Source organism: Marinobacter sp. SS5-14b, from assembly GCF_030541005.1.
Taxonomy (GTDB): domain Bacteria; phylum Pseudomonadota; class Gammaproteobacteria; order Pseudomonadales; family Oleiphilaceae; genus Marinobacter.
This window is the reverse complement of the sequence record NZ_JASSVM010000002.1, coordinates 115,344-230,686: the sequence shown is the minus strand read 5'-3', so window position 1 is coordinate 230,686 and position 115,343 is coordinate 115,344. Positions and strand designations below refer to the sequence as shown.

The window sequence follows — 115,343 nt, the reverse complement described above, 5'->3', positions numbered from 1 at the left end:
TATGGTGGTGGACGAAGTACAGAGCGGCTTTGGCCGGACCGGCAAGATGTTTGCGATCGAACACAGCGGTGTTGAGCCGGACATCATGACCATGGCGAAATCCATGGCTGACGGTATGCCCATCTCCGCCATTGTCGGTACCGACAAACACATGGATGCTTCCGGACCCAACTCTCTGGGCGGCACCTATACCGGCAGTCCCACAGCCTGTGCCGCATCGCTGGCGGTATTCGATGTGTTCGCCGAAGAAGACATCCTGAACCGCAGCCTGAAGCTGGGAGAGAAGCTGAACAAACGTTTCAGCCAATGGCAGGAACAGTTCACCCACGTGGATAACGTGCGCAATCTCGGCGCCATGGCGGCGTTTGAGCTTGTGGAAAGCAAAGAGTCGCGCAAGCCCATGCCGGAACTGGTCGCGGCCATCACCAAAAAGGCCAAAGAGAAAGGGCTCATCCTGCTCAGCTGCGGCATGTATGGCAACACGCTGCGCTTCCTGATGCCGGTAACCATCGAAGATGCAGTGCTCGAGGAAGGCCTGGCCATCGTAGAAGAGTGTCTGAAAGAAGCCGGGGCCTGAAGTCCAGCCCACCTTGGCGCAGCCCCCCCCGGCTGCGCTTACCTTAGGCTTCGCATTCATCGTATACTGCCGGACGATCATTCTCCGGCAGTGCTTTCACGCCTGCTGTTGTTCCACCAATCAGGCGACTCCATGACCTCTGCAAAACCCTCCAATACTCCGGACCATAAGCCCAGACCCTGGATCGACTTGCTGGTCAGTATCATCATTCCCTCCGTCATACTGATGAAATTCAGTGGTGATGACGACCTTGGTAGCGTGAATGCCCTTATCATTGGCCTGGCATTTCCCCTTGGCTGGGGCTTGTTTGAGCTGATTCGTTACCGTAAAAAGAATTTTATCGCGCTCTTGGGTCTGATCAGTGTCGGCCTGACGGGCGGTATCGGCTTGCTGGAACTTGATGCCGGCTGGCTAGCCATCAAAGAGGCGGCCGTCCCAGCGGTGATTGGCCTGGCCGTATTGATCTCCACCCGGACCAAATACCCGTTAGTGCGCACGCTTCTTTACAACCCGAATGTGCTGGATGTGGACAAGATTCATGCATCTCTGGAAGAAAGGGGCTGTGTAGGGGAGTTTGAAGCCCGCTTGCTCAAAGCCAGTTACTTTTTCTCCGGCACCTTCCTGTTCTCGTCCATTATGAACTATGTACTGGCCAAGTGGATTGTGGTCAGCCCGTCCGGTACCCAGGCGTTCAACGAAGAACTTGGCCGGATGACTCTGGTGAGCTATCCGATGATTGCCATCCCTTCCATGGTCATGATGCTGCTGATCTTCTGGTATCTGTGGCGCACCATCAGCCGGCTGACCGGGCATACGCTGGAAGAAGTCATGGCACCGCATCTGGTTGAAAAGGAAAAAGAGAAAGAACGTAAGCGATCCCACTCTTCCGAATAGGGCCGTGTGCCCGGGAGAGTTCGTATCCAGAATTAAAAAACGGTGGCTCCTTTCGGAAACCACCGTTTTTTTATGCCTGAAGTACTGAAGAATCAGATGTCCAGGTTCGTCACTTCCAGTGCATTGGTCTGGATAAAGATACGCCTTGGCTCAACATCATCGCCCATCAGAGTGGTGAAGATCTGGTCCGCGGCGAAGGCATCCTCGATGGTGACTTTCATCATCCGGCGGCTCTCGGGATCCATGGTGGTCTCCCACAACTGATCCGGGTTCATCTCACCCAGCCCTTTGTAGCGCTGAATATTCAGGCCACGCTGAGCTTCTTTCATCAGCCAGTCCAGGGCACCGGCGAACGACAGTACCGCCTGCTTGCGCTCCCCGCGCTGGATATACGCACCTTCTTCAATCAAGCCTTCCAGTGTCTCACCCAGGCGGGCAATCGCTTTGTAGGACGACGACTCAAAGAAATCGTGACTGAACACATGCTCATACGGGATGCCGTGCATGTAGATAGTCACCTTGGGCAAGTAGAGGTTACGCTCTTCGTCCCGGGTCACCGAAAAGGTGTACTTGGTGCCTGTACGGGTATCCAGGTCCAGTCCGCCGCTCAAACGACCGACCCAGGCCGCGACTGGCGCCTCTTCTTTCAGTTGCTCTGCGGTGAGTGTGTCGTTGTAGATCATCTGCTCCAGCACTTTGGCTGGATAGGCACGGGACAAGCGCTCAATCATTGCCATGACGGCCTGGTAATCCTTGATCATGGTTTCCAGTGCGGAATCCTTGATCGGTGGCGCATCCTGGTTCACGTACAGCTGGGCACCGTCCAGAGCGGTCTGGGTGAGGTAGGCCACCTTCGCCTTCTCATCCTTCAGGTATTGCTCCTGCTTGCCACGCTTGACCTTGTACAACGGCGGCATGGCGATGAAGACATGACCACGCTCGATAATTTCACGCATCTGACGGAACAGGAAGGTGAGCAGCAGGGTACGGATGTGAGAACCATCCACGTCCGCATCCGTCATGATGATAATGGAATGGTAGCGCAGTTTGTCCGGATTAAACTCCTCCCGGCCAATTCCACAGCCCAGTGCGGTAATCAGCGTCCCAACTTCCGCAGACGACAACATCTTATCGAAGCGAGCCTTCTCAACGTTCAGGATCTTACCTTTCAACGGCAGAATGGCCTGGGTTTTCCGATCTCGACCCTGCTTGGCACTGCCACCCGCAGAATCACCCTCCACGATGAACAGTTCGGACAGGGCGGGGTCTTTTTCCTGGCAGTCCGCCAGTTTCCCGGGCAAACCGGCGATGTCCAGCGCGCCTTTACGACGGGTCATATCCCGGGCTTTGCGCGCGGCTTCCCGGGCACGGGCTGCTTCGATCATCTTGTTGACAATCAACTTGGCTTCGTTGGGTTGTTCCTGCAGGTATTCCGCAAAGCTCTGGTACAACTCCTGCTCAACCGCGGTCTTTACCTCAGACGATACCAGTTTGTCTTTGGTCTGCGATGAGAACTTGGGGTCCGGTACCTTCACGCTGACAATGGCGGTCAAACCTTCCCGGGCATCATCGCCAGAGGTGGCTACCTTGGCCTTTTTGCCCAAGCCTTCGTGCTCGATATAGTTGTTCAAAGAGCGGGTGAGGGCGGCGCGGAATCCTGCCAGGTGTGTGCCCCCGTCCCGCTGCGGAATGTTGTTGGTAAAACAGTAGAGGTTTTCCTGGAAGGCGTCATTCCACTGCATGGCCACTTCTACCGAAATACCGTCTTCACGCTCTCGGCTGAAGTGGAATACCCTGTTGATTGGGGTTTTGTTGGTGTTCAGGTGTTCAACAAATGCCCGCAAGCCGCCTTCGTACTCAAACACTTCTTCCCGACCGCTGCGCTCGTCGGTCAGACGAATACGCACGCCACTGTTCAGGAACGCCAACTCGCGCAGACGCTTGGCCAGAATGTCGTAGTGGAATTCAATGTGAGTAAAAGTTTCCGGTGACGGAATGAAGTGCACCTTGGTTCCGGAAGCTTCGGTATCACCCACAGGACCCAGGGGCGCATCGGGCACACCGTGGGTGTAGCTTTGCTCGTAGACTTTGCCTTCACGACGAATGGTCAGAGTCAGTTTGGAAGAAAGCGCGTTTACAACCGATACCCCAACACCGTGCAGTCCGCCGGAAACCTTGTAGGAGTTATCATCGAACTTACCACCGGCATGCAGTACGGTCATGATAACTTCGGCCGCTGACACGCCTTCTTCTTCGTGCAGATCAACGGGAATACCACGGCCGTTATCTTTAACGCTGACGGACTCATCCGGGTGGATAATTACGCCGATCTCCGAGCAGTGGCCGGCCAGAGCCTCATCGATGGAGTTATCCACCAATTCAAAGACCATGTGGTGCAAGCCGGTGCCATCATCGGTGTCGCCAATGTACATGCCCGGGCGCTTCCGCACCGCATCCAGCCCCTTGAGGACTTTGATACTGGAGGAATTGTAGTTCGATTCACTCATTAACGAGACTCCTGAAGGTGGTACCCGGTAACCGATTCAGCAGTACTTTCAGGATCTGCTGCAACGTTACCTGGTTTATTCTTCCGTCAATTTTCCATGTTCCACGTGGAACATTCTGTATTCCGGTGCCTGCCGGCCCGCCCAAAGCACATTGGGTTCCGGTTGCTCTATCGAGGTAATAAACACCTGACAACGTAATTCCTGGAGCTTTCGAGCCAGCATTATCCGGTGTCGGACATCCAGCTCGGCGTTGATGTCATCCAGTAAAAACGTGACCTGTTTACCCAGATCACTCAAAACTTTGCCCTGGGCAATCTTCATCAAAATGACCAGGGTCTTCTGCTGACCTCGGGAAAACGTTTCAGCCACTGGTCGGCCACCAAATTTAAGGCGGATATCTGCGCGGTTGGGGCCATACAACGTATGCCCCATCCGGCGCTCCTGTTCCCGGTGAGCCTTTAATACCTCAACCAGAGATTGGGAACGATCCCAGCCAGGATAGAACTCCATTTTGAGCCCTTCGGTCCATCCCGCGTCCAGTTCCTTGAGCACCTCTTCGAACGTTGCCCGGAACTGTTGAAAAACACCCTCTCTGGTGTCACTGAGAGATTCAGCAAGGGCCCCAAACTGGCTATCCCATACCCTCATCAGCGATTCATCGATTCTACCATTTCTGAGCGTTTGATTCCGCTGTGATGTCACTCTCTGGCACTGTTGCCATAAAGAAGAAAACGAAGGTTCCACGTGGAACACTAACCAATCGAGAAATTGCCGACGTTTTCCAGGACCACCGGCAACAATATCGAAAACGCCGGGATCAATGACTGAAACCGGTAGCCGCATCGCCAGTGCCGACAGATTTCGGACCGCCTCGCCATCCACCCGCAGCATCGTTTCCTTTAAGGCGATATCCCGCGAAATCCCTAATCGTTGGGCTGCACCCTGCTGCCGGGACTCAATTTCCTCGGGCCGTTCTGAAAGCCCCGCATCCAGCGCGCCGAAAACCGTCAGTTTGTTCTGGCCATGAGACACAACGGCTTGGTGTCGAGTCACCCGAAAAGAACGGCCCAGCCCAAGGTAGCCAATAGCTTCGAGCACACTGGATTTACCGCTGCCATTAGCGCCATAAAGAAGGTTGAACGATGGCGAGAAACCGACGGCGTCGGGCTCCAGGTTTCTGAAATTCTGAGTCTGGAGTTTCACAAGCGCCATAAAGGAAGATATCTCGATACGGATAGAAAACCGGAGGCTGTAAAAAAGAAAAGGCAATGCCGGTAGCCGGCATTGCCTTTAGTGTACAAGATGCGAGAGCGGTTCGCTCGTTAATGCAGCATGGTCAGCCGTTCATCCATAAACACATCCATTTCCGGCGCCATGATATGAACGTAACGGTCGAAGTAGAGGAACTGCTTCAACAGTAAAGCAAACTCCCTGGGAAAATGAAGCCCGTGACTTTCGCCCACTTTCACCATATCCATCAGAATATGGTTTACGTCATCTTCCGCCTGCTCCATCTGATAGGCCGCTTCATCAGGTACCATACGGTCCATTTGCCGGTAAAGGCGCTGAAGATCTGCCGCCAGGTCGTCAACCTTCACCGCACGGCGAGTGACGCCGATACGAACCATGGCATCCGCCATGCCTTCAAAATTCCCCACCATGATGGCCGAAATAAAATCGCTAACGGCCTGCCAGGTATCCGGCTTGATACGGCCAACAATTCCGAAATCAATAAAACCAACCCGGCCGTCCTTAAGTACCATCAGATTGCCCGCATGTACGTCGGCATGAAAAAACTCGCACTTGGTCAGGCTTGAAAACCAGGTGTTCATCGCCGTAATCAAGGTACGTTCAGGATCTTTGGCGTATCCCCGAATGCTTTCGAGATCCGTCAGAGGAACACCATGAAAACGTTCCATCGTCAGGATACGACGGCTACTGCATTGCTCGTATACCCTGGGTACCGTTGCGTCTTCGTTATGGGTGCTGTGAAGAAAATCCCGGAACACCTTAAGGTTGTTCGCTTCCTTGATGAAGTCGCATTCCTCCATCATGGTTTTCTGGATTTCATCCACAATACCGGAGAGGGACGTCCAGGAAAGCTTCGGCGCCAGTGCTTCGAGAATGCGGGCTGACAAATACAGAAAATTGAGGTCCGTCAGCAAGATGTTTTCAACACCAGGCTTTTGAACCTTGATCACAACCTCTTCGCCGGTCAGCAGCCTGGCCGCATGAACCTGCGCAATGGAGGCTGAGGCCAGGGCTACCGGATCAATTTCCGAGTACACCTGGTCAATCGGCCTGCCAAGTTCGTCCCGGATAATCTTCTTGATCACACTGAACGGTAAACTCGGTGTTCTGTCGAGACAGTACTGAAATTCCTCCACATACTCCTTCGGGAAGAAAGTCGGCGAACTGGCAATAAACTGGCCCAGCTTTATATAGGTCGCACCCAGATTCTCGAACGTCTGGCGCAACAGTTTTGGTGTGGGAGGGCGATCGCCCCGAACCCAGTTCAGACCGGTCCGGCCGAGCACGGTCAGGGTCTGACCAATCCTGAACGCGCCTTTGATTCCATTCGTTACGGGTCCCATCACTTCCTCCGGCAACAATTACAAACGCATGGGCATGACAACGTACATACAGCCGTTGTCGTTTTCAGCTTCAATCAACGCGCTGCTGTTCGGGTTCGACAAAGTCACTTTTACCTGAGCGTCGTCCAGCGCGTTCATTACATCAATGAGGTAGCCTACATTAAAACCGATCTGCAGGGATTCGCCCTGGTAATCCACAGGCAGCGCATCTTCAGCCTGTTCCTGATCAGGGTTATTGGCAAACACCTCGAGCTGCCCGGGTGACAGGTTCAGCCGCACACCCCTAATGTTCTCGTGGGACAGGATCCCAGCGCGCTGCAGGGTGTTCTTGAGGGTTGACCTATCAGCCAACACCACTTTATCTCCGCCCCGTGGAATAACCCGATTGTAGTCCGGGAATTTGCCTTCAATCAGCTTGGAGGTAAAGGTGTAAGACCCCACCGTCGCCCGAAGATGGTTGTCACCAATAACCAGGGTGACCGGCGATGCTTCGTCGTCCAGCAACCGGGCGAGTTCCAGTACACCCTTCCTGGGTACGATCACCTGGCGCGCTTCCGGGCAACCGGTTTCCATATCAAAGTGTGCCAACGCCAGGCGATGACCGTCCGTCGCTACAGTACGAACGTGTCCGGAATCGACTTCCAGCAACAAGCCATTGAGGTAGTAGCGAACATCCTGCTGCGCCATGGCAAAGGCCGTGGCATCGAACATGCGGCCCAGTTCTTTCTGTGGCAGTTCCAGTCGAAAGCTCTCGGGCTCGTCTTCCACATTGGGAAAATGCTCTGCCGGCAAGGTGGACAGAGTAAAATGCGAATTACCCGCGCGAACATGAAGGCGATCACCTTCCAGAGCTAAATCAATGGGGGCTTCATCCCCCAGCGCACGGCAGATATCGGACAACTTCCGGGCCGGAACGGTGATCCGACCGGGTTGATCAACATGTACTGGGCTAACCCGGCCAACCAATTCAACTTCCATATTGGTACCGGTCAACGTCAGTGTGTTGTCGTCGGCTTCCAGCAATACGTTGGACAGAACCGGCATGGTCTGTTTTTTTTCCACAACGCCAGCGATGCTTTGCAGCGGAATAAGCAGTGATTCACGGCTGATTGTCAGTTTCATGGCACTCGGCTTCAGTTATCGGAAGTGAATGTTTAAGGGTTATGACACCTGACTGGTCATCAGGTGGTCAGCAATCTCATGAAATTCTGGTAGTCCTCCCGGATGCCGGGATCGGTCTCCTGGAGTTCCCGAACCTTTTTGCAGGCGTGCAACACCGTGGTGTGATCACGCCCGCCAAACGCATCGCCAATCTCAGGCAGACTGTGATTAGTCAATTCTTTGGACAACAGCATGGCCACTTGCCGTGGGCGAGTGACGGTACGGGTACGCCGCTTGGATAACAGATCGGCCACCTTGATTTTGTAATACTCGGCAACCGTTCGCTGAATATTATCCACACTGACTTGTTTCTCATGCAGCGCCAGCAAGTCTTTCAGGCTTTCACGGATAAAAGGCGGTGTAATCTCCGAACCCGTGAAGTGAGCATTCGCTATCACCAAACGAAGCGCGCCTTCGAGTTCTCGCACGTTAGACCGGATCTTCTGAGCAATAAAAAAGGCCGCTTCACTGCTCAGTTTAACGTTAGCCTGATCCGCTTTTTTCATCAGAATAGCGACCCGGGTTTCCAGCTCTGGCGGTTCAACCATCACCGTCAGACCCCAACCAAAACGGGATTTGAGCCGTTCTTCCATATCGACAATTTCTTTCGGAAACCGATCGCAGGTCACAATCACCTGTTGGCCACCTTCCAGCAGTGCATTAAAGGTATGGAAAAATTCTTCCTGCGAACGCTCTTTCCGAGCGAAGAACTGAATATCATCAATCAACAAGGCATCAACAGAACGGTAGTAACGCTTGAACTCATTGATCGCATTCAACTGAAGCGCCTTCACCATATCCGCAACAAATCGTTCTGAACGAAGATACGCCACTTTGGCCTTCGGATTACGACGAACAATTTCATTGCCAATGGCATGCATGAGGTGCGTTTTACCAAGACCAACGCCGCCATACAGAAACAACGGGTTATAGGCACCACCAGGGTTTTCGGCGACCTGCATGGAAGCCGCACGGGCCAACTGGTTGGATTTGCCTTCTACGAAGGTATCAAAGGTAAAGGTTTCATTCAGGAAACTCTGGTGCTTGATATCGCCCTCTACCTGCACTGATCGCCGCTGGCCATTCATAGTCGATGTCGACAGGTTAGGCGAACTTGAGGGACTTGTAGAGACCGTTGCCGCCACGCTCTTTTCTTCGTCCGTGACTGTTTGCCCTGTCTCGTCGACATCCGCCACCGACCGGTCCACCGGATCCCCCGGCTTTGGCGCTGAACCTACTTTCATATGCACCCTGGGTGCCTGACCACCATTCAGGTCTTTCAGGACCTCTTCTATACGGCGCAAATACTTCTCGTTCACCCAGTCCATCACAAAACGGTTCGGAGCAAACAGCATCAACTGGCCTTCGCGAAGATCCGACTGAAGGGGTCTCAACCAGGTATTGAACTGTTGTGCGGGAAATTCATCCCGAAGTACTTCAAGACATTGATGCCACATACTGTTAGGCACGACCGCCTGCTCCCGACAACCTGACTATTCTCACATCGGAAAAGGTTTTCCCGCTGCTCAAGGTGACCCCGGATTCTACCCTGAGCGGGGGTTCAGTAAAAGGCCGTTAAGGCACGTAATGAACAGCCTGTGGAAACAATTAAATATGAGATTCAAATTGTTACAGACATATCTACAGCCTTGTGTACAGAAAAAACCTTAAAAATAGTTATACACAAGGGGTTGTGTACAGTCGGGGTTAAGCCCTGTGTGAAAACCCTGTATCGATCCATGCATAACTCTGAGCCTCGACCCGAAACCAACTTGTCCACATTTCACCAGTCACTTCTCCACAGGCCTCACGGCTACCTGTCACAAGCCTTATCATTATCACAAAATATTGTTTATAAATGGAATAATAGGTTTTTCCACAGAAAACAGGCTGCGTAATAACAGTAATAATTAATCTTTGAAAGAATTTTAAGAAAGACCTATTAAATCTATTACTGACGATCCGGGTATCTACCCACATCAAAATCCTGCCACACCCAACTCACACACGTTGATCTTCCTGTGAGATTTGACTAGAATGCCGCTCCTGTTTTGGCTGTCTATTTTCCAGCCAGTTACAAATTTCAATTTACGATTTGTGAGAACGTCATCATGAAAAGAACATTCCAACCGAGCGTCCTGAAGCGCAAGCGTGTTCACGGTTTCCGTGCCCGTATGGCGACTGCTAACGGCCGCAAGGTACTGTCCCGTCGTCGTGCCAAAGGCCGCGCACGTCTGTCTGCGTAAGCTGAAGCCTGCCTCATGAAGGCTTTGACGTTTCCGAAATCAAACAGGCTGCTAAAGCCTTCGGACTACAGCAAAGTCTTTGATGACGTACAGCTGAAAGTTCCGCACAGGAATTTTCTGATCCTGGCTGCCCCTAATACTTTGGGACACGCCAGGGTTGGTTTGATTTTCTCGAAGAAAAACCTGCGACATGCGGTGCAACGCAACCGGATAAAACGGCAGGTTCGGGAAACCTTCAGACTGCAGCCGGATCTACCTGCGCTGGATATCATCGTGCTCGGTAGACAGGGGCTTAATCATCTGGAAAACCCGGATGTTCGTTCGTCACTGAACGATATCTGGCGCAGAGTGAAGAAAAAGTATCGTCAGGTAATCGCTGACCAACCGGATGACAACGCTCGGAGCACCGAGTAATGCGCCAATTCCTGCTTTTACCCATTCGATTCTACCAATACGCTATCAGTCCTATGATGGCCAGCCATTGCCGACACATCCCCACCTGTTCACAATACGCCGTCGAGGCCATTCAGCACCACGGAGCCATCAAAGGCAGTTATCTTGCAGGAACACGCTTATTGAGGTGTCATCCCTGGGGTGAAGGCGGTTATGATCCGGTTCCGGGAACAGAATGCGTCAGGGAACACCAACCTGAATCTCTAGATAGCCCGACTGAACAGCTTCAATCCACTACTCAGACCAGACCCTAAGTTTATGGATATTCAACGCATCGTATTGTTTGCCGGTCTTGCGATTGTCAGTTATCTGATGGTTCTTGCCTGGAACGAGGATTATCACCAACCACAAACCCCGCAAGTGGTTCAGGCCCAGTCTTCATCAGATACCGGCCAGTCCGCAGACGACATGGTGCTTCCCGAAAGTGGGTCCGCCAGTACTGGTAATGAAGAGTTTTCAACGCCGGAGGCAGGCAGTGTCACTTCCGTCAGTTCAAACACGGATGAAACCGTTGCTAACCGTTACCTGACGGTTAAGACCGATGTTTACAATCTCAAGATTGATCGCATCGGGGGCAATATTGTCGAGAGCTCACTGCTCAAGTTCGATGAATCACTCGACAGTGAACAGCCACTCAAACTGCTTTCCAACACCAACAACCGCACCTATTTGCTGGAAAGCGGTTTAATCGGTCGTGACGGCCCGGATGGCCGCGGAGCTGCTAATCCTCCGGTATTCGAAAGCTCTGCCAAAGAATTTGTCCTGGCTGACGGCGAACAACAGCTGAACATTGACCTCAGTTTCACCACCGAGGCCGGCGTTAAAATCATCAAACGCTATCAATTGACTCGTGACAGCTACGAAATTGGCGTTCGTTATCTGATCAATAACCAGTCCAATAACGAATGGCAAGGCAATTTCACCGGTAAGATTGTGCGTGATCAGGCTCCTGATCCTACCTCACAAGCCAGCATGGGCATTAAGGCGTATCTCGGAATGGTCATCAGTACACCTGAAGACCCTTACGAAAAATACGATTTTGAGGATTTGTCAGAAACCAGAATCAACCAGTCTGTGACCAATGGCTGGCTGGCGTTTCTGCAACACTACTTCCTGACAGCCTGGGTGCCAGAAGCCGATCAGCCTGCGCAATTCCAGAGTACCCAGCGTAACCAGCTCTATGTTATGGGCTTTGTCTATCCAGCCACGACCGTTGCCGCCGGTGACACCGCCGAAGTGGGCGCGACCGCCTATGTTGGCCCCAAGATTATTGATCGCCTGGAAGCACTGGCTCCCAACCTGGATCGCACCGTTGATTTCGGCTGGCTGTTCTTTATCTCACTGCCGCTGTTCATCATTCTTGAGTGGTTCTATGGTCTGGTAGGCAACTGGGGTGTCGCGATTATCCTGCTGACGGTTCTGGTAAAAGCAGTCTTCTTCCACCTGTCTGCCACCAGTTACCGGTCCATGGCGAAGATGCGAGCCGTTGCCCCGCACCTGAGCCGCCTGAAGGAACTCTATGGCGACGACCGTCAGCGTATGTCCCAGGAAATGATGGCCCTGTACAAGCGGGAGAAGATCAATCCGCTGGGTGGCTGTCTGCCGATTCTGGTGCAGATGCCGGTGTTCATCTCCCTGTACTGGGTACTGTTTGAAAGCGTCCAGCTGCGACACGCGCCATTCATGCTCTGGATTCAGGATCTGTCCCAGATGGATCCGTACTTCATCCTGCCGATCCTGATGGGCGCGAGTATGTTCATCCAGATGAGCCTGAACCCGACGCCGCCGGATCCCATGCAGGCCAAGATCATGAAGTTGATGCCGCTGATCTTTACCGTGTTCTTCCTGTGGTTCCCGGCAGGTCTGGTACTGTACTGGCTGGTGAACAACATTCTTTCAATCTCGCAGCAGTGGTACATTACCCGCAAGATTGAAGCGGAAACTGCAGGCAAGAAGTACTGATTCAACAGTCCTTCTAACCTGATAAAGGCTCCCTCAGGGAGCCTTTTTTCTATTGCAGGAAAACCAACATGCAGCCAGCTACAGACACCATAGCCGCCATCGCCACCGCCCCGGGCCAGGCGGGTGTCGGTATTGTTCGGGTGTCCGGCCCAAACGCCATGGCCATTGCCCGTGCCATGCTGGGCTTTGAACCGAAAGCCCGCTATGCCCATTACGGCCCGTTCCGGGATCGGCAGGGTGAACTGATTGATGAAGGTATTGGCCTGTTTTTCCCTAACCCGAATTCCTTTACCGGCGAAGATGTTTTCGAACTTCAGGGGCACGGCGGTACCATAATTCTGGATATCCTGTTGCGGGAAGTCTGTGGTCTTGGCGCAAGGCTGGCACGTCCTGGAGAGTTTTCCGAAAGAGCCTTCCTCAATGACAAGCTGGACCTGGCCCAGGCTGAGGCCATTGCAGATCTGATCGAAAGCAGCTCGGAACAGGCGGCCCGCTGCGCCGTTCGTTCCATGCAGGGGGTGTTTTCCAGGCGTGTGGATAACCTGGTCGACGCCATCACCCATTTACGTATCTACGTCGAAGCAGCGATCGATTTTCCGGAAGAGGAAATCGACTTCCTGGCCGATGGCAAGGTAGGGGCGGATTTACAGAACCTGCTGGAACAGGTGGAGCAGATTCTGGGCGAAGCCCAGCAAGGCACCCTGTTACGAGATGGCATGAAAGTGGTAATCGCCGGCCGCCCGAACGCCGGCAAGTCGAGCTTACTTAATGCTCTGGCCGGCCGTGAAGCCGCGATTGTGACCGCCATTGAAGGGACCACCCGCGACGTACTGCGTGAACATATCCACATCGATGGTATGCCCCTGCACATCATTGATACCGCAGGCCTGCGGGACAGCCCGGACGAAGTGGAACGCATCGGCATTGCCCGGGCCTGGGAGGAAATCCGCCAGGCCGACAGGATACTGCTGATGGTGGACGCCACCACCACCGATAAGACCGAACCCCATGAAATCTGGCCGGACTTTATTGACCAGCTGCCTACCAGCGCACCGGTCACTGTCATCCGTAACAAGGTAGACTTGTCCGGTGAAGCGGTGGGAATCAGTGCGGAACCGCACCAAACCGCCCCGGTTATCCGGCTCGCTGCCAAAGCATCGGAAGGCCTGGAGGTGCTTCGGGAACACCTGAAAGAGTGCATTGGTTTCGCCAGCACCACCGAAGGTGGCTTCCTGGCCCGGCGAAGGCACCTGGATGCTCTGGAAAGGGCGCGGGACTCCCTGCAGCAGGGCCAGACCCAGCTCGAAGGTTACGGCGCAGGAGAACTATTAGCCGAAGACCTGCGTGCTGCCCAGGATGCTTTGGGGGAAATTACCGGGCACCTGACGCCGGATGAACTCTTGGGCAAGATTTTCTCGTCATTCTGCATTGGAAAATAAAGGACTCCACAATGAACAAAAACATAGCAGGCCCGTTGTCCGTGTTCGTCGTGTTGGCGGTACTTTCTGGCTGCAGCACTGTGTACTACAGCGCAATGGAAAAGCTGGGCTATGAGAAGCGTGAGATTCTGGTGGACCGGGTGGAGGATGCCCGGGATGCTCAAAGCGATGCTCAGGAAACCTTCCGGTCTTCGCTGGAGCGATTCCAGAGAGTCGTCGCTGTTTCCGATACCGAGCTCAAGGCAAGGTACGAGGAAATCAGCGATGCCTATGAAGACAGCAAAGACGCTGCCGACAAGGTGCGCAAGCGAATCGACAGTGTCGAAGACGTGTCGGAGGCCCTGTTCGAAGAATGGGAAGACGAACTTGAGCTTTATGAAAGCGCCTCGCTTCGCCGCAACAGTGAGCAGCAGCTCAAAGAAACCCGCAGCCAGTATCGACAGCTTATTGATCGCATGCACCAGGCGGAAGCCAGGATGGAGCCGGTTGTACAGGCGTTTGAGGATCAGGTGCTGTACCTCAAGCACAACTTGAATGCCCAGGCCATTGGCGCTTTGGAAAGCGAGCTGGGCAAAATCCGCAGCGATGTGGATACGCTGATCCGCAATATGGAAGCCTCCATTGCCGAATCTGAGAGCTTTATTCAGCGTTTCCGGGATCAGTAGGCAAAAAAATCCCGGGTAAACCCGGGATAAAATTACCGGGGATTACCCGGTAAAGGCCAAATTGTCCGCTTCTATCTGCATCAGATTCCGGGTTGGGCTCAGCATGCTGGTGGCATGGGTCTGGGCCCGGGGCAGCAGGCGTTCGTAGTAGAACTCAGCGGTATTGAGTTTGGTCCGGTAGAAGGCTTCTGATTCTTCACCCCCGTTTTCCAGCTTGTCTGCAGCTACGGCAGACTGGCGCAGCCACATATACGCCATTGATACGTAACCGCTGTACATCAGGAAGTCGTAGGCGGCGGCACTGACCACATCCCGGTCTTTTCGAGCAGCCAGCATGACCCGCACCGTCAATACGTTCCACTGGGCCGTCAGCTTCAGCAGCTCGATGGCCATGGGGCGAAGTTGGCTGTTGGTGAGGTGTTTGCGGGCGAAATTGGCAATCTTCAGCGTGAACTCACGAACAGCCCCGCCCTGGGTCATCAGCAGTACCTTGCGGCCCAGCAGGTCCAGGGCCTGGATACCGGTGGTGCCCTCATAGAGCGTGGCAATGCGGGTATCCCGGACAATCTGTTCCATGCCGTGTTCACGGATGTAACCGTGGCCACCGAATACCTGAACGCCCAGGTTGGCGGCTTCGTTACCCAGTTCGGTCAGGAAGCCTTTGAGAATGGGGGTCAGGAAACCCAGTTTGTCGTCGTACCTGTCCGCTTTCTCGGTATCACCATCCGTGTGTGCTTCCACCATATGGTCAGCCAGTTTGGCTGCGTAGTAGAGCATGGCCCGACCGCCCTCAGCGATGGCTTTCTGAGTCAGCAGCATGCGGCGTACATCGGCGTGATGAATCAGGCTGTCAGCCACTTGTTCGGGTTCTTTCTTGCCAGACAGTGCCCGCATGGAGCGCCGTTCTCTGGCATAGTCCAGAGCCCATTGGTAGGACAGCTCGGCAGGGCCAACGCCTTGTATCGCGGTACCGATACGTGCGGTGTTCATAAAGGTGAACATGCACTCCAGGCCTTCGTTTTCCGGGCCAATCAGGTACCCGGTGGCGTTATCGAAGTTCATAACGCAGGTGGCCGAGGCCTTGATGCCCATCTTCTTTTCCAGGCTGCCGCAGCTCACTCCGTTGCGCTCACCAACACCGCCGTCAGCGCCGGGCAGGAATTTGGGCACAATAAACAGGCTGATGCCTCGGGTACCTTTGGGTGCGCCGGGCAGGCGGGCGAGTACGATGTGAACAATGTTTTCGGTCAGATCGTGATCACCGGACGAAATAAAAATCTTGGTACCAGTGAGTTTGTAACTGCCATCGGCCAGAGGCTCGGCTTTGGTTTTCACCTGCCCGAGATCGGTACCACACTGGGGCTCTGTCAGGCACATAGTGCCGCCCCATCGGCCTTCTGTGAGCGGAACCAGGAAGGTTTGTTTCTGTTCTTCGCTGCCGTGCAGGAAAATGGTGTTCATGGCACCAATCGATAGGCCCGGGTACATCGAGAACGACCAGTTAGCTGTCCCCATCATTTCCTGCTTGAACAAACCCATGGAGGCAGGCAACCCCTGGCCTCCGAACTCTTCGGGCGCAGAAAGCCCTTGCCAGCCTCCCATGACATACTGCTGGTAGGCTTCTTTGAAGCCCTTCGGTGTGGTGACTTCACCGTTTTCCAGTTTGCAGCCTTCTTCATCGGCGCTCTGATACAACGGGCTCAAAACTTCTTCGCTGAACCGCCCACATTCAGTCAGGATGGCCTCCACGATGTCGGGCGTCGCATTTTCACCGGAGGCCAGGCTTTGATAATGGCGTGGATAATCAAACACATCGTTCAGCAGAAACTTCATGTCTCGCAAGGGTGCTTTGTACACAGGCATAACCAATCCTTCCGGTTTTTGGTGAAAATCTGTTCAGCTCGAAAGCCAGGATGGGTGCAGTTGTACGGTATTATTCTGTAGCTGCCATTGACGGAAACCACCGGGGGCTCTGTCAGAATAGACAATTGGCTGAAATGACGATTCAGGAATATTTCTGATCGGCCCAGGCACTGCGCACGTAAATCACTCTGTTGTTAACCCGTGTCTGGAGTGTAAAAGTCATGCAAAATTGCCACATCCATCGCAAGGTCAGTGGTTTGGGGCCGGTGAGTCTTATACTGTTAACCGTTCTGGCACTGGCGGGGTGTGCCGGCCCGTCTCTGGACGACTATCAGGGCAGCGAACCAAAGCTGATTCCCCAGGAATTTTTTAACGGCGAACTTTCGGCGCGAGGCGTGGTCAAGGACTATTCCGGAGCGGTAATACGTACCTTCGATGCCGATATAACCGCAACCTGGGACGCCAATGGTGTTGGTACCCTGGATGAAGTCTTCCGCTTCAATGACGGTGAGGTTCAAACCCGGATCTGGACACTGACTCCGGCCGAAAGCAGCTACCACGCTGACGCCGGTGATGTGGTAGAGCCGGGTACCATGCGTTGGCAAGGCAATGCCATACATATGAATTATCTACTTCAAGTGTCATACGGAGATGGCACCATCAATGTACGCATGGATGACTGGATGTATCTGATCACCCCGGACACCCTGATTAATCAAACCACCATGAGTAAATGGGGGATTGATGTCGGTGAGGTGGTATTGGTTATCCAGAAAAAAGGGGCGGGCGTTGACCCGCAGGGCTCCTAACGAACAGGTTTTTAAACCATGTGGAAGCAGTGGCTGGTCGGGATTGTGGTCGTGGCAGTGGTGGTCGCAGGGGCTGGCGTATACCTGGGCCTGGAACAGGTTGAAGCTGAACAGGAGGAAGAGGCTCAGGCTTCTGCGGTCAACATCACCATGCCTGAGTTTCAACAAATCAGAGACCAGGTGTCTGCGGTTGCGAGCCTTCAGGCGGTCAATGCCGTCGAGCTGACGACGGAAGTCAGTGGCCGGGTGGTTGCCCTTAACCTGGAGCCCGGTAAACGGGTTGAGCAAGGCGAGGTTCTGCTTCAGCTGGATGATCGCCAGGCTCGCGCTGACATGGCGGTTATAGAAGCCCAGCTGGCCGATGCCCGCCGCCAATACGATCGGGCACAGAGCTTGCGAGCCAACAACAGCGTGTCCCAATCCCAAGTAGACGTGCTCAGAACGGCAGTCGATGTTGCGCAGGCTCAGCGCGAAGCCGCCAAAGTCAGACTGGAAAACCATCGAATTGAAGCGCCGTTTGCCGGTGTGGTGGGCCTTTCCGATATCAGTACCGGTGCCTACCTCCAGGCAGGCACCAGCATTACCACGCTGGACAGCAGCGATCGGCTTGAACTGACATTTGCGATACCGGAGCGGTTTGTTGCGCAGGTACAGCTTGGCCAATCGGTGCTGGCGAGTTCACCGGCGTTTCCGGATCAGGTTTTTGAAGGCCAGCTGATTGAGCTGGCCACCCGCATCAGTGAATTGAGTCGTACCCTGGCCGTACGGGCGTTGATTGATAACCCCGATGGCCGATTACGCCCAGGGCAGTTCATGTCGGCGTCGCTGACCTTACAGGAGCGTGAAGGGTTGGTGCTGCCGGAACAGGCGGTCATGGTGCGCGGCGATGAGAAGTATGTGTTTGTGGCAGAAGACGGCGTGGCACGCCGGGTATCGGTGCAGGTTGGTAACCGGATGCCGGGCCTGGTTGAAGTCACACGAGGCTTGAGCACGGATGACGCGGTGGTGGTGACCGGCCAGGATCGGCTCAGTTCCGGTAACCGCATTCGGGTGATTGAATCGGATCTTGCGATTCCGGATAACAGGTTCGAACCTGCCCGGGAGTCCTGATCCATGGTGCTGTCTGATATTTCCATTAAACGCCCGGTGTTTGCGACGGTTCTCAGCCTGCTGATTGTGGTCTTCGGGTTGGCGGCCCTGTTAGGGCTGCCGGTTAGGGAATACCCGGATATCGACCCGCCTGTGGTGTCTATCTCGACCGATTACACCGGTGCGGCTGCTGAAGTGGTCGATACCCAGATTACCCAGGTTATTGAAGGTGCCATCAGTGGCATTGAGGGCATTCGCTCGATTGAATCCTCGACCGAGCAGGGTGAATCCCGTACCAGTATTGAATTCAACACGTCCCGCGATATTGATATTGCGGCCAACGACGTACGTGACGCAGTGTCCCGGGTTCTCAACGAGCTACCGGACGAAGCGGACCCCCCGGTTGTTCGCAAAGCGGATTCCGATGCCCGGCCGATGATGTGGATAACGCTCACCAGTGAGGTGTGGGACAGTGCTGAGCTCAGCGATTTTGCCGACCGAGCATTGAGCGACCGGCTGTCGGTGCTGGATGGCGTGGCCGATGTGCGCATTGGCGGTGAGCGCCGGTACGCCATCCGGGTGTGGCTCGACAGGGAAAGGCTGGCGGCTCGCAATATCACGGTTGCCGAAGTGGAGCGTGCGCTTCGGGCCAACAACGTTGAGTTGCCGGCCGGTTCGGTGGATTCCTCCACCCGGAATTTCACGGTACGGGCGGAAGGCCGGTTAACGTCGGTGGAAGAGTTTCGCAATCTGGTTATTCGGCGGGATGGCAATGATCTGCTGCGTCTGGGCGAAGTGGCCAATGTACAGATGGGTGTGGAATCGGATATCGGACGACTGCGGGCCAACGGCAAGACGGCCATTGGTATGGGTATTATCCGCCAGTCCAAAGCCAACACGGTTGCGGTCTCTGACGCGGTAACGGCCGAGCTGAAAAACATTCGGGAAACCCTGCCGCCGGAAGTATCGATCAACGAGAGCTACGACGAATCCATCTTCATTCGTGCCTCTATCCAGGAAGTGCTGGTGACCCTTGCGATCTCGGTGTCATTGGTCATTCTGGTGATCTTTCTGTTTCTGCGCTCCTGGCGTGCCACGCTGATTCCTGCGGTGACCATTCCGGTCGCTGTGATCGGGGCCTTCATCGGCCTGGGTTTTCTCGGCTTTTCCATCAACGTACTAACCCTGCTGGCGATCATTCTGGCGATTGGCCTGGTGGTGGACGACGCCATCGTGATGCTGGAGAACATCCAGCGGCGGATTGATGAAGGTGAACCACCGTTACTGGCGGCTTACCACGGTGCCAAACAGGTCGCCTTTGCGGTTATCGCCACCACACTGACATTGGTGGCGGTCTTCGTGCCGATTTCATTTATGGGCGGTAACGTCGGCCGGTTGTTTGCGGAATTCGGTTTTACCCTTGCGGCTGCGGTGATTGTCTCCAGCCTGGTGGCGCTGACGCTGGCGCCCATGCTGTGTTCCAAGTGGCTGAGACACAGCCCGGAAACCGAAGAAGGCCACCGGCTCTGGGCCTTCAGCGAAAAAGTTCTGAATGGCCTCACCAATGGCTATGAAAAATTGCTGCGGTTTTCCCTGAATCAACCGGGCCTGTTGCTTGGTCTGGGCGTGGCGGGACTGATTGTCGCGGCCGTAATCTATCCACGCCTGCCACAGGAGCTGGCTCCCACGGAAGATCGGGGCGTTATCATCATGCCCTCCGGTGCGCCACGGGGGGCAACCGTTGAGTATACCGATCATTTTGTGCAGCAGGCTGAAACCGAACTGCTTGAGTACCTTGACGAAGGAACGGCTTCCCGGTTGTTATCGATTGTCGGTTTCCGCAACGAAGAAGACAACGCCTTCATGATTATGGGCCTGGTTCCCTGGGATGAGCGCGACATCAAGCAGCAACAGGTGACGTCTGAAATCCGGGATAAAATTGCCGACATTTCCGGTATCCGGGTGAACGTTATTAACCCGCCGGGTCTTGGCCAGCGGGGCTTTAACCAGCCTGTGGAGTTTGTGGTGGCGGGCCCGGATTATGAATCGGTGCAGGCCTGGAGCGAGGAAATTATGGAGCGGGCGAAGGAAAACCCGAACCTGCTCAATGTGGATACCGACTTCGAGCTCACCCGGCCCGAATTGCGGGTGAATATTGACCGGGACCGGGCGGCAGACCTGGATATCACGGTTGAAGACGTCGGCCTGACCCTGCAGACCATGCTGGCTTCCCGGCAAGTGACCACCTATCTGGACCGCGGTCAGGAATACGATGTGATTGTGCAGGCAGACGATGCCAACCGAGCCACTCCGGAAGACCTCGAACAGATCTTCCTTCGGCCAAGGGCCGGGGGCGAACTGATTCCGCTGAAGGCTCTGGTGTCGGTGGATGAAATCGGTGCCAATCCGGATTTGCGACGAATTGACCGACTACCGGCGGTGGTGATCAGTGCGTCATTGGCGGATGGCTATGACCTGGGCACCGCCCTGAATTATCTCAACAATCTGGCTGTGGATAACTTGCCACCGGAAGCTCGCCTGAGCTTCAAAGGCTTGTCCCGGGAGTTCCAGGATTCGTCCTCGGCCATTTTCATCACCTTTGGACTGGCTTTCGTGATTGTCTTCCTGGTGCTAGCGGCGCAGTTTGAAAGCTGGATTCACCCGTTGATCATCATGCTGTCGGTGCCCCTGGCCGTCACCGGTGCCTTGATTGCCCTGGCGTGGTCCGGCATCAGCCTGAATATCTACAGCCAGATCGGCATCATCATGTTGCTGGGCTTGATGGCGAAGAACGGCATACTGATCGTGGAGTTTGCCAATCAGCTCCGGGACAAGGGTTATGAGGTGCGGGAGGCCATACTGGAAGGCGCCATTCTGCGTTTCCGGCCGGTACTGATGACCACCATATCGACGGTGTTCGGGGCCATTCCCCTGGTGATCGCCACCGGTGCCGGCGCGGAAAGCCGGGCTGCAATCGGCATGGTGATCCTGGGCGGATTGATTTTCGCCACCACGCTGACGCTGTTCATTATCCCGGTGCTGTATAACCTGCTGGCGCGCTTTGCCAAATCGTCTAATGCGGTGGAGAAGGAACTCGAGCGCCTGGGAGCAGAGCCAGAAGCGCAAAGCTCACCAGCAGCAGAATGACCAGGCCGGGCAGCAGATAGAAAGCATCCATTCGGGTCAGCACCGTGGCCGTCAGGATGGGCGCTGCGGCCTGGGCAATCAGGACCGGGCGGGCCATCACTCCCATGCGCTCGCCGTAGGCATCCGGCCCGAACAGCGCCAGGGGCAGGGTACCGCGGGCAATGGTCATGATGCCGTTACCGGCGCCGTACACTGCCGCAGCTACAAACGCCGCCAGCGGCTGGGACAAGCTGAAAAGGGCAACACCGATCAGTACCAGCAGCGCGCCCACCCGGGCGGACCAGACCGGATGAAATCCCCGCCCGAAAGAGAATTCCAATACCCGGGCCGTTACCTGGGCAGGCCCGATGATCATACCGATCATCACCACGGTGGCCGTGTCCAGGCCCCATTGCCGCAGTACCTCCAGTAAATGCACCGACAGGCCCGTCATTACAAAGGCGAGTAGAGTAAAGGCCAGGCAGATCGTCAGAAAACGACGGTCCCGGAAAAACGAGCCGGCCGGTTGGTGCTCTACCGGCTTTGCCGGTGTGACTCCACCGTTGGATGTTGCTGTGGTTTCCTGGCGCACCGGCACCACCAGCAGATGCACCGGAAGGCAGAATAGCAGGTGCACCAGGGCAACGACCTGTGCACCCTGGCGCCAGCCCAGAGTTTCTTCCAGAATCGTCAACAGTGGCCAGCACAATGTACTGGCCAGGCCACCCAACAGCGTCACGCCGGTAATGGCACTTCTGGCACCGGAGCCATACAGCCGCCCGAGGGTGGCAAAAGCCGCGTCGTATAACCCCGCCGCCATACCAATCCCCAATACCGCCCAACTCAGGAAATAGCCGGTCAAGCCGGTCACCTGGCTCATGAGCCACAGCCCTGCAGCGATCAGTATGGAGCTGAACGCCATCACATATCGGCCACCGTGACGATCGATCAGTCGCCCGGTGACCGGTGAACAGGAACCGGCCAGCAAGAGCCCCAGCGACAACCCCGTCACCACAACCGATAGCGACCAGCCGCTATCCCGGGCAATCGGGTTGGCAAACACTGCAGGCAGATAAAAGGTGGTACCCCAGGCGACGATCTGGGTCATGCCCAGGCCGCCAATCACGAGGCGCCGGTTGGGTTCGGTTCGAAGGCTGGTTGTCAGGGTATCGGTGGTCATGCTGAGCCCCGGTGAAATAAAGACACCAGCATATCGTTGCCGCAAGTCAGCCCGGTTACAGCCATCCGGTTTCTGAAATACAAGGTTCAAGAAACCGTCATGTGATTGTCCTCCCGCTGCAACATCCGGACACCAGGATGTCTACACAAGTTGATCAGAAAGTGACTGGCCTGTGGGTGAAGGCTGGCTGAGACAACAACCGTTTGCAGACACAAAAGGAACTGGCATGGAACCTGTCATTCGTATCCGCAACCTGAGCAAGACGTTCGGCAAGAACGGAAAAGCCCTGCACAACATTGACCTGAACGTCGGTGCCGGAGAAATGGTCGGTTTGATAGGGCCGTCAGGTTCCGGCAAGTCCACGTTGTTGCGGCACATTACCGGATTGGTCCGTGGAGACCAGAATGCCGGGGGCGTTCAGGTACTGGGCCAGCCAATGCAAACCGATGGCCGCCTGAACGGCAACATCCGTCAGACCCGTGCTCGCATTGGCTATATCTTTCAGCAATTCAATCTGGTCAACCGACTGAGCGTTATTGAAAACGTACTGACCGGTACCCTGGGCCGGATTCCGGCCTGGCGCGGAACCCTGGGGTATTTCAGGGATGACGAACGAGCGCTCGCTATGGAATCCCTTCGACGGGTCGGTATGGAGCGTTTCGCCCACCAGCGGGCCTCCTGCCTCTCGGGTGGCCAGCAACAACGGGTCGCCATTGCCCGGGCCCTCACGCAACAACCGGATGTCATTCTGGCCGACGAGCCAATCGCCTCCCTGGACCCCGAGTCGGCCCGTTGCGTGATGGATATCTTGTCTGACATTCATCAGCACGATGGCAAAACCGTGCTGGTCACGCTGCATCAGGTGGATTACGCCCGTAATTACTGCAGTCGCATTGTTGCCTTGCGCCAGGGCGAAATTCTGTTCGACGACAAAGCCTCAGAGCTGACGCCGGTTCTGTTGAACCAGATCTACGGAACCACCTCGTTCAACGAAGAAAGCTTGCCAGCACCGCGCCAACGGGTTCTTCGCCCGGTCAGCGGCCTGGCGCTTGCCCAGTAGTCCCAAACCTTAGCCATTGATATTCATTCACACAGAGGAACTGTCATGATCAAGCAGCTGATTCGCGGCATCACCGTTGCCGCTTCGGTTACCGTTGCCGCCGCCGGTGTTCAGGCAGAGCAAATGGACACCCTGAACTTTGGCATCATCTCCACGGAATCGTCCCAGAACCTTCGCACTGTCTGGGAACCGTTCCTGGAAGACATGTCGAAGCAACTGGATATGGAAGTGAATGCCTTTTTCGCACCGGATTACGCCGGGATTATTCAAGGCATGCGTTTCGACAAAGTCGATGTGGCCTGGTACGGCAACAAATCGGCTATGGAGGCTGTTGATCGCGCCGGTGGTGAAATCTTCGCCCAGACCGTGGATGTCAGTGGCAACCCGGGCTACTGGTCCCTGCTCATCGCCCATCAGGACGACGACCGCCTGAACTCGGTCGAAGACGTGTTGGCCCGCGCCGGTGAACTGACCTTTGGTAACGGTGATCCCAACTCGACTTCCGGCTTTCTGGTACCCGGCTACTACGTGTTCGCCATGAACGGTGTCGATGCCAAGAGTGCCTTCAAGCGCACATTGAATTCCAGCCATGAAACCAACGCACTGGCCGTCGCGAACAAGCAGCTGGATGTTGCAACGTTCAACACCGAAAGCTATGGCCGGCTTAAGGAAACCCAGCCCGAAAAAGCCGAAAAGCTGAAGGTGATCTGGAAATCCCCCCTGATTCCATCGGACCCGCTGGTCTGGCGCAAGAACCTGCCGGATGAAACCAAGCAGCGCATCAGTAACTTCATTTTCAGCTATGGCACCGAAGATGCCCGTGAGAAGGAAGTGCTGGCAGGCCTGCAATGGGCGCCATTCAAGGCATCCAGCAACGATCAGCTGATTCCGATCCGCCAGCTGGCCCTGTTCAAGGAAAAAGCCACGCTGGAGAGCGCGGAGAACCCGAGCGAATCCGACAAGGCCCGGTTGTCGACCATCAACAACGAGTTGAAGGAACTGGACCGCCGCGCCGCGCTGATCGAAAAGCAGCAGGCTGCTGCCAAATAAAGTTGTCCGGCAGGGGGCATTGCCTCCTGCCGGTGCGCTTACTGTCTGACTCTTCTGACTGATCCGGAAACACTATGCAAACTGCTTCCGCACAACCTGAAATCACCGCCATCCCACCGGGCAACAGCTGGATGAAGCTGTTTGGCTGGGGGCTGTTCCTGGCCGCGCTGGCCTGGTCCTGGGGTGGTGCTGAAATGAAACCCCAGGCGCTCTGGAACGACGCCGATAACATGGCGACCTTCCTGGGCGATTTCTTCCCGCCGGATTTCAGCGAATGGCGGTACTACTTCTCTGAAATGGTCACCACGGTTCAGATTGCGATCTGGGGCACCTTCCTTGCCATTATTTTTGCCATTCCGTTCGCCATTCTGTCATCCGAGAACCTGGTGCCCTGGTGGGTCTGCCAGCCGGTGCGCCGGTTGATGGATGCCAGCCGCGCGATCAACGAAATGGTGTTTGCCATGTTGTTTGTGGTGGCGGTGGGTCTTGGGCCCTTTGCCGGGGTGATGGCGTTGTTTATTCACACCACCGGGGTGCTGGCCAAGCTGTTTTCCGAGGCGGTCGAAGCTATTGATCCGGGCCCGGTGGAAGGCGTGCGTGCTACCGGTGCCACCAGTCTTCAGGAAATCATTTTCGGGGTGATTCCCCAGGTGATGCCGCTGTGGATCTCCTACTCCCTGTACCGCTTCGAATCCAATGTTCGGTCGGCCACGGTGGTCGGCATGGTGGGTGCCGGTGGTATCGGGGTGATTCTGTGGGAAAGCATGCGCGGTTTCATGTTCGCCCAGACCTGCGCCGTGATGATTGTGATCATCGTGGTGGTGACGGCTCTGGATATTGCCTCCCAGTGGATCAGAAAACGGTTTATCTGAGGGCGGCAACAGCGAAGACATGGCCCGGAAACGGGCCCTTTCGCCTGCACCAGTTGTCTAGACAAGTAAGGAAGAACAACCATGGCCATTTATCAGGATGTGGCGCGTGCCCTGGAAACGGAGATCCGGGAAAAACTCCACAGCGGAGACTATCTCCCCTCCGAAATTCAACTGGCACAGCGCTTTGCCATCAACCGCCACACCGTGCGGCGGGCCATTGATGAGCTGGTTCAGGCCGGAATGGTCCTGCGCCAACAGGGTAAGGGCACGCTGGTACTGGAGCATTCCCTGCAGTACCGGATCGGCGCCCGGGGCCGTTTCAGTGAATCGGTGGAAGCCATGGGCCACCACTCCGAATCCCGTATTACCGGGCGCGGTCTTCTCAGAGCAGACGATGCGCTGGCCCGCAAAATGTGGGTACAACCCGGCACCGAGGTATTTCAGATCGACACCCTGCGCTGCATCGATGGCAAGCCGGTCACACTGATCAGCCACTACCTGCCTACCGAGCATTGTCCGGGCCTGGATCAGCACTACCAGGGCGGCTCTCTGCACGAACTGCTGGAGGCCCGCTATGGCTTTCAGCTGACCCGCAGGCAGGGGCTGATCTCCGCTGGCATGCCGTCCCGCCAGGAATCCCTGCTGCTGCGGTACCCCCGCAACATGCCGTTGCTGAAAATTTGCTCCAACAACCTCTGCACCCGCACCGGAGCGCTGGTGGAGTACAGCGTTTCCCGCAGCCGGGCGGATTGTTTCGAGTACAAGATTGAACCCAGACAGAACCTGACACCGGAAGGAGAGCCTTCGTCATGAGCATTGATAACACCGCCTCGTTGAGCACAGAGGTCGCCGCGCGCCAGCACTGGATGAGTGTGCTGGCCAGGGCTGATGAAGACGGTCTGGAGCAGCATCTGAAGGCTGTCGGCCGCCCTGATTATCGCCACCTACGGGCACCGGAAATCGGTCTGGCCATGGTGCGCGGCCGAACCGGCGGCACCGGCAACCCTTTCAATCTGGGTGAAACCACGCTCACCCGGTGTGTGATTGAGCTGGCCACAGGTACGCGGGGCTTTGGGTATGTCCAGGGCCGCAGTCGCAGGCATGCCGAGTTGGCCGCGGTGTTTGATGCCTTATTGCAGGACAACGCCGGGCTTCAGACAACGGTGATTGAGCCACTTCACAACGAGTGGCTGGCAGCGCGCAGGGCGGAGTCCTGTAAAGCCGCAGCTACCCGCGTGAATTTCATGACCATGGTTCGGGGAGAGTGATCATGACCACGACGGCACAAACAATGACGGCTGTCGCTCTGGACGGCCTTTGTGACGGCTTTGCCGATAGCACGCACCAGGCGCAACAGGTGTTTCGCCGTGTTCTGGCGGCCATGGCGGAACCGGGCACCGTGCACAGCCTGGAGCCCGGCAATGCGCCCGCGCCTTTGTCCTCCGCAGCCTATCAGATTTGCCTGGCACTGCTGGATCAGGAAACGCCGCTGTGGCTGCAACCTGAACTTGCCAGTGCGGCGGTGGTTAACTCCCTCCGGTTCCATTGTGGCTGTGGTATTGCCCACCGTTTAGACAAGGCCGCGTTTGCCTTGATCACTGCAAATGGCGACTGCTCACTGGCGGCCTTTAACCAGGGCACCTTCGAGTATCCGGATCGCTCAGCCACGGTCATCGTGGAGGTGCGCGGTTTGGATGCAGAGCGTGGTGAAAACTGCGGTGAAGAGCGCAGTGAGCTGGTGCTTGAGGGGCCGGGTATCCGCCAGCAGCGCCGGGTTCGCATCGATGGATTTGATGCCGGTTGGATGCAGCGGCTGGCGGACAACCACGCATTATTTCCCTGTGGTGTCGACCTGATCCTCACCTGTGGCAACCAGTTGATGGCGTTGCCCCGAACCACCCGGGCCACCCTCATCGGACAGGAGCACTGATATGTACGTTGCAGTTAAAGGCGGAGAACAAGCCATCGATGCCGCCCATCAGTGGCTGGCAGAACGTCGGCGAGGGCCGAAGGAAACCGGAGAATTGTCGGTATCACAAATCCGCAGCCAGATGCGATTGGCGGTCGACCGGGTGATGACCGAAGGCTCGCTGTATGACCCGGAACTGGCCGCGCTGGCGCTCAAGCAGGCCAGTGGTGATGTGGTTGAGGCGGTCTTTCTGGTCCGCGCCTATCGCAACACCTTGCCCAGGTTTCTGTACACCTGCCCGCTGGACACCCGCACCATGACGATTCAGCGGCGGATATCGGCCGCCTACAAGGATGTGCCCGGTGGCCAGGTGTTGGGGCCAACCTACGACTACACCCATCGCCTGCTGGATTTCACCCTGATGGCCAATGGCGACGCGCCGCAAGGCCCGGAGCCGGCAACCGAGCCACTGGAGGCATGCCCTCGCGTGCTCGAAATGCTCAACCGTGAAGGCCTGATCGAGGGGCCGGACGGTCAAACTGAACAGAGCCCGGGCAATCAGGACCCGGAGCCCGGCGACATCACCCGTGATCCGCTCAGCTACCCGGCTGATCGCAGCGTTCGGCTGCAGGCGCTGGCCCGGGGTGATGAAGGCTTTTTGCTGGCGCTGGGTTACTCCACCCAGCGTGGCTATGGCCGCAATCACCCGTTTGCCGGGGAGATCCGCTATGGCCAGGCAGCGGTTGAAATCGCGCCGGAGGAGCTTGGCTTTCCGGTGGTTATCGGAGACATCGAGATCACTGAATGCGACATGATCAACCAGTTTGGCGGCAACCAGACCGAAGCACCGCGGTTCACCCGGGGCTACGGGCTGGGCTTTGGTCAGTCCGAGCGCAAGGTCATGGCCATGGCGCTGGTGGACCGGGCCCTGCGTGCCCGGGAGCTGGGGGAGGAACTGAGCACGCCGGCCCAGGATGAAGAGTTCGTGCTGTCCCACTGCGACAACCTGGATTCTTCCGGCTTTGTCTCCCATCTGAAGCTGCCCCATTACGTGGATTTCCAGTCCGAACTGGTGCTGTTGCGCCAGCTCCGGCGGGAGTTTCAGCAGCGGTCGGAGCAACGGAGCCCGTCATCCGGGCAGGTCAGCAGCGAGTCGAAACAGGAGTCGGAAGCATGAGTACCCAGCTGGCAAACAGTATTGATGCAGGTGGCTACAACTTTGCCTACCTGGACGAACAGACCAAACGCATGATCCGGCGAGGGCTGCTGAAAGCAGTGGCCATTCCTGGCTACCAGGTGCCTTTTGGTGGCCGGGAAATGCCTTTGCCCTATGGCTGGGGTACCGGTGGTATGCAGGTTACTGCCACGGTGATTGGCCAGGACGATACCCTGAAAGTGATTGATCAGGGGGCTGACGACACCACCAACGCAGTCAGCATCCGCCGCTTCTTTGCCCGCACGGCCGGCGTGAAAACCACTGAGCTGACCACCGAGGCGAGTGTCATTCAGACCCGTCACCGGATTCCGGAAACACCGCTGCAGGCTGGCCAGATTCTGGTGTATCAGGTACCCATTCCCGACCCGCTGCGCTTCATTGAGCCCCGGGAAGTGGAGACCCGCACCATGCACGCCCTGCAGGAATACGGCGTGATGCACGTAAAACTGTACGAAGACATTGCCCGGCACGGCCACATTGCCACCACCTACGCCTACCCGGTGAAGGTCAATGACCACTACGTGATGGACCCGTCCCCGATTCCCAAGTTCGATAACCCGAAAATGGACGACAGTCCTGCGCTGCAGCTGTTCGGGGCAGGCCGGGAAAAACGGATTTACGCGGTGCCTCCCTTTACCCGCGTGCGCAGTCTGGATTTTGAAGATCATCCCTTTGAAATCCAGCGCTGGGACGAAAGCTGTGAATTCTGCGGAGCGACGGAATCGTTTCTGGACGAGGTCATCACCAACGATCAGGGCGGCCGAATATACGTTTGCTCAGACACCGACTATTGCCGTCAGCGGCAACACACAACACCCAAAAAACAGGAGGCCTACCCATGATTCAGGCAGCACAGGCGTTGCCGGAAGAAGCGACACCGCTGCTTCAGGTTCAGGGGGTTCGCAAACTCTATGCACCCGGCAAAGGTGTGGATGGCGTGGATTTTGATCTCTATCCCGGTGAAGTGCTGGGGATCGTGGGCGAGTCGGGCTCCGGTAAAACCACTCTGCTGGGTTGCCTGTCCGGTGCGCTGATGCCGGACGAGGGTAGGGTGCTGTATCGCAATCGTGATGATCGGGAGCTGGATCTCTACAACATCCCGGAAAGTGATCGCCGCAGTTTATTGCGTACCGAGTGGGGTGTCGTGCACCAGCATGCCCGGGACGGTCTGCGCATGGGTGTCAGCGCTGGTGCCAATATCGGTGAACGGCTGATGGCCGTGGGATGTCGGCACTACGGTCAGCTGCGGGAAGCCGGTGAAAGCTGGCTGCGGGAGGTTGAGATAGACCCGGCCCGGATCAACGACACGCCGCGTACTTTCTCGGGTGGCATGCAGCAACGGCTGCAAATTGCCCGCAACCTGGTGACCAGCCCGCGGCTGGTGTTCATGGATGAACCCACGGGTGGGCTGGATGTCTCCGTGCAGGCCCGGCTGTTGGACCTGTTGCGCAACCTGGTGATGGATCTGGGCCTGGCTGTGGTGCTGGTAACTCACGATCTGGCGGTCGCAAGACTGCTGTCTCACCGCCTGATGGTGATGAAGCAGGGCAAGGTGGTAGAGCACGGCCTGACCGATCAGGTGCTGGATGATCCGCGCCACCCCTACACCCAGCTGCTGGTGTCCTCGGTACTGGGCAACTGATCGGCGACGACGGAGAGAGACTTCAAACCATGACTGCAATGATCCGTGTAGACAACCTGTGCAAGGGCTTCACCCTGCACAACCAGGGCGGCGTGTCTTACCAGGTGCTCAACCAGGTAAGTTTCAGCGTTGCCCGGGGCGAATGTGTGGTGCTGGATGGGCCGTCTGGCTCGGGCAAGAGCACTTTGCTGCGCTCCCTGTACGCCAACTATAAGCCGGAATGCGGCCGAGTCTGGATTCGCCACAATGATTCAGAAATAGACCTGGTCAGCGCCTTGCCCAGGGATGTGATCGATGTTCGAAAACACACCATCGGCTATGTCAGCCAGTTTCTGCGGGTGATTCCCCGGGTTTCCACACTTGATGTGGTGATGGAGCCGGCCCGCCGCCTGGGAGTCAGCCGCGAAGACAGCCTGGCCCGGGCCCAGGATCTGCTGACCAGGCTGAACATCCCGGAGCGGCTTTGGAGCCTTGCGCCATCGACCTTCAGCGGCGGCGAACAACAGCGGGTGAACATCGCCCGGGGTTTTGTGGTGGATTACCCGGTGCTGTTGCTGGATGAGCCAACCGCGTCACTGGATGCCGGTAACCGGGATGTCGTGGTGGACCTGATTCGGGGCGCCCGAAACCGGGGCTCGGCCATTGTCGGCATTTTCCACGACGCCGATGTCAGAAACCGGGTTGCCGACCGTGCCATCGCACTGAGCGCCCGAAAAACGCACGTTGCAGCAGAGGAGACACAGGCATGAGCGTGATGGATTTGAACCCCGTTGAAACCCGTTCCGGCAGCCGCTTCGGGCGGGCGGACTCGATGGTGTTAACCAACGCCCGGGTGGTCACCGAGAACGACATCTTTGACGGAACCGTGCATGTCCGTGACGGCAAGATTGACGACATCGCACGGGGCCGCTCACAGGTGGCCGGCGCACTCGATTGCGGGGCCTCGATATTGATGCCGGGCATGGTGGAACTGCACACCGATAATCTGGAAAAACATATCTCGCCAAGGCCGGGGGTACTCTGGCCTTCGGTACCGTCGGTCATTACCCATGATGCCCAGATTGTCGCCTCGGGTATTACCACCGTGTTTGATGCCATCTCGGTGGGAGATGTTGTCGCTGGCAGCACGCGCCTGAAAACCCTCGAGACCATGGTGAATGCCCTGGCGCTCTGCAAACGGGACAACATGCTGAGGGCAGACCACTTTCTGCACCTGAGGTGTGAGGTCAGCCACCGGGATGCGCTGGACATGTTCCAGTCCCTGGTGGATCAGCCCATGCTGCAACTGGTGTCCATCATGGACCACTCACCGGGGCAGCGGCAGTTCGTCAATCTCGACAAATACCGGGAATACTACATGGGCAAGCACTGCCTGAGTGCTGCCCAGATGGAAGAGTTCATCGTCACCCGTCAGGAAGACAGCCGGCAATTCAGCGATCGCTACCGCAAGGCGATTGCCGCCATCTGTCAGGCCCGGGGCATCCCCATGGCCAGCCACGATGATGCGACCGTCGATCATGTCGACGAATCCGCCGGTTTCGGGATGAACATTGCGGAATTTCCGACCACGCTGGAGGCTGCCCGCGCCTCTCATCAGCGCGGCATGATGGTGATGATGGGCGCACCCAATGTTGTTCGGGGCGGCTCCCATTCCGGTAACATCGCCGCCGCCGCGCTGGCGGAAGAAGGCGTACTCGATATTCTGTCTTCCGACTACTACCCGGCCAGTATGCTCGACGCCGCGTTCCGCCTGGCCCGCATGGACACCAATGACTATGATCTTCCCAGGGCCATTGGCACCGTCACCGCGGTACCGGCTCGCTGCGCTGGATTGCAGGATCGGGGTTCCATCGAGGTGGGTAAGCGGGCGGATCTGGTACTGGTGAGTGAATGTGGTGAACAACCGCTGATCGAATCCGTGTGGTGCTCAGGCAAGCGCGTCTACTGATAGCTGGCTGATAACAGAAGGGAGCCTGCAGTGGCTGGCAAACTGTTTTATCTGATGGGATCGTCCGGAGCCGGCAAGGATTCGCTGCTGAAGCTTTGCCTGGACCGTCTGCAGGACCAACCGGTGCTGGTGGCCCATCGCTACATTACCCGGTTGCCGGAGCAGGAGGGCGAGAATCATATCTGGTTACCGGCGGCCGAATTCCGGAAACGGCGGGCACTGGACCTCTTCGCCCTGTGCTGGAGTGCCAATGGCTTCGACTATGGCATCGGGTGTGAAATCGATCTCTGGCTGGCCCGGGGTCACCACGTTCTCGTCAACGGCTCCCGTGCGTTTCTGGCACAGGCGCAGGAACGCTACGGCTCAGCGCTGATTCCGGTACTGATCAAGGTGGCGCCAGATCAACTCAGGCGTCGCCTGATAAACCGGGGCCGGGAAACACCGGCGGAGGTGGAGAACCGAGTGGCCCGAGCAGCGCGCTTTGCCGCCAGCATCCCGCCTGGAACGGCCACGGTGGATAACAGCGGTGAACTGGAACAGGCTTATTGTCAGCTGGCTGACTTACTGAATTTGCCGGCGGATGCTTTGGCTGAAAACGCGTTGTCGGAACGGGCAGCCAATGAATCTTGAACTGGAATTTCTGGGCACCGCGGATGCCCGCCGGGTACCGGTCTATGGTTGCCGGTGTCGCGCCTGTGAGCGGGCGAGGAACGACCCCCGGTATGTCCGCCGCCCGTGCAGTGCGCTGATCCGTGCCGAGGGCTACCAGATGATGCTGGATGCCGGCCGAACCGACCTGTGTGAGACCTTTGCGCCTGGCACCATCCAGTCGGTGCTGGTGACCCACTACCATATGGATCACGTGATGGGGTTGTTTCATCTGCGCTGGGGCGCCGGGCATACGCTACCGGTGCATGGCCCGGATGATCCCGACGGCTGTGATGATCTTTACAAACACCCGGGCATACTGCAGTTCCAACCCCCTCTGGCGCCGTTCGTGCCGACCGACATCGGGCCCTTCACGGTCACACCGCTGCCCCTGAACCACTCGAAACCGACGCTGGGATATGGCATCGAGTATCGCGGTATCCGGTTAGCCTATCTGACCGACACCGTGGGTTTGCCAGACCCCACCACCGCCTGGCTTCAGCAGTCGCCGCTGGCACTCATGGTGCTGGATTGCAGCGTACCCCCCAAACCCAACCCACCCAGAAACCACAATGATCTCAACCTGGCGTTGGCACTGGTTGAGCAGATCCGTCCGGAGAAGACATTGCTGACTCACCTGGGCCATCAACTGGACGACTACCTGATGTCAGCCCCCGAGCTGCCGGACGGGGTTGAAGTGGCTTTTGACGGTCGGGTGGTTGAGCTCAGAAGGTGACGCGTAAAACATGCGCTCCGGTACTTCTCAGGTAAGCGCCCATATACCTGCCACTGTTAACCTGAAAATCTGTGGATAATTTATTGGAAAAACTACGGATAAGTGTTGGATTACTTTACTAAGATCTTTAAAAATCAATGTGTTAAGGTGTTTTTCAGGCGAGATTCAAGTGTTGTGGAATGTGGATAACTTTCTTGAAAACTTTTCTGAACAGGTGATCACAAGCGTCTGAAAAGCATAAAATTTCGGTTTTCACCTAGACTAGCATTGCGTTGAATCCAGCTGGATTTCACGGTGATTGCTGGTCCGTTCTTTTCTATGTGCGTTAATCTGGTTAAAATTTGCTCATTCCAACTGCAATTTCCCCGGCGAGGCGTTATACTCGCCGCCCTGTTTTTATACCCTTTTTGTCAGCCCGATTTTTGAGGTGAAGAGTGGAGTTTCCGACCCGTTTCGATGTCATTGTCATTGGTGGTGGCCATGCCGGTACCGAAGCCGCTTTGGCGGCCGCACGTATGGGTTCGCAAACCCTGCTGCTGACCCACAACATTGAAACTCTGGGGCAGATGTCCTGTAACCCGGCCATCGGTGGCATCGGCAAGAGCCACCTGGTGAAAGAAATCGACGCGCTGGGCGGGGCCATGGCCCGCGCCACTGACCAGGCCGGCATCCAGTTCCGGGTACTGAACAGCCGTAAAGGCCCGGCGGTGCGCGCCACCCGTGCTCAGGCCGACCGAATTCTGTACAAGGCGGCCATTCGTCATACCCTGGAAAACCAGCCAAACCTGACGTTGTTCCAGCAGGCAGCCGATGACCTGATTGTGGAAAACGACCAGGTGGTGGGTGTGGTTACCCAGACGGGTATCCGTTTCAACGCCAAAACCGTGGTACTGACCACCGGTACCTTCCTGGGCGGAGTTATCCACATCGGCATGCAGAACCACGCTGGCGGCCGTGCCGGTGATGCCCCTGCCAATGCTCTGGCTCGCCGTCTGAGGGAGTTACCCTTCAATGTTGGTCGCCTGAAAACCGGTACACCGCCGCGTATCGATGCCCGCACCGTCGACTTTTCAGTGATGCAAAAACAGTGGGGCGACGATCCGACACCGGTGATGTCATTTATTGGCAGCCGCGACGAGCACCCGGAGCAAATCTGCTGCTACGTTACCCGTACCACCGAAGAAACCCACGACATCATCCGCAGTGGTTTTGATCGCTCGCCGATGTTTGCCGGCACCATCGAAGGTGTGGGCCCGCGCTATTGCCCGTCCATCGAGGATAAGGTCAATCGCTTCGCGGACAAGGATTCGCACCAGATTTTTGTCGAGCCCGAAGGCCTGACCACCAATGAGCTGTACCCCAACGGCATTTCCACCAGCCTGCCGTTTGATATCCAGCTGAAGGCGGTGCAGTCGATTCCCGGCTTTGAAAATGCCCACATCCTGCGCCCGGGCTACGCCATCGAATATGATTACCTGAACCCCCAGGACCTGCGCCACACCCTGGAAACCAAGTTTATCCAGGGCCTGTATTTTGCGGGCCAGATCAACGGTACCACTGGTTACGAAGAAGCCGGTGCCCAGGGTTTGCTGGCGGGGATTAACGCGGCCCTGCGCGCTCAGGACAAAGACGAATGGTACCCGCGCCGGGACGAAGCCTACCTGGGCGTGCTGGTGGATGACCTGATTACCATGGGTACCCAGGAGCCCTACCGCATGTTTACCAGCCGTGCCGAATACCGGCTGATTTTGCGGGAAGACAACGCCGACCTGCGCCTGACTGAAACCGGTCGCAAGCTGGGCCTTGTAGATGACGAGCGCTGGCAGAAGTTCAGTGCTAAAAGTGAGGCCATTACCAAAGAGCGCAATCGTCTGGAGAGCACCCGCATTCATCCAGGCACCGATGCCGGTGAGCGTGCGAACAGCTATTTAAAGCAGCCGATGACCCGTGACCAGTCTCTGGCTGAGCTGCTGCGTCGTCCGGAAATGGCGTATCAGCACATTGCCGATATAGCTGCCGAGCAGGCGGATGATCCGAACGTCGCCGAGCAGGTTGAAATCGAGATTAAGTACGAAGGCTACATTTCCCGCCAGGCGGACGAGATTGAGCGTTTGCGCAGAAATGAGAATACTCGCCTGCCTGTTGATCTGGATTACGAGGTGATCGGCGGGCTGTCCAATGAGATCAAGCAGAAACTGCAAGCGGTGCGCCCGGAAACCGTAGCTCAGGCCTCCCGTATTCAGGGCGTGACCCCGGCCGCGGTCAGCCAGATTCTGGTGCACTTGAAAAAACGGGATCTGCTGAGAAAGCAAAGCGCCTGATATGACGTATCCACAGCAATGGCAAGGTCAGCTCCGTGACGGGTTGACCGCAATGAACCTTGCCCTGACTGACAGCCAGCAACAGCAGTTGCTGGCTTTTCTGGCTCTACTGAACAAATGGAATAAGGCCTACAACCTGACGGCCGTCCGCGATGAGCGCGAGATGGTGTCTCGCCAGTTGCTGGACAGCCTGAGTATCCTGCCCTGGGTGACCACCGAACATCTGCTCGATGTGGGTGCCGGCGGTGGTTTACCCGGCATTCCACTGGCCATCGTGTTTCCTGACAAGCGGTTTACCCTGCTCGACAGCAACGGCAAGAAAACCCGCTTCCTGAATCAGTGTGTGCTGGAGCTAGGCCTGAACAATGTCGAGGTGATTCACGGCCGGGCTGAAGACTGTCAGCTAGAGCAGCCTTACAGCCAGATCAGCAGTCGGGCTTTTACCGCGCTGGAAAATCTGGTGACCTGGTGCGGCCAGTTGCTGACGAGTGATGGCCAGTTCCTTGCCATGAAAGGTCAGTATCCGGATGATGAAGTGGCTGCCCTTCCGGCCGGCTGGCAGGTAGAATCCAGCCATTCCCTGAAGGTTCCCGGCGCAGACGGCGAACGGCATTTGCTGATCGTCAGCCGGAGCAACCCATCCCGGTAACCCGAAACAGCAGGAGGCAAAGCATGGCGCGCGTGATTGCAGTGACCAATCAGAAAGGCGGTGTGGGCAAAACCACCACCTGCGTCAACCTTGCAGCTTCTTTGGCGGCAACCAAGCGCCGGGTGCTGTTGGTCGACATGGACCCTCAGGGTAATGCCACCATGGGCAGCGGTGTGGATAAAAACGCGCTGCAGGTGTCTGGCTATGATCTGCTGACCAAGCGGGCGACGGCTGAAGAGGTGATTGTGCGGGCTGAACCTGGCGGGTTTGATGTGTTGCCGGCCAATGGTGACCTGACCGCCGCCGAGGTGGAGCTGATGAACGAAATCGGCCGTGAACACCGTCTGCGCCTGTCCCTGAACAGTATTCGGGAAAATTATGACTACATACTGATCGACTGCCCGCCGTCTCTGAATCTGCTGACGGTAAACTCCCTGTCCGCCGCGGATTCTGTGCTGATTCCGATGCAATGCGAGTATTACGCGCTGGAAGGTCTGGCCGCGCTGATGAATACCGTTGAGCAAATCAAGGAAACGGTCAATCCCAACCTGGAAGTGGAAGGCATCCTGCGCACCATGTATGACCCACGCAACAGCCTGACGCTGGATGTTTCGGGGCAACTCAGTGAGTATTTTGGCGATAAAGTCTACCGGGCCGTTATTCCACGCAACGTCCGCCTGGCGGAAGCCCCCAGTTACGGTATGCCGGCCCTGAATTACGACAAAACCTCCAAGGGCGCGATTGCGTACCTGGCCATGGCCGGTGAAATGGTGCGTCGGCATGGATCAAAAAAGACATCCGCAGCCGTTGCGGTGTAACATAGCTCGCCGTCAGGCAACCATGCATCCATTATTTCAACAGGAAGAATGACAACTACCATGGCGGCGAAGAAGCGAGGCTTGGGCGAACGAGGTTTGGGGGCTCTCCTGCAGGGCTCCAGAGTCAACCTCAATCAGGAAACCACCAACCGCGACGGCGAAATGCGGGACATTCCCGTTGATCTGATTCAGCGCGGGCGCTACCAGCCCCGGCGCGATATGGATCCGGCGGCGCTGCAGGAACTGGCCGACTCCATTCGTCAGCAGGGCGTAATGCAGCCCGTTGTTGTTCGCCCCATCGCCGAAGGCCGTTATGAGTTAATTGCCGGTGAGCGCCGCTGGCGGGCAACCCAGATAGCGGAGCTCGACCGCATACCGGCGATCATTCGGGAAGTGCCGGACGAAGCCGCCATCGCGATGGCGCTGATCGAGAATATTCAGCGCGAAAACCTGAACCCCATAGAAGAAGCCTTCGCGCTGCAGCGACTGCAGGAAGAGTTTGGACTCACCCAGGCCCAGGTTGCCGAAGCGGTTGGCAAGTCCCGCACCACCATCACCAACCTGCTGCGCCTGATTGGTCTGACCGAAGACGTGCGCACCATGCTGGAACATGGCGACCTTGAAATGGGCCACGGCCGCGCTATGCTGACTCTGCCGCCGGAACAACAGATGCAGGTGGCCCGCCAGGTTGTGGCGAAGTCCTTGTCTGTCCGGCAAACCGAAGCACTGGTGCGTCGTGTCCAGCAGGAAAAGCCAGCGGAAGAACCGGAAACCCGTCAGGCCCTGGACCCCAACATCCGTGCATTACAGGACGACCTTTCGGACCGTTTGGGAGCCCGGGTATCCATTGCCCACGGCAAACGGGGCAAGGGTAAAGTGGTTATAGAGTACACATCTCTGGATGAACTCGACGGTATTCTGGGCCATATCCGATAACGCCGAAAAATTTAGCGAAATCATCCAAACGTCCTGTTTTTTCTCCTAAACACCAGATGTGGTTGTGCAACCTCTTGCCGGGCACAACTTGTGTGAAGATTTGATATTCTTTCGTGTGCCCTGGTTAAAAATTGGCCGGTTTTTCCATCCGGTTCTGTTGAACACCTACCGGTTAACACATATAATTCCGCGCGCTTGGAATGACAGTAGGTGATATGAGCCGTTTGAAGAAAGCCATCACGTACGTGCCGCTGGCAAAGTGGCTGACTATAGAGATGGCGGCTCTGATTGTTCTGAGCCTGTTGTGGTTTACAGAAAGTCGTTTGGCCGGTTATTCCGCATTCATCGGCGGTCTTATTTTTGTCATACCAAACGCGTATTTTGCCCATCGGACGTTCCGATATCAGGGCGCCCGCCAGGTGCATGTGGCGGTGGGTAACATGTTCAGGGCCGAAAGCATCAAGCTGGCCCTTACCGCAGTGTTTTTTGCGGCCGTTTTCACTTTAATGGAGCCAGTACACGTACCGGCTCTGTTATTCACTTTTGCTGTGATGGTTGTGTTGGGTACGGCATTACGCTGGCTCATCCGGCCGCGACCACAGCGATGACTGGACGAGAGCAGTATGGCAGCTGATACCCCAGTAGAGTATATAAAACACCACCTTACCAACCTTACCTATGGCAAGCTTCAACCATTGGAAAATGGTGAACCTTACGTTCGTGCCGACGGCTCGATCGTCGAGGAGGCAACCTGGACGTTTGCAAGAACGGCTCAGGAAGCCGCCGACATGGGTTTCATGGCGTTTCACGTGGATACCCTTGGTTGGTCCATTGCAATGGGCGTTCTGTTCCTGGGGCTGTTCCGTTACGCGGCGACTCGCGCAACGGCCGGAATTCCGAGTGGTCTGCAGAATCTGGTTGAAATAACCTTCGAATTCATTCAGGGCCTTGTTCGTGACGTCTTCCACGGCAAAAACCCGCTGATTGCACCGTTGGCATTGACGATTTTCGTCTGGATCTTGCTGATGAACGTCCTGAAGCTGATTCCAGTGGATTTTATCCCGTCCGTGGCCCACGCCATGGGGCTGGAATACTTCAAGATCGTTCCGACCACCGATCCAAACGCTACCTTTGGTATGTCGTTTGGCGTGTTCCTGCTTATCTTGTTCTACAGTTTCAAGGTCAAAGGTGTAGGTGGCTTCACCAAGGAGCTGGCCTTTAATCCGTTCAATCACTGGTCTATGGTTCCGGTCAACCTGATGCTCGAGATCTTGGCTCTGATCATCAAGCCAATCAGTCTGGCGCTGCGTTTGTTTGGTAACATGTATGCCGGTGAAGTAGTGTTTATCCTCATCGCCTTGTTGCCGTTGTGGGTCCAGTGGACACTGAACGTACCCTGGGCGATTTTCCACATACTGGTTATCCCGCTTCAGGCCTTTATTTTTACAGTGCTGACTGTGGTTTACCTCAGTGCGGCGCACGAAGATCACTGATTAACCCTTTAATACACTAACCCTTAACTATCTGAAAAACTGAGGAGTCTTCAATGGAAATGGTATATATCGCAGCTGCGTTGATCATCGGTCTGGGCGCTCTGGGCGCTGGTATCGGTTTTGGTCTGCTGGGTGGCAAACTGCTCGAGTCCACCGCGCGTCAGCCAGAAATGGCTAACCAGCTGCAAACCAAAGCATTCATCATGGCTGGTCTGCTCGACGCGGTTCCCATGATCGGTGTTGGTATCGCGATGTACCTGATCTTCGTTGTTGCTGGTTAATCAAACCGAGAATTGAGGGCGCAGGTGCCTGTCACCGCGCCCGATTTCCGGAAACCAGGACGCAACGAATAGCAAGAGGTATATTGCCGTGAATATAAACCTTACGTTGATAGGGCAATCGATTGCCTTCGCTATTTTCGTCTGGTTCTGCGTCAAATATGTGTGGCCGCCAATTACGGCAGCCATGGAAGCGCGCCAGAAGAAAATTGCAGACGGCCTTTCCGCTGCAGATCGTGCATCGCTTGATCTTGAGCTCGCTCAGGAAAAAGCCACGAAAGAAATGCAGAAAGCGAAAGAAGAAGCTGCAGCCCTGATTGACCAGGCCAACAAGCGTGCCGCCCAGATCGTCGAAGCCTCCAAGGACGACGCTCGCAAAGAAGGCGAAAAGCTTATTGAACAGGCTAGGGCCGAAATTCAACAGGAGCGTGTTCAGGCTCGCGACGCACTCAGAAACGAAGTGGCAGCTCTGGCTGTTGCGGGTGCCGAGAAGATTCTGGAAACCTCTGTAGACGCCAAAGCTCACAGCGAGATGCTGGAAAAGCTGGCCGCAGAACTCTAAAAGAGGGTCATCATGGCAGAACTTACAACGTTAGCCCGACCCTACGCGAAAGCCGTTTTCAAAGCCGCGCAGGACCAGAACGCTGTTGATCTTTGGGATCAGGCACTGGCTTTCGCAGCCCAGGTTGCGGCTGACCAAGAGGTAAAGAACATTCTGGCCAACCCCGGCCTGTCTGAGCAACGCAAGGCGGAACTCTTCGCGGACTGTTTTGAAGAGCCGCTGCCTGAAGCACTCAGAAACTTCCTGTTGATTCTTGCTGAAAACAAGCGTCTGGCCCTGCTGCCAGAAATTTCTGCTTTGTTCGCCCTGTATCGTGCAGATGTGGAGCGATCCGTTAAGCTGACAATCGATACCGCATTCGAATTGTCTGGCGACGAACAACAGAAACTGATTGACGCATTGTCCAGAAAGCTGGAGCGCAAGGTTGAGCTTGAAACCGCAGTGGATCAGTCTCTGATCGGCGGCGTGGTAGTACGCACAGGCGACCTGGTTATCGACGCTTCAGTCCGTGGCAAATTGGCCAGAATGGCCAAGGCTCTGGGCTCCTGATTTCAGCACAAGGTTTGAGGACAAAGGCATGCAGCAACTGAATCCATCCGAGATCAGTGAGATCATCAAGAAGAGAATCGAGAAACTCGACATCTCTTCCGAAGCAAAGAACGAAGGTACGATCCTGTCTGTTTCTGACGGTATCGTACTGATTCACGGTCTGGCCGACGTTATGTACGGCGAGATGATTGAATTTGCCAATGGCACATTCGGTATGGCGCTGAACCTGGAGCGTGATTCCGTTGGTGCGGTTGTTCTGGGCGACTACGAAGAACTGGCCGAAGGTCAGAAAGTTCGTTGTACCGGTCGTATCCTGGAAGTTCCTGTTGGTAACGAACTGCTGGGTCGCGTAGTCGACGGTCTGGGTAACCCGATCGACGGCAAAGGTGAGCTGGGCAACACGCTGACCGCTCCGGTTGAGAAGGTTGCACCGGGCGTTATCGCTCGTCAGTCCGTTGACGAGCCAGTTCAGACCGGCCTGAAAGCCATCGACACCATGGTGCCGATCGGTCGTGGCCAGCGTGAGCTGATCATCGGTGACCGTCAGATCGGTAAGACTGCGGTGGCGATCGACGCGATCATCAACCAGAAAAACACCGGTATCAAGTGTATCTACGTGGCCGTTGGCCAGAAGCAGTCGTCCATCGCTGCCGTAGTTCGCAAACTGGAAGAGCACGGCGCTATGGACCACACCATCGTGGTTGCTGCCGGTGCCGCGGATCCGGCCGCCATGCAGTTCCTGGCACCGTACTCCGGTACTTCCATGGGTGAATTCTTCCGTGACCGCGGCGAAGACGCTCTGATTGTATACGACGACCTCTCCAAGCAGGCCGTTGCCTACCGTCAGATTTCCCTGTTGCTGCGTCGTCCGCCAGGACGTGAAGCTTACCCAGGTGACGTTTTCTACCTGCACTCCCGTCTGCTGGAGCGCGCATCCCGCGTAAACGCTGACTACGTTGAGCAGTTCACCAACGGTGAAGTGAAAGGCAAGACCGGTTCCCTGACCGCTCTGCCGATCATCGAAACCCAGGCCGGTGACGTTTCTGCGTTCGTTCCGACCAACGTGATTTCCATCACCGACGGTCAGATCTTCCTGGAAACCAACCTGTTCAACTCGGGTATCCGTCCGGCCATGAACGCCGGTATCTCGGTATCCCGGGTCGGTGGTGCAGCTCAGACCAAGATCATGAAAAAGCTCGGCGGTAACATCCGTCTGGCCCTGGCCCAGTACCGGGAACTGGCGGCTTTCGCCCAGTTCGCTTCTGACCTTGATGAAGCAACCCGTAAGCAGCTGGAGCACGGTCAGCGCGTAACCGAGCTGATGAAGCAGAACCAATACAGCCCGATGACCGTCGCGGAAATGGGTACTGTACTGTTCGCAGCCAACGAAGGCTTCCTTGACGATGTTGATGTTAACAAGGTTGTGAAGTTTGAAGCACAGCTGCTGGACTGGATGCGGTCCGAGCAGAAAGATCTTCTCGAGAAGATCGGTGCTGAAGGCAGCTTCAACGACGACATCGCTGCCGGCCTGAAAGCTGCTCTGGAAAAATTCAAGACCACTCAGAGCTGGTAAATCCAATGGGCCCGCCAGTGTGCGGGCCTGCTGGTCCCTTTGAGTGTCTAACTTGAAAAGGCAGTGACTTATGGCCGTCGGAAAAGAAATACGTAACCAGATCGGAAGCATCAAGAGCACGCAGAAGATCACCTCCGCCATGGAAATGGTGGCGGCGAGCAAAATGCGTAAAGCTCAGGAGCGTATGCGGGCTACCCGTCCATACGCCGAAAAGATGCGCCAGGTAATCGGACACATTGCCAAGTCCAACAAAGATTACCGCCATCCGTTCATGCAGGAGCGTGAGGTCAAGCGGGTTGGCTACATTGTAGTCTCCTCTGATCGTGGCCTGTGTGGTGGTCTGAACACCAACGCGTTCAAGCTGCTCGTGCGTGAAATGCGTGAATGGAAACAGAAAGGTATTGAGACTGATATCTGTGCCATTGGCCAGAAAGGCGCCTCATTTTTCCGCAGCTACGGCGGAAATGTGGTGGCAGCCCTGACCCACATGGGCGACAGCCCGAGTGCGGAAAAGCTGATTGGCAGTGTCAAGGTGATGCTGGATTCGTTCGAGGCAGGCAAGATTGATCGCCTGTTCCTTATCAGCAACGAATTCGTCAACACCATGACCCAGAGCCCGAAGTCAGAGCAACTGTTGCCTCTGCCCGAAGGTTCAGATGAAGACATTGGTCGCCAGTGGGATTACATCTACGAGCCGGATTCACGTCCGATTCTTGACGGGTTGATGCCACGTTATATCGAATCCCAGGTGTATCAGGGTGTGGTAGAGAATCTGGCCTGTGAACAGGCCGCCCGGATGATCGCTATGAAGAGCGCCACCGACAACGCTGGCAGCATCATTGACGAGCTCCAGCTGGCCTATAACAAGGCCCGTCAGGCAGCGATCACTCAAGAGATTTCGGAGATTGTGAGCGGCGCAGCATCTGTTTGATAGCGCTCACAAACCTACTGGTTTTATTGACTACTAGATAACGAGGAACCGAGCATGAGTAGCGGACACATCGTTCAGATCATTGGCGCGGTTATCGACGTGGAATTTCCACGTGACTCCGTGCCAAGCGTTTACGACGCACTGCTGCTTGAAGGTGGCGAAACAACTCTGGAAGTCCAGCAGCAGCTGGGTGACGGCATTGTTCGTACCATCGCCATGGGCAGCACCGAAGGCCTCAAGCGTGGCCTGAAAGCAGAAAACACCGGCAAGCCGATTTCTGTACCGGTTGGTACGAAAACGCTGGGCCGGATCATGGACGTTCTGGGTCGTCCCATCGACGAACAGGGCGAGATCGGCGAAGAAGAGCGTTGGGGTATTCACCGCAAAGCTCCGGGCTACGCTGACCAGGCAGCCTCTGCAGACCTGCTGGAAACCGGCATCAAGGTTATCGACCTGATTTGCCCGTTCGCCAAGGGTGGTAAGGTTGGTCTGTTCGGTGGTGCCGGTGTTGGCAAGACCGTAAACATGATGGAACTGATCAACAACATTGCGAAAGAGCACTCCGGTCTCTCCGTATTCGCCGGTGTTGGTGAGCGTACTCGTGAGGGTAACGACTTCTACTATGAAATGAAGGAGTCTAACGTTCTCGATAAAGTGGCCATGGTTTACGGCCAGATGAACGAGCCCCCAGGAAACCGTCTGCGTGTGGCCCTGACCGGTCTCACCATGGCTGAGAAGTTCCGTGACGAAGGTCGTGACGTACTGTTGTTCGTTGACAACATCTACCGTTACACCCTGGCCGGTACCGAAGTATCCGCACTGCTGGGCCGTATGCCTTCAGCGGTAGGTTACCAGCCGACTCTGGCCCAGGAAATGGGTGAGTTGCAGGAGCGTATCACCTCCACCAAGAACGGCTCTATCACCTCTATCCAGGCGGTATACGTACCGGCGGATGACTTGACTGACCCGTCTCCGGCCACCACCTTCTCGCACCTCGACGCGACTGTGGTACTGAGCCGTGACATCGCTTCCAAGGGTATCTACCCGGCGATCGATCCGCTCGACTCCACTTCCCGTCAGCTGGATCCGCTGGTGATCGGCGAGCAGCACTACAATGTTGCCCGTGGCGTTCAGAACGTTCTGCAGCGTTACAAGGAACTGAAGGACATCATCGCCATTCTGGGTATGGATGAGCTGTCAGAAGACGACAAGCTGATCGTATCCCGGGCCCGTAAGATCGAGCGTTTCCTGTCTCAGCCGTTCCACGTTGCTGAAGTATTTACCGGTTCACCGGGTAAGTACGTGTCTCTGAAAGAGACCATCGCGAGCTTCGAAGGTATCCTCAACGGCGATTACGACGACATGCCGGAGCAGGCCTTCTACATGTGCGGCGGTATGGACGAGGCAATCGAGAAGGCGAAGGCAATGAAAGCGAAAGAAGGTAAGTAAACACCTTCTTTCCTTTCGGACCCAAGAGGCGTAAGAAATGGCTATGACCGTACATTGTGACGTCGTAAGTGCCGAGGAAAAAATTTACTCCGGGCTGGTGGAGATGTTGATCGCCACCGGTACCGAGGGTGAGCTTGGTATCCAGTTTGGCCATGCTCCGCTGTTATCTGCGCTCAAACCTGGCGCAGTGCGGATCATCAAACAGGGTGGCGCCGAGGAGATTCTGTACGTTTCCGGAGGATATCTGGAAGTGCAGCCTAACCTGGTGACCCTGATGGCCGACTCTGCGGTTCGTGCAAAAGATGTAGACGAAGCCGCAGCTCTGGAAGCCCAGAAGGAAGCCGAGAAGGCACTGGCAAACAAAACAGGCGAGTTTGAATACTCCCGGGCCGCAGCAGAGTTGGCAGAAGCCGCTGCTCAGTTGCGTACTATCCAGAAACTGCGCAAGAACCTGCGATAAGCAGGCGTTGCGTCAGTGCCCGGACCGGCCTGACAGTGAACCGCATCCGCAGGTGGAGGGCTCTGGGTTTCCTATCGGAAACAAAGAGCTTTTCACCGGGACGCGGTTTTTTATTTTGAGTTGAACAACGAATTTGGAGCTGATTGCCCCATGAGTCCGTTACACGTTGTCATCCTGGCGGCTGGCCAGGGTTCAAGGATGAAGTCCGCGCTGCCCAAGGTGCTGCACCCCGTTGCGGGTAAGGCCATGCTGCATCATGTGATTGAGACAGCCCGGCAGCTGGGTGCGGAAAAGATACACACGGTAATCGGCCACGGCGCAGATCAGGTCCGGGCATCGCTTGACGATGCCACGGTAAACTGGGTGTTACAGACAGAACAGCTGGGTACCGGCCATGCGGTCGCACAGGCACTGCCTGACCTGCCGGACGACGCACGGGTGTTGATCCTTTACGGCGACGTGCCGCTGACCCGCAAAGACACCCTGGAAGCCATGGTTGGTGATCTGGATGACCGTAATCTGGCGCTACTGACCGTCGACATGGACAACCCCCACGGCTATGGCCGGATTGTTCGGGATACCGATGGCCAGGTGCAGGCGATTGTTGAGCAAAAAGATGCCACCGCCGAACAGCACGAGATCAAGGAAGTGAACACGGGCATTCTGGCTGTGTCTGCCCGCCACCTGAAAAGCTGGTTACCCACACTCTCCAACAGCAATGCCCAGGGCGAATACTACCTGACCGATATTATCGCCATGGCGGTAGACCATGGCCTGTCAGTGACTGTATCGCAGCCGCTGAATCCTTTTGAAGTCCAGGGCGTGAACAACCGCTTGCAACTGGCGGAGCTGGAGCGTTGGTACCAGCGTCAGCAGGCTGAGTGGCTGATGACGGAAGGCGCTACCCTGGCGGACCCGGCCAGAATTGATGTGCGCGGTGAGATGACCATTGGCAACGACTTGTGGATTGATATAAACGTCGTGTTTGAAGGCCGTGTATCGCTTGGCAGTAACGTCAGCATCGGACCTGGCTGTGTGATCAAAGATGCCACCATTGCTGACGGGGCCGAGATCAAGGCCCACAGTCTGATCGATGGCGCCACCATAGGCGCTAATGCCCAAATCGGCCCCTTTGCTCGGCTGCGCCCCGGCACCGAGTTGGCGGCCAACACCAAGGTGGGTAATTTTGTCGAGACCAAAAAAGCCGTAGTTGGCGAAGGCAGTAAGATCAACCACCTGAGTTATGTAGGTGATGCCTCTCTGGGCCGTAATGTGAATGTGGGTGCAGGCACCATCACCTGCAACTATGATGGCGTTAACAAGTACCAAACCGAGCTTGGCGATGGCGTGTTTGTTGGCTCAAACACGTCGCTGGTGGCGCCGGTGACGGTGGGTGCGGAAGCAACCATCGGGGCAGGCTCTACCATCACCCGGAATGTATCCGGGAGTGAGCTAGCCGTCGCTCGGGGCAAACAGCGAAACATCGCCGGCTGGGAACGGCCGAAAAAAGCGTAAAGACCGATTAACGAACAGGTGAAAACAGCATGTGTGGGATTGTAGGAGCGGTATCAGAACGGGATGTCCAGGGTATTTTGCTGGAAGGCCTGCGCCGCCTTGAGTACCGGGGCTATGACTCCGCTGGCATGGCCGTTATCAATGCTGATAACCAGGTACAGCGTGCCCGGGAACTCGGCAAGGTTGCGGCACTCGCTGAAGCCATCGGCACCAGCCCGCTCAGTGGAAACCTGGGTATCGCCCACACCCGCTGGGCCACCCACGGCGAGCCGTCGCAACTCAATGCCCATCCACACATGTCAGGTGACCGGCTGGCGATCGTTCATAACGGCATCATCGAAAACTATCAGGAACTTCGGGAAGAGCTGAAAGCTGAAGGCTTTGAGTTTACCTCCCAGACCGATACCGAAGTGGTGGCCCACCTGATCGGTAAGCACTACAAGGCCGGCGGTGACCTCTATAACGCGGTGAAAACGGCCATCACCCGCCTGCGTGGCGCATACGCTCTGGCCGTCGTGCACGCGGATGAACCGGATCACCTGGTGGTCTCCCGTGAAGGCAGCCCGTTGGTCGTTGGCGTGGGCATTGGCGAGAACTTCATTGCGTCGGACCAGCTGGCCCTGTTGCCGGTTACTGACCGGTTCATGTTCCTTGAAGAAGGCGATATTGCCGACATCCGCAAAGATAAGATCGAGATTCACGACCGTGACGGCAAAGCGGTTGAACGAGCCATTACCCGGTTCGAGCATGGTGCTGATTCTGCCGATAAAGGCGAATACCGCCACTACATGCTGAAGGAAATCTACGAACAGCCGAAAGTCATCAAGGCCACCATGGAAGGCCGGATCACCAACAGCCGGGTGCTGGAGCAGGCGCTGGGTACCGACGCAGCCAACCTGCTCGAAAACGTACGCCACGTGCAGATCATTGCCTGCGGCACGTCCTACCATGCAGGCATGGTAGCCCGCTACTGGATCGAGGAACTGGCCGGCGTGCCTTGCTCAGTAGAGGTAGCCTCCGAGTTCCGTTACCGCAAACACGTTATCCAGCCGGACACCCTGTTTCTGTGCATTTCACAGTCCGGTGAAACGGCTGACACCCTGGCGGCTTTGCGTCAGGCACAAAAAGCAGGTTTCCGCGCGGCACTTGCCATCTGCAATGTTCCGGGCAGCACTCTGGTACGCGAATCCGATCTGGTCATCATGACTCAGGCCGGCCCTGAGATCGGTGTCGCATCCACCAAAGCGTTCACCACGCAGTTGACCGCACTGCTGATCTTCACTTTGGCTCTGGCTCGCCACAATGGCTTGAGTGAAGAAAAGGAGGCCGAGATCGTAAAAGCACTGCATCTGGTCCCGGGCCAGGTGAATGATGTACTGGCACTGGATGGCGAAATTGAAGAAATGTCCAAGGCCTTCATGGACAAGAATCACAGCCTGTTCCTGGGCCGTGGCTCCCAGTATCCGGTGGCCATGGAAGGAGCTCTGAAGTTAAAGGAAATCTCTTACATCCACGCCGAAGCCTATCCGGCCGGTGAGCTTAAGCACGGCCCGCTGGCGCTGGTCGACAGCGAAATGCCGGTGGTGACGGTTGCGCCGAATAACGACCTGGTGGAAAAACTCAAATCCAACCTGGAAGAAGTTCGTGCCCGTGGCGGTGAACTGTTTGTTTTTGCCGACAAGGCGGCGGATGTGAAACCGGAGGAGGGCATCCATGTGATGCAGATTCCGTCGGTCCACGAGATTACCGCGCCGATCGTTTATACCGTGCCTCTGCAATTGCTGTCATACCATGTTGCTGTGCTCAAGGGCACCGATGTGGATCAGCCCCGGAATCTGGCAAAAAGTGTGACGGTGGAATAGTCCGAACGGGTCAGGGTAGCCTCCAGTCGCAATAGTGTATTGGAGACTTTCTAAAAGGCCTGAGTGCGGACCTTGCTACCACTTTCGAGTCATTACCCCGGGCACAAATATCAAGGAAGATATCGGCTTAATGCCGTAGGCTTCCCGGCGACCACCTTCAGAAGATACCAGCAATGCCCAATTCCGTGTTTTCCGGTTTTACGAACAACTTTCTTGGCAACGCACCTGTTTGGTACAAACAGGTTATATTGTTGTTTCTGGTTGCCAATCCTCTGGTTATGTACGCCTTCGGGCCGGGCGTCGCCGGCTGGCTGCTGATTGCCGAGTTTATCTTTACCCTGGCCATGGCCCTGAAGTGTTACCCCCTGTTGCCCGGCGGGCTGCTCGCGGTGGAGGCCTTGCTGATTGGCCTGACAACCGCCGATGCGGTCTATCACGAGGTGCTGATCAACTTCCCGGTTATTCTGCTGCTGATGTTCATGGTGGCGGGCATCTATTTCATGAAAGAGCTGCTGCTGGTGACCTTCACCCAGATACTCGTGGGCGTGCGCTCCAAATCGGCTCTTTCACTGCTGTTCTGCAGTGCCGCGGCGTTATTGTCCGCCTTTCTGGATGCGCTCACCGTCACGGCGGTGATCATCAGCGTGGCCGTGGGCTTTTTCTCGGTTTACCACAAAGTGGCTTCCGGCAAGGGTTATCAGCAGAAGGACCACAACGCCAGCAGCGATGCGGAAGTGGTTGAGCTGCACCGGGAAGATCTGGAGAACTTCCGGGCCTTCCTGCGCAGTCTGCTGATGCACGGCGCCATCGGCACGGCCTTGGGTGGCGTCGCCACCATGGTGGGCGAGCCCCAGAATCTGCTGATCGCCAAAGTGGTGGGTTGGGACTTTGTAGGCTTCTTTCTGCACATGGCCCCGGTCAGTATTCCGGTGTTGATCGCCGGCCTGTGTACCTGCTGGGCCCTGGAAAAATTGCGCTGGTTTGGCTATGGCGGCCGTCTGCCGAAACCCGTACGCCAGGTTCTGGAAGAATTTGCCGAGAATGAGCGCACCAGCCGTACCAAGTCGGACAAAGCCGCACTGTGGGTGCAGGCTGCGGCTGCGGTTATTCTGGTGTTGGGCCTGGCCTTTCATATTGCCGAAGTGGGGCTGATCGGCTTGCTGGTGATCATCTTGATCACCTCCTTCACCGGTGTGATTGATGAGCACCAGATTGGCAAGGCCTTCCAGGAATCCCTGCCCTTTACGTCGCTGCTGGTGGTCTTTTTCGCAGTGGTTGCGGTGATCCATGAGCAGCATTTGTTCAAGCCCATTATCGACTACGTCCTCAGCCTGCCGGAAGGGCAGCAGCCGGGTATGTTCTTCATTGCTAACGGGTTGTTGTCGATGATCAGCGATAACGTGTTTGTGGCAACGGTGTATATCAGTGAAGTGAAGCAGGCCCTGGATTCCGGCAGCATCAGTTATGAGCACTTCCAGACTCTCGCTGTTGCCATTAACACAGGCACCAATCTGCCCAGCGTAGCAACGCCCAATGGTCAGGCCGCGTTTTTGTTCCTGCTGACCTCTGCGATTGCGCCGCTGGTGCGATTGTCCTATGGAAAAATGGTGATTATGGCTTTTCCTTACACGGTTGTGATGGGTGGCGTGGGTCTGTATATGGTTACCCACGCGTTCTGAGACAAGAAATTTTGTGTTTGTCCGCACAGTTTTTCGGGTATCTGTTAAGCTTTAAACACATACACAACGAAAGCGACATTCATGCGCCGTTGCCGCCCCCAATACTCAGGTAGACCCCGCAGTGCACTGGCACTCGCGGGGTTTTTTATCCTTCTGATTTTCGTGCTTGGTTCCTCCGGGCTTTACGCCGCAGAGCAGGGCGAGGGCAGCAACGCGGTGGTTCGGATTGCGTATGTTGAGTTTCCACCCATTACCTACCGCAACGCGAATGGCGAGCCTGCAGGTGAGTTCGTCGACATCACCAGAAAAGTGGCGGAAGAAGCCGGATACGACCTCGAGTTTATTTACTTGCCGGTTGCACGAACGTATCTGTATCTGAAAAACGGCACGGTGGATCTCTGGTTGGGCTTGTCTGCAACGCCGGTATTGATGGAGGATGTTCTGGAAAGCTGGATCAGCCCGCTTCCGGTAGAGCTAAGCGCCTGGTATCGCGAAGACGCCCCGCCCCTGAACCACATCGATCAACTGCACGGAAAAATTGTCATTCTGATCGGTGGCTACACTTACGGTGGCTTTCGCGGCTGGCTGGAAGATCAGTCAGACATCCGCATTACCGAGGCGCCCAACCACCGTTCGGCCGTGGATATGCTGAAGCGCCGGCGGGGTGATTACCTGCTGGATTATCGCCAACCTGTGCGTGAAGTGTTAACGCGGCCAGCGGACGCGGTGATTCGTGAATCCGAAGTCCGAAGCCGCAACGCCGCCTGGATGTTCTCGCTCGCCAGCCCCAGAGCCAGCATTCTGCGCGATGCCTTTGATGAAGCATACATGCGCCTGGCCGAGCGTGGCGAAGTGCCACCCGTGCGGCGATTGGGAAATACTTTTATTATCCCCGGTTTTCCTGAGGAGCTGCCCTAGTCCGAGATTAACGGGCAGGTGTGCGTTATTGGATCAACTCCACATCCCGATACCACGCCTGTGCCCGCTCCCCGGTATTGTCGGCATCCGACATAATGGCAACGCCCATAATGCGGGGTGGCTCCTCGCCAAAGGCTTCGCGGTAGTCCGCCACTATGTCCCGTTCTACCGTTACCCACTGACCAACCTGTTCTGAACCGGAATTGACCGCCACCATCATGGTCTGATCGGTGAAGGCATTGGCAATGAAGGTCTGCTCTGGCAAGCGGTTGGCCCAGATGTAGTTGAGGGCATTGCCGGGCAGGCTTTCGCCAAACATCACCTCAACCGTTATGCGTTTCGCACGCTCAAAGAACTCGGCCTTTTCAGGCTGAAACTCAAACGCTACGTAGATGCGGGCGGGGTAGTCATCGCCGGCCTTGGTGCGTGCGTCGCCCTTCTCGAATACATTCGACACCTTCCACTGCCAGCGCAGCAGCAGGGCATCACCTGGCTCCAGCGCCACCCGGGCAATCAGGCCAGAGGCACTGCCGTCGACGGTGGCTTTGACCACCTGCACACCGTCATCGGTGACCAGCTCATAGCGGGTGTGCTGGTCAATGCGCGGGAATTCCAGCGGCTCCCAGCCGTCGGCCAGAGACACCATACTGGAGAAGGCCGGCAGCAGCGGTTCCTCGGCCAGGACCGACGGGCTGGCCAGGCCAAACCACAGCAGCGTGATAACCGATTTAAGCTGAATTGAGCGTTTCACCGTGAGCTCCCGTTGCTGAACAGAGTCTTCACCTTCAGACATGACGCTGTGCCGAAAGTGCCTTGTCACCGATTTTAACTCCGTATATAGTGGCGAAATCCTTGGTTGACTACCATATGTTGTGATCATTCTCTGATCATCGAACCACATAGGGTAGTCGGGAATCCGGTGAGAATCCGGAACTGACGCGCAGCGGTATTGGGGAACAAGCGTGGCAAAGAGACACTGGGTAACACCGGGAAGTCGCCACGCAAGGCCGAATCTTACGATTCACGCCCCTGAGTCCGAAGACCTGCCGAGGAAACAGCACTGCACCTTCGCGACCTAAGGTGAGCAGATCGGTTATCCCTGCCCGGGCTCCGGGCACGGTGTGCTCCTGCATTCGCGAAGGCTAAATGGAATCTGACGCGACTTCAGGAGAACACAATGTCTGCTACCGCTCTGGCCGAATCCCCGGCTACTTCTACCGACACCCAATCCCTGCAGGTGATTAAACGCAACGGCACCCTGGTTGGATTCAATCCTTCCAAGATTGGCGTGGCCGTCACCAAGGCTTTTCTTGCCGTTGAAGGCGATAAAGCCGCTGGCTCTGCCCGCATCAACGACGCCGTACACCGGGTGACCGACCAGGTGGTGCAGGCCATCAGCCGTCGCCTGCAAGCCGGCGGCAAAGTGCATATCGAAGACATCCAGGACCAGGTAGAACTGGCCCTGATGCGGGCTGAAGAGCAGAAAGTAGCCCGGGCCTACGTGCTGTACCGGGAAGAACACGCTCGCCAGCGAGCGGTGGATGAGCCGATGGAAGCCCACCCACACCTGACCGTGAAAAAGGCCGATGGCAGCCTGGCACCGCTGGACCTGGGCCTGATGAAACTGCAGGTGGAGCAGGCCGCCACCGGGCTGGAAGGCATTGATGGCGCGTCTCTGGTGGACGAAGCCCTGCGCAATCTGTACGACGGCATTGCCGAAACCGAAGTGGTCTCTGCCCTGATCATGACCGCCCGCGGCCGCATCGAACAGGAGCCGGACTACAGCGCGGTCACTGCCCGTCTGTTGCTGGAACAGCTGCGCCTGGAAAATGCCGAAGCGCTGGACCTGCCCCGCAATCAGCCGCTGGCAGAGGTTTATCCAAAAGCCCTGAAAGCCTTTATTGCCGCCGGCATTCGCTACGAGCTACTGGACGAAGCCATGGCTGCGTTCGATCTGGAGCGCCTGGGCGCGGCCATCAAATCGGAGCAGGACCTGCAGTTCGGCTTCCTGGGCCTGCAAACCCTCTACGACCGGTATTTCCTGCACTGGAATGGCGCCCGCCTTGAGCTGCCCCAGGTGTTCTTCATGCGAGTGGCCATGGGCCTTGCCCTGCGAGAAGACGACCCCAATGCCCGTGCCATCGAATTCTACAACCTGCTGTCCAGCTTTGATTACATGGCCAGCACACCCACCCTGTTCAACAGCGGCACCCGCCATTCCCAGCTGTCGTCCTGCTACCTGACCACCGTGGGCGATGACCTGGAAGGCATCTACGGCGCCATCAAAGACAACGCCCTGTTGTCGAAATGGGCCGGCGGCCTGGGCAACGACTGGACCCCGGTGCGGGCACTGGGCTCTCATATCAAAGGCACCAACGGCCAGAGCCAGGGCGTGGTGCCCTTCCTGAAAGTGGTCAACGACACCGCGGTGGCGGTCAATCAGGGCGGCAAGCGCAAGGGCGCGGTGTGCGCCTATCTGGAAAGCTGGCACCTGGACATCGAGGAATTCCTGGAGCTGCGCAAAAACACCGGGGATGAGCGCCGCCGCACCCACGACATGAACACCGCCAACTGGGTGCCGGATTTGCTGATCGAACGCATGCGCGAAGACCGGGACTGGACCCTGTTCTCCCCAAGCGATGCGCCAGACCTGCACGACCTGTACGGCAATGCCTTCCGGGAACGCTACGAGCATTACGAAGCGCTGGCGGAGCAGGGCAAAATCAAACTGTTCAAAAAAATCCCCGCCAAACAGCTGTGGCGGAAAATGCTGACCGTGCTGTTTGAAACCGGCCACCCCTGGATCACCTTCAAAGACCCCTGCAACCTGCGCTCACCGCAGCAGCATCAAGGCGTGGTGCACAGCTCCAACCTGTGTACCGAAATCACCCTGAACACCAGCGTCGATGAAATCGCCGTGTGTAACCTGGGTTCCGTTAACCTGGCGGCTCACATCCACAACGGCGAGCTGGACGTGCAGCGCCTGGAACGCACCGTCAACACTGCCGTGCGCATGCTCGATAACGTTATCGACATCAACTTCTACGCCGTGCCCCAGGCCAAAAACTCAAACCTCAAACACCGCCCGGTAGGCCTGGGTGTAATGGGTTTCCAGGACGCGCTCTACCAACTCGGCCTGCCTTACACCAGCCCGGAAGCAGTCGAGTTCGCTGACGTCGCCATGGAGCAACTCAGCTACTTTGCCCTGCGCGCCTCGGCCAACCTGGCCGGCGAGCGCGGCGCCTATGAAAGTTACGAAGGCTCCCTGTGGCATCAGGGCATCCTGCCCATCGATTCCCTCAACCTGCTGAAAGACAACCGCCGGGAAGGGGACTTTTCTGTCAACACCAACAGCCGTCTGGACTGGACTCCGGTGCGCGAGCTCATCGCCAAACACGGCATGCGCAACAGCAACGTGATGGCCATCGCGCCCACGGCAACCATCTCCAACATTGTCGGCGTATCCCAGTCTATCGAGCCGGCGTACCAGAATCTTTTCGTCAAATCGAACCTCTCCGGCGAGTTCACCGTGGTCAACCCGTCCCTGGTGCGCGATCTCAAGGCCGAAGGCCTGTGGGACAACGTGATGGTCAACGACCTCAAATACTTCGACGGCAGCGTGCAACAGATCGACCGCATCCCAGCGGTACTGAAAGCCCGCTACGCCACCGCCTTTGAAATCGACGCCCGCTGGCTGGTGGAAGCCGCCGCAAGACGCCAGAAGTGGCTGGACCAGGCCCAGAGCCTGAACCTGTACATGGCCGAACCCAACGGCAAAAAGCTCGATGCCCTGTACCAACTGGCCTGGGAACGCGGTTTGAAAACCACCTATTACCTGCGCTCTCTGGGTGCCACCGGCGCCGAAAAAAGCGCCCCGGTAGCCGCGCCACAGCCGCAAGTGTGCAGCATCGACGAGCCAGACTGCGAAGCCTGTCAGTAATCACTTACTTAACTTTGGAGGCCTAACCATGCTGGATTGGGACGACGAACCGAAAACCGAACACAAGCCGACGGCCAGCGCCGGACCGGCGCCGGTGAACGTAGACGACAAGCGCGTGATAAACGGCAACACCGACATCAACCAGTTGGCGCCGTTCAAGTACCCCTGGGCCTGGGAATACTTCATGAACGCCAACAAAAACCACTGGACCCCGCTGGACGTCAACATGGCGCAGGACGTCCACGACTACCATCACCGCCTGAACCCGGCGGAAAAGCACGTGTATGAAAACGTACTGGCCTACCTCACCACCTCCGACATCCTGGCGATGCGCAACATCGGCCTGGCGGTGATGGAGAAAATGAGCGCGCCCGAGCTGCAAATCTACCAGGCCCGCCAGGTGTACGAAGAAGCCCTGCACACCTGGACCTACCAGCACTGCATCGAAACCCTCAACCTAGACCAGAGCGAAATCTACAACCGCTACCGCGTGGTGCCGCAGATCAACGCAAAAATCCAGCTGGCCAACCGACGGCTGGACGCCGCCATGCGCTCAGACATGAACCTGCGCAACAAAGACGACCTGCAGGAATTCATCATGTCTTACCTGTTCTTCGCCGCCGTGTTCGAAGGCTGCTGGTTCTACAACGGCTTCAGCCCGATCTTCGCCCTGCAGCGCCGGGGCCTGATGCGCGGCACTGGTGAGCAGTTTCAGTACATTCTGCGGGACGAAGCCATGCACTTCTCCTTCGGCCTGAAAGTGGTCAACCAGATCCTGGAAGAAGAAAACATCACCTTTGATCCCCAGGCCGTACGGGAAATGTGGGATGAGTGCGAAGCGGCCGAAACCGCATATGCCAACTACATCCTGCGCGACCCCATCCTGGGCTACTCGGCGGAATACCACATCGAGCAGTTCCGCTTTGTGGCCAACCGCCGGGCCAGAACCGTGGGCCTGGAAGAGCCCTTCCCCGGGGCCAAAAACGTCTCGCCTTGGCTGGACGAGCAGGCCACCATGCGCAAAGAGAAAAACTTCTTTGAAACCCGGGTGATCGAATACCAGACAGGGGCTCAGTTAGAGTGGTGATGTAGCCTCTGGCCGGAGTTATACGAACCCGTTCGCAAAATTCCGGCCAGAGGCGAGGCACAGTAGGTAACTATCTGATATGGTTCGAAGCGCTACAAGACGCGATGGCGTTACACCTCAATGAGATGACACTGCGGATATGCTCAACCTGGTATTTATTATAAACCGCGTGAAGTGGTTGGAGTGGGGTTAAATTATAAGGTTAGTGGCAATGCCGCCTGGGTTATCGTTGTAGAATAATGCAGAGTTAGACAAATAAGAAAAACATTTAGAGGATTTCTAAAAGAATGGAAGGGTTAATTTTTCTTGTTGTAATTGCTGTTATTGTCTATGCCTTTGTAAAAGGAAATGCCTCTAAATCTACCAAGCCAAATGCAGGCGATCCGTATGCATGTTCCGGGTGTGGAGTTCAAGTAAAGCACAGTCGCCGCACAATATCGGCTTGGGAAAGAGGGGCAAGAAGTTTTTACTGTAAATCTTGCCATGGTAAGTGGCGAGAAGTGCAATCCAGCCAGAAGCCTTCTGGCTGCCTGGGCATGTTTGTATTTATTGTTGTTTTTCCTGCCATCGCCATTACTGGCTTATTCATAATTTAAGAATGAGAATGATTAGCCTTGGAAAGTATCGGGCGCGGTTAAAGCGTGCTTATAAAGAGCATTTTTCCTTGTTCCTTTTTGTATCATTGGCTTCGCTGTTAGGTTTCAGTATTTTTTTAATGCCTGTTTGTTTGTATTTTTCAGTTTTAACTAGCGGATTTCTTATTCTGGTGCTAGTCGCCTATTACTATACCTACTTCAGTAAATTTAGGATCTTAACCGATGATTACTCGCCCCAAAAGGAGTATTACTATGAGGCGTATTCGGTATGGGGGGTGCTCGCATTTAATGCGCTATTTATTTTTGTATTTGCTCACGTTGGTACTGTTCTCTCAAAAGTATCGCCGGTTTTAGGGTTTGGGGAAATAACATTCTATGGGATGCTTTTATTCCTTGTTCAAGCGGTAATAGATGGTATAACTTTTGGTATTCTTGGGTCGTATTCAGTAAATTTGTCAAACATTAAAATGCATGGAGTTTTTGCTCAAACCTATGCGTACGCTGCTAATCTAACAATTGATTTGGCCTTTATTGCTTCGATTTTTTCAGTTGTAGGCGAGTATCTCGGAACCAATCGTGAATTTAAAAGAATAATCTCGTCAGAGGTCAGTGATTCAGATTTTTTCACCACATTGTCTCCGGCTAAGGTCAGAGCAATTGTAAAACATATAAATTCAGGAAAAATCGACGTTCAGAGTCAGAGCGAAAAAATTGTAAACCTTCTGTTCAATAGCTGTAGTAAAGATGCCAGGGATATCATGCTGCAAGTCATGCAAATGACAAATAATATGGATGTTTATTCACGATGTGTTGATTATTTTAAGCGTAATAAAGATTATAGATTCAAAAGGATTTGTGCAAGAGTTAAAGATCCTGTGAGGTTGGGCATACTTTTTGAAAAGGGAATGCGGGTACCGGGAAAAAACTACTCTGGCGATGTCCTTCGAACAAGGGAATGGTAATGAAGACGACGTTTATTTTGATGATCATCGCACTATTCAGTACGTCTGCATTCGGGCGGGAGTTCACTCAAACGGGCGTAGCTATGGAACCCACCCTAAAGGCCGGAGAGAAAGTTGAAATCGGTTTTTTTTCCTTGTTCAGCTATGAACCTGAACGCTGGGATGTCGTTGCGGTAAAAAATCCTCACGAATTCAATTTGATGGTGTTCAGAATTGTTGGTCTCCCTAACGAAAATATAAGGCTAGAGAAGGACGGTATTTACATCAACAATGTGAAGGTAGAACTGCCAAGTCGCCTGGCTCAGGCTGGAATATATTATTGGCCGGCATCTGCTGTTAAAAGAAATAAAAAATCCGGAAATGATGTTTATCAAACCGGTGAGGAAGAATATTTTCTACTCGGCGATAACACATTAAAGGCAAATGACAGCCGATTTGAGCTCGGTATGATTCCACGGGCTTCCATCGTGAACAAAGTTAGTGGAAATCTTTAGAAATCCCTTCAGGGTTTAAAACCAACGGAATCAGAAGACGGCTTTCCGGGTTCACGTCGGCAGTTTTTTCAGTTTCATAGAAAACAGCCATCGCTTTACGCCCAGAGCGGTCAGCGGAAAAGTCAGTGCGTAAAGCAGTCCCACTTCCCAGTCAAAGCCCGGATAGAGCATATAGGCAATGGCAACGCCGGCGCCGGAGTCGAACTGATCCAGAAAGGTGAACAGCTGCCTGTGCCGCGCGGGCGTTTCTCCGGCGGCGATGCCCAGGCGTCGCTTGAGAAAGGAGTTGGGCAATTCGGCCAGTACATAACCCCAGCCCGCTACCCAGCCCGCCAGCAGTAAATCATTTCCAAAGACCCGGTTGTCCCCCAGTAGCCACTCCGTTGGCCACAGGCACAGAGCTCCGAAGGTGGTCAACAACGGTACCAGCACGATACCACGCCAGGTTTTGTTGGCACCGAACAGTCGTGTGTGCAGGGGGCGGCGCAAGGCTGGTAGCCAGTTACGAGTCACCGCGAGCATATGTAGTACGCCGCCGATCACCACGGGAATCTGTAGGTACAGGGCTGTGAGAAGGGTGTCCACGCTATGGCGCTCCAACGGTCAGGTGAAGAGTCACAAACAGGCCTGCGCCGCCGAGGGTGAGAGCAAGGATGGTGCTCAGGCGGCTGAACTTGAAAAAGCGCCGCCGCTGGATCATGGCGTGGCTGAAGCTTAACAGGGTCAGGGCCAGAGCTGGTTTGAGCCAAGCCTCCGGAACAAACCGCGCCAGCAGCAGGTAACCGGCCAGGATGAACAAGCTCCAGAAGACCGGCATACCCAGGTAGGCCAGGCCACTGTCTTCCTGAATGTTGCCGGTGTCGTTAAACACCGCAAGGCGGATGCAGCCACAGCCCATCATCAACATCAGGCATATTGCCCAGGCACCTGAGAACCCGCTCAGATAAAAAATCAACGAGGGGACGACCAGGTAGATCAGCACATCCATAAAGCCGTCCAGGTAGCGGCCAAAAGCTCGTTCCAGTCCCAATTTACGGGCCAGGATGCCGTCCAGGGCATCTGCCAGCATGGCCAGATAAAGCAGCGCAGTGGCCAGATAGAGGCTACCGCTCAGCGCCAGGGCTCCGGCTATCAGTGAGCTGCAAACACCGGACAGGGTGATTAAATCGACCCGGTTCAGGCGGATCAGATAGCGGGAATGGGTGGCTGTGTCAGGCATCTTCCAGGCCCCCTTCAGCCAGGTCGAGGTATGGTTTCAGGCGTTTTTTACGAATCATGGTGATCAGGGCCTGGCGGTCGATCTTGCTGTTGTGTCGGCCGTCTACCGGCATGGCCTTCACCCGGTAGATTCGGGTCGTCTGAAAGCCGTTTTGATTAAGCGTGTCGCGGAGGGCTCGGATTTCAGGTCGCCCCTCCACCACCAGAATGCTGTCTGTCTTGCCTTGTTTCAGCGGCGGTAGCAGGGCACTGCGAACAACACCGGGCAAGCGGTCCAGAGCTTTTTCAGTTGGGTAGGGGTAGCGGGTGTGCTCGCCTGAATGAAGCGCGTCTTTCATCCGCCCGACCAGCCAGATACGGCCGTGTTCGTCCAGATAGCCAGCGTCTCCGGTGCGATGCCACACGCCACCATGCTCCCGGGGAATCTTGTTTTCCCGGTTCGCGTCGGGATTGTCCACATAGCCCTGCAGCACGTGGGGACCGGACACCAGAATTTCGCCTATGCGGCCCGGCCGCGGGGTGTCGTTGTCGATCTGAGTGGCATCTTCCGTGGGTTGGTTCGGGGAAATGATGCGCAGCTCCACCATGTCTGCAGGTTTTCCAACCAGGTGGCCCTCGCCTTGTTGACCGTCCTGCAGCAGCTCCGGCAGATCTATATCGGCGATGGGCTCTGCCTCGGTTGAACCGTAAACAATTCGTACGTGGGCATTCGGGAAAAGGCTTTGGCAGCTCTGTGCCAGCTCTTCGCTTATGGTAGAGCCGCCAACAACCACCGACCGGATTCCGGGCAGTGTCGTGTCGGATGCCTGTCCGGCGCGGATGAGCCGGGCCAGGTAGGCGGGTGCACAGGCGATGCGAGTGACCGGGTTTTGCTGAAGTTGCTCAAGAATGCGCTCAGCGTTCGCCTGGCCTGGGTGTGCCAGGTTGGTAGCCGGCATCAGGGTGGATATGCCGCAACACAGATTGTGCAGGACCAGCACGGGAAAGCAGGGGGAGTCGAGGTCGTCCTGCTGATCTGGCCAGTGAGCGCGAATGGCGCGATGTTGTTCAATCAGGCTGTTGTGGGTGCGGTCAGCGCCCTTGGGCAAGCCGGTACTGCCGGACGTAAAGGTGATCAGACCGTGGTGATCCGGTGCCACAGCAAGGCACTGGAAGGCCGGGCCACTGGCGGATTCCGGAATCGGGAGAACCTGTACACCGGGGGCTTTGCGGTCCAGGGCGAGACGGGGCAAGCGCCACAGAGGCGGGAACAGCCACCATAGCCGTAGAATGTTACGTTCGCCCACGGCGGCTTTGGCATCACTGGCCTTCAGTGCCGCCATCAGGCGGGCGCGGCTCATGCCCCGGTCAATCAGCACCGGCACCATCCCGGCGCCGAGCAGGGCAATCACCAGGGCATAGAGTGCGATGCCGGGGGTGGCGAGCACCAGCACCTTGTCGCCACGGGTAAGCCCTTGTCGGGCCAGACCGGATTGTATGGTGGCAGCACGGTCCAGCAACTGAGAATAGGTGACGTCATCGCTGGTCTGGTAGTTGCTGTCCGCTTGGGGAATGCTCAGAGCCATCCGGTGTGGATTCTGCTGGGCGGCCTGGACGATTGCATGGCAGAAGTTCATGTCAGATGGCCTTTTGGAAAAGTCCGTAGGAGCGCTGGGCCGCGGTACCATGGCGCAGGGCGAACTGTCTGGAGTTGTTGTCTTCCCGTACCAGTGCGGCGCCCAGCTCGTCGTAAAGGCCCTCGGCGCGCAGGCTCAGTTCACAGCTCATGGCGGTGAACAGGCCCAGTGAGCGGAAGTCCGGGTGCACGCCGGCGGTTTTGGCCAGGCCCCGGCGAGGTTGTGGCAGTGCCGGGAAGTGGCTTTGGTAGCCAAGGTCTTTGCTGGCGACGGCGTTGGGGTTGGCCTGGCTCAAGAGTGGGCCATAGTCTGGAAACACCAGAAAGAACCCGGCGATGCGGCCGTCCTGACTGCGGGCCAGAACCGAGCTGGCGGGGCAGAAGCGCCTCGCAAAAGCCTCACCACAGGCCGCGCCGAAGGCCTCGCGGGAAATGGCCGTATAGGCAAAGTTGGCACCAAACACCTGGTCCACAAAGCCGTAGATCTCATCCAGATGGTCCAGCCAGAACTCTGGGGTCATGGCCTCCATTCGGACGACCTGTTCCAGTTTGGGCTTTACCTTCAGGTAGTCATCGGCCACTGAGTTGATGATGCCCGGTGTCTGGTTGAAGGTAGAGAGGTAGCGGTATCGGCAGTCGAAGCCGAGCTTGTCCATCAGCGCCGGGTAATACGCCGGATTCCACGGTTCGCCGGGAAAGCAGCTGGTGTCAAAGCTGTCGAGGCGAAGTCGATAGGCATTGAAGGTGGTGAAGTTGATGGGGCCATACAGGCGCTTGGCGCCTTTAGCCGCAGCCCAGTCTGACAGTTCCCGGAACAGGTCGTTGTGAACCGACGGATCATCGAACCCCTCCCAGAAACCGAAAAACGCCGCGGGCTCGCCATCAATCTCACGATCGCTGAAGAAACCAGCCAGTCGTGCCTTGCCCGGAACCACGCCGATCCAGGCGCTGCCGCTTTGAAACCAGGGGTTGGCAGAGCTGAACTGCTGGCGTAAGGCCGCTTCGTCTTCTCCAAGCCAGAACGGGTCGGCGGCATAGATTTTACCGGGTAGCTCACAAAAGGCATCGGGCAGGCCCGCCGCCGGGTCAAAGGTCTGGCTGATGCAGTTACTGGTCATGGTTTTCTTCCACGGCTGTCTCTTGAAAACGTTCGACGGTGCCTTTGACGCCATCCATGCGGACGCGTTCGCCATCCGCCAACAGGCTGGTGAGGCCGGGAATGCCAATGATGGCCGGAATACCAAGCTCTCTTGCCACCACTGCGGAGTGCGACAGGGTAGAGCCCCGCTCGACGATGATGCCGCCGGCGGTGGGAAACAACGGCGCCCAGCCGGGGTCAGTGCGCACGGTGCAGAGTATCTGGCCATCCAGGCTGAGTTCGTCTTCCGGGGAGAAGATCAGCCGAACCTTGGCATCAACGATGCCGGGGTAGCAGCCAGTGCCTTGCAGGTCACCGTTGCCATCGCCCTGACTGACAACCTCGTGGGGGTAGGCGTACTGGTTTTGCAGGTAAACCACATCCCAGGTCCAGAAGTGGTGGGGCGGTTCGTCGTTTTCATAGTCCGCGTACTCTTCCCGACGGCAGGCCACGAGCGGTTTTAGTCGGGCCTGCACGGCACGGCCGTCGTTCCAGGCATAGAGTTCTTCCAGGCTGAGCCAGAAAATGTCCCTGGGCTGCTCCAGGGCATCATGGAAGGCCAGCTGCTTGCCCAGCTCAAGGAACAGCTCCCGATACAGGCCGAACATACGGGTTCTGGCCAGGCGCATGTTCTCCCGGTTGCGAATGGCCGCGCGCAGTTTGCCCAGATGTTTGCGGAAGCGCCGGAGTGCCTGCCGGCCCAACTTATGCTGGATCGCGCTGAACGCCTCCTGTTCCGCTTCCGCGCGGAAGCGGGCTTCGTTGGCGGCCAGGGTTTCCGGGGTCAGGTCGTCCCGGGTCAGGTAGTTGCGCAGGATGGAGAACAGAAAGGCTGGGTCCTGGCGCAGGGTCACAGACTCCAGTTTCAGTTCACCCATGGTGCGGTCGCCGTAGCGTTCGATGTAGTCCTGGCAGCGCTGATGAAAGTCAGGATCCAGCACCTGGATCTGCCCCAGCAGATTGCTTTGGCTTGCAGCGGGGGCTTCCAGCAGTCGGCGCAATTTCGGCTGTTGACGCACGGTGGCGCAGAGCTCCAGCAACACCTTGGTGGGCTCGGTGCTTTCGATGCCTTCCTCGCCCGACAGCAGGTTGTTCTGCAGCACCGAGGGTTGTTCAAAGCCCGCCGCCACCAGGGTGCTGTGTACCCGTCCGTTCATCATCATCACGTAGAAGTCGTTGAGAATGGGGGCGGTCCAGCGGTCCAGCAGTTCAGTGTCCAGGCGCCGTGCTTCCGCAATCAGCTCGCCGGGGGTCAGGGTGTGCAGTTGGTCACGGCGAATACTGCGGTAGGTGCGGTCGAACATGGCACGGAAATCGGCCACCAGGGTGTCCATGCGCCGGAAGCCGCGCAGCAGATGAAACAGGGCACGAAGAATCTGCGGCAGTTTGCGGAGTTTTTCTCCGGTACTGGCGCGGGTGTCGGTCACCAGATCGACCGGGTCGGTCAGGCCCATCATCCGTTCCATGTCGGCCTTGTTGCTGTTGAAAGAGGGCAACATCAGCAAGCCGCGATACCAGTTGTTGATGTTGTAATAGACCCGTCCGTTCACCAATCCCAGCATGTTGTCGAGCATGTCCCGGTGGCGTTCAATCTCTGCGCTGGAAATGCCCAGCACCCGCATGGTCTGCTCATAAACCTTGGCGTAGGCCCGGTTGGCAAACGAGAAGGTCAGCGGTGTGGTCACGCCGCAATAGGATTCCTGGATGTTGGAGTTATCGAACACCAGGCGCCGGCCTTGCGGTGGATTCGGGGCCGGCAGGCGGGTGACCGGTCGGGTTTGCAGGATATGAAACTGGCCAGCCCGCAAGGTCCACTCGATATCCTGGGGTTCGCGCCGGAGCTCGGCAATGCGCAGGCCGAGATCTTTCAGTTGAATGGCTTGAACCTCTGACAGGCAGGCTATGTGGCGTTGGCCATCTGGCACCGGTTGTTCCCGGGTGCCGCGGTTGCTGTCACCGTCGAATACCACGGCCAGGTCTTTGTCGGCGAGGGTGGTCGTAATCTGGTTGTCGAACAGGCCCACGGTAAATTCGTCGGTGTTGCAGATGCCGGCGACAATGCCTTCACCGGTGCCCCAGGCGGCGGAAATCAGGGCGTGGCGACGGCTGCCATTGCCCGGATGGGCGGTAAACATGACACCAGACACTTCGCCTTCCACCATTTCCTGAACAATAACCGCCGCCTGTATGTCGCTCAGCGCAATGCCCTTGCTGATACGGTATTGCAAGGCCCGGCCGTTGAAAGCTGAGGCGGCGACCTGCAGAAGGCTCTCATAAATGGCGTCCAGCCCGCGCTGGAACAGGTAACTGTCCATCTGCCCGGCGAACGAAGCGCCCTGTGCGTCTTCGCCAAGTACCGAGGAGCGCACGGCGAAGAAGGTCTGCTCCTGGCCTTGCAGGGCCTCCGCAATTTCTGCTTTGAGGTCGTCGGGAAGCCGGGCGCCACGAATCCGGTCACCGATGTCGGTGGCGATCTTTTCCAGCTGTTTGAGGTCTTGCCCGGTGCCAATGTGCTCAATTTGCTGATCGACCCAGGCGGTCAGGTCATTGAATGCCAGGATGTCGTGAAAGGCACCGGTGGTGGCCACCCACCACCGCGGTACGGGCAGGCCTTCCCGGGTGAGCCAGGCCAGGTTGGCGGCTTTACCACCGAGCAGGTCCGGGTTCAGGAAAAGCGCCTGATCCTGACGATAAAAACGGGGTGTGGTGCTGGGCTGGCTCATCGGGTGGGCATCCCTTCAAGTTCAAGCAAACGATGGAAGGTGTAGAAGGTTCGCTCCATAAACGGGTAATGACGGAAGGTGTGCGCCATCAGGTACATGGGCACTCGGTTTACCACCAGGTCGAGAAGTGACAGCACGTAGCCTCGGCGCCATTCGACCGGATCGATGGTTTGGCCGGAGTGTCGCTCCAGTTCGGCGCGATGGAGTTCCAGATAGAAGTCGACGTCGGCCCGGGTTACGTCGCTGGCCAGGGTAAATCCCATGAGCTCTGCCAGGTCGTGTTGTGGCAGGTGAAGGGTGGCGAGTTCCCAGTCGTAAGCACACAGAACAGGGCCGTCACGGCCAGCGCGGAAGGCAATGTTGCGTGGGTTGAAGTCGTTGTGAATCAGGGTGCGAGGCATACGCTCGATTTCTGGCCACCAGTCCTTCAGGTTGGCGACGATTTCACGGAAGGTTTCGGTGTGCTCTTCGGCTACCCATTCCGGGAACTCTTCCCGGGCATGGGCGCCGAGCAATTCCCACAATCGCTGCTTTTCCACCATGCCGCTGGCGGTGGGGTAGTCCACCATCCAGTCTTCGGCCAGCAGCTCATCCTCACGGCGGTACCAGATGCTGTGCACGGCCGCGATGCCGGTAATGGCGGCGGTCATGTGCTGACGGGTCCAGCAGGAGGTGTCGTCGGCGCTGTCCATCAGGTCCAGGTTTTCCAGCAGTTCCTCTACCAGCACATAGGCTTCGCGCTGCGGGTCGAGGATGACTCCGAACACATCCGGGGCGTGGCGAACAAAACGCGGATCTTGCTGGGTCATCACCTTGAGTTCACGAACGTGACAACCCCGGAAGCCAATCTGGTTACGGAAGGTATTGAACGCGTGCGCCAACCGGGCATCACACATCGCCGCCATGCCGTTGAGCATGATGATGACCTCTTCATCCAGCGGCTTCACCTTGACCATGACCCGGCGCTCACCGGCATTGGTGTCCAGTGCGAAGGGGAAGTGGCCCAGCAGTTTGTTGACTTTCTGGGAGGTGAGCTCGGTGATGATGCTGGAGCCGAGCATGTCATCCGGTAACTGGATGGCGCCCTGAACGGCCAGTTCGTGAACCCCAAGCTCTCGGATTGCCTGGTTAAACAGGTCCGGCGTGAAGTCACCCAGCTTGAGGAAGTCGACGGGGCGATTACGCCCCAGCTTTTCATGGGCCCGGGCAAACTGGTCGGCGGCAATGGCGGCGAGGGTGGACAGGTCCAGGGCCAGGCAATAGGCGGCAATGATTTCCCCGAGTTTGTGGGCGTTGCCGCTGCCGGCACAGCCAATCAGGCTCAAACATTCTTTCTGCTGGGCCAGGTTGGTGCCGCCGCCAATGGTGCCAATGACCAGCGATGGCAGGGTCATGGTGCAGTAGGCGTTGCCTTCGGCGTTCAGCTCAATGTGCAGCTGTGCCAGCGAAGACTCGTGCACACAGGCAATGTCCTGACCCAGGGAGGTGAACATGGCCGCAATCACGTTGGCCACGTTGATGTTGATGCCGATCATGCCGGCCGCCAGGGAGCCGGTCACAAAGTGCTGGTAAGCCTGCACCAGCTGAGCCGCAGACACTTTCAGAACCCGACGGCAGACCTCATCCGTCAGCACGGCTTCGGCCAGAACCCGCAGCCCCCGACCTTTCAGGAAGGTCTGGTAGGTCACCTTTTTATCGTTGGACAGGTTGGCTTCGATCAGGAAGTTGCGAACCTGCAGGCCTTCGAAATGCCGGATGCGTTTGAGAATCCATTGGCACGCCTGCCAGGTGCAGGTGGTGGTCATGTTCTGGCCGGCGGCGTCTCCGGTTTCGTAGATGAAGTGGACGTGCACGTTGCGGCCCATGACCTGGGCCTGCAGCTCCACCAGCTGGGCGAAGTTGGAATACTTGCGGATCTCTTCAGACAGCTCCTGTTCGTGATCCTGCACCCACTCAGAGAAGAACATGGCTTTGTTCATATCATCAAAGCCAAACAGGGGCACGCGCATCATGCGCTGGCCGAGCACCCGGGCGTTAACACCGCCGGAGCGGGAAAGCGCGGTTGCACCTCGCGTGGCGGAGGCCACCAGGGCGCCTTCGGAGGTGGCCATTGGGGCGTAGTAAAGGCCGTCCGCATGGACACCCTGAATCTGAAGTGGTCCGGCCAGGCCGACTGGTACTTCCACGGAGCCGATCAAGGCTTCAATGTTGCTGACCAGCTTGCGCGGGTCAAAGCTGTGGCGGGATACCGCCGGCAGCTCAACGCCCACGTGTTCTTTGATGAAATCCAGGCGCTCCAGCCTGGCTTCTTCAGTATACAGGCCGCGCGCTGGCACTTTGGGTAGCGAGAATTCATCCCACTGGGTCGGTGACGGGTTGCGTGGTTGGGTACGCAGGGCGTAGCTGATTTCCCAAAGGCGGTGGGAGGTGAGTTCACAATCCCGGCTCCAAAGCACCACTCTGAGGCCTTCCCGTGTTTCGCGGATCTGCCGCACCCGCAGTTCGGGCAAGTGAAAGTCCTGGCCATTCAGCGTCAGCAGCACGTTGGTAAAGTGCGTGCCCGTATCGGGCAGCGTTGCGCCTTCGGGAAAGCGAACGCTGAGGTGGCCCTTGGAGATATCACACGGTGTGATGCTGAGGTCCGGATGCTGGGCAAACCGGCATTGAACCTGGTGTTCGGAGCCGAAGGTGAAGCGTGGTGGCGGTATCAGTGTGGTTTTTGGCATCGGGTGTCTTCCTTGGTGTACGGCAAGCGATCGTCAGTCAGTGTTCGGGTCAGAGCAGGCTCAGGGCCGGCCCCCTGTCGGTCAGCACCACGGCAATCAGTACGGCGTAGCCCGCTAGCATGGTCAGGGCCACGAACGCCTCATTCTTTTCACGGCCTTTGGCACTGGGCGCTGTGCGGAAGCGAGCCAGCTGGGTGATGGTCATAAGCCAGAACATCAGCAGTGCCACGGCGGCCCAGATCGGGAAACGATCGGTCAGGTCAAGAATCAGCCAGGCCTGGTTCAGAACCATGCCAGTGACCAGCGCCATCACGATCAGGGCCGCCCCCCGGACACTGAATACACGGGAGTAGGAATCCACGGTGTCCCGCTCTTCTTCGGGACCCTTTGTTTTACGGGTGATCTCGAAACAGAAGCCGCTGACAAATGCCAGCCCCATCAGAATGCCGAGGGTGGGTGAGTAGGCCAGGCCGGGTACCGCCAGGTTGGCCAGCCACCAGACGATCAGCGGCATCACCAGCATGTGGGAAATCGCATAGGTGGTGAGGTGGCGGGTCAGCCATTCGCCGATAAAAAACTCTTTGCCCATCAGGCAGGTCCAGCCAAACATCATCAGCCAGGCGGTGGTGGTCTGGCCGATGCCGCCGTCCAGCCACAGTGACCAGAGCACCTGAGCCGTCAGTGCCAGAGCACCGGCGATTTTCAGATGATTCAAGGTGATCAGGCCGCTTTGGAGAATGCGGTCGGGGTGGTTCCGGCAGTCCAGTTCATAATCCTTGTGCTCATCGAAAATGCGCAACACCAGGAAGAACGACCAAGTCACCAGGCAAGCCGCCAGGTCCATAGCGGAGACCTGTATTTGTCCCTCCAGAGTCGCCCGGGCTATGGCTGCGGTGGCCAGGTAAAGAATGAAGAACAACAAGGCGTTGGCGAACGGGAAACGTTCCCCCATCCACGCCAGAAAGCGTTGGTGCAACGGGGATTGCGGCGTTACAGCCGGTGTGCCAGTGAGTGTACTCATGAGTGAGAGGGCTCCGGGGTCGGTGACATTGACGGGGTCTTATGGGTAAGCGAGCGCCGGTCGGTGAGCAGCAACAGCACGGGCAGCAACAACAGGTCGATGAGCAGGGCGAACACGATGGACAGGCAGGTCACAATCGCGGTGTTGACGGTAATCTGGATGGCTGAATTGGCCAGCCACGCAAAGCCCAGGCCCAATACCAGTGAGGTGGTGATCAGGGCGAAGCCGACCCTTAGAAAGGTTTGCCGGATGGCTTGCTCCGGCGAGCAGCCATCGTGCCGGGCGCGCTCGTATTTGCAGATAAAATGCACTGTGTCATCCACCACCACCGCAAAGGCGATGCCGATGACCACGGTCAGCCCCAGGTCGATATTGCCGTTCCACAGGGACCAGGCGCCGAACGCCATGCCAATGGGCAGCAGGTTGGCGATAAAGCTGGCCAGACCATGCTGCCAGGTAAGGAAACCGATCATCAGTAACAGGGCAGCAATCGCCAGGGCGCCAATCATGCCCCCGAACATGCCGGCAATGGAGCGCTCGCCAATGTGGGCAAACATCAGTGACAGGGACGCGCCCGGCGCCTGCCATTGAGGCTCCCAGTTATCTTGCTGCCACTGCTCGGCCGCCTCGTTCAGGGCAATGATGCGCTGGCCGCTGGAGGTGCCTACAGATACCCGCACCCGGGTTTCTGCCCGGTCGTAGCGGATCAGCCAGTTCAGATCCATGCCGTAGCCCAGGGACAGTTCGTACTGGAGCAGATACTGGGCGGCTTCCTCCCGACTGTCCGGTATTCGGTACCAGGCAGGATCGTTGTTGTGCAGCACCTGATTGATGCGCTTGATGATGTCGACAACGGAGTTCACCTGAACCACGTCGGGCTGGGTTTTGAGCCAATCGCTGAAGGCTTCGATGCGGCGCAGGTAGTCCGGGTCCGCTATTTCATCAGCCCCTCCGGCAGGCAGGGCGAAGTTGATTTCGCCGATGCCGGTGAGTTCGCAGTTGACGAACTCCATGCTTTCCCGGAATGGCGTTTCCGGGGTGTAGTATTTGACGATGTCGTCGTTGATTTCGTTGCGGAACGACAGGCTGGCCAGAATGCCCCCGGCCACCAGAAACAGGCACAGCAGGGGCATTTTTTTGCGAATCACCAAATCCGCAAGCCGGTTCATCGGCAGGGAGTCGGCGGTCGCCAGTGGTGACAGTCGGCGGGGCCCTTTGCCGGGCAGCAACACCAGCAGGGGCGCTGTGAATAACAGGGTAAACAGCAGCGCAAACAGAACGCCGGCGGCAACCATGTAGCCCATTACCCGAAACGGTGGTGAGTCGTTGAAGTGAAGGGTGAGGAAGCCCAGTGCAGTGAGCAGGGTGGTGAGGGTCATCGGGCCAATGTTTCGGGCCAGGCTGGCGGTCATGGCGTCGCGTTTGCTCTGGCCTGCGAGCAGCCCCTGATTCCAGCCCACCACCAGGTGAATGCCGTCGGCAATGGCCAGAGTCAGAATCATGATCGGGGCCACAATCACCGCGTCGTTGATGACCGGTGCGAGAAAGCCGATGGCTCCAACACCGGCAAAGACGGCCACCAGGCAGGCGGTCCAGGTGACGGCCATGGCTTTGATGCTACGGAACAGCCAGGCGAGCAGGATCAGCATGGTCAGGGCGAACCAGGGCCAGACCCGCACCAGATCTGCCTGGGATTCCTCCGGGTAAACCTGATTGGCCACCACCTGCCCGGCCAGATGCACCGCGATGTCCGGATGGCGGTCGCGGACTTCTTGCGCCAGTTCCCGTACTGGCAGAACAACCGCAGGGGTTTCTGCCAGCGGGTCTTGTCCCGGCAGATTCAGGGTCAGGCGAATACCGGTTACCGTGGCTTCCGGGTTAACCAGAGAGTCCACCAGGAACGGTTCGCTCACGGCGATCTCGCGAATCTGTGCCAGCTCTTCCGCTGACAGGTCGGCAGGAGCTTCCACCAAATTGGCAGTCGCAATGAAGTCGCCGTCTACCCGGGTGTGTTGAAAGTTGGTTACAGACTCCACACGCTGGGTGTAGGGAATCTGCCAGGCGGCTTCTGTCAGGTCTTCCACAAGGGCCAGAAACGTCCCGTCAAACACCTCGCCCGACGCCGGAGCCAGCACCATGAGGATGGTATCGGTGCGGGAGTAATCGTCCTGCAGCGCTTCATAGGCCAGCAGTTGGGGGTTGTCGGGGCTGAAAAAGGCACGGTGATCCACGGAATACTGGTAGCCACCTGCGCCGCTGGCGGCAGCCAACAGCATCAGGGTCGCGACCAGCAGCGCCAGCCAGGGGTGGTGGGTAATCCACCGGGCAAGTCGTGAATCGGATGTGTGTTCGGGTGTGGTTGTCATGGTCTGCCCTCAGAAAAACCAGCTGAATTCGATATGGCCATAACTGTCACGGGACAGCGGGCGCAGGGTGTAACGGGAATCCGGATTACTCAGGAAGGCCGCGGGGGTCTGCGGCGGCGGGGTGCCGCCGATGTATCGGAGCTGTGCCGACACAGACACGGCATTGCCAATGCGTCGTCGAGCCTCGACACTGATCACCTGCTCGGTGGTGCGGGTGTCAACGATGGTACTGGCCAGAATCTCGGAGCCGGCCAGGTCATTAAATACCAGCCGCCAGCCCAGCAGGATGTCGCGTTCAAACGGGGCGACAACCGTGCTTTCGCGGTTGTGGTACAGGCCCTCGGCCAGCCAGCCCAGGTCCATGCGGGAATCCAGAATGCCCACCTGGGTGAACTCGAAACCGGCATTGATGGCGTGGAAGTCTTCTCGACCGCCCCGGCGCTGAATGGCTTCAAGTTTCCACAGCAGGTCGCCCTGGGTCGCCTGCAGATCCAGGCCGATCTGTTGGATCAGTGGGTAGAAAGCGGTGAGTTCTGGCCGCTCCGGGTTTGTGTTCAGCTCCAGCTCTGGTTCCCGGGCTGTGCCGGAAAACCCGGTGACGCCCAGCACCAGAGGGTAATAATTCCACTGCCAGCGGGCCGCCAGATCGATTCCGCCCTGCCCCTGGCTGGATTCCCAACGGCTCTCGCCTGCGCCTGCAACCACTGGCAGTCGCAAGCGGCCATCCTCGCCGGGAAACGTGCGTTCACGGGCCCCGATAAGCAGGAACAGATCCAGCATGTGATTGCCCTGTTCCAGGGCCAGATTGACCATGGGCTGGCCCAGGGTTCGGTCGCTGTCCGGGCCATCGGCGCCGTCGGTCTGATTGATAATGTTCACCAGGTCCGCGCCTTCAGTAACGCCCCAGTAAACCTGGCGTATGCCTGTGCGCAACTCGTAAAAGTTGCCAACGTGAATCCAGGACAACTCCCGGATGTCGGCCAGGTTACGCTCGCTGTCACGGGCATCGAGGCGCAGATAGGGCGCGAAGGTCAGTAAGTCCCGGCCCCTGTTTCCGCTGTGCCAGAACTCCACGCCCAGCTGGATAGCCGGATACAGGCGCCCCTGGTCCCGGTCCTGGGCAGCGCTGCTGGCAAAATAGCGGGCCTCAACACTGGCCTCGCCTCGGTAATCCAGGCCCCAGGCGGGACTGAGAAAACCGGTCAGCAACAGCATCAGGGTCAGTTGGCTAAGCACAAGGCGCATGGGAACTATCGGGCCCGCATCAGGGCGTTCTGGCTGAAATCACGGTCATTCAGGCCGGTGCTGAACCGGAAATCCGACCAGATCAGAAGGGTCTGGCGCTGATTCTGGTGATTGACCATTTGCATCTGGCCCGGGCGCCAGTGGGCCGCTTCATGGCGGGTAAAATGACTGGCCGTGTAGGTTTTCAGCAGCGAATCACGGCGGTCGAAATATTCGATGCGATGAATCAGATAACGTTCCTGGTCGATCCAGACCCGCTGGCGGGTGTAACCGGAATAGGGGTCCTTCGGGGTGCGCTCGACAATCCAGCATGGTTTGCCTGCGCAGGCTTCTTCGCCTTCAAGGCGATAGCTGAACTTCTCGAAGAAGGGCGTGACGATGTCTTCATAGGCGAATTCCGACCCCATGAACGGACCGGATTTGTCCCGGGCGCCAATCTGTTTGACCCGGCGAATGGCCGGAAGATATAGCCACTGCTGGTCCTCGCGGCTGCGGTAGTTGTGGGACAGCAGTGAGGTGCCGGCCACGTCTCGGGGGGTATCGAAAATCATCAGCGTGTATTCGCCGCCGTCTGTCTCAAGGCTCTGTACTCGTAGAGCCCGGGTGGCGGTTTGTCCGGAAGGACCGGTCAGTTCCATCGTCAGGCCGACCTGTGAATCGCCATAGCCCCGCAATTGCTCATCGGCTTTCTGGGCGATTGACGCACCCCGGGTAACGGCATCTTCCGCCGTGACAATGGTCGAGAAAACACAAAACAGGCTGGCAATCAGCACGGCCAGTAAGAGGGGCATTCTGCGCACACGCATCTCCTTCAAAACAGGAACGTCGGGCCGGCGGAGGGCCGGTCTGGACAGGCGTGTAAGTTAACGATCGGTAAGGATTGAGGGGATGAAAAAGCAGGAAAAAGCAGGAAAACCTTTTTTACACGGTAATAAAATCAATAACCTATGAATTTATCGCGGAAGGCTGGCCGCGTTAGTTGTCGAGTTCGTTGGTGTCACGAATGGTCTCGATGCCGGCCTCGAGAAGTTGCTGTTCATCCCCGGAAAGCTCGGGCAGAGTCATCACAAACTGCAGTGTTCGCAGTACGTTTGCGATCCTGGGGCGGGCCGGCACTGTGGCGGCCCGCAGGTACTTGTCGAGAGTGCGGGTTTTCAGTGAGCCGCAATCGTTGGTGATGCGCCATTGGCCACTGGCCTCCGCCAACTCGACCTTGTCTTTGCCGGTTCTTGTTTCCCAGATGATCAAAGCGTCGCGCAGGGCGGAGGCAATCAGGTCTGCCTGCTCCAGTTCCAGGTAGGGATTGCAGAAGCCTTTGCCGACGCCGGTGGCCCGTGGCCGGTCAATGCGTACAATGGGTTGCTGGCTGCTCAGGTCCCGGGGCAAGGCCAGCTGGAATAAGATGAAGCCCAGGGCGCCAATGTGCAGCATGTCGGTGCTCTCAATCAGCGTATTGGCATAGAAAATGTCATTCAGGCTGGCCAGGATGAGCAGCAGGGCACCACCCAGAAACTGTTTGCCCCCGCGCTTTTTCTCCATGACTCTGTCCAGAGCCAGCCCGAGCGCCAAAAACATATAGACCATCCCGAAGAGATGAAAAACCAGCAGGGTATGGCTGAACACCGCGGCATCGGTCAGTAGCACGATCAGCATCAGGCAGACCACAACCGAGGCGGTGGCCTGCGCCAGCCAGGCGGGAAAGGTGAAGGGCGCCTTGCGCCACAGGTACAGCCCCATGAAAGGCAGGAAGGCGTAGAGGATGAGATGCTCAATACGCTGCTGCCACTGCCAGTCATAGATGCGGAACACCTGGAACAGAATGCGTTCTTCGATGGTTACGCAGCGCAGGGCCATGAGAAGCGCTATCAGGGCGAGGAAAAACAGCGCCTGGTTATTGCGCTGGTAGGCCAGAAACAGGATAACAATACCGCTCAGGGTCAGGGCAGAGGCAATCAGGATATCAATCAGCATCGGCCGGGTTTTCAGGGCGAACAGATTGTCCGCAGGCGCCAGGTACAAGGGCTCCCAGATACCCCCTACCCGATGTTGATAGTTACTCACGTGGAAGAGAATCAATACGTCTCGGGTTTCAGCGGTAAACCGTATGTAGCGAGTAGAGGATTGTTGCCGTCGATCGGGCCGGAGACTTTCTATGGCCGGGTTCCGCACCATGGGTTCGCCATCAATCCACAGCCGATAGCTGTTGGTCAGGGTTGGAACCTTGAGGACAAAACGCCCGCGCTCCGGCAGTTTGAGGTGCAAGGCAAGACTGGCATAACCGTTTGCGGGCAGGGGTCTGCCGTCCAGGTGTACGTCGCTCCAGACTCCGGGCAGAGACAACCACAAAGGGGCGGAATCAACGCCGGCGGCAGCCAGCTCATCCGGTGTCAGAAACTGATTTGGATAGAACGCCCAGTCTCCGCTGAGCATCACACGGGAGCGGTGCTCGGTTGACCAGTCTCGCAGGTCCAGGGAGCCTTCCACGGCTTTTACCGGCGGCTGAAGAAAAACCGCGTTGACCGCCATGACCAGGCCGATCAGTACCAGCAGGACAATTAGGGGTATCACCCCCCTGATCATAAGATTCCTGGGTTCTATATGGACTTCAAGCTGCATGAGTTTCCAGGAGGTTTCTGATCATGCCGGCCCTGAGGGCTTCGTGTCGACACGTAACGGTGTCCACAGCGTCTCAGGAGACCGTTGGGCCAAGCGAGGAACGGTCGAGTAGAAGAGGCTGGCCGTCTGTGAAAACTAAGTATTTATACTAACAAGTGATGAGTCAGGTAACAAGAACATCACCGGTGTTAGGGCTGACTGGCACAGAATTCGCGCCGGGCTGAACTTCTGGCATACTGCACTCCTTTGAAGCCATCGAGTTATGGACAACGATGAAAGGACTCAATCCGTTTTCCCGTATATCTGCATCACCCACTCGCCCGTCTGCGGGCAAAGCCACCGATGCAAGTTTTGATGTTGCTGCCCTGGTCAATGGACCTTTTGGCGAGGCAGGGACAGAGGCGGGAGGCGCTGCTTCCGCCCTGGATGAAAAGCTCCGTCAGGCCTATTTCTGGATTGTGAACCATGCGGTGATCAGCCCGCACTACGATGTTGAGTACAATCAGGCAGCACCTCATCCCATACTGTTTGGTGACAGTCAGACCCCCCTGTATTTACCAACCGACCAAAGCTACTCCAGCTTTATCCTGCTGCCGTTGCTGACCTTCGCTGCACGGCGAAAATGCCTGTTTATTGGTGGTCCCGGGCGTGGCAAAACGGCCTCTGCCTTGCTGATGGGCCTGCTGGCGGGTTACAGCCCCAAAGCCGTAAGGCGTGCCATGCAGCACGGTCATCCGCAAATGACGGTTGCCGACCTGCTGGGTAACCCCATGCCCATGGATCTGATGCAGGCTGAGCAGGAATCGGATATCCGGGTCAGCTGGCGTAGCTGGCTGGATATGCGAGTCAAGATTGTCGATGAGTACAATCGCATTCCGACCCGCACCCAGAGCGCTCTGTTGACCGTGATGGGCGATAACTACGCTGAGATGTTCAACCAGATTCACGAGTGCCCGCCGGCGGCCTGGTATCTGACGGCTAATGATGATCAGGGCGGCGGCACCTATCCCGTCATAGAAGCCTTGAAGGACCGCATCGATGTGGTCGTTCAGGCGTTGCCGTTCAATCCGAGGTTTCTTGACGAGCTGTTGATCCGTATCGAAGAAGGCGTTGACCCCGCCGATTGCTTGCCGCAGGCGCTGCAGTTTTCTGAGGCCGAGATGGTGCAGATGGAGCGGGACATCCGTGCGGTTGTATTGCCATCGGCGTTACGCCAGCGGCTGGAATTTTTTGCCAGCCAGTTTGAGTTCAGCGAGTACTCCGGCCAGCAATTCGAATACAAGAGCAAGGATACCTCCCGGTTGGCGGGTGTCCCGCGCCATCAGCTGGCGATGTTGGAGAACGGCCGTGACCGACTTGCCGATATGGGGTGCCAAACGCGCAATGGCTTGTCGGTGCGGGGCCTGATGTCATTGATCGTTTACGCCAAGGCAATGGCGTATTTCCGGGGCAATGCCGAAGTTGAACTGAACGACCTGACCCAGATGCTGCCTTTTGTACTGCATTCACGCCTTTTTGCCGACGCCGATGCGCCATTCTTCCAGCAGCCGGAAAATGCCGCTCTGCTGAGCGACAAAATCGGCTGGCTACGTCATCTTTTTCAACTGAGCTGTCGCGAGTTTGAGCGTCAGGGCCGACATCGCAAGGATGAGGTGGGCGAGCTGAAAGCGAAGCTGGACGACGGCCTGGAAGGCGTTTCGCTGAAGGAGTGTCGCAAACGCCTGGAAGAGATCGAGCGAACCCTGCAGCGGTTGGCAGCCGGCAACAAGTTGTCCGGTGTGGTGCATGACGATGCGATGACCCTCAAATACCTGCATCAGCGCTACAGCAACTATCAGCGCTGGCTGATCAGTCAGAGATAGCATGCGATCTGACTGGTTGGCGCAGTATCTGGTTCGGCACGCGGAGCCGTTGAACCATGCCTATCGGCTGGCGAGGCAGGGTGATCCTGTTCGGTTCGCGGCCACCGTTAGCCAGTTTATTCGGGAGAGCCTTGATCCGCTGCTGGCAAGGCTCGACCACTGGGCACCAGAGCAAAAGTCTGCACTCGCTGAAACGGCTTACCACAGTGGCCTGACTATGGCCCGCCATGGCTGGTTGACAGGAGACCATCGGGCCGTGACCGATCTTCTGTTCCTGCAGGTGTTGCCGGACTGGCTGTCGCCTCATCCGGAAGCCGCTCCCCGTATGATGATCCAGCTCCTCAACGCCTTGACACATCTGCCTGAGACCAGCCAACGCGCCCGGCTGCTGGCGCACTGGCAATCTTACCTGCCGAAACCCGGTGTGACCCCCGACACCTTGCTGGTGCTTGGCTGGATGTCGGGTCTGCCCCAGTTCCGAGAGGCGGCTCTGGAGGCCCTGCGCCGTCATGCGGCACTTTCGACGGCGCTGGCTATCGGTGATCCCGAGCTGTTCCGGCACCCCTGGTGGCAGGGGCCGGAGCGGGGTTGGTACACCCGGCACGTTGAACTGGGCGCATCGGTTTGGCTGGGCGGGGACTTCACCAGTCGGCCCCGGCTGGTTGTCAGTGCCGGGCACACCCTTGTGCAGGCGGGTGCCGATTGCTGGCGGCTGCATGCCGATGCGTTCGGTCAGGTGCTGCTACCATGCGCACGACCCCAGGTGACGAGCCAGCCATTGCCGGACGGCGTTGAGGTGCCGGATCACTTGCGGTTGAACTGGCGTGATGTGGACCAGCCGCGCCAGTGTCTGGAACGGCCCCACGATTGGGTGGTGAGTTTTCACACCCGCTATGCAGTGCTGGTGATCCCTAAAGTGGGAGACAGCCGATGATGGATGCGTCGGTTCTGTCGCACTGGCAGCAGCAGTGGCAAGCGGCTTTATTGCTGTGGAGTGAGCATTTACAGCTTCACGAGCCGCTCTGGTTGTTTGATGTGGAAGCGTCTCAGGCGGCGGGGCTGACCGGCAGTTTCGCGGCCATTCGTTTGGCATCACAACGGGTTATGGTGAACCTGCAGGATGTCGCGGAGCGCAACCTGTCCGACTGCTCGCTGGAAATCCTGGCCCATGAAATTGGTCATCATGTCTATGCGCCCGCCAATATGACCCAACATTTGCAGTTGCTGGCGGTGATTCGTCAGGCATTGCCAACTGTGGAGCATCTGGCGCCGCTGGTGGCGAACCTCTATACCGATTTGCTGATCAATCATCACCTTCAGCGCAATACGCGATGCCGGATGGACACCATATACCAGCGCTTGAAATCAACCGGAGCAAGCCAGCTTTGGGCGCTCTATATGCGCATCTATGAACGGCTCTGGCAACTGGCACCGGGCGCGCTGACCGATGCTGACATCACCGCCGAAATGGAAGGTGACGCCTGGCTAGGGAGCCGCATCATTAAGGTTTACAGTAAAGACTGGCTGACTGGTTCCAGTCGCTTTGCCACTCTGCTTCTCGGTTATCTGATCGAGGAAGAGCAAGCCGCCCGGGACGCTTTCGCCGCTTTAAACGACACCGCTGAAGCTGGGCATGGGCACCGTGGCGCGGGTGTCATCGAGCTGCCGGCAATCGACGTGATGCACCCCAGTCACGATCCGGATTTGACCGACCTGCCATCCAGCGTAACCGGGCAGGGCGAACCGGAAGAAGCGGCCACGGAAACCCGCACGAGCGGGCAGGCTCTGCAGCCCCAGGACTATTATGAGGTACTCAAAGCCGCCGGTGTTGACTTATCTCCGCATGATGCCGCGGTGCGCTACTATCGGGATGCGGTTCGCCCTTATCTGATGCCCTTTCCGACCCGGCGGTTGCCCGGGCCGGGCGAGCCCCAGCGCGAGGGCTCTGAGATCTGGCAAGTGGGAGATGATCCGATCGAGATCGACTGGTTCGCAACCCTGATCGCAGGGCGACAGCCAATCCCGGGCATCACAACCCAGAAAGCGATGTATAGCCTGGAGGGGAGTGAAGAGCCTCAGCACCAGGTCTGCGATCTGGATTTATACGTTGACAGCTCCGGCTCCATGCCCAATCCCCAAAGCACCATTTCCTACCCCGCACTGGCCGGAGCGCTGCTGTGCTTGTCGGCACTGCGGGCCGGTGCGACAGTGCAGGTCACGCTTTGGAGCGGTGCTCGCCAGTGCCTGACCTCAGACGGCTTTGTCCGCGACGAGGCCGCAGTGTTGCGTGTGCTGACCGGTTTTTTTGGGGGCGGTACCAGCTTCCCGTTAAAAATATTGCGCTCCACTTACGCTCGGCCGCGACAGACACCGACACAGCTGGTTGTGCTCTCGGACGATGGCATTGTTTCAATGTTTGGTGACGATGAAGAGGGGACGCCCGGAGAACAAATCAGCGCGCTGGCGTTAAACCATTGCAGGGGGGCTGGGCACTGGGTGCTGGACTTACCCTACGACCCCAGCAGTCCGGAAGTGCAGCAATCATCGTGGCTCAAACGCACCACCGACTCCATTTTGTTTGGCCAGCAACAAGGGTGGCAGGTGCATCGGGTGAATGGGCTGGAGCCCATGCTGCAATTCGCACGGGATTTTTCCAACCAGTACTATCGCGATGACGTTCCGTCGTCAGCAGGGGGCTAAGGCATGGTTGATTTGCAAATGGGGCCGCCTATACACCGACTGCATGAGCGCCTGCTGGCTTACCCCGAAAGTCCCGCGCCTCGGGGGCAAGACCTGCTGGCCCTGGTGTACGACCTGGCGCACAGGATTGATCCCGGCGTGACCGCCGAAGTTCTTGAGCCTTTGGCCCGTTTGCCTCAGTGCCAGCTCGAGCCAGACGAACCGGAAATTTCAGCGCATCCGGACGTGTTCATGCTGATGATCTGGCTGCTGGCGGATGAGGCTTTTAGCGAGCCAACCTTGAGTGCGATTGATCTGGTGAGCCTGTTGCTGTCAGCCGATAACCTGATGGCCACCGGCTATCCGAACCTGCAGGACGAAGACCAGCGCGAAGAGTTGATTCGGTTGGCCCTTAACGGCCTGCGCCTGAAGCCCCGGGATGAAACCGACCATCAGGCCCGGGACCGTTTGTTGATGGTGAGTTCCAGTGAGCGAGCCCGGGTGGTCACGGCTTCCCGTGCGGCTGAGGAAAGGGCCGAAGCCATTCGCCAGGCCCTGGCCGAGCAACGGGCCCGCGAAGCTGCCGACAAGTACACCCGCGAATGAATAGGAGTACACACAGCACTACATCCCCAGCGGCCTGGACTGATACGGAGCGTTTGCCGGGGCTCAGTGACCGCGCCGCGACACGTTTGCGCCATTGTATTGAGCACCGGGACGCACCGCGTTTCACTGGTCGCAGTGGCCATCGGTTAACGCCCTTGGATATCCAGACGCTTCTCTCAGACAAGGTTGCCTACCAACGGCCCGATCTGAATTGGCTGACGCCTTTTCTGGCCCGTTGCCGGCAAGGGGTGCCTTACTATCGTGACTATCCCTGGCATCTGGGTTTTGACCGATTGCCATGTACCCGCCGCAATGACCTGAGCCAAAACATCGCGGCGTTCGTGCCAGATGAGATCGACCCCGGCCAATTGATTGCTTTTGAAACCAGTGGCACCACCGGGCACCCGCTCACTGTCCCGTCGCTGCCACTGGTCGCCGCACGCTACCATTGTTTTCATGAGCGGATACTGGGCTGGCATGGCATTGAGCTGCAATCGTTGGAAGGCGATACCGGAGTGATGCTGGTGGGTGATCAACAACGCTGTTTTACCTATGCTTCGGTATTACCCTACTGGGACGACAAGGTTCTGTTGAAAACCAACCTGAACCCCGATGACTGGCCCGAACCGGAGGCCCGCGGTCGCTATATTGATGCCTGTAAACCGTTGTTGATGACCGGTGATCCACGCAGCCTGAGCACATTGCTGAGTCTGGATTTCGAGCACCGACCGGTCGCCATTCTATCGACTTCCATGACGCTGCTGGGCGGCCTCAAGGAACGGCTGGTTCGTCGTTTCCGCTGCCCGGTGATCAATCTCTATTCCATGAACGAAGCCGGGCCCATTGCTGCCGACGATGGGCGAGGACAGGGTCTTCGCCTGGTACAGTCGACCCTGCAGGTAGACCTTCTGGATCGCCAAGGGCAACCGGTCGATGACGGTGACCGTGGTGAAATCACCCTGACTGGCGGATTTAATCCTTGTCTTCCACTGCTGCGCTACCGCACCGGGGACTATGCCTGTCTGTTCGAAGACACTCACGGCCGGCGTTACCTGCGCCAGTTGGATGGCCGCCCACCGGTTCGCTACAGAACCGATAAAGGGTGGCTTAACAATGTGGACATTACCCATCTGTTGCAGCCCTTTGGCCTGGCCCAATATCAATTACACCAGGCGAAAAACGGGGGTCTGAGGCTGCGCTTTGAGGGCGAAGCCGATCCGGCTGTCCTGCAACGGGTGCTGGCTCAGGCCTTCGGCCCCGGGTGCCCGGTGAGCATCGAGCGAAACTGCGGCAAGGGAGACAAACTGATTCAATACACCAGCGACTACCCCGGAGCCCACGACGGATGACCGCCCTGACTTTTCTGGAATACAGCGCCAACGCGTTTTTCCTGAGCAGTGTTTTTTTGGCCGCTCGCAATCACCGCCATACCTGGACGCTGGGCATCATTGGCTGCGTGTTGTTTGGGGTTCTGTTTTATCAGGTTCAGCTGTATGCGGACGCTACTTTGATGGTGTTTTACATCGGCACCAGCCTGATAGGCTGGCAGCAGTGGCAAAGAGGCGCTGCTGCAGCCGAGATCCAGCGCACGCCCTGGCCTCTGCTGGGTCTGTTCGGCCTGATCGCCCTCGCCACCATGCTCGGGTATGGTTATCTGCTGTACCTGAACACCGATGCTTTTGCGCCCTTTGCGGATTCGGCCGTACTCACCTTCAGTGTGGTCGCGCAGCTGTTGCTGATGAAGCGGCGGGTGGAAACCTGGTGGTTCTGGCTTCTGGTTAACACCATTGCCATTCCGCTTTATGCGTCACGGGATCTGACACTGACTTCGCTGGTTTACGTCGGGTTCTGGTTCAATGCCTGCTACGGCTTTTGGCGCTGGCACCGTGAGCTGGGGGCGACATGTCGCAGCGTTTCCGAACCGGCCTAGTGGTTGGCAAGTTCTCCCCCCTGCATTCGGGCCATCGCTACCTTCTCTCCTGTGCCCGGGCCGGCTGTGAGCGGCTAATCGTCATCAGCTATTCGCGCCCGGAGTTTGCCGGATGTACCAAAGACCTGCGCCGGGGGTGGCTTGGGTTGGCGGTTCCCGATGGTGAGTGCCTGGTGATCGATGCAGTGGATGCACTAAAGTTGGGCCTGGATATGCCGAACAATGCCGCCAGCGATACGTCACAGCGTCAGTTTTGTGCAGATCTTGTCGATCGCTGTTTCGGCGAGCCTGTGGACGTGATCTTCAGCAGCGAAGATTATGGTCAGGGTTTTGCGGATTATCTGTCGGCCCATTGGCAAACGCGGGTAGCCTCCATTCTGGTGGACCGTGACCGGGTAAGGTTTCCGGTGAGCGGCTCGGCCCTGCGGGCACAGCCTGATGCGGCCTGGGTAGGCGACAGCGTGCATGCTGCCCAAACCTGCCAGCGCATCGCTCTGATAGGCGCTGAATCAACCGGCAAAACCAAGCTTGGTGCCTGGTTGGCACGGCAGCGTGGCTGGCACTGGGTGGCTGAATTCGGGCGTCAGTACTGGCACGAGCAAGGTGGCGTGTTGACCTCGGACGACCTGGTGACCATTGCCCTTACGCAGGTCGAAAACGAGAACGAAGCGGTTGAGGCGGCCGTGGCAGCCGGGCACACCGCCATTGTGTGCGATACCACGCCCCTGACCACCCTGATCTACCATCACTTGATGTTTGATTATCCGCCGCCACCCGAACTGGTGGCGCTGGCGGAGCGGCCCTATCACCAGTTATGGCTGTGTGCCGCCGACTTTCCGATGGTCCAGGACGGCACCCGCCGCCCGGAAGGTTTTCGCCAGCAGCAACAGGCACTGCATCATGCTGAGTTGACCCGTCGGGGCCTGCACTTTGAGGCTTTAACCGGCTCCCTGGCCCAGCGCAAACACCACCTGCTGTCGCGCCAAGCCGCCAACGCCGGTGATTTGATCCCCTCAAAATAAGCCCCTGCATCCGTTTCTGAAAATCTGACCTGGCCAGGCCGCGTTTGAAAACGCCGATCATTTTCTGTAGCCTTTATATTAATTGAACGTTCAATTAATAAAGAATTCGGGGAAAACGGCCGCTCGCTATGCCAAAAGTTGGAATGAAAGACACCCGCCGGCAGCAATTGATCGACGCCACCATGGCGTCCATTGCCGAGCTGGGGATGCAGAACACCACAATCGTCAGCATCAGCAAACGGGCGGGGATGTCGTCGGGCATCATCAGCCACTATTTCGGTGGCAAGCAGGGCCTGATTGAAGCAGCCCTGCGTTATTTGCTGGATCAGCTGGGCAAGGAGCTGCGGGAACGCATGGCGAATACTGACCGTTCCCCGGCGCAGCGGCTGGATTGCATCATTGAGGCGAACTTCTCCGAGTTTCAGCGCTCCGCGCTGGCAGCCAAAACCTGGCTCAGCTTCTGGTCCCGCTCGATGCACGAGCCCGGGCTCAAGCGGCTGCAACAGATCAACAATGCACGGCTTTACAGCAACCTGCGTTACTCCTTTGCGCAGGTGCTGCCTGCACAACAGGCCACTGAAGCCGCGCGACAGACGGCGGCGATGATTGACGGCTTCTGGCTGCGCAGCGCGCTGAGCCTGGACCCGATCGAAAGCTTTGAAGCCGGCGAACGGCTGTGCAAGAAATTTGTCCACGAGACACTGGCCCAGGCAGACGCCTGAGCAGAACCAGATTCAAACGGCCCACAAGGCCTGAAGACACCGAACCGAGGTTAATGATTGAGTATGACTGCATCCGCATCTCTTCCTGTTGTTCAGAATTTTGTTCATGGTCGTTTTCTCGCCAACAGCTCGGGTGACACGTTTCCCGTGATCAATCCAGCCACCGGGCAGGTGATCTATGAAGTGGAGGTGGCGGATGTTGCCGTACAACAGGCTGCCATTGAGAGCGCTCGCGCCGGCTTTGCCGAATGGTCGACGATGACCGCCATCGAACGCAGCCGCATTTTGCTGAAAGCGGTGGCGTTGTTGAGGGAGCGGAATGATGAACTGGCCGCTGTGGAAGTGCGTGACACCGGCAAGCCGTGGCAGGAAGCCGAAGCGGTGGACGTAGTCACCGGTGCGGATGCTATCGAGTTTTTTGCCGGGCTGGCGCCGTCTATCGAGGGCAATCAGCAGGATCTGGGCGGTGATTTCTATTACACCCGCCGGGAGCCCCTGGGTATTTGCGCCGGCATCGGGGCCTGGAACTATCCACTGCAGATTGCCTGCTGGAAGTCTGCCCCGGCGCTGGCCTGCGGCAACGCCATGATCTTCAAGCCGTCGGAAGAAACCCCCATGGGCGCGGTAAAGCTGGCAGAAATCTTTATCGAAGCCGGAGTGCCCGCCGGCGTATTCAACGTGGTGCAGGGCGCCGCCGGGGTGGGCCAGTGGCTGACCCATAATCCCGAGATTGCCAAGGTGTCGTTCACCGGCGAGGTGGCCACCGGCAAGAAGGTGATGGCGGCGGCCGCCTCGACTCTGAAAGACGTCACCATGGAACTGGGTGGTAAATCCCCGCTGATCATCTTTGACGATGCGGATCTGGAAAATGCCGTTTCCGCCGCGATGTTGGGCAACTTCTACACCCAGGGTGAAATCTGCACCAACGGCACCCGGGTGTTTGTGCATGAGGACATCTATCCACAGTTTATCGACCGCTTGCTGGAACGCACCCGCAAGAACATCAAGGCTGGTGACCCGATGAACCCTGCCACTAATTTCGGTGCGTTGATCTCGAAGAAGCATCAGGACCTGGTGCTGGGTTACATCGGTAAGGGGCTTGCCGAAGGGGCGACCCTGAGCCACGGCGGGCGGGCGTTCGAGCCGGAAGACTCAAAAGGCGGCTATTTTGTGGAGCCCACCATTTTCACCGACTGCGCCGACGACATGACCATCGTGAAGGAAGAAATCTTCGGGCCGGTGATGTCGGTGCTCACCTTCCGCGATGAGGGCGAGGTGATTGCCCGGGCCAACAATACCGATACCGGTCTTGCCGCGGGCGTGTTCACCAATGATATCCGCCGGGCACACCGGGTGATTCATCAGATCCAGGCCGGCATCTGCTGGATTAACAGCTACGGCGCCTCGCCGGCGGAAATGCCGGTGGGCGGCTACAAACTCTCCGGCATTGGCCGGGAAAACGGGCGCGAGACCATTGCGCACTACACCCGGATCAAGTCGGTGTATGTGGGCATGCAGGATCTTGATGCACCGTTTTAACCCCACAGGCCGCAGAGGAGAACGCGTATGAAAGAAAACCAATACGATTACATCATTGTGGGTGCGGGTTCCGCCGGCTGCGTGCTGGCCAATCGCCTTACCGAAGACGGCCAGAAACAGGTGCTGCTGCTGGAGACCGGCGGCAGCGACAAGAGCATCTTTATCCAGATGCCCACCGCCCTGTCCATTCCCATGAACACCAAAAAATACGCCTGGCAGTTCGAGACCGAGCCGGAGCCGTATCTGGATAATCGCCGCATGCATTGCCCCCGGGGTAAGGTGCTGGGTGGTTCTTCGTCCATCAATGGCATGGTGTATGTGCGCGGCCATGCCCGGGATTTCGACGAATGGCAAGCTGAAGGCGCGGACGGGTGGAATTACGCTAACGTATTGCCCTACTTCAAAAAAGCGGAAACCTGGGCTTTTGGCGGTGATGACTATCGGGGCGATCAGGGCCCGCTCGGGGTTAACAACGGCAACAACATGCGCAACCCCCTCTATAAAGCCTTTATCCGGGCGGGCGTGGATGCCGGTTACCTGGAAACTGACGACTACAACGGCGCCCGGCAGGAAGGCTTTGGTGCCATGCACATGACCGTAAAGAACGGTCGCCGCTGGTCCACGGCCAACGCTTACCTGCGCCCGGCCATGAATCGCCCGAACCTGACGGTGGTCACTCACGCTTTGGTGCACAAGGTGCTTCTGGAAGGCAAAACCGCCACGGGCGTGCGTTATGAGCAAGGTGGCAAAGTGCATGAGGCGAAAGCGGCCGGAGACGTGATCCTGTCGGCCGGCTCCATCGGCTCGCCCCATTTGTTGCAGCTCTCCGGAATTGGCAAGCGTGGGGTATTGGAGCAGGCTGGCATTGAGGTCCAGCATGAGCTGCCCGGTGTTGGTGAGAACTTGCAGGACCATCTGGAATTTTACTTTCAGTACCGGTGCAAACAGCCGGTCTCGCTCAATGGCAAGCTGGACTGGTGGAACAAGCTGAAGATTGGTGTGCGCTGGATTCTGCGCAAGGACGGCTTGGGTGCCACCAACCATTTTGAATCCTGCGGCTTTATCCGTTCAAAAGCCGGCGTTGAGTGGCCAGATTTGCAATATCACTTCCTGCCGGCGGCCATGCGCTATGACGGCAAGGAAGCCTTTGACGGCGATGGCTTCCAGCTGCACATTGGTCACAACAAGCCCAAAAGCCGGGGTTTTGTGCATGTGCAATCTGCAGACCCGAAACAGGCACCCACCATCCGCTTCAACTATCTGGAACACGAGGCCGACCGCGAAGGCTTTCGGGACTGCGTTCGCCTGACCCGGGAGATCATTAATCAGCCGGCCATTGACGACTACCGGGGATCGGAAATCCAGCCCGGTGTGGATGTTCAGTCAGATGAGCAGATAGATGCTTTCGTGCGCCAGGCGGTTGAAAGCGCCTACCACCCGTCCTGCTCCTGCAAGATGGGCACCGATGAACTGGCCGTGGTGGACCCGCACACCCGGGTACACGGCATCAAAAACCTGCGGGTGGTGGATTCGTCCATCTTCCCGACCATACCCAATGGCAACCTGAACTCGCCCACTATCATGGTGGCAGAGCGGGCGGCCGACCTCATTCGGGGCAGGGAGCCCCTGCAACCGTCGGGCGCGCCCGTCACCATGGATGACCAGTGGCAGGCACGTCAACGTCCGGGGCACGCGAAGCGGGTGCTGAACTAGCACCCGAAGCCCCGGCCCGGACAAGCAAGTTGTCCGGGTAGCAAGCCCTCAGGATTTCCCTATCAGCGCGACGGCATCCCGCCGTTTTCGGGCGTCGGATAGGCAAGTCCTGGGTTTGTGTCCGATTCGAATTAAGCAGCGCTTAAAAAGTAGAGGAGGAACACCCATGCTGTGCACTACACTGAAGAAAACCAACCGGAGGCTCAGCCAATGACACTCTGGTTATCCACCGGCCTGATATTCACGTTCGCCGCCATCGCTCTGATTCTGTACAAGTGGTGGGATATAGAATGCATCGGTGTCACGCCGGTTCGCACTTTGACCTTCATTGCCATTCTGTTTACCTCCGGACTGGATGTGGGGCTGATCATGTTCCCGCTGACCGAGTTCGGCGGCTATGGCAATGTCAGCGACAATCCTGAGTACGGATTTGCCAACCCGCTGGCGATCGAGTTCGGCTTCTGGGCTTTCCTGATCTGGGGCTTCTATTTTCTGACCTGTTTTTACTTCGCGATCATCGAACCGCGGGTGAAGTTCTTTGAAATTCCGATGGTGAAGCTGATCAACAACGTGGTGATCATCGGCACCTGTGCGTTTACCGCTCGCTTTGTCAGCGGTATCAAAACCTGGAAGCTGTTGATTGCTATGCTGGTGGTGCCGTCTGTTGCGATTGCAGTCTGGTTCTCCGTGCTGTTCCACTACCATGCCGAGGGCCTGAAGATTGCTGCGTTTACCAATCTGGCGATGATCTCGGTGGGGGTACTGATGGTGGTGAATTCGCTGGATTCGTTGATTCGCCTGTATACCGACAACCTGAACCTCACAGCCAGGCGGCTCGGCCGGATCAATTACGTGGCGCTCAATTTGGTGGTCATGGTGGGCCTGACCATGTTGTTCCAGCTGGACTTCCTGCGCATTCAATGGGTGGGCGCACTGGTGATTGCCTTGTACTTTGTCTGCTTCGCTTACATCCTGGCGAACAAACGGGCGGAAGTGGCTGCCATCAAATCGTCACCGGAAGACAATATTCTGGATTTCAGAAAGATTGAAATGGCGGGTTAAGGACCCATATAGAAGAATGGTAGCCGCGCAATGATCAGCCGCGGTTGCCGGCCCCGCAGTTTCGAATTTGAAGGGGATAGGCTAAGCCTATTCTTCAGGTGAAAATAATCAATTTTCACCTGACCGACAAAGCCAGTATTCTTTGTCCCGATTCTTGGACATCACCCAAATTAACCAACAGGAGTTATTCTGAGATGGGTATTATCAACAGCGAAATCAAACCGTTCAACGCAACCGCATTCAAGCAGGGCGAGTTTGTAGAAATCTCCGAAGCAGACGTGAAAGGTAAGTGGTCTGTATTCTTCTTCTATCCGGCCGACTTCACCTTCGTTTGCCCGACCGAGCTGGGCGACGTAGCAGACAAGTACGAAGAGCTGCAGAAGCTGGGCGTTGAAGTGTTCTCCGTGTCTACAGACACCCACTTCACCCACAAAGCATGGCACGATAGCTCCGAAACCATCGGTAAGATCAACTACTTCATGGTTGGCGACCAGAACGGCACCATCACCAACAACTTTGGTGTAATGCGTGAAGGCCAGGGCCTGGCAGATCGTGCCACTTTCCTGATCGACCCGGACGGCGTTATCCAGGCGATGGAAATCACTGCAGAAGGCATTGGCCGTGATGCAGACGACCTGATGCGCAAAGTGAAAGCTGCTCAGTACGTTCGCAACCATCCTGGCGAAGTGTGCCCGGCCAAGTGGAAAGAAGGCGAGGCAACTCTGGCTCCGTCTCTGGACCTGGTTGGCAAGATCTAAGTTTTTCTTATTCAGAAAAACGGATTGGAAAGAGGTCTGTTCGCAGACCTCGCTTCCCCCGAAAACCCCGGCTCTGCCGGGGTTTTTGCGTTGTGGTGTCCGCAAAACCCGCAATCTTGCCACCGGTCATGCCCTGGGCTTCCGATATCGTCTAATGTTGAAGTGAAGCTTGGGGTATTCGTGCGGCTGTGGTGGCCGGAGTTCAGAGTGGGGGCGGCTTATGGGTATTGAGGCAATCAAGGTAGACCAGCGGGTAATCGACATCGATTCACGCCGGTTTGCATCGGTGGAAAAGGCGCTGGTGGAGCTGATCACCAACAGCGACGACAGTTATGCACGCCTGGAGCGCCTGGGCGAAGCGGTTTCCGGAGTTATCCACATTGAATACGAGCGGCATCAGAATGGTGCCATGCTGGTGGTGGCAGATCAGGCCGAAGGCATGACCTGGCAGCAGGCCCTGGCAAGCCTTAGCTACGGTGGCGCGCACAGCCCACTGGCCCGAGGTGAAGGGACTGGGCGGGGCTATTTTGGTCGGGGCCTCAAGCAGGCGATCTTTGGTCTTGGCTATGGCTGGCTTGAAACTCTGCACCATGGCCGTTACACCCGAATCGACCTGTTCCGGGGCGAGAGCGGCGAGTACCTCTACGATGATGGCGACGGCGACCGGGATGCCAAAGATACCGATTACCAGCGCATGGGAACCGACACCAACGGCACCCGCATTGTGATTGTGATCGACAATCCACTGGTGCATGTTTCCCAGTACCGCTCTGTACTGATGTCAGTAACTCACAACATCTATTTGCGGGAAATCCTGGGCAGGCGCCAGATTGAGCTGATCCATCGCCAGGCTGGCAAAGAGGTTGAGCGTACTTCGCCGGTCCATTTTCTGGAGCCGGAAGCGCGGGTACTGATCGGCCCGCAACAGCCCTGCAGTTTTGTTCATGAGCAGGAAACCTACCCATTTAACGTGACCTTGAAACGCTCACTCAACGCCGAACTGACACTGCGCGGTGATGAGCGCGAAGGCCTGAACCTGAAAGACCCCTTTGTGGCTGCATTCGCCCGTGCGGTGAGCAAGCTGATTCGACCGGCGGTCGTTGAGGAGCGCGAGCATCTGCGGCACTTGGAGTACGCGACGGCTTCGGGCCGGACCGACCATATGATCGAGCACCTGCTGGAGCGCATGAACCGCGCTGCCATCCAGGACATGCAGGTGGCCTTGCCGAGCATGGTGCTCACCGCCAGCATCACCGGCCGCGCCGGAAGAAAAAGCCGGTACACCACCACAACGGCCATGTCCGTGACCATGGCGAGGCCATGTTTGTTGGCTATGAGTTCCGTAATCTTCATAACGAGTTGGAACGGGCGGTTTACAGCCCGGAAGAGCGCAAAATACTCATCAATACCGAGGCGCCAACGGTGCAGCTGTACGTGGATGGCCGTGGCCGGTTCCGGGATTCGGCCCGGTTGCTGCTGGCGGAGTTGTTCATGGATGTCATTTCCGATGAACTGGCTCGGCACCAGCTTGCCCGGCAGGGTGGGGCGGAAACCGTTGCAGCCTATCATGAGGCAAAAATGGCCATCATCCGGCGCTATGGCAGCGACATTCACCGGTCGTTTATCAATAGCCAGGGTTAATGTGCATGTTATAGCTCTGCCCTATTAATCGTTTTGCATCAATTAATTTGAGCTTTGTATTGCAGGGCCGTATCGTACACACAACTTCTCTTAACGATTCACTTTGAATTCAGCCACTTGGCTACGACAGATATCAAGGAGACCCCCTAAATGTTGGATGCAAACATCAAGCAACAACTCCAGGCGTACATGGAAAAGCTGCAGCAGCCGATCGAGCTGGTGGCAGCCTATGACGACAGCAAGAAGTCCCAGGAGCTGAAAGAGCTGCTGGAAGAACTGGAGCCGATGTCCTCCAAGATCAGCCTGCGCACAGAAGAAGCGACTGATGTGCGTCGCCCGTCTTTCGCGATCAACCGGATTGGTACCGATATCGGTGTACGTTTTGCCGGTATCCCGATGGGTCACGAGTTCACGTCTCTGGTGCTGGCCCTGCTGCAGGTGGGCGGTCACCCGTCCAAGGCGTCACAGGAGCTGATTGAGCAGATTCAGGAGCTGGACGGCGAGTTCGAGTTCGAAACCTACTTCTCCCTGTCATGCCAGAACTGCCCGGACGTGGTCCAGGCGCTGAACCTGATGAGCGTGCTGAACCCGAAGGTCAAGCACACCGCCATCGACGGCGCCCTGTTCCAGGACGAAGTTGAAAAGCGTGAAGTCATGGCCGTGCCCAGTGTGTACATGAACGGTGAACCCTGGGGCCAGGGTCGGATGACGCTGGAAGAAATCGTTGCCCGGCTGGACACCAACGCCGGAGCCAAAGAAGCTGAAAAGATCAACCAGAAGGATAACTTCGAAGTGTTGATTATCGGTGGTGGCCCGGCGGGTTCTGCAGCGGCAATCTACGCCGCGCGTAAGGGCATTGCGACCGGTATTGCGGCCGAGCGTTTCGGTGGCCAGGTGGCCGATACCATGGGCATCGAAAACCTGATTTCTGTGCCCTACACCGAAGGCCCGAAGCTGGTTGCGGCCATGGAGCAGCACGTTAACGAATACGAAGTCGACATCATGAACATGCAGCGTGCCGAGAAACTGATTCCGGCCGCGCAAACCGGCGGGCTGCACGAAGTGCGCCTGGCCAACGGCGCATCGCTGAAAGCGCGTACGGTGATTCTGTCGACCGGTGCCCGCTGGCGCCAGATGGGTGTGCCGGGTGAAGAAGAGTATCGCAACAAGGGCGTGGCCTACTGCCCGCACTGCGATGGCCCGCTGTTCAAGGGCAAGCGTGTGGCGGTCATTGGTGGCGGTAACTCCGGTGTTGAAGCAGCAATCGATTTGGCGGGTATAGTCGGACACGTGACGTTGATCGAGTTTGGCGACCAGATGCGTGCCGATGACGTACTGCAGAAAAAGCTGCGCAGCCTGAACAACGTGCAGATCATCACCTCTGGCCAGACCACCGAGGTGGTGGGCGAGAACGGCAAGGTGAGTGGCCTGAACTATACCGATCGCACCACCGGCGAAGCGCACCACATCGAGCTGGAAGGTATCTTCGTGCAGATCGGCCTGGTGCCGAACACCGAATGGCTGAAAGGCGACATCGAGTTGAGCCAGCACGGCGAGATCATCGTCAACGACCGCAACGAAACCTCGATTCCAGGTGTGTTCGCTGCGGGTGACGCCACCACCGTGCCTTACAAGCAGATTGTCATCTCCATGGGCGAAGGTTCTAAAGCGGCACTGAGTGCCTTCGACTTCCTGATCCGTAACGCCGCCGTTTAAGGCGATGCAAGCCTGAACAGCTCAGGCTGACCCCTGAAACCGGTACCTGCAGGACGCAGGTGCCGGTTTTTTTATATCCGTCGGCTGCCTGGATAAGTGTCGTGTATTGGGCCAGACTGTGTCTCAACCGGCGGTTATCGTCAGCAGCAGGATGAGGGAATGGCCAACGCGATACGAAGAAATCGGGTGACGATCCGGGGTTCCGGACGTCATACCTTAGTGTTTGCCCACGGGTTCGGGTGTGACCAGATGGTCTGGGACGATGTTGTCCCGGCGTTCGAGAAAGATTTCCGGATTGTTGCTTTTGATCATGTCGGTTGTGGCCAGTCGGATCGCCGGGCCTACCGCCCGGAGCGACATGGCTCACTGCGCGGTTATGCACTGGATCTGCTCGATGTGATTGATGCGGTGGCCGACGAGCCGGTCACGCTGATCGGGCATTCGGTCAGTGGCATGATCGGATTGCTGGCATCGATCATATTACCGGACCGGTTCCGACAGATTGTGGCGATCAACCCCTCACCCCGTTACACCAACGATGATGACTATGCGGGCGGCATGCAGCGCCAGGATGTTCTGGCAATGCTTGAACTGATGGAGCAGGACCAGGAAGGCTGGGCCCACACGCTGGCGCCCCTGGTTATGGAGAATAGCCATCGGCCCGAGCTCACAGAGCGGTTGATCCGAAGTTTTATGGCGACCGATCCAGTGCTGCTCCGAAAGTTTGCGGAGGTCACCTTTCTGTGCGATTTTCGCGATCAGCTATCCCGGGTGTCTGTGCCTGTGGATATTCTGTACGGGCTCTCTGATATCGTTGTGCCGGTATCGGTTGTGAGCTATATGGCGAAGCAGATTCCGGATGCCCATTGCACCTCCCTGGATGCCGAAGGGCATTACCCTCAACTCAGTGCGCCGGGTGAATTGGCCAGTAAAGTTCGCCAGGTCATTGAACGCCGTTTCAAAGGCTGATGGCTAGTGTCCGGTTACGTCTTGCTCAAGACTGCTGCCGGTCTGCGCTGGCTGCCCGTTGTCTTCGAACAGGTGGCCGTACGCTGTGCGAACGCCGTCTACGATAAATTCGTGGGGCACATCCTCAAACACACCATGATCGTTGATGTATTCCATGTGCGCCTTGCCGTCTTCCGTGAATGCCTGGAACACGGAGTCTTGGGTGCCATCAAACGCCAGCGGTTCTACCTTCATCATGGCGCACAGGTGGCGGTTGAACGCGGGCGTTGCTTTTATCCATTGGCCATTCAGATATAGCTCGATAAAACCGTGCATTCGAAAGATGTCGGACCTCAGCCATTCAATCAGTTTGGGGCTGGACAGGTGATTGCGGACATCGGCCAGGCCCAGACGGCTTGGAATGCCCAGGTAGCGCGCTGCCGCCCCCAGCAACACCGCCTTGGGGATGCAGTAGCTTTCCCCGGCCTGCAGTGCATAGCTGGCACTGAAGGTATGCGGATCGGTACTGAATACGTAGGGGTTGTAGCTGATACCGTCTCTGACCGCGAGGTACAGCACCTTGATCTGTTCAACCTGATCCTCCGCCACGCCCTGCAGTTGCTGGTTAATCCAGGCGGTTACGTCAGGCTTGTCGAAATCGAAGAAGGCGGTGGCCTTGAGGTAGTGTTCCATTAGGGATTCCGGTTTGGCGGCAAACAGAGTGGATCATCTCTCGCTTAGCAAGCTACGGGCAATGACTTTTTCCACCAATTCCAATGGCCCCGGCGATCGTCTGTTACCAATTCGCGCTTGTCTGGGCCCAGGGCCACCGGTACTTTAGTCAGTAGTTCTGAATGTTCGTTGGTGAGACCGAATAATAACAACGGCCAGCGCATCGCAAGGGTGAGGAAATACATGGTGTTCCGTACAGCTCTGCTGATCAGTCTTCTTCTGTGTTCCCTGTTACGCCTGGCCGAAGCTGGTGACCGGCCAAGCGTGGTCTTCCTGTCTCCAGATGACTCAAAATTCTGGCATATGGTGGCTGATTTTATGGCAGAAGTGGCGGGTGACCTGGAGCTCGAACTGGACGTCCGGTTTGATCGCGATCGCCACCGGTTCAGTTACCTGCAGATGGCGGAACAGGTGCTTGGCCGCGAGGACCGGCCCGATTATCTGGTGATTATGTGCAAAGAAAACGTCACCACCCAGATGCTCAGGCAGGCCAATGAGCTGGGAGTGAAGGTGTTCACATTCAACACGGATGTCCCTGAGACCACACAGGCGGCAGTGGGTATGCCGAGAGAGGTGTTGCCAAACTGGATCGGGCATATGGGGCCCGATAATGCAGCCGGTGGTCGAACCCTGTCGGTCCTGCTTGAGCGGCAGGCGCGGAGTTTGAACCTGGGCGAGCCGGGCCAGCCACTGCCGGTCCTCGCTTTATCCGGGACTCGGGATTCCTCGGCAGCGACTGACCGGAACCGTGGGCTTGAAACCACCATCGATGGCGAGGACAGTAAACTCTTGCAGCTGGTTTATGCTGATTGGAGTGCTCAGCTTGCACAGGACAAAGTGTCGGTGTTGCTCCGACGTTACCCGGAAGCGGCTGCCATCTGGAGTGCCAGTGATGGCATGGCGCTGGGCGCCATCGAGGCCGCAAACAGGGCGGGCAAACACCCGGGCAGGGATCTGGTGGTCGGTGGCTTCGATTGGGAACCTCTGGCCCTTGAAGCGATCCGTCGAGGCGAGCTTTATGTCAGCCTTGGTCGACATTTTATGGGTGGCGGGCTGTCACTCCTGCTTTTGCACGATTACCACCATGGTTACGACTTTGCGGCCGGCGCGCCAACGGCCACCCTGAGTTATCAGTTTGAGCCAGCTATGTTGGGCAATGTGGACAAGGTTGAACGCATTCTGGATCCGGCCCGTTGGCAAGCGTTGAATTTTCAGCATTTCAGCCGGGCATTGAATGCAGGGCAGCGCGAGATACCTTTCAGTGCCGACGGTTTGATGGATCAGTTTTCAGGGGCTCTTGCACAACAGAAACCGCCCGGAGAGCTGGCGGGTCATCGCTGAACCATGACGGAACTTTTATCAGAGCTCACCATGTCTGAGGTTCTGGGTCAGGTCTTTGGCCTGGTGGCCCTGGCCTTTTGCATCGTCGGCTTTGCCAACAAGAACGACGACCGGCTGATGGTGCTGCTGATCTCCGCCAATATCGCCTTCGCCCTGATGTTTGCTTTCTTCCAGAGCTGGACCGCTGCCGCCCTGACCGTGCTGGTAATCCTGCGCATCGCCCTGGCGCGTCGTTACCAGGGCAACTGGAAAATCATGGCCGGCATACTCGCCGTCAATCTGCTGGTAGCCTGGGCCACCTGGAAATCCGCCACCGATGTATTCCCGCTGACCGCCGCCACTCTGGGCACCGTGGGTATGTTCATGCTCCGGGGGATACCCCTTCGCATTGTGCTTGGCCTGGCCGCCCTGGCCTGGATGCTCAACAACATCGTGATCGGTTCGGTAGGCGGCATCCTGGCCGAGGGCATGGTGCTGGTTACCAATATCATTACCATCGTCCGGCTATACCGGTTGCAGAAGAAGTATCCGGGGCTGAAGCCCTGAGAAAAAAATGCCCCGGCCGGAGCCGGGGCAAAGTACCTCATCAATAAAAGTGCTCTAAGCAGAATCGCTAGGGTTATCGGTCTTCGTAACGCTCATGCTTGAAGAACACGCCGGTATCACCGAATTGTGAGGCGATCAGGTTCGAAGTCAGAGTTAGCTCACCGACCTTGCGGGCGCTGTTGCGGCGCTCTTCGGCCAGCCTGCGATTGCGCGATGGGAAGATCGACGTGCGGATGGCTGAATCGGTGGCGTACACGTCATACAGCTTGGTGCCTTCGGTCAGCGTCATCAGGCTTTCCCGGAAGTCGTGAGGCTCGCTCGGGAAGTTGGCCTTCAGGTCCGGGTTGGGTACGAAGTACACCTGAGTGGGTGCCTTCGGGTCGCCTACGGCGTTGCCGTTCTGGGAGATCTCCGAGAAGTCGTTGACCATCAGGCGGGTGGGCTTGGTGGTGACCAGCGAGAACAGCACGGTGCTGCCGAGGGAGTCGTTGAGCTCCGGCGACACGTAGTTCGACAGCTCGTTGGCGAAGAAGTTGTGGTTGTCATCCTGGCCGGACAGGGTGTAAAGGGCAGAAACGTTACGCGATGGCTGGCCATCCACGAACAGTTTCAGCGCCAGGCCCGGTGCAAAACCACGCTCTTCAGGATCGCCGGTGATCGACAGCCTCAGAAGGCCGTGATCAGCGCCTTCAAACAGGCCGGTAAACCCGTGGCCAGACGTGGCATTGAACTGTACCCGGCCCATAACGGCCTGTGGGTGAATGGGCTTTTCATAACCCGCCGGAGCGACATCGGACTCCACCCTTACCTTGTCCCACAGCACCTTGCTGATCAGGCCGCCGATGTCCACATCCTGCTGGGCGGGCAGCTCTCCGTCTTTGTATTCAGTGCGCACGGCGCCGTTCACCCACAAGTGCATCTGCTTCTGCTCGGCACTCCAGTTCTCGTATTCCGCCGGCATGTTCAGGCCCCAGGGCTTGAAGGCGTTATCCATGCCTGCCAGAGCGCTGGTCAAGGCCGGGTGATGGCGCTTGAGTACGTCGACCATGGTGTTGTTTTCCACCCACGCCATGCCTTCCGGGGTATACACCTCGGGGGTGTAATCGGTGGTAAAGAAACGGTCGGTCATCAATCGACGGGACGCGTTCAGGATGAAGATCTGGAACGAGGTTTCACCGAAGCCGAAGCCGTCCGGACGGGTTTCTTCGGCCAGTGAACCGACCAGGGTATCGATCAGTTCTACGTCGTTGTTGTACAGGCGCTTGAGGTTGGCCAGCAGTTCCGGATCGGAGGTCAGGTCTTCAAACGTCTTGATTTCCTTGAGGCCGATGGCACGGCGGAACTCGTTGTAGCGGGGCACGCCACGCTCGCGGTCACGCAGTACGTCAATGGCGGCCATATCAATATCGCCAACCAGCGGTATCGACAGGTTACGCAGGAATTCCGGGTAATTTTCCAACACCAGGGCACCCGGGTGGGTGATGCCGAAGGAATACCACAGGCGGTCTGCGCCAACGTCATCCAGTACGTTTTCGGCGTCGCCGTCACGGGTGTCCGGAATGGCAATCCGCTCGCTCACCACGTTGGTGCCTACATCGTACACTTCGATGTCATCCCGCATCAGCGGGTGCATGCGGTAGACCGACACGAACTCTTCGGTCAGGGTGTAGGGCACGTCGTAGTTGTTCGGTGCACGGGAGCCAACCAGGCCGCCCAGAGCGTGATCAATCACGCCGGGTTCCATATTGGCGAGGTCGCTGTCGATGCCCAGCAGCCGGAACAGGTTGGCAATGCCAGACACGTTGTTGCTCAGCTCATCCAGCGCTTCCTGGAAGAACTCACGGTTTTCGATGTCACCGCCCACGCCCCACCAGTTGGCGTACATGGCGCGTTCGAGGACCGGGTTATCGAGGATAGCGGGGGTCCATTCCACCGTGTGGATCTTGGCCATCAGGGCGGCGTTCACCAGGCGGGCCTTGTCGTACAGCCACTGGTCTGTGGCGTTCGGGTACTGCTGTTTCAGACGCTCGGCAATGGCGTTGTGTTCCTGGGTGAACAGCCGGTGCAGCATGCTCAGCCCCACCCACCAGTTCTCGTTAAAGCCGGTGACCGGTTTGCCACTCATGAATTCGGTGGGCAGGGTGTTGTCGGTATCCACTTTCAACTTGCCGTCAACGAAGGCGCGAACCTTGTCGCTGGTTTCCTTGTCGCTGCCATACAGCTGGGAGCCATCCCACCAGTGGGTGTTGGTGTTCTGGTAGGTGGCGGGGCGGCCGGCATCGGCGGCGGTGCGGCTTGGGTCCGGCTGGGTGCGTTGCACTCTCATGGTGCCGGAGCCTAGCGGGTCGCCAGGAGGCAGCGGGAAGACGATGTCGTTGCCATCAATACGGGGGCCGTGGTCAAACCAGTCGTGCACCATGAACTGAATCCACGCTGCGGCGGCAAAGTTCACGATGGTGGCTGGCTGCATGTCCTCGCCGCGGGCCATGAGCACGTTACTCACTTCGCGGGGGTTCGGGGTCAGCAGGATGTCGTTTTCGGTTTCCGCGTAGGTGAGTTCAGTGTCTACGTTTCGTCCGAAACGGGCGAAGGCAGAACCTTCTGCCGGGTTTTCCAGGATGTTACAGGTACCGTCTTCGGTCCGGGCCGTCTTGCTGCGTTCATCACAGGTGATGTCGGCGTTCAGGCGGTCCCAGTTTTCCACATCGAACATATTGTTATTGAGCAGTTCGGTACGCTCTATGCCGAGGGTCAGCAGGCCGCCGACGATGCCGATGGTGCCGAACTTTGTGAGTGCGGGCCAGGTGACCCATGGAGTGATGCTCATGATCCCTCTCCTTGCTTGTGGTTATTGTGATTGTTGGAGCAGGGCAAAGGCTCGCTTAAGGGGGAGGGGATTTCCCCCTACCTGGGGAGGGGGAGAGCGCAGTTCGAGAGCAGGCTTTCAAAAAATGTGAACGGCTGTACATTTTTGCTGTCGTGTCAGGCTCCAGGCCCGGGCGCATCCTGGCCGGACATCAGCAGGACGGCTTCGGTGCGGTTGGAAACACCGAGTTTGCTGTAGATGTTCTTGAGGTGCCATTTGGTGGTGGAGAGCGTGGTGCCGGTGAGCTCGCTGAGGCCAGTGTTATTGAGGCCAGCGAGCAGGCCCCGATAGATTTCCTGTTCCCGGCTGGTCAGCAGACTGAAGGGGTCTGGCCGGACGGTGTTGGTTTGCCGGGCCGTGGTGTCTACCAGTTCGCCGTACATCGACCTGTAGCTGTCTGGCAAGACCAGCCCTTGCTGTGTGGCGGTGGCCAGCAGTTCACCGAATCCAGGGGCTTCGTCGAAGATATTGCGGGTCATGTTGTGCAGGCCATGCTTCTGAATCAGGGTGTCCATGGCTTGCCGACTGCTGCCGGTTGGCTCCGTTCGCGTCAGCCATTCATTGGCATCGATGGTTAGCGCCCGGGTGACGAGGCCGGTGCCGGAAACTTCCTGTGCCAATACGCGAAGAATTCGCCCGGCCATGGCGTGGCGGCCGGTTGCCCGGAGCCAATACACCGTGGCCAGCCCCAGCCGTTCCCGATATTCCGAGTAGGTGCCGGGCTTGTCCCAGTCACCCCGTTGCAGGAGATCGGTCAGGCCGGCGCTGCGTGCGGCCTGTCCGGCAAGTTCACGCGCGCCGGAAAGCCAGGCCTGGCGAATTCGCTCGGCAATCAGATGGCCGATAAAGCGTCGGTTTTTCTCGGGCTCCAGTATGTGCTCCAGCTTGCCGAGTATATGGGTGGCTTTGTCTTTGTAACCCAGTGCAAACAGACAGCGGGCGTAGGTCAGGTAAACGCTGGCGATGACCTCAATGGCTGAAGCCTTGTTCAGTTTGGGGAGCAGCTCGCCGCACAGCTCACAGGCCCGGCTGAGGTGGTTCTGGTCGTACAGTGCAACCACCATGGCTGTGCTCCTGAGCGTTCGGGCAGCACCATCCGTGGGCATTTTCTGATAGGCATCCTGTATGTCCCGGGTGGCCTGTCTTGGCCGCCCAAGGCTTCGGTTGCACAGGGCAATGATCAGGCCGGCGTAGTCCATCATGAAGTGGTGGCCGCCCTGTTTCAGAACTTCCCGTGCGCGACTGGCGTAATCCAGGGCCTGTTCGGGACGAGCATGCTGCAGGTGATGATAGGCGGCCATGCACAGGCTCAGGGGGAAGACATCGTAGTGCCGGCTTTGCCGGATAAGCTCTTCATAATCATCTCGGCCTATAAACCGGTTGTCGTTCTGGAACAGCTCCAGATAGAGCTCAAGAAACCGCACCAGGACTCTGTGATGATCCGGTGACACATCCTGTGGTCCGCCCTCACGAAAGCGTTCAAGCATGGTGGCCGCCTGGTGGAAGCGGCGAGACAGGATCAGTGTGCACAGCAGGGGGACGGCCACGCCTGTGCGCTGCAACAGAGGGCTGTTCTGCAAGCGATAATCCCAGAACAGAATGCGGGAAAAGTGACCCTCCCGTGACCAGAGGCCAAAGGCCGTTTCAATAATGTCACCCAGCAGGGTCGGATCGTCGCTGTTTTCAGCATGCTTGAGTGCCTGATGATAATCGCTTCTGCTCAGCCACCAGTGTGTTGCTCGTCGGTGCAGTACCGGGATCAGTGCCGGGGATTCCATGGTCAGCCGGGTTTGCAGAAACTCCCGCAGTAACGGGTGAAACCGGTACCAGCCAGGGTCATGATCGAGGGGCATCAGAAACAGTTCCTGCCGCGCCAGATGTTCCAGCATCAGGGCGCTGCCGGTGTGCTTGAGCACCTGGTCGCACAGGGAGCCGGTCATCCGGTCGAACAGAGAGCTTTGCAGGCACAGGCTTCGAAGCGAGTCCGGTAAGGCCTGTAAAACCATGTCGCCAAAGTAAGCCATGACCTCGGGCTGGTTGCCGGAAAACGCATCCAGTGCCTCCTCACCCTTTTCCTGTGCCGCCAGCAACGCGAGGCGAAGCCCGGTAATCCATCCCTCCGTGATGCGCAACAGGTGGTCCAGGGTGTTGGAGGAAACGGCGGGGTTGCCCAGGGTGTGACACAGTTTTTCGGCTTCCTGCGGGCTGAACCGGAGGTCGCGGACCGTGAGTTCGGTCAATTGCTGCTCCACCCGTAACCGGCTCAGTTTCAGTGCGGGCCTGGACCGGCTGGAGAGCACAAGGTGCAGGCACTTGGGTGGCTGTTCCAGCAGCCGGTCAAGGACGTCGAGGATGACCGGTGTTGTGGTCAGGTGCTGGACATCATCCAGAATCAGAATCACCGGATGGCTGATCGGGGCCATGCTGTCGTGCAGTGCTTCGGCAATGGTCGCTGCGTCACTGTTGGTGCCGGTGTCGAACGGTGTGAAAGCTGAGGTGTCGAATTCCTGCGCTTCGCCCCGGATGGCCTGGCTCATTCTGGCGAAGAAGCGGGCAGGATCGTTGTCGCGGTCGTTCAGAGCCATAAACGCCACGGGCCGACCGGGATCGGTTGTCAGCCATTGTCGAATCAGAGTGGTTTTTCCGGAGCCCGCCGGGGCGGTTATCAATACCAATCGCTTGCAGGCGCCCTGGTCGAGGGCTTCGACAAGCGGTGGTCGCTCCAGCAACGGAGTCTGATGCCTGGTAATCAGAGTTTCTTGGTGCATGGTATTGTTGTTTTGCTGCCTGTAGCGCGGATGGCCTGGTCTGCTGCCCATCAGATACGAGAGCATAGTACGAAGTACAACGCTCAACCTTTGATCAATTCACATTGTCAAAAATCAAGTTTTGGCCGTGCCTACGAGGTTTCGGGGATGAACTGGCCAATTGCACGAGCTGGTAGCGGGCGTAACGTAGTGGGCATAAATAACAAGGATAAGCCCGGGAGTAACAATCATGAGCCACCAACACTATGATGTATTGATCATCGGCGCCGGCGTTTCCGGTATCGGTATGGCGTGCCACCTCAAGCGGGAGTGCCCGGGCAAGCGTTTCGCCATCCTGGAGCGGCGCCAGTCACTGGGTGGTACCTGGGACCTGTTTCGCTACCCCGGTATTCGCTCTGACTCTGACATGTTCACCTTCGGCTACAACTTCCGGCCCTGGACGGGTGGCCAGGTGCTGGCAGATGGTGCTTCCATCAAACAGTACGTGGCGGACACCGCCCGCGAGAACGATGTAGAAAAGCACATTCGCTACGGTGCGGCTGTCAAGACCGCCGACTGGTCCAGCGAGGACAAACACTGGCGGGTGACATCGCAGAACGAAAGCACCGGTGAAACGGAAACCTACACCGCCAGTTTTCTGGTGGGTTGTACCGGTTATTACAATTACGACCAGGGCTATAAGCCTGATTTCCCGGGTGAGGAAGACTTCAGGGGTGATATCGTGCAGCCCCAGCACTGGCCGGAGAATCTGGATTACACCGGCAAGAAAGTCGTGGTCATTGGCAGTGGCGCCACGGCAATTACCCTGGTGCCCACCATGGCCGAAAAAGCCGCCCACGTGACCATGTTGCAGCGTTCGCCGACCTACCTCATGCCACTGCCTTCCGTCGACAAGATTACCCTGGCGTTGCAGAAGGTTTTGCCTGAGAAAACCGCCTACCGGCTGACCCGGGCGCGGAATATTTCGATCTCCCGGTTGCTCTATGAGCGCTCCCGCAAGAGTCCGAAGGCGATGCGCGGATTGTTTCTGTCGATCATCAAGCGACAACTCAAAGGCAAGGCGGATATGCGCCACTTCACACCAGATTATAATCCCTGGGATCAGCGCCTGTGTGTGGTGAAAGACGGTGACTTGTTCGAGGCCATCAAGGCGGGCACGGCCTCCATCAAGACCGATCACATCGAGTGTTTCACCGAAACAGGTATTCGCCTGAAATCAGGTGAAGAACTGGCAGCCGACATCATCATTCCGGCGACCGGGCTGGAGATCCAGATGCTCGGGGGCATCAAGCCGACCGTCGATGGCCAGGATGTGATTCTGAAAGACAAAGTAATCTACAAGAACGTGATGGTGGAGGGCATGCCCAATGCCGGCATGATCTTCGGCTACACCAATATTTCCTGGACGCTCAAGGCGGATATCGCCAGCGAGTACCTGTGCCGCTTGATCAACCACATGGATCGCAACAACTACCGGGTAGCGGTGCCCCGGGATACTGAAAACAGCTTGGGTGATGACACAGTTATGGGGTCACTGGACGCGGGTTACATCAAGCGGGCGGAAGACCGCCTGCCTCGCCAGGGCACTCACGGCCCGTGGAAGGCTGAGCAGGATTATCTGAAAGATGTGAAAATCCTGCGTTTTGAAGCGATCGAGGATGGCTATCTGGAGTTCGACGGCAAGCGCAGCCATGCAGCCAGGCCAGAGCCTGCAGGCTTTCTGAGACCGTTACGCTCAGCCTTGTTTGGCTCCTGAGTCACTCAGGAGCCAAACTCCGGTAGTACTGTGCCGTGGTTTGGATGTACTCACTGAACGCAGGTTCGGGAATCCTCATGCTGGCGAGAAACCTCTGAAAATCCAAGGTGTTGTAGCTTTGGGATTGAATGAAATCCAGAGCTTCCGGATACACGTTCAATACCCTGGCCAGCCCCGGTAGCTTCAACAGCCACTGCATGACGGGGATCGGCAGGTGCCAACGCGGTGCTTTCATACCCATGGTCATGGTCAGTGTTCTCAACAAACCTTGCAGGTTCGGGGTTTTGTTGTCCAGAACCAGCAGGCGAAGGGGAGGCTGCTCCACCCCGCAGGCTGCCGCAATCACCAGCGCCAGAGTGTCGACTGGAATCAGTGGCAACCAGTGCGCCGGAGATCCGGGAATCAGCGCCATGCGGCCGTGAAAGACATTGTCGATCAGGCTGAAGAGCGGTTGGGTGGGGTCGATCTCACCGGTTGTATTGTGCCCGGCGACCGTGGCGGGCTGAATCTCCACGGCGTCCATCCCGTGTTCCTGGGTGTAGTGCCTGAGTGCGAATGCGCTCTCCAGCTTGCTGGCTTCATAGGCTCCGGTTCGCCGATAGACATCCTGCCAGCGCGTTTGGTCCGGCTGGCTGAGGTTGATGCCAAGGTGTGCGAGGTGAGTCTCGTTTGCCAGCATGAACCCGGTGATGAAGATCAATCGGCAGTCCAGTTGCTTTGCCAGTTCGGCCACGTGCAAGCTGCCGGTCACGTTGGTGCGCCGGGCCTCATCGGGGGCAAGATTCCAGGCAAACCGCGCCGCCAGATGCACGATACAGTCAATACCTTCCAGTGCCGATGACAGCCCCAACCCCGGCTTTTCCAGATCACCCTGCATGACGGTAATACGCTCAGGTTGTCCGCCGGAGCCCTGAACGAATTCCCGGAGAGATCGGAGCTTGTCCGGATTTCGCATCAAAGCCATAACGTGGTGCCCCTGCTGAGTCAGCGCCACGCAGAGGTGCTTGCCAATGAAACCGGTGGCTCCGGTGATGAGAATGTTCATGTTGCGCTCCTTGTTCTGTTAACAAGAAGCAGCCTAAAGTATGGAGCATACTCTAAGGTCAACAGGGAGGCAGGCCGTTGCGAATCGCCGAGCTTGAACAGCGAACCGGGGTGAGCCGGTATACGTTGCGCTACTACGAAAAACAGGGGTTGCTGACGGAGGTGTCCAGGGCCGGCAACAATTATCGGGATTACTCTGAGCATGCGGTCAAGCGAATCATCATGGTGCGCCAGCTCAAGTCGTTAGGTTTTTCGCTGGCAGAAATCCGCGCGCTGATGAATGCCGTGCGGTCTGACACAATCAATTGCCGAGACGGAGCCTTGTTGATGGCTGAAAAGCGGGTAACGGTAGAGCTGCGTATCCGCGAGTTGCAGGATGTCAGGGAATTGCTTCTGCAGGAGCAAAAACGCCTGGAAGAAAGTGCCCGACTGCACGGCCAGAGCTGAGATGGCATTCTGACGGGTATCCCCATAATTGCGGATACCCCGGGGTAAGTAGCTTCCTTAATATGGTTGGCTCGATCATTCAGGGTGTTTTACTGTGCCAATCTTGCGCTCTTCGCTCGCGTACTTCGCTTTAACAGCTGCCGTACTGGCTTCGTTACCCGGCATGGCTTACCTGGGTGCTGGTGCCGTTGGCCTGGCTGTGGTGCTGGGCTGGCACGAAATGCGCCGGGTTCCACAGGCGGTGTTCATGGTGGCGGTGTTGGCAATGGCGTTTGCATTGGGTAGAGACCCTGCACTGGTGGATGCGGCGGCCGGTAACATGACCCGGCTGGCCGGGCTTATTCTTTCCGTCATGCTGTTGTCGTCGGTGCTGGCCGGCTCGCGGGATTTGCAGCGGATTTCTTCCAGCCTGTTCAGTGGCAGCGCCCGGGGGCGGTATGCCAGTCTCGCTTTTGGCACAGCCCTGGTTTCGGTACCCCTTAATTTCGGATCAGTAGCGGTGGTTGGCAGCCTGGTCGCCGAACGCATTCATCGCGCAGGCGATTCCAGTGCCACCCGCAACAGCACCCGGGCCGTGGTGAGAGGGTTTGGCGTGTCGCCCATGTGGTCGCCCTTGTCGATATCGGTTGCGCTCACGCTGACCCTGTTACCCGGGTTGGGCGGTGCCCAACTGCTGGCCATTTCACTGCCGTTTTCCCTGATCGTTCTATGTGCGGGCTTCCTCTGGCGGGAGCCGGAACCAGATGTTGTGCCTGCCGCTGCCGATGAAAAAGCGGGACTGGCAAGCTGGCTGAGGTTTGGCGGCATTATTGCGGCGATTTGTGTCGGAGTGTTTGGTTTCAGTCATGTCTATGAACTGAACTACGCTCGTGCCGTGACCCTGAGCTGCCTGATGGCGGTGGTAGCGGGCTGGGTGCTCGCTGGCTTCAAGGGCCGTCTTCCCCGATTGCCGGCCATGGCTAACGTCAGCAACGAGTTGGCCATAGTCGGTGGGTCTGCGTTTATAGGCTCGGTGATCAGTGCGGTGGTTCTGGGTCAGATGGCGGCGACCGTTGCTCTGCCGGGCTGGGCATGGCCGCTGATCGCGGCGCTGGTGCCCTGGATTTTTTTCCTGGCCGGGTTAGGCGGGGTAAACCCGATTGTAATAGGCACGCTGGCTGGCGGTATTCTGGGCTCGATCTGGCCTTCTGATGCCCTTCTGAGTCTGGGCTTTGCCATGGTCAGCGGCTGGGGTATTACCGCATTCGGCACACCCTTCGCCGCCAATGCGTTGATCATGGAGCGGCTGACCGGCTACCGTGCAAAAGACGCCTCGCTCCGTTGGAGCCTGACACTATCGGTTTCCTGTTTAGTCCTGGCCAGTGTGTTGGCGAGTGTTCTTGCCCTGACTCTGCCCGGCCGATGAGTTACTGTTGGAGTTGAGATAGCTCGCATCAAAGCGCTCGAGGCTCCGTACCAGGCTGGCGCGGGACAACTCGCCCATGTGGGTATCCACCAGGTTGCCCTGTGCGTTGTAGAACAGGGTAGTGGGCAGGCCATGGCTGCCAACCACCCGGCCGAAGTTGTTCTGCCGGTCACTGAGGACGTGGCTCAGGTTCAGATTCTGTTCCATCAGGAATTTCCGGATGGTTTCCGGGTGCTCGCCCTGATTGGCAAACACAAAATTCACGCCCGGATAACGCTGTTGCGCTTCTTCCAACACGGGCATTTCCCGAATGCAGGGTGGGCACCAGGTGGCCCAGAGGTTGACCACCGTGGGCCGGTCGCCCGCCAGGTTGGCCAGGTCTACCGGGCGCGCGTTCAGGTCCGTCAGGGCGACTTCGGGCAGGCCCTGGGTTTGCTGGTTCATCAGGGCGATCAGGCCACTGATGCCGCCCCAGGTAATCAGCCCGGCGGCAACGGCGGAGCCCAGTGCCCGGCGCATGGCGGCCCGTTTCCACATCAGGTAGCCGGTGAACGCCAGGGCAACAACCAGGCCGGTCACCATATCGAAACCGCCGTCGCGGATGTCGATCATGCCCAGCCAGTCGCCCTGATACTCGCCAAAATACCGCACCACAAAGCCGATACGGGCACTGACCATGGCGACCAGGAAGATATCGGCCAGGGTGCCGGCTACCGGGGTTTTTTCTTTACGGCCGGTCAGGGCGCCTACAATCAGGGCGACCACAAAGGCCAGCACCAGAAGCAGGTGCCCGATGGACAGGCTGAGGGGGCCAACGCCTACGCTGAGCATGGAATCTCCGGAATCCTGTGGGTTTTTATTGGCATACGGCGGCTAGTGACCGGAGACATTCATGGGAGTTCCATGTTTTTGCATAAATGAAAGCCTGCTAATAAAAACCACCTATAGCTATTTGCCGGGTGCTCTGTTACCGTGCCTGCATCCTGCCTCTAGGGATTCCGCAGTTTCCGGCCAACGGCCGCTTTGCGAACCATCCATACGACCTGTCAGAGGACGTCACCCCGAACCCGGCGCGTGACCGTAGTCGTCTTTTATTCCATGAATTTTCATGGCATCTGCCCGCATTCGCCGACGACGGTGTTCGTGGAGGCAGAATCAATCAAGAGTACACCTTATATGAGTTTTTCCTCCCTCGGTTTGTCCGAGCAGCTGGTTCGTGCCACTTCCGATCAGGGTTATGAAACCCCGTCTCCCATTCAGCTGCAGGCGATTCCTGCGGTATTGTCCGGTAGAGACGTGATGGCTGCCGCCCAGACGGGTACCGGCAAAACGGCCGGCTTTACACTGCCTCTTCTGCAGCGCCTGGCGGATAATCCGCGTAACGGCAAAGGCCCCCGTGCGTTGATTCTCACCCCGACCCGAGAGCTGGCAGCACAGGTACACGACAGTGTGAACCTTTACAGCAAATACGTTCCCACCAAAGCCGCTGTGGTATTTGGTGGTGTGAAAATCAATCCGCAGATGATGAAGCTGCGCAAAGGCGTCGACGTGCTGGTGGCAACACCGGGCCGCCTGATGGACCTGTACCAGCAAAACGCTGTGCGCTTCAACGAAGTGGAAATCCTGGTGCTGGACGAAGCCGACCGCATGCTGGACATGGGCTTTATCCGCGACATCCGCAAGATCCTCGCCCTGTTGCCCGCCAAGCGTCAGAACCTGTTGTTCTCTGCCACCTTCTCCAACGAGATCCGTGGTCTGGCCGAAGGCCTGCTGGATAATCCGGTGCAGGTAGAAGTGGCTGCCCGTAACACCTCGGCTGAAAGCATTATTCAGTCGGTGTACCCGGTAGACCAGAGCCAGAAGACCGCGCTGCTGAGCAAGCTGGTGCGTGACAACGCCTGGGACCAGGTGCTGGTATTCACCCGCACCAAGCACGGCGCCAACCGCCTGACCCAGAAGCTGGAAAAGGACGGCATCACCGCCGCCGCCATTCACGGCAACAAGTCACAGGGTGCCCGTACCCGTGCGCTGGCAGACTTTAAAGCCGGTGAAGTGCGTGTGCTGGTTGCCACCGACATCGCCGCCCGTGGCCTGGACATCAAACAGCTGCCGCAAGTGGTGAACTTTGAACTGCCGAACGTGCCGGAAGACTACGTGCACCGCATCGGCCGTACCGGCCGCGCCGGCGAAAGTGGCCATGCGTTGTCGCTGGTAAGTGCCGATGAAGGCAAACTGCTGGCGGGTATCGAAAAGCTGATCAAGAAGCAGCTGCCGCGCAAGGAAGTGGAAGGCTTCGAGCCGAAAAACAACCTGCCGCTGAAGCCCAAAGCCAAGGCCGACCCGAGCAAGGCGCGGAATCGTCGCCCTCAGGGAGGCAATGGCAAGAGCTTTGGCCCGAAACCGGCTGCTCGCAGCGGCGGTCGTGGCCGTGGTGGTCAGGGCGAAGGACAAGGTCGTGGTCAGGGGCAGGGTAGAAGTGGTCGCCCGGCTCAGCGCCAGAGCGCGTGATCTGATCCGGTTTTCCGGACAATAAAAAAGCGGGGCTGAAGAGTCCCGCTTTTTTGTGTTCTGAGAGTGGTTCCTGCGGCAGCTCCGTGAGTTGCGAGCTGCCGGGGAGACTCCGGATCAGAACTTGTAGGTGAAACCTACCATGTAGACCATTGGGTCGATTTCTACTTCGAATTTGTCGGTTTTGGTTACGCCGTCTGCCAGAGTCACTTGTGCATCGGTATTAATGTCGGCCCACCAGACTGCGGCGTTCAAGCCGAACTGCTCGCTCAGCATGTAGTCCACCCCGAACTCTACTGCGACACCCACGCTGTCATCCAGATCCAGTTCACCCAGAACAGTCTTCTCTTCGAAGAAAGTCGTGTAGTTAACACCTACGCCCGCATAGGGCTGTACAGCAGATGAACTCTTCATCGGGTAGTACTGCAGGGTAATAGTTGGTGGCAGTTGCTTGGTCTCACCAATGTCACCCAAGGCTGCAATGTCGCCAGCGCCACTGATGTTGTGCTTGAATGGCGTTGCCGCAAGCACACCCAAGCCAAGGTTACTTGTGAGCATGTAGGTGCCACGAAGACCCAACTGTGTGTTGGAGTCTACTGCAACACGGGCGTCCGCACCGAGGGCCGCCACAGAACCCACAGTAATTACTTCACTGGAATCATCCGGAGCTACATGTACTGCACCCGCACGAACAATAAAATCACCCGCTTCGAAAGCCTGAGCCGCCGGAGCAACCGCCATTACAGCCGCTGCCAGAACACCAAGTTTGAAACCACGAGACATAGCCATCTCCTTAATTGAAAACAGTTCGATGGCCTCAATTTACCGATGGTGGGGTAATGGTTCTTGATTTAGCGCAAGAAATGCCGGGTGGCCTGGCGGGCTGAGCAGCGGTTTTGACTTAACTCAAAAAACCAGCCTGAGTGTGGTTTTCCACGATACTCAGGCGGAGTCTTTGGCGGGCTGAATCTCTTCGGTTACAAGCACATCCCGGATGGTCAGGGTTTGGCCATCGGCATTCTGCACGGTCACGGTCTTTACCGGCTGGCCGGTTGCCCGGTCGCGCAGATCCAGTGGCTGGCCGTCAGGTGCCGGGTTCCATTTATCCCCCCACTGGCGCAAGGCCACCACCACCGGGAACAGGTCCCGGCCTTTCTCGGTCAGGCGATATTCAAAGCGGGAGCCATGTTCACCGGCTTCCACCTTTCGCAACACTTCGTTATCCACCAGCTTGGCCAGGCGGTCACACAGAATATTCTTGGCGATTCCCAATTGTTGTTGGAAATCCACAAAACGGCGGGTGCCGTACATCGCGTGCAGCACAATCAACAGAGACCACCAGTCCCCCACTTCATTGAGGGCGCGGGCGACGGAGCAACTGGAATCATCAAAACGTTTTCTGGCCATGTAGGGGAGTGTACCCAATAGGGTTGCATTTTAAAACCAGATTGAATAGGGTTGCTTAACGAAACCAAATTAATGAGGTTGCACATCACATGAGTATGAATCTTGGTCCTTTGTTTGAGCCGTTTGAACTTCACAACCTCAAGCTGCGTAACCGCGTAGCCATGGCTCCGATGACCCGTAATTTTTCCCCGAACGGTGTGCCCGGTGAAAACGTTGTCGATTATTATCGCCGCCGTGCTGAAGCCGGTGTTGGCCTGATCATCACCGAAGGCACCATCGTGAACCATCCGGCCGCCAACGGTTACCCCAACGTGCCGGCATTTTATGGCGACGAAGCCTTGGCGGGCTGGAAGAAAGTGGTTGATGCCGTACACGAAGCTGGCGGCGCCATCTTCCCGCAGCTGTGGCACGTGGGTGCTGTGCGCCAGGAAGGCACGGAGCCCGATCCTTCGGTACCGGGTTACAGCCCGTCTGGCTTGTTTGCTCCTGGCAAGCCCAACGGTAAAGCCATGAGCAAAGAAGACATCCAGGACGTGATCAAAGCCTTCGGCGATGCTGCGCAAGACGCCAAAGCCCTGGGTTTTGACGGTGTGGAAATCCACGGTGCCCACGGCTACCTGCTGGATCAGTTCCTTTGGGAAGGCACTAACCAGCGCGATGATGAGTACGGCGGCAGCATGGAAAACCGCCTGCGCTTTGTGGTCGAAATCGTGGAAGAAGTGCGCCATCGCGTCGGTCCCGATTACCCGATCATGCTGCGTTTCTCTCAGTGGAAGCAGCAGGCCTATGAAGCGAAACTGGTGAATACTCCGGAAGAGCTGGAACAGTTCCTGAAGCCGCTGGTAGAAGCCGGTGTGGATATTTTCCACGCCTCTACCCGCCGGTTCTGGGAACCAGAGTTTGAAGGTTCCAACCTGAACCTGGCCGGCTGGACCCAGAAGCTCTCCGGCAAGCCCACTATGTCTGTCGGCAGCGTTGGCCTGACCGAAGACTTCATCAGCGGCACATTTGCGAGCAAGCAGGAAGCGGTAGAGCAGTCCGGCATTGATGAGCTGGTTGAGCGCATGACCAAGGGTGAGTTTGACCTTATCGCCGTCGGCCGTGCCCTGCTGCAGGATCCTGAGTGGCTGGTGAAAGTGAAGGAAGGCCGCCTGAACGAGGTAGAGGCTTTCGCCAAGAAGGCTCTGACCAAGCTTTACTGATCGTCCCTTCGATCGTGCTTAGCCGCGCGCCTCCGGGCCCGCGGCTTTTTTGTGTCTTGAAGTTATCCAACTCGTAATCGCAGTGGTACACAGAAACGCTATGATGAAAGCCCTGATTTAGATGCTAAAAGGAGTGCGATATGACGTTGCTTCGGAATTTCAAGCTGGCCGGCCTTGCCATTTTGCTGAGCGCGTTGGTTGGCTGTGCCACCGTTGGCCAGGACTTTGCCACCCACAACGTGGACCAGATCCAGATCGGTGAAACCACCCGGGCCGAGATCCAGAGTATGTTCGGTGAGCCTTGGCGCACCGGCGTTGAAGACGGCAAGCGCACCTGGACGTATGGCAAGTACCGCTGGTCTGCGTTTGGTGACGCGGAAACCACCGACCTGGTGGTCAGGTTCAACAGCGATGGCACGGTGTCATCGTATGTGTTCAATACCACCGAATAACCGGTGAACAGGGCCTGTCAGTGCAGGCCCTGTTGGCGATCTCAGTTGCCGTACAACGTCTGGATAATGTAGCCGGGTAATGCGGCAAGCAGCGGACTGTCGGTTTTGCTGATGCCCTGCCAGCGTTGGTTGCTATTACCGTGACAGCCATACATCAGTACCGTCTGGTTGTGCCAGGCGTAATCGATGCACTGGCCGGAACCGGCATTCTGCAGGCTGGTGTCGTCCCGGTATCGCCATTGCTGGTTTTCCTGAGCCGGATCACAAAGCGCGAGGCCAAGTCGTCCACCTGATGGAACCAGGCAGTTCCACGGCTGCTCCACCGGGTGCAGACTGCCTCGGGCCGACATCAGCCATCGACCGGCGTCCGGGTGTTCTTCTGCGCTGCTGATGACCGGCAGGTAGCCGTTCTCATCCGGAGCCCACGCCAGTTGCTGATTGCCGTTGCGGAGTACCGTGCCTTCCAGCTCCACATCGTTGGCATCCCGAATCAGTCCCTTCCGGACCAGGAAATCGGTCAGGGCATTCTGTATCTCTTTCGGGCTGGCATTGGCCGCTTCAAGCGAGGTAATCAGCGCCCCTGCCAGTTCCTGATGTTGCTGGCGTTGCTGCAGCTTTTGGAGCACCTGCTGTGCATCGGCGTCCAGTCGGTTCTTGAGGTCCTCCGGACGGTAGCTGGCGAGCAGTACCTGAGCACCTGCATCAAGCAGCGGGAAGGGATCGTTGCTCAGTTCCTTGAGCGCTCCATTGAGGGTGGCCATTTCTCTTTTAGCCAACTGCTCAAAACCGTGTTCCTGGCCCACAATAGCGGCCGGTGGAAGCTCGGGAATCTGGCCATCAAATTCCATTCGGGCGAGTTCAGTCTCGCTGCCATCGCGCCGGCAAGTGAGTGCGGCCAGCGTCGGCCGGAATTCGGCGTCCAGATTGATGTGCAGTTGATTGATGGTACTGCTGTGGTGGCGTGACGCACCCACGGAAATCGGCTTCTGCTCACCTTGGTCATTGCTGACGGTTAGCCAGCAGGCGTCTCCGGTTGCGGCGGGTTCCGGCAGATCGAAGACATTGCCATAGTTGCCATGGAATACCGGATAGATTACCCCCACGGTTCCATCCGGGTCATAGCCGCCTAACAAGGTTGCGACAGGTACGCCGACGCGGGCTGGCGCCGGGACTTGCGTATCGCCGGTGAATTGGTGAGTTTCATATTGGCCAGTGCTCGTATTCCATTTCTTATACCCGGTTGGAGAGCTGGCGTCCGGAATGGGGTATCTGGCCAGATCATTCTGGATAATACGAGCGGAATAACCGGTGTAATGGGTGTATTGGGAGAACCGGTTACCACCGCCGCCACCAGACATGGCGTCTCTCCGGTAGGGGATGTGCCTCATGAAATGGGAGCCGTGGGCCTCCGGTGTTTCTGACCAGTTGTTATGGGAGAGGTTGTCCCGCATCCGGTTACGGTGGGCGATAAAGCCCCAGCCACTGTCGGCATGATGCCGCTGCCAGCGGCCATCTTCGGTCAGGCCGGCACCCGGGTAGTGGCCCAGGCCATAAGCATGCCCCCATTCGTGACTGGCCTCGTTGCCGCGGCTGTCAACCAATGTACCAATACCGTTGCCGCCACTGAGCCCGTGGCCAACCCGGCCATTCTGATAATTGCCCCAGGCGTGGTGGTTGGTTATTTGCTTGAACACGTGGGTGTACCACTGGCGCATATTGCTGCTGGTGATTCCGTAGTTCGCCTGGTTGATTCCGACGCTGACCTGAGACTTGGCAACATCACCCCGCATGTCCCCATCGTACACGCCGCCATTGGTGTCACTCACCTCGTTATAGATCTTGCCACTGCCGATGATGACTTTATCCAGCTCCATGTCAGCGTAACTGGCCATAACCATCTTCGAGACCGGCAGGGTCTGGAAATAATCGGTAGCCGCCAATACCGGATCGCGCAGGGTAAAATGGCCGGCGCTGTCATTGAAGTGGGTCAGCATGCCCAGCCGAATCGATTAGAAGACAATCTGGCTGGCTTCGCCGATGTCGATGGCCGCAGCGGCCAGCGTGCCGGTTGCCGCGTCGGGGGCATTCTTGTTGGTGGTGAAGGTCAGTGACAGGCCGTTGCGCACCTGCTCCCACGGCAAGCGCAGGCTCCAGGCCCGGGTGGAGTACTCGATGCGGTGCCGGCCTTCGTGGTCTGAGGCGGGCAGGGCATTGGGATGAGCCATGGCATAGGTGCCAACCGGTTCGCCGTTGATAGCAAGTTGCACATCCACGGATACCGGTTCGTCGTCGGTATCCGGTGTAAACAGCAGCAGAGCTTCACGCAGTGCGACCAGTCGCGGCCGGTAGGTGCTCCGGGTTTCGTCGCCGGAATCGGCCTGATAGTTGCCGTTGGGCAGGACCGTGTGGGATTGAGCGAACATCACTTCGCCGATCAGATTACCGCCGGTGAGATCATTCCGAACGGGCCGGCGATTACCGTCGTAATCCGTGATGTGAAAGTCGACTGCGTTATTCGGCAGGTAGCTCTCGGTAGGCAGCACCGACAGTGCCTGATCAAAACGGAAGGTACTTCCGTCAACGGTCACCGACAGTTGGAAAGGGTGATAGGCGGTGACATCGTCGGAGCCCGGGGTGCCGATGATCGCCCCGGTGGCTTCATCCAGCGTTGCCCATTCGGGCAGGTCATTGGACTGATACTTCTCGGCTTCTACGCCGCCTGACAGAGCCGGATGGTATTCATAGGGAAGGTTGGCGATAGCCTTCGCAGGGGAACTGGCCAGGACCGGCCGAGCGTTTTGTTCTGCACCTGTACTGGAGTCCTCACTGCCCCCGCCGCAGCCACTCAGCAGCAGTCCCGTCAGGATGCAGGCTGTCATTTTTCCTAACATTTCAACGTCTTCCTTAGTCCTTGTTGGTGACAGCCGGAAGACTAAAGGCGACCCTAAATGACAAAAAGCGATAACATGTTACTTATTGTACATTGTGCACTGGGGCACACAGAGCCTGGCGCAGGCGTCGCAAATTTGGTGTCAGGGTGCGGCTTTGGCAAACGCAATAATCGCCGATTCAGGCAATCCTTCTGTGAGCGCTCCCCGGAACTGCCGGTTAATAAACCGCTCCGTCTCCTGCTGAATACGCTTTCGTTGTTCGGGCTTTTCGATATAGTCCATGGCCCGGAACAGGATGTAGCGAATGGTCATGTGGGAAATTTCATGCACCACCGGTTCCTCAACACCCGGTACCAGCCCGCGCTCGATAATATCCTCGGCCATCTCCCGTGCA

At 57.3% G+C, this 115,343-nt stretch carries 98 protein-coding genes and 1 riboswitch (2 of these 99 cut by a window edge); of the genes, 69 read left to right on the top strand and 29 right to left on the bottom strand.

Translation table 11 applies throughout. The annotated features are described in order from the left end of the window. Together gabT and QPL95_RS05055 are read left to right on the top strand one after the other, a co-directional pair. Window positions 1–577 carry the 3' portion of a 4-aminobutyrate--2-oxoglutarate transaminase gene (gene gabT, locus QPL95_RS05060; protein WP_303289918.1) on the top strand. It extends 701 nt beyond the left edge of the window, so the window shows 577 of its 1,278 coding nt (coding positions 702–1,278); its start codon lies beyond the left edge, outside the window; the stop codon is at window positions 575–577. Between the two features lie 132 nt (window positions 578–709). Next, entirely contained in the window at window positions 710–1,471 is a 762-nt protein-coding gene (locus tag QPL95_RS05055; RefSeq protein ID WP_303289917.1) for a VC0807 family protein, read from the top strand. Window positions 1,472–1,563: 92 nt separating this feature from the next. Here QPL95_RS05055 and gyrB read toward each other — a convergent pair whose 3' ends face one another. The 5 genes from gyrB to dnaA all read right to left on the bottom strand — a co-directional run bounded on the left by gyrB (window position 1,564) and on the right by dnaA (window position 9,202). Then, complete coding sequence (gene gyrB, locus QPL95_RS05050; protein WP_303289916.1) at window positions 1,564–3,978, bottom strand: DNA topoisomerase (ATP-hydrolyzing) subunit B; 2,415 nt, start codon at window positions 3,976–3,978, stop codon at window positions 1,564–1,566. A gap of 75 nt (window positions 3,979–4,053) precedes the next feature. After that, entirely contained in the window at window positions 4,054–5,190 is a 1,137-nt protein-coding gene (gene recF / locus QPL95_RS05045) for a DNA replication/repair protein RecF (protein ID WP_303289915.1), read from the bottom strand. Between the two features lie 110 nt (window positions 5,191–5,300). Next, window positions 5,301–6,572 (bottom strand): AarF/ABC1/UbiB kinase family protein, encoded by a 1,272-nt coding sequence (locus tag QPL95_RS05040; RefSeq protein WP_303289914.1) that lies wholly within the window; start codon window positions 6,570–6,572, stop codon window positions 5,301–5,303. A gap of 18 nt (window positions 6,573–6,590) precedes the next feature. Continuing rightward, on the bottom strand, window positions 6,591–7,694 hold the full coding sequence (dnaN, locus tag QPL95_RS05035) for a DNA polymerase III subunit beta (protein ID WP_303289913.1): 1,104 nt from the start codon (window positions 7,692–7,694) through the stop codon (window positions 6,591–6,593). A 59-nt stretch (window positions 7,695–7,753) separates the two neighbouring features. After that, window positions 7,754–9,202: a chromosomal replication initiator protein DnaA gene (gene dnaA, locus QPL95_RS05030; RefSeq protein ID WP_303289912.1), complete on the bottom strand. Its 1,449-nt coding sequence runs from the start codon at window positions 9,200–9,202 to the stop codon at window positions 7,754–7,756. 642 nt (window positions 9,203–9,844) lie between these two features. Between dnaA and rpmH the strand changes: the two genes are divergently transcribed. From rpmH to QPL95_RS05000, 6 genes are all read left to right on the top strand, one after another. After that, window positions 9,845–9,979, top strand: coding sequence for a 50S ribosomal protein L34 (gene rpmH, locus QPL95_RS05025; RefSeq protein ID WP_008940054.1), 135 nt, complete (start codon window positions 9,845–9,847; stop codon window positions 9,977–9,979). 15 nt (window positions 9,980–9,994) lie between these two features. After that, complete coding sequence (gene rnpA, locus QPL95_RS05020; RefSeq protein ID WP_303289911.1) at window positions 9,995–10,393, top strand: ribonuclease P protein component; 399 nt, start codon at window positions 9,995–9,997, stop codon at window positions 10,391–10,393. Then, window positions 10,393–10,686, top strand: a complete 294-nt coding sequence (gene yidD / locus QPL95_RS05015; protein WP_303289910.1) for a membrane protein insertion efficiency factor YidD — start codon at window positions 10,393–10,395, stop codon at window positions 10,684–10,686. The genes rnpA and yidD overlap by 1 nt, the downstream gene beginning before the upstream one ends. A 4-nt stretch (window positions 10,687–10,690) precedes the next feature. After that, window positions 10,691–12,394, top strand: coding sequence for a membrane protein insertase YidC (yidC, locus tag QPL95_RS05010; RefSeq protein ID WP_303289909.1), 1,704 nt, complete (start codon window positions 10,691–10,693; stop codon window positions 12,392–12,394). A 68-nt stretch (window positions 12,395–12,462) separates the two neighbouring features. Next, window positions 12,463–13,833: a tRNA uridine-5-carboxymethylaminomethyl(34) synthesis GTPase MnmE gene (mnmE, locus tag QPL95_RS05005; RefSeq protein WP_303289908.1), complete on the top strand. Its 1,371-nt coding sequence runs from the start codon at window positions 12,463–12,465 to the stop codon at window positions 13,831–13,833. 11 nt (window positions 13,834–13,844) lie between these two features. Then, window positions 13,845–14,498 (top strand): DUF2959 domain-containing protein, encoded by a 654-nt coding sequence (locus QPL95_RS05000; protein ID WP_303289907.1) that lies wholly within the window; start codon window positions 13,845–13,847, stop codon window positions 14,496–14,498. Window positions 14,499–14,540: 42 nt separating this feature from the next. Here the strand turns inward: QPL95_RS05000 and QPL95_RS04995 are convergent, their stop codons facing one another. Then, window positions 14,541–16,361, bottom strand: coding sequence for an acyl-CoA dehydrogenase C-terminal domain-containing protein (locus tag QPL95_RS04995; RefSeq protein WP_303289906.1), 1,821 nt, complete (start codon window positions 16,359–16,361; stop codon window positions 14,541–14,543). A gap of 221 nt (window positions 16,362–16,582) precedes the next feature. Here QPL95_RS04995 and QPL95_RS04990 point away from each other — a divergent pair, with 221 nt between their 5' ends. Genes QPL95_RS04990 through QPL95_RS04980 form a run of 3 tightly spaced genes read left to right on the top strand, consistent with a single transcriptional unit; the run spans window position 16,583 to window position 21,406 of the window. Next, window positions 16,583–17,170 carry a DUF3833 domain-containing protein gene (locus tag QPL95_RS04990; RefSeq protein ID WP_303289905.1) on the top strand — a complete coding sequence of 196 codons (588 nt, stop codon included), beginning with the start codon at window positions 16,583–16,585 and terminating at the stop codon, window positions 17,168–17,170. A gap of 18 nt (window positions 17,171–17,188) precedes the next feature. Beyond that, on the top strand, window positions 17,189–18,280 hold the full coding sequence (locus tag QPL95_RS04985) for an efflux RND transporter periplasmic adaptor subunit (protein WP_303289904.1): 1,092 nt from the start codon (window positions 17,189–17,191) through the stop codon (window positions 18,278–18,280). Between the two features lie 3 nt (window positions 18,281–18,283). Continuing rightward, the gene (locus QPL95_RS04980) at window positions 18,284–21,406 is read left to right on the top strand and encodes an efflux RND transporter permease subunit (RefSeq protein WP_303289903.1); all 3,123 of its coding nucleotides are present in this window, start codon (window positions 18,284–18,286) and stop codon (window positions 21,404–21,406) included. Here QPL95_RS04980 and QPL95_RS04975 read toward each other — a convergent pair. After that, on the bottom strand, window positions 21,333–22,565 hold the full coding sequence (locus QPL95_RS04975; protein WP_303289902.1) for an MFS transporter: 1,233 nt from the start codon (window positions 22,563–22,565) through the stop codon (window positions 21,333–21,335). The two genes, QPL95_RS04980 and QPL95_RS04975, sit on opposite strands and share 74 nt — an antisense overlap. A 226-nt stretch (window positions 22,566–22,791) precedes the next feature. Between QPL95_RS04975 and phnC the strand changes: the two genes are divergently transcribed. The 30 genes from phnC to QPL95_RS04825 all read left to right on the top strand — a co-directional run bounded on the left by phnC (window position 22,792) and on the right by QPL95_RS04825 (window position 51,639). Then, on the top strand, window positions 22,792–23,625 hold the full coding sequence (gene phnC / locus QPL95_RS04970) for a phosphonate ABC transporter ATP-binding protein (protein ID WP_303289901.1): 834 nt from the start codon (window positions 22,792–22,794) through the stop codon (window positions 23,623–23,625). A gap of 45 nt (window positions 23,626–23,670) precedes the next feature. Next, entirely contained in the window at window positions 23,671–24,675 is a 1,005-nt protein-coding gene (gene phnD, locus QPL95_RS04965) for a phosphonate ABC transporter substrate-binding protein (protein WP_303289900.1), read from the top strand. A gap of 74 nt (window positions 24,676–24,749) precedes the next feature. Further along, entirely contained in the window at window positions 24,750–25,547 is a 798-nt protein-coding gene (gene phnE, locus QPL95_RS04960) for a phosphonate ABC transporter, permease protein PhnE (RefSeq protein ID WP_303289899.1), read from the top strand. Between the two features lie 81 nt (window positions 25,548–25,628). Then, window positions 25,629–26,360, top strand: coding sequence for a phosphonate metabolism transcriptional regulator PhnF (gene phnF, locus QPL95_RS04955; RefSeq protein ID WP_233926207.1), 732 nt, complete (start codon window positions 25,629–25,631; stop codon window positions 26,358–26,360). Beyond that, window positions 26,357–26,815, top strand: a complete 459-nt coding sequence (gene phnG, locus QPL95_RS04950; protein ID WP_303289898.1) for a phosphonate C-P lyase system protein PhnG — start codon at window positions 26,357–26,359, stop codon at window positions 26,813–26,815. Before phnF ends, phnG begins: the two co-directional genes overlap by 4 nt. Before the next feature lie 2 nt (window positions 26,816–26,817). Next, complete coding sequence (gene phnH, locus QPL95_RS04945; protein ID WP_303289897.1) at window positions 26,818–27,477, top strand: phosphonate C-P lyase system protein PhnH; 660 nt, start codon at window positions 26,818–26,820, stop codon at window positions 27,475–27,477. Between the two features lies 1 nt (window position 27,478). Next, window positions 27,479–28,633, top strand: a complete 1,155-nt coding sequence (locus QPL95_RS04940) for a carbon-phosphorus lyase complex subunit PhnI (protein WP_303289896.1) — start codon at window positions 27,479–27,481, stop codon at window positions 28,631–28,633. Next, on the top strand, window positions 28,630–29,514 hold the full coding sequence (locus QPL95_RS04935; RefSeq protein WP_303289895.1) for an alpha-D-ribose 1-methylphosphonate 5-phosphate C-P-lyase PhnJ: 885 nt from the start codon (window positions 28,630–28,632) through the stop codon (window positions 29,512–29,514). The genes QPL95_RS04940 and QPL95_RS04935 overlap by 4 nt, the downstream gene beginning before the upstream one ends. After that, the gene (gene phnK / locus QPL95_RS04930) at window positions 29,511–30,314 is read left to right on the top strand and encodes a phosphonate C-P lyase system protein PhnK (protein ID WP_303289894.1); all 804 of its coding nucleotides are present in this window, start codon (window positions 29,511–29,513) and stop codon (window positions 30,312–30,314) included. The genes QPL95_RS04935 and phnK overlap by 4 nt, the downstream gene beginning before the upstream one ends. A 29-nt stretch (window positions 30,315–30,343) precedes the next feature. Continuing rightward, complete coding sequence (gene phnL, locus QPL95_RS04925; protein WP_303289893.1) at window positions 30,344–31,063, top strand: phosphonate C-P lyase system protein PhnL; 720 nt, start codon at window positions 30,344–30,346, stop codon at window positions 31,061–31,063. 62 nt (window positions 31,064–31,125) lie between these two features. Continuing rightward, a complete protein-coding gene (locus QPL95_RS04920; RefSeq protein WP_303290385.1) occupies window positions 31,126–32,262 on the top strand; it encodes an alpha-D-ribose 1-methylphosphonate 5-triphosphate diphosphatase in 1,137 nt (378 codons plus the stop codon). Between the two features lie 30 nt (window positions 32,263–32,292). Next, complete coding sequence (phnN, locus tag QPL95_RS04915) at window positions 32,293–32,892, top strand: ribose 1,5-bisphosphokinase (RefSeq protein ID WP_303289892.1); 600 nt, start codon at window positions 32,293–32,295, stop codon at window positions 32,890–32,892. Next, window positions 32,882–33,646 carry a phosphonate metabolism protein PhnP gene (gene phnP / locus QPL95_RS04910; protein ID WP_303289891.1) on the top strand — a complete coding sequence of 255 codons (765 nt, stop codon included), beginning with the start codon at window positions 32,882–32,884 and terminating at the stop codon, window positions 33,644–33,646. The genes phnN and phnP overlap by 11 nt, the downstream gene beginning before the upstream one ends. Before the next feature lie 434 nt (window positions 33,647–34,080). After that, the gene (mnmG, locus tag QPL95_RS04905) at window positions 34,081–35,967 is read left to right on the top strand and encodes a tRNA uridine-5-carboxymethylaminomethyl(34) synthesis enzyme MnmG (RefSeq protein ID WP_303289890.1); all 1,887 of its coding nucleotides are present in this window, start codon (window positions 34,081–34,083) and stop codon (window positions 35,965–35,967) included. A gap of 1 nt (window position 35,968) precedes the next feature. Then, entirely contained in the window at window positions 35,969–36,616 is a 648-nt protein-coding gene (gene rsmG / locus QPL95_RS04900; protein WP_303289889.1) for a 16S rRNA (guanine(527)-N(7))-methyltransferase RsmG, read from the top strand. A 23-nt stretch (window positions 36,617–36,639) separates the two neighbouring features. Beyond that, a complete protein-coding gene (locus QPL95_RS04895) occupies window positions 36,640–37,434 on the top strand; it encodes a ParA family protein (protein WP_303289888.1) in 795 nt (264 codons plus the stop codon). A gap of 60 nt (window positions 37,435–37,494) precedes the next feature. Next, entirely contained in the window at window positions 37,495–38,370 is an 876-nt protein-coding gene (locus QPL95_RS04890; RefSeq protein WP_303290384.1) for a ParB/RepB/Spo0J family partition protein, read from the top strand. Between the two features lie 215 nt (window positions 38,371–38,585). After that, complete coding sequence (locus QPL95_RS04885) at window positions 38,586–38,978, top strand: ATP synthase subunit I (protein WP_303289887.1); 393 nt, start codon at window positions 38,586–38,588, stop codon at window positions 38,976–38,978. Window positions 38,979–38,993: 15 nt separating this feature from the next. Next, window positions 38,994–39,863, top strand: a complete 870-nt coding sequence (gene atpB / locus QPL95_RS04880; protein WP_303289886.1) for a F0F1 ATP synthase subunit A — start codon at window positions 38,994–38,996, stop codon at window positions 39,861–39,863. A gap of 53 nt (window positions 39,864–39,916) precedes the next feature. Further along, a complete protein-coding gene (atpE, locus tag QPL95_RS04875; RefSeq protein ID WP_303289885.1) occupies window positions 39,917–40,144 on the top strand; it encodes a F0F1 ATP synthase subunit C in 228 nt (75 codons plus the stop codon). Between the two features lie 88 nt (window positions 40,145–40,232). Further along, complete coding sequence (locus QPL95_RS04870) at window positions 40,233–40,703, top strand: F0F1 ATP synthase subunit B (protein WP_303289884.1); 471 nt, start codon at window positions 40,233–40,235, stop codon at window positions 40,701–40,703. Window positions 40,704–40,715: 12 nt separating this feature from the next. After that, a complete protein-coding gene (locus tag QPL95_RS04865; protein ID WP_303289883.1) occupies window positions 40,716–41,252 on the top strand; it encodes a F0F1 ATP synthase subunit delta in 537 nt (178 codons plus the stop codon). Window positions 41,253–41,280: 28 nt separating this feature from the next. Further along, window positions 41,281–42,825, top strand: coding sequence for a F0F1 ATP synthase subunit alpha (atpA, locus tag QPL95_RS04860; protein ID WP_303289882.1), 1,545 nt, complete (start codon window positions 41,281–41,283; stop codon window positions 42,823–42,825). A gap of 70 nt (window positions 42,826–42,895) precedes the next feature. Continuing rightward, window positions 42,896–43,756 (top strand): F0F1 ATP synthase subunit gamma, encoded by an 861-nt coding sequence (gene atpG, locus QPL95_RS04855; RefSeq protein ID WP_303289881.1) that lies wholly within the window; start codon window positions 42,896–42,898, stop codon window positions 43,754–43,756. Between the two features lie 54 nt (window positions 43,757–43,810). Next, window positions 43,811–45,205: a F0F1 ATP synthase subunit beta gene (gene atpD, locus QPL95_RS04850; RefSeq protein ID WP_303289880.1), complete on the top strand. Its 1,395-nt coding sequence runs from the start codon at window positions 43,811–43,813 to the stop codon at window positions 45,203–45,205. Window positions 45,206–45,242: 37 nt separating this feature from the next. Then, window positions 45,243–45,665 carry a F0F1 ATP synthase subunit epsilon gene (locus QPL95_RS04845; RefSeq protein WP_303289879.1) on the top strand — a complete coding sequence of 141 codons (423 nt, stop codon included), beginning with the start codon at window positions 45,243–45,245 and terminating at the stop codon, window positions 45,663–45,665. Window positions 45,666–45,815: 150 nt separating this feature from the next. After that, window positions 45,816–47,180, top strand: coding sequence for a bifunctional UDP-N-acetylglucosamine diphosphorylase/glucosamine-1-phosphate N-acetyltransferase GlmU (gene glmU / locus QPL95_RS04840; RefSeq protein ID WP_303289878.1), 1,365 nt, complete (start codon window positions 45,816–45,818; stop codon window positions 47,178–47,180). A 29-nt stretch (window positions 47,181–47,209) separates the two neighbouring features. Next, window positions 47,210–49,042: a glutamine--fructose-6-phosphate transaminase (isomerizing) gene (glmS, locus tag QPL95_RS04835; protein ID WP_303289877.1), complete on the top strand. Its 1,833-nt coding sequence runs from the start codon at window positions 47,210–47,212 to the stop codon at window positions 49,040–49,042. Between the two features lie 173 nt (window positions 49,043–49,215). Beyond that, entirely contained in the window at window positions 49,216–50,721 is a 1,506-nt protein-coding gene (gene nhaB / locus QPL95_RS04830) for a sodium/proton antiporter NhaB (protein WP_303289876.1), read from the top strand. A gap of 81 nt (window positions 50,722–50,802) precedes the next feature. Next, window positions 50,803–51,639 carry an ABC transporter substrate-binding protein gene (locus tag QPL95_RS04825; protein ID WP_303289875.1) on the top strand — a complete coding sequence of 279 codons (837 nt, stop codon included), beginning with the start codon at window positions 50,803–50,805 and terminating at the stop codon, window positions 51,637–51,639. 25 nt (window positions 51,640–51,664) lie between these two features. Here the strand turns inward: QPL95_RS04825 and QPL95_RS04820 are convergent, their stop codons facing one another. Continuing rightward, the gene (locus QPL95_RS04820) at window positions 51,665–52,432 is read right to left on the bottom strand and encodes a DUF3047 domain-containing protein (RefSeq protein ID WP_303289874.1); all 768 of its coding nucleotides are present in this window, start codon (window positions 52,430–52,432) and stop codon (window positions 51,665–51,667) included. Between the two features lie 73 nt (window positions 52,433–52,505). Further along, window positions 52,506–52,705, top strand: a riboswitch (cobalamin riboswitch). 111 nt (window positions 52,706–52,816) lie between these two features. On the opposite strand from QPL95_RS04820, the gene QPL95_RS04815 reads away from it, so the two are divergent. The 5 genes from QPL95_RS04815 to lepB all read left to right on the top strand — a co-directional run bounded on the left by QPL95_RS04815 (window position 52,817) and on the right by lepB (window position 58,718). After that, complete coding sequence (locus QPL95_RS04815) at window positions 52,817–55,579, top strand: ribonucleoside-diphosphate reductase subunit alpha (protein ID WP_303289873.1); 2,763 nt, start codon at window positions 52,817–52,819, stop codon at window positions 55,577–55,579. A gap of 28 nt (window positions 55,580–55,607) precedes the next feature. Further along, window positions 55,608–56,666, top strand: coding sequence for a ribonucleotide-diphosphate reductase subunit beta (locus QPL95_RS04810; protein ID WP_303289872.1), 1,059 nt, complete (start codon window positions 55,608–55,610; stop codon window positions 56,664–56,666). Window positions 56,667–56,953: 287 nt separating this feature from the next. Further along, on the top strand, window positions 56,954–57,262 hold the full coding sequence (locus QPL95_RS04805) for a hypothetical protein (RefSeq protein WP_303289871.1): 309 nt from the start codon (window positions 56,954–56,956) through the stop codon (window positions 57,260–57,262). An 8-nt stretch (window positions 57,263–57,270) separates the two neighbouring features. Beyond that, window positions 57,271–58,224 carry a hypothetical protein gene (locus tag QPL95_RS04800; protein ID WP_303289870.1) on the top strand — a complete coding sequence of 318 codons (954 nt, stop codon included), beginning with the start codon at window positions 57,271–57,273 and terminating at the stop codon, window positions 58,222–58,224. After that, window positions 58,224–58,718: a signal peptidase I gene (gene lepB, locus QPL95_RS04795; RefSeq protein ID WP_303289869.1), complete on the top strand. Its 495-nt coding sequence runs from the start codon at window positions 58,224–58,226 to the stop codon at window positions 58,716–58,718. Before QPL95_RS04800 ends, lepB begins: the two co-directional genes overlap by 1 nt. Before the next feature lie 51 nt (window positions 58,719–58,769). Here the strand turns inward: lepB and QPL95_RS04790 are convergent, their stop codons facing one another. The 11 genes from QPL95_RS04790 to QPL95_RS04740 all read right to left on the bottom strand — a co-directional run bounded on the left by QPL95_RS04790 (window position 58,770) and on the right by QPL95_RS04740 (window position 75,350). Further along, window positions 58,770–59,303: a hypothetical protein gene (locus QPL95_RS04790; RefSeq protein WP_303289868.1), complete on the bottom strand. Its 534-nt coding sequence runs from the start codon at window positions 59,301–59,303 to the stop codon at window positions 58,770–58,772. 1 nt (window position 59,304) lies between these two features. Next, window positions 59,305–59,937: a CDP-alcohol phosphatidyltransferase family protein gene (locus QPL95_RS04785; protein WP_303289867.1), complete on the bottom strand. Its 633-nt coding sequence runs from the start codon at window positions 59,935–59,937 to the stop codon at window positions 59,305–59,307. Beyond that, complete coding sequence (locus QPL95_RS04780) at window positions 59,930–61,552, bottom strand: fatty acid CoA ligase family protein (RefSeq protein WP_303289866.1); 1,623 nt, start codon at window positions 61,550–61,552, stop codon at window positions 59,930–59,932. The genes QPL95_RS04785 and QPL95_RS04780 overlap by 8 nt, the downstream gene beginning before the upstream one ends. A gap of 1 nt (window position 61,553) precedes the next feature. Then, window positions 61,554–62,669, bottom strand: coding sequence for a hypothetical protein (locus QPL95_RS04775; protein WP_303289865.1), 1,116 nt, complete (start codon window positions 62,667–62,669; stop codon window positions 61,554–61,556). After that, window positions 62,659–65,412 (bottom strand): phosphoenolpyruvate synthase, encoded by a 2,754-nt coding sequence (locus QPL95_RS04770; protein WP_303289864.1) that lies wholly within the window; start codon window positions 65,410–65,412, stop codon window positions 62,659–62,661. The genes QPL95_RS04775 and QPL95_RS04770 overlap by 11 nt, the downstream gene beginning before the upstream one ends. After that, on the bottom strand, window positions 65,409–68,138 hold the full coding sequence (locus QPL95_RS04765) for a phosphotransferase (protein ID WP_303289863.1): 2,730 nt from the start codon (window positions 68,136–68,138) through the stop codon (window positions 65,409–65,411). The genes QPL95_RS04770 and QPL95_RS04765 overlap by 4 nt, the downstream gene beginning before the upstream one ends. Window positions 68,139–68,187: 49 nt before the next feature. After that, on the bottom strand, window positions 68,188–69,159 hold the full coding sequence (locus QPL95_RS04760) for a hypothetical protein (protein ID WP_303289862.1): 972 nt from the start codon (window positions 69,157–69,159) through the stop codon (window positions 68,188–68,190). Beyond that, window positions 69,156–71,525 carry an RND family transporter gene (locus QPL95_RS04755; RefSeq protein ID WP_303289861.1) on the bottom strand — a complete coding sequence of 790 codons (2,370 nt, stop codon included), beginning with the start codon at window positions 71,523–71,525 and terminating at the stop codon, window positions 69,156–69,158. Before QPL95_RS04755 ends, QPL95_RS04760 begins: the two co-directional genes overlap by 4 nt. 9 nt (window positions 71,526–71,534) lie before the next feature. Further along, window positions 71,535–72,770 carry a hypothetical protein gene (locus tag QPL95_RS04750; protein WP_303289860.1) on the bottom strand — a complete coding sequence of 412 codons (1,236 nt, stop codon included), beginning with the start codon at window positions 72,768–72,770 and terminating at the stop codon, window positions 71,535–71,537. A 5-nt stretch (window positions 72,771–72,775) separates the two neighbouring features. Beyond that, a complete protein-coding gene (locus QPL95_RS04745; RefSeq protein WP_303290383.1) occupies window positions 72,776–73,561 on the bottom strand; it encodes an outer membrane lipoprotein-sorting protein in 786 nt (261 codons plus the stop codon). Window positions 73,562–73,745: 184 nt separating this feature from the next. Beyond that, on the bottom strand, window positions 73,746–75,350 hold the full coding sequence (locus tag QPL95_RS04740; RefSeq protein ID WP_303289859.1) for a 7TM diverse intracellular signaling domain-containing protein: 1,605 nt from the start codon (window positions 75,348–75,350) through the stop codon (window positions 73,746–73,748). Between the two features lie 308 nt (window positions 75,351–75,658). Here QPL95_RS04740 and QPL95_RS04735 point away from each other — a divergent pair, with 308 nt between their 5' ends. From QPL95_RS04735 to QPL95_RS04665, 15 genes are all read left to right on the top strand, one after another. Further along, on the top strand, window positions 75,659–77,248 hold the full coding sequence (locus QPL95_RS04735; protein ID WP_303289858.1) for an AAA family ATPase: 1,590 nt from the start codon (window positions 75,659–75,661) through the stop codon (window positions 77,246–77,248). Window position 77,249: 1 nt separating this feature from the next. Further along, window positions 77,250–78,182, top strand: coding sequence for a hypothetical protein (locus QPL95_RS04730; protein WP_303289857.1), 933 nt, complete (start codon window positions 77,250–77,252; stop codon window positions 78,180–78,182). Further along, a complete protein-coding gene (locus tag QPL95_RS04725; RefSeq protein WP_303289856.1) occupies window positions 78,179–79,948 on the top strand; it encodes a hypothetical protein in 1,770 nt (589 codons plus the stop codon). Before QPL95_RS04730 ends, QPL95_RS04725 begins: the two co-directional genes overlap by 4 nt. Window positions 79,949–79,951: 3 nt before the next feature. Further along, complete coding sequence (locus QPL95_RS04720) at window positions 79,952–80,533, top strand: hypothetical protein (protein ID WP_303289855.1); 582 nt, start codon at window positions 79,952–79,954, stop codon at window positions 80,531–80,533. Continuing rightward, window positions 80,530–81,882: a hypothetical protein gene (locus QPL95_RS04715; protein WP_303289854.1), complete on the top strand. Its 1,353-nt coding sequence runs from the start codon at window positions 80,530–80,532 to the stop codon at window positions 81,880–81,882. Before QPL95_RS04720 ends, QPL95_RS04715 begins: the two co-directional genes overlap by 4 nt. Then, window positions 81,879–82,463, top strand: coding sequence for a nicotinamide riboside transporter PnuC (gene pnuC / locus QPL95_RS04710; RefSeq protein ID WP_303289853.1), 585 nt, complete (start codon window positions 81,879–81,881; stop codon window positions 82,461–82,463). Before QPL95_RS04715 ends, pnuC begins: the two co-directional genes overlap by 4 nt. Further along, a complete protein-coding gene (locus QPL95_RS04705; protein ID WP_303289852.1) occupies window positions 82,436–83,485 on the top strand; it encodes an AAA family ATPase in 1,050 nt (349 codons plus the stop codon). The genes pnuC and QPL95_RS04705 overlap by 28 nt, the downstream gene beginning before the upstream one ends. Window positions 83,486–83,613: 128 nt before the next feature. Then, window positions 83,614–84,207: a transcriptional regulator BetI gene (betI, locus tag QPL95_RS04700; protein WP_303289851.1), complete on the top strand. Its 594-nt coding sequence runs from the start codon at window positions 83,614–83,616 to the stop codon at window positions 84,205–84,207. Between the two features lie 63 nt (window positions 84,208–84,270). Further along, complete coding sequence (gene betB, locus QPL95_RS04695) at window positions 84,271–85,746, top strand: betaine-aldehyde dehydrogenase (protein WP_303289850.1); 1,476 nt, start codon at window positions 84,271–84,273, stop codon at window positions 85,744–85,746. A 27-nt stretch (window positions 85,747–85,773) separates the two neighbouring features. Continuing rightward, window positions 85,774–87,459: a choline dehydrogenase gene (gene betA, locus QPL95_RS04690; RefSeq protein WP_303289849.1), complete on the top strand. Its 1,686-nt coding sequence runs from the start codon at window positions 85,774–85,776 to the stop codon at window positions 87,457–87,459. A 210-nt stretch (window positions 87,460–87,669) separates the two neighbouring features. Further along, the gene (locus QPL95_RS04685; protein ID WP_303289848.1) at window positions 87,670–88,521 is read left to right on the top strand and encodes a hypothetical protein; all 852 of its coding nucleotides are present in this window, start codon (window positions 87,670–87,672) and stop codon (window positions 88,519–88,521) included. 194 nt (window positions 88,522–88,715) lie between these two features. Beyond that, window positions 88,716–89,279, top strand: coding sequence for an alkyl hydroperoxide reductase subunit C (gene ahpC / locus QPL95_RS04680; protein WP_303289847.1), 564 nt, complete (start codon window positions 88,716–88,718; stop codon window positions 89,277–89,279). Window positions 89,280–89,499: 220 nt separating this feature from the next. Further along, on the top strand, window positions 89,500–90,948 hold the full coding sequence (locus QPL95_RS04675; protein ID WP_303289846.1) for an ATP-binding protein: 1,449 nt from the start codon (window positions 89,500–89,502) through the stop codon (window positions 90,946–90,948). Between the two features lie 122 nt (window positions 90,949–91,070). After that, on the top strand, window positions 91,071–92,636 hold the full coding sequence (ahpF, locus tag QPL95_RS04670) for an alkyl hydroperoxide reductase subunit F (RefSeq protein ID WP_303289845.1): 1,566 nt from the start codon (window positions 91,071–91,073) through the stop codon (window positions 92,634–92,636). 159 nt (window positions 92,637–92,795) lie between these two features. Continuing rightward, window positions 92,796–93,605, top strand: coding sequence for an alpha/beta fold hydrolase (locus QPL95_RS04665; RefSeq protein ID WP_303289844.1), 810 nt, complete (start codon window positions 92,796–92,798; stop codon window positions 93,603–93,605). A 3-nt stretch (window positions 93,606–93,608) separates the two neighbouring features. Here QPL95_RS04665 and QPL95_RS04660 read toward each other — a convergent pair whose 3' ends face one another. Continuing rightward, on the bottom strand, window positions 93,609–94,277 hold the full coding sequence (locus QPL95_RS04660) for a transglutaminase family protein (protein ID WP_303289843.1): 669 nt from the start codon (window positions 94,275–94,277) through the stop codon (window positions 93,609–93,611). Window positions 94,278–94,499: 222 nt separating this feature from the next. Here QPL95_RS04660 and QPL95_RS04655 point away from each other — a divergent pair, with 222 nt between their 5' ends. Both QPL95_RS04655 and QPL95_RS04650 read left to right on the top strand, forming a co-directional pair. Beyond that, window positions 94,500–95,657: an ABC transporter substrate-binding protein gene (locus QPL95_RS04655; protein ID WP_303289842.1), complete on the top strand. Its 1,158-nt coding sequence runs from the start codon at window positions 94,500–94,502 to the stop codon at window positions 95,655–95,657. A gap of 3 nt (window positions 95,658–95,660) precedes the next feature. Further along, window positions 95,661–96,203, top strand: a complete 543-nt coding sequence (locus QPL95_RS04650) for a YgjV family protein (RefSeq protein WP_303289841.1) — start codon at window positions 95,661–95,663, stop codon at window positions 96,201–96,203. Between the two features lie 73 nt (window positions 96,204–96,276). Here QPL95_RS04650 and QPL95_RS04645 read toward each other — a convergent pair whose 3' ends face one another. Then, window positions 96,277–99,030 carry a peroxidase family protein gene (locus tag QPL95_RS04645; RefSeq protein WP_303289840.1) on the bottom strand — a complete coding sequence of 918 codons (2,754 nt, stop codon included), beginning with the start codon at window positions 99,028–99,030 and terminating at the stop codon, window positions 96,277–96,279. Between the two features lie 155 nt (window positions 99,031–99,185). Further along, complete coding sequence (locus QPL95_RS04640; RefSeq protein WP_303289839.1) at window positions 99,186–101,837, bottom strand: AAA family ATPase; 2,652 nt, start codon at window positions 101,835–101,837, stop codon at window positions 99,186–99,188. A gap of 229 nt (window positions 101,838–102,066) precedes the next feature. Here QPL95_RS04640 and QPL95_RS04635 point away from each other — a divergent pair, with 229 nt between their 5' ends. Then, the gene (locus tag QPL95_RS04635; RefSeq protein ID WP_303289838.1) at window positions 102,067–103,593 is read left to right on the top strand and encodes an NAD(P)/FAD-dependent oxidoreductase; all 1,527 of its coding nucleotides are present in this window, start codon (window positions 102,067–102,069) and stop codon (window positions 103,591–103,593) included. 1 nt (window position 103,594) lies between these two features. Here the strand turns inward: QPL95_RS04635 and QPL95_RS04630 are convergent, their stop codons facing one another. Beyond that, entirely contained in the window at window positions 103,595–104,638 is a 1,044-nt protein-coding gene (locus QPL95_RS04630; protein ID WP_303289837.1) for an SDR family oxidoreductase, read from the bottom strand. A 77-nt stretch (window positions 104,639–104,715) separates the two neighbouring features. On the opposite strand from QPL95_RS04630, the gene QPL95_RS04625 reads away from it, so the two are divergent. Beyond that, complete coding sequence (locus QPL95_RS04625) at window positions 104,716–105,084, top strand: MerR family transcriptional regulator (RefSeq protein ID WP_303289836.1); 369 nt, start codon at window positions 104,716–104,718, stop codon at window positions 105,082–105,084. Window positions 105,085–105,178: 94 nt separating this feature from the next. Further along, window positions 105,179–106,489 (top strand): hypothetical protein, encoded by a 1,311-nt coding sequence (locus tag QPL95_RS04620; protein ID WP_303289835.1) that lies wholly within the window; start codon window positions 105,179–105,181, stop codon window positions 106,487–106,489. On the opposite strand, the gene QPL95_RS04615 is transcribed toward QPL95_RS04620, so the two are convergent. Beyond that, window positions 106,433–107,320 carry a TlpA disulfide reductase family protein gene (locus tag QPL95_RS04615; RefSeq protein WP_303289834.1) on the bottom strand — a complete coding sequence of 296 codons (888 nt, stop codon included), beginning with the start codon at window positions 107,318–107,320 and terminating at the stop codon, window positions 106,433–106,435. The two genes, QPL95_RS04620 and QPL95_RS04615, sit on opposite strands and share 57 nt — an antisense overlap. 345 nt (window positions 107,321–107,665) lie before the next feature. Between QPL95_RS04615 and QPL95_RS04610 the strand changes: the two genes are divergently transcribed. Continuing rightward, complete coding sequence (locus QPL95_RS04610; protein ID WP_303289833.1) at window positions 107,666–108,997, top strand: DEAD/DEAH box helicase; 1,332 nt, start codon at window positions 107,666–107,668, stop codon at window positions 108,995–108,997. Window positions 108,998–109,114: 117 nt separating this feature from the next. Here QPL95_RS04610 and QPL95_RS04605 read toward each other — a convergent pair whose 3' ends face one another. Both QPL95_RS04605 and QPL95_RS04600 read right to left on the bottom strand, forming a co-directional pair. After that, on the bottom strand, window positions 109,115–109,780 hold the full coding sequence (locus QPL95_RS04605; protein WP_303289832.1) for an OmpW family protein: 666 nt from the start codon (window positions 109,778–109,780) through the stop codon (window positions 109,115–109,117). Window positions 109,781–109,939: 159 nt separating this feature from the next. Continuing rightward, a complete protein-coding gene (locus QPL95_RS04600; protein ID WP_303289831.1) occupies window positions 109,940–110,404 on the bottom strand; it encodes a helix-turn-helix domain-containing protein in 465 nt (154 codons plus the stop codon). An 89-nt stretch (window positions 110,405–110,493) separates the two neighbouring features. On the opposite strand from QPL95_RS04600, the gene QPL95_RS04595 reads away from it, so the two are divergent. Together QPL95_RS04595 and bamE are read left to right on the top strand one after the other, a co-directional pair. Next, window positions 110,494–111,606 (top strand): NADH:flavin oxidoreductase, encoded by a 1,113-nt coding sequence (locus QPL95_RS04595; protein WP_303289830.1) that lies wholly within the window; start codon window positions 110,494–110,496, stop codon window positions 111,604–111,606. 140 nt (window positions 111,607–111,746) lie between these two features. Next, window positions 111,747–112,058 carry an outer membrane protein assembly factor BamE gene (bamE, locus tag QPL95_RS04590; RefSeq protein ID WP_303289829.1) on the top strand — a complete coding sequence of 104 codons (312 nt, stop codon included), beginning with the start codon at window positions 111,747–111,749 and terminating at the stop codon, window positions 112,056–112,058. Between the two features lie 41 nt (window positions 112,059–112,099). Here bamE and QPL95_RS04585 read toward each other — a convergent pair whose 3' ends face one another. From QPL95_RS04585 to QPL95_RS04575, 3 genes are all read right to left on the bottom strand, one after another. After that, a complete protein-coding gene (locus QPL95_RS04585) occupies window positions 112,100–114,052 on the bottom strand; it encodes a TagA domain-containing protein (protein ID WP_303289828.1) in 1,953 nt (650 codons plus the stop codon). Window positions 114,053–114,067: 15 nt separating this feature from the next. Beyond that, window positions 114,068–114,937, bottom strand: coding sequence for a putative Ig domain-containing protein (locus tag QPL95_RS04580; RefSeq protein ID WP_303289827.1), 870 nt, complete (start codon window positions 114,935–114,937; stop codon window positions 114,068–114,070). Between the two features lie 153 nt (window positions 114,938–115,090). Next, window positions 115,091–115,343, bottom strand: the final stretch of a protein-coding gene (locus tag QPL95_RS04575; protein ID WP_303289826.1) for a TetR family transcriptional regulator. It continues 380 nt past the right edge of the window; only the last 253 of its 633 coding nucleotides appear in the window; the start codon falls outside the window, past its right edge; the stop codon is at window positions 115,091–115,093.

Excerpts from the sequence above, each read along its gene's own strand:
- QPL95_RS05055 (WP_303289917.1), top strand. The coding sequence starts at position 710 with ATGACCTCTGCAAAACCCTCCAATACTCCGGACCATAAGCCCAGACCC.
- gyrB (WP_303289916.1), bottom strand. The coding sequence starts at position 3,978 with ATGAGTGAATCGAACTACAATTCCTCCAGTATCAAAGTCCTCAAGGGG.
- recF (WP_303289915.1), bottom strand. The coding sequence starts at position 5,190 with ATGGCGCTTGTGAAACTCCAGACTCAGAATTTCAGAAACCTGGAGCCC.
- QPL95_RS05040 (WP_303289914.1), bottom strand. The coding sequence starts at position 6,572 with ATGGGACCCGTAACGAATGGAATCAAAGGCGCGTTCAGGATTGGTCAG.
- dnaN (WP_303289913.1), bottom strand. The coding sequence starts at position 7,694 with ATGAAACTGACAATCAGCCGTGAATCACTGCTTATTCCGCTGCAAAGC.
- rpmH (WP_008940054.1), top strand. The coding sequence starts at position 9,845 with ATGAAAAGAACATTCCAACCGAGCGTCCTGAAGCGCAAGCGTGTTCAC.
- rnpA (WP_303289911.1), top strand. The coding sequence starts at position 9,995 with ATGAAGGCTTTGACGTTTCCGAAATCAAACAGGCTGCTAAAGCCTTCG.
- yidD (WP_303289910.1), top strand. The coding sequence starts at position 10,393 with ATGCGCCAATTCCTGCTTTTACCCATTCGATTCTACCAATACGCTATC.
- yidC (WP_303289909.1), top strand. The coding sequence starts at position 10,691 with ATGGATATTCAACGCATCGTATTGTTTGCCGGTCTTGCGATTGTCAGT.
- mnmE (WP_303289908.1), top strand. The coding sequence starts at position 12,463 with ATGCAGCCAGCTACAGACACCATAGCCGCCATCGCCACCGCCCCGGGC.
- QPL95_RS05000 (WP_303289907.1), top strand. The coding sequence starts at position 13,845 with ATGAACAAAAACATAGCAGGCCCGTTGTCCGTGTTCGTCGTGTTGGCG.
- QPL95_RS04995 (WP_303289906.1), bottom strand. The coding sequence starts at position 16,361 with ATGCCTGTGTACAAAGCACCCTTGCGAGACATGAAGTTTCTGCTGAAC.
- QPL95_RS04990 (WP_303289905.1), top strand. The coding sequence starts at position 16,583 with ATGCAAAATTGCCACATCCATCGCAAGGTCAGTGGTTTGGGGCCGGTG.
- QPL95_RS04985 (WP_303289904.1), top strand. The coding sequence starts at position 17,189 with ATGTGGAAGCAGTGGCTGGTCGGGATTGTGGTCGTGGCAGTGGTGGTC.
- QPL95_RS04980 (WP_303289903.1), top strand. The coding sequence starts at position 18,284 with ATGGTGCTGTCTGATATTTCCATTAAACGCCCGGTGTTTGCGACGGTT.
- QPL95_RS04975 (WP_303289902.1), bottom strand. The coding sequence starts at position 22,565 with ATGACCACCGATACCCTGACAACCAGCCTTCGAACCGAACCCAACCGG.
- phnC (WP_303289901.1), top strand. The coding sequence starts at position 22,792 with ATGGAACCTGTCATTCGTATCCGCAACCTGAGCAAGACGTTCGGCAAG.
- phnD (WP_303289900.1), top strand. The coding sequence starts at position 23,671 with ATGATCAAGCAGCTGATTCGCGGCATCACCGTTGCCGCTTCGGTTACC.
- phnE (WP_303289899.1), top strand. The coding sequence starts at position 24,750 with ATGCAAACTGCTTCCGCACAACCTGAAATCACCGCCATCCCACCGGGC.
- phnF (WP_233926207.1), top strand. The coding sequence starts at position 25,629 with ATGGCCATTTATCAGGATGTGGCGCGTGCCCTGGAAACGGAGATCCGG.
- phnG (WP_303289898.1), top strand. The coding sequence starts at position 26,357 with ATGAGCATTGATAACACCGCCTCGTTGAGCACAGAGGTCGCCGCGCGC.
- phnH (WP_303289897.1), top strand. The coding sequence starts at position 26,818 with ATGACCACGACGGCACAAACAATGACGGCTGTCGCTCTGGACGGCCTT.
- QPL95_RS04940 (WP_303289896.1), top strand. The coding sequence starts at position 27,479 with ATGTACGTTGCAGTTAAAGGCGGAGAACAAGCCATCGATGCCGCCCAT.
- QPL95_RS04935 (WP_303289895.1), top strand. The coding sequence starts at position 28,630 with ATGAGTACCCAGCTGGCAAACAGTATTGATGCAGGTGGCTACAACTTT.
- phnK (WP_303289894.1), top strand. The coding sequence starts at position 29,511 with ATGATTCAGGCAGCACAGGCGTTGCCGGAAGAAGCGACACCGCTGCTT.
- phnL (WP_303289893.1), top strand. The coding sequence starts at position 30,344 with ATGACTGCAATGATCCGTGTAGACAACCTGTGCAAGGGCTTCACCCTG.
- QPL95_RS04920 (WP_303290385.1), top strand. The coding sequence starts at position 31,126 with ATGGTGTTAACCAACGCCCGGGTGGTCACCGAGAACGACATCTTTGAC.
- phnP (WP_303289891.1), top strand. The coding sequence starts at position 32,882 with ATGAATCTTGAACTGGAATTTCTGGGCACCGCGGATGCCCGCCGGGTA.
- rsmG (WP_303289889.1), top strand. The coding sequence starts at position 35,969 with ATGACGTATCCACAGCAATGGCAAGGTCAGCTCCGTGACGGGTTGACC.
- QPL95_RS04895 (WP_303289888.1), top strand. The coding sequence starts at position 36,640 with ATGGCGCGCGTGATTGCAGTGACCAATCAGAAAGGCGGTGTGGGCAAA.
- QPL95_RS04890 (WP_303290384.1), top strand. The coding sequence starts at position 37,495 with ATGGCGGCGAAGAAGCGAGGCTTGGGCGAACGAGGTTTGGGGGCTCTC.
- QPL95_RS04885 (WP_303289887.1), top strand. The coding sequence starts at position 38,586 with ATGAGCCGTTTGAAGAAAGCCATCACGTACGTGCCGCTGGCAAAGTGG.
- atpB (WP_303289886.1), top strand. The coding sequence starts at position 38,994 with ATGGCAGCTGATACCCCAGTAGAGTATATAAAACACCACCTTACCAAC.
- atpE (WP_303289885.1), top strand. The coding sequence starts at position 39,917 with ATGGAAATGGTATATATCGCAGCTGCGTTGATCATCGGTCTGGGCGCT.
- QPL95_RS04865 (WP_303289883.1), top strand. The coding sequence starts at position 40,716 with ATGGCAGAACTTACAACGTTAGCCCGACCCTACGCGAAAGCCGTTTTC.
- atpA (WP_303289882.1), top strand. The coding sequence starts at position 41,281 with ATGCAGCAACTGAATCCATCCGAGATCAGTGAGATCATCAAGAAGAGA.
- atpG (WP_303289881.1), top strand. The coding sequence starts at position 42,896 with ATGGCCGTCGGAAAAGAAATACGTAACCAGATCGGAAGCATCAAGAGC.
- atpD (WP_303289880.1), top strand. The coding sequence starts at position 43,811 with ATGAGTAGCGGACACATCGTTCAGATCATTGGCGCGGTTATCGACGTG.
- QPL95_RS04845 (WP_303289879.1), top strand. The coding sequence starts at position 45,243 with ATGGCTATGACCGTACATTGTGACGTCGTAAGTGCCGAGGAAAAAATT.
- glmU (WP_303289878.1), top strand. The coding sequence starts at position 45,816 with ATGAGTCCGTTACACGTTGTCATCCTGGCGGCTGGCCAGGGTTCAAGG.
- glmS (WP_303289877.1), top strand. The coding sequence starts at position 47,210 with ATGTGTGGGATTGTAGGAGCGGTATCAGAACGGGATGTCCAGGGTATT.
- nhaB (WP_303289876.1), top strand. The coding sequence starts at position 49,216 with ATGCCCAATTCCGTGTTTTCCGGTTTTACGAACAACTTTCTTGGCAAC.
- QPL95_RS04825 (WP_303289875.1), top strand. The coding sequence starts at position 50,803 with ATGCGCCGTTGCCGCCCCCAATACTCAGGTAGACCCCGCAGTGCACTG.
- QPL95_RS04820 (WP_303289874.1), bottom strand. The coding sequence starts at position 52,432 with ATGTCTGAAGGTGAAGACTCTGTTCAGCAACGGGAGCTCACGGTGAAA.
- QPL95_RS04815 (WP_303289873.1), top strand. The coding sequence starts at position 52,817 with ATGTCTGCTACCGCTCTGGCCGAATCCCCGGCTACTTCTACCGACACC.
- QPL95_RS04810 (WP_303289872.1), top strand. The coding sequence starts at position 55,608 with ATGCTGGATTGGGACGACGAACCGAAAACCGAACACAAGCCGACGGCC.
- QPL95_RS04805 (WP_303289871.1), top strand. The coding sequence starts at position 56,954 with ATGGAAGGGTTAATTTTTCTTGTTGTAATTGCTGTTATTGTCTATGCC.
- QPL95_RS04800 (WP_303289870.1), top strand. The coding sequence starts at position 57,271 with ATGATTAGCCTTGGAAAGTATCGGGCGCGGTTAAAGCGTGCTTATAAA.
- lepB (WP_303289869.1), top strand. The coding sequence starts at position 58,224 with ATGAAGACGACGTTTATTTTGATGATCATCGCACTATTCAGTACGTCT.
- QPL95_RS04785 (WP_303289867.1), bottom strand. The coding sequence starts at position 59,937 with ATGCCTGACACAGCCACCCATTCCCGCTATCTGATCCGCCTGAACCGG.
- QPL95_RS04780 (WP_303289866.1), bottom strand. The coding sequence starts at position 61,552 with ATGAACTTCTGCCATGCAATCGTCCAGGCCGCCCAGCAGAATCCACAC.
- QPL95_RS04775 (WP_303289865.1), bottom strand. The coding sequence starts at position 62,669 with ATGACCAGTAACTGCATCAGCCAGACCTTTGACCCGGCGGCGGGCCTG.
- QPL95_RS04770 (WP_303289864.1), bottom strand. The coding sequence starts at position 65,412 with ATGAGCCAGCCCAGCACCACACCCCGTTTTTATCGTCAGGATCAGGCG.
- QPL95_RS04765 (WP_303289863.1), bottom strand. The coding sequence starts at position 68,138 with ATGCCAAAAACCACACTGATACCGCCACCACGCTTCACCTTCGGCTCC.
- QPL95_RS04760 (WP_303289862.1), bottom strand. The coding sequence starts at position 69,159 with ATGAGTACACTCACTGGCACACCGGCTGTAACGCCGCAATCCCCGTTG.
- QPL95_RS04755 (WP_303289861.1), bottom strand. The coding sequence starts at position 71,525 with ATGACAACCACACCCGAACACACATCCGATTCACGACTTGCCCGGTGG.
- QPL95_RS04750 (WP_303289860.1), bottom strand. The coding sequence starts at position 72,770 with ATGCGCCTTGTGCTTAGCCAACTGACCCTGATGCTGTTGCTGACCGGT.
- QPL95_RS04745 (WP_303290383.1), bottom strand. The coding sequence starts at position 73,561 with ATGCCCCTCTTACTGGCCGTGCTGATTGCCAGCCTGTTTTGTGTTTTC.
- QPL95_RS04740 (WP_303289859.1), bottom strand. The coding sequence starts at position 75,350 with ATGATCAGGGGGGTGATACCCCTAATTGTCCTGCTGGTACTGATCGGC.
- QPL95_RS04735 (WP_303289858.1), top strand. The coding sequence starts at position 75,659 with ATGAAAGGACTCAATCCGTTTTCCCGTATATCTGCATCACCCACTCGC.
- QPL95_RS04730 (WP_303289857.1), top strand. The coding sequence starts at position 77,250 with ATGCGATCTGACTGGTTGGCGCAGTATCTGGTTCGGCACGCGGAGCCG.
- QPL95_RS04725 (WP_303289856.1), top strand. The coding sequence starts at position 78,179 with ATGATGGATGCGTCGGTTCTGTCGCACTGGCAGCAGCAGTGGCAAGCG.
- QPL95_RS04720 (WP_303289855.1), top strand. The coding sequence starts at position 79,952 with ATGGTTGATTTGCAAATGGGGCCGCCTATACACCGACTGCATGAGCGC.
- QPL95_RS04715 (WP_303289854.1), top strand. The coding sequence starts at position 80,530 with ATGAATAGGAGTACACACAGCACTACATCCCCAGCGGCCTGGACTGAT.
- pnuC (WP_303289853.1), top strand. The coding sequence starts at position 81,879 with ATGACCGCCCTGACTTTTCTGGAATACAGCGCCAACGCGTTTTTCCTG.
- QPL95_RS04705 (WP_303289852.1), top strand. The coding sequence starts at position 82,436 with ATGTCGCAGCGTTTCCGAACCGGCCTAGTGGTTGGCAAGTTCTCCCCC.
- betI (WP_303289851.1), top strand. The coding sequence starts at position 83,614 with ATGCCAAAAGTTGGAATGAAAGACACCCGCCGGCAGCAATTGATCGAC.
- betB (WP_303289850.1), top strand. The coding sequence starts at position 84,271 with ATGACTGCATCCGCATCTCTTCCTGTTGTTCAGAATTTTGTTCATGGT.
- betA (WP_303289849.1), top strand. The coding sequence starts at position 85,774 with ATGAAAGAAAACCAATACGATTACATCATTGTGGGTGCGGGTTCCGCC.
- QPL95_RS04685 (WP_303289848.1), top strand. The coding sequence starts at position 87,670 with ATGACACTCTGGTTATCCACCGGCCTGATATTCACGTTCGCCGCCATC.
- ahpC (WP_303289847.1), top strand. The coding sequence starts at position 88,716 with ATGGGTATTATCAACAGCGAAATCAAACCGTTCAACGCAACCGCATTC.
- QPL95_RS04675 (WP_303289846.1), top strand. The coding sequence starts at position 89,500 with ATGGGTATTGAGGCAATCAAGGTAGACCAGCGGGTAATCGACATCGAT.
- ahpF (WP_303289845.1), top strand. The coding sequence starts at position 91,071 with ATGTTGGATGCAAACATCAAGCAACAACTCCAGGCGTACATGGAAAAG.
- QPL95_RS04665 (WP_303289844.1), top strand. The coding sequence starts at position 92,796 with ATGGCCAACGCGATACGAAGAAATCGGGTGACGATCCGGGGTTCCGGA.
- QPL95_RS04660 (WP_303289843.1), bottom strand. The coding sequence starts at position 94,277 with ATGGAACACTACCTCAAGGCCACCGCCTTCTTCGATTTCGACAAGCCT.
- QPL95_RS04655 (WP_303289842.1), top strand. The coding sequence starts at position 94,500 with ATGGTGTTCCGTACAGCTCTGCTGATCAGTCTTCTTCTGTGTTCCCTG.
- QPL95_RS04650 (WP_303289841.1), top strand. The coding sequence starts at position 95,661 with ATGACGGAACTTTTATCAGAGCTCACCATGTCTGAGGTTCTGGGTCAG.
- QPL95_RS04645 (WP_303289840.1), bottom strand. The coding sequence starts at position 99,030 with ATGAGCATCACTCCATGGGTCACCTGGCCCGCACTCACAAAGTTCGGC.
- QPL95_RS04640 (WP_303289839.1), bottom strand. The coding sequence starts at position 101,837 with ATGCACCAAGAAACTCTGATTACCAGGCATCAGACTCCGTTGCTGGAG.
- QPL95_RS04635 (WP_303289838.1), top strand. The coding sequence starts at position 102,067 with ATGAGCCACCAACACTATGATGTATTGATCATCGGCGCCGGCGTTTCC.
- QPL95_RS04630 (WP_303289837.1), bottom strand. The coding sequence starts at position 104,638 with ATGAACATTCTCATCACCGGAGCCACCGGTTTCATTGGCAAGCACCTC.
- QPL95_RS04615 (WP_303289834.1), bottom strand. The coding sequence starts at position 107,320 with ATGCTCAGCGTAGGCGTTGGCCCCCTCAGCCTGTCCATCGGGCACCTG.
- QPL95_RS04610 (WP_303289833.1), top strand. The coding sequence starts at position 107,666 with ATGAGTTTTTCCTCCCTCGGTTTGTCCGAGCAGCTGGTTCGTGCCACT.
- QPL95_RS04605 (WP_303289832.1), bottom strand. The coding sequence starts at position 109,780 with ATGTCTCGTGGTTTCAAACTTGGTGTTCTGGCAGCGGCTGTAATGGCG.
- QPL95_RS04600 (WP_303289831.1), bottom strand. The coding sequence starts at position 110,404 with ATGGCCAGAAAACGTTTTGATGATTCCAGTTGCTCCGTCGCCCGCGCC.
- QPL95_RS04595 (WP_303289830.1), top strand. The coding sequence starts at position 110,494 with ATGAGTATGAATCTTGGTCCTTTGTTTGAGCCGTTTGAACTTCACAAC.
- bamE (WP_303289829.1), top strand. The coding sequence starts at position 111,747 with ATGACGTTGCTTCGGAATTTCAAGCTGGCCGGCCTTGCCATTTTGCTG.
- QPL95_RS04585 (WP_303289828.1), bottom strand. The coding sequence starts at position 114,052 with ATGCTGACCCACTTCAATGACAGCGCCGGCCATTTTACCCTGCGCGAT.
- QPL95_RS04580 (WP_303289827.1), bottom strand. The coding sequence starts at position 114,937 with ATGACAGCCTGCATCCTGACGGGACTGCTGCTGAGTGGCTGCGGCGGG.